The sequence below is a fragment of the Rahnella sp. 1L-D-7-B-C2 genome (assembly GCF_057290995.1).
The window spans coordinates 341,629-452,419 of sequence record NZ_JBXAVQ010000002.1 but is presented as its reverse complement, the minus strand read 5'-3'; the positions used below and the strand labels follow the sequence as shown (position 1 = coordinate 452,419).

Genomic DNA, 110,791 nt, shown 5'->3' with positions numbered 1-110,791 from the left:
GCTGGAGTGATGGCCTGAACCTGAACGTCTGGTTACTGGTGCTGACTACCACGTTTGGCGAAGTCTGGCGCTGGCACTTATTGCTGACCGCCGCACTGATGCTGGTGTTGTTGATGGACTGGCTGTCGGTGCGCAATCTGCTGGTGTTCCTTTGCTCGCTGGGTTTATTGCTGAGTCAGGCGCTGATCGGTCATGCGGCCATGCATAACGGCATATTAGGGCTCGTTCAGCGTCTCAATCATATGGTGCATCTGTTGAGTGCCGCCTACTGGTTTGGATGCTTACTCCCGCTGCTGGCGTGCATGTACTACACCCGTAAACCTGAACTGCGGCCTTTTGCCATCGCCACGCTGATCCGTTTTTCAACATGGGGTCATGCCGCCGTCGCGCTGGTCATACTCACGGGCATCATGAATACCGCCATCATTTTGCAGCGCTGGCCGACGGAGCTGACGTCGCTTTACCAGTGTCTACTGGTTATCAAAATTCTGCTGGTCGGCATTATGGCCACTATCGCCGTCTACAACCGTTATCGTCTCGTGCCGCTGATGGGCAATGACTCCGGTCATGCCGAACGCCGTTTTGTGTTGATGACATGGGTTGAATGGGGGCTGGCGCTTTTTGTTCTGCTGCTGGTGAGCCTGTTTGCCACGCTGGCGCCGCGCTGAAGCGGCGTTAAAAACGTATTAAGAATTTAATCATTACCGAGGAAAAAACATGAGGAAAACACTGCTTGCCTGCGTGCTGCTGACCTTATCCGCCAGCAGTCTGGCAGCGCCACAGCTGGAAACGGTCAGCCGCTTACAATACGGAAAGGCGTGGGCATTCACCCGTGAAGAAGTCATGCTGCAATGCCGCCCGGGTCATGCGCTGTATGTGATCAACGACAGTACGCTGGCGCAATATCCTCTGAACGACGTGGCGAAAGAGCAGGTTAAAAATCGCCAGGTACAGGCGGTTCCACTGGAGAAAATCTGGCTGGACGATCCGCAAAATCCGGGACAAAAAATGAGCCTTGCGCCATTTATTACAAAAGCGGAATCGCTCTGCTAAGTGGCAATGCAGCGAATAAGCCATTGTTGTTAAACTCATACTTTGCGAATGTTGTCACATAATGAAAATAATACAGCATTGTTATTATCACTATGTTGCGAGTTGGGTGGAAAATAATCAGCTGTCAGCTATTCTTTATTTTGTACGGCTTAACCGCCTGCATTAATGCCAACTTTTAGCGCACGGCTCTCTCCCAAGAGCCATTTCCCTAGACCGAATATAGGAATCGTATTCGGTCTTTTTTTAATGTGTTGTTTTATAAGTGTTTTTTGATTGTGGTTCCGAAATTTCCCGAACTTATCCCGAAAACTTCATATTCGAACTAAACCATCACATATTCTTGGCCGCGGGAATCGAGATACTTTTTAGTCATAGAGAGGTTCTTGTGACCAAGTAATCTCTGAGAAAAATCTTCCCCATTCTCCACTTCATAAAGCCTGCTTGCAAGACTTCGAATTTCATGGAAAGTAGGCGGGTTAGCTCCGAACTGAATCCCACTCAAAACCCTTGCATCAGAAAAAGCCTGAGTAAGGCCATCAGGTGTAATTGCACCTGGCTTTCTTCCTCCTCGTCGTACTGAAGAGTAGATCAAGCTATCAGAGGGGTTATTCACTCGGCACATCTCAATAGTAGACTCAAGCGACACGCCCGCCGCCGATAACTCAAGCGATAGCGGCAATGCCAGTTTATGCCCCGTCTTACTCTGCGTGACAAAAATCCTCCCGTCATTAATATCACTGAACGCCATTCTAGTAACATCCTCTCGGCGCTGACCAGTGAGCAATCCAATATTCATAGCATTAACTAGCCATGCACCCATCCCGGTCGCAGCCTGTCGAATCGATAGAAATTGTTCAAGCGACAACCTTTCACGCCGAACGTCTGGAACTGGCGTTCTTGTAGGCTCCACTGGATTTTTATCAATAATGCCTTCTACTACAGCCTCCCTGAAAACATCAAGCAGTAGAGAACGAAGCGCTACAGCCATGCTTTTCTTCCCGCACTCTACATACGACTCAAGGAATACGGCAATATCCCGTGTTGTGATCATCGCGATGCCATTACGGCCAAACTCTGAAGTTAGCGTCAGCAGTTGATTGGCTCTCACCTTGACTGTGTTTGGCTTTAGATTGCGTCGCGCCTGAATGACCTCATAGCGCTCAATCCATTTGCCGAATGTAAATTCAGGGGAGTCCTTGAGGCGATCAAGAAGTGCGGATGGTAGATAATTCTGTTCGATATAGTTGTTTGCCTCAATGGCCTGAGCCACAGCGTCCTTGCGTGGTATGCGGCCAAGAGATATTTCCTGTCCGGTCACGGGATTTCGCCAGGAGAAAATCTGCTTAGTTTTACGGTACGTCAGGTTCCGTGGCAGATTAGCGTCGTAGCGTTTCGGCCTGTTCGACATGTTTTAATTTCTCCATAAGCGATCCCTTTTTCGGCGGCGTAATATGAGCCGGCTTTAGCTTCATCATCTTTTTGCGCGGGTCAACATACACCGAGTCAGGGGTAAGTTTGTATTCTTTTCCGTGAATCTCTGGAGAGGGGTAGATGCGGCCTTCTCTCACCCATCTCCTCAGCGTAGAAAGGGAAGGGGGATGAGTGTAAGTCTCGGCAGCCCACTCCTGAAGGTTCATCAGCTTAGCCATAATTTCTCCTGCATTTTTAACAGAGTCTGAGCGCAAACTACCGCAAGATATCGTATTTTGCTCTCAATGATTATTTACCCTCAGCCACCCGATGAACCCAAACGCAAAGCCACAGCCACACTTCATGACCTGATGGGCATAGTGGCTTAGCTTGGTTGGCGTATTTATCGAGCAGCTGACGGAGAGTGTGGTGGTTGTCTTTACTGCGGAGTTCGGTGAGGAGTTTCTTTGCGATGCTTCTGACTGCGTTGTCTGCCTCTTCTGGCGTCATGGGCTACTCCATCTTGCGATAGCCTGCGTCGTAGAGTGCGGCTATCTCTTCTTTGGTGAATCTTATTGCAGCCGGCAGCGTGTAGCCCACATCACGCATTGCTTCGATGGACTCATCCATTGCCACATCTTCAGGTGAACGCAGGGGGCGAAACTTCATTGTTCGTGGGTGAGAAATGCTTTCTGCTTTCCCATTAACCATGTTAGTGAATTCGATAACGATAGTATGTTCAGACAAATATCTGACAACACCCGTGTGCCACACGTCTCCTGAAGAGAAAGATGTGAATTCACACTCAACCCCAACTGGCGGCAACCCTTCGCCATCCCAAACCAGCTCGGTGATTGGTCGGCGCTCGGCGATGATTTCAACTCCTTTACTCCACTCCCATTTAATAAATACACCTATAATTTCATATCCAATTTGCCCATCTTCGTCGCTCTTATACTGATATTTATCATCGCCGCCAGAAACCCACGCAGTAGCTGTGTAGTCTAGCAATTTCACCAGATAAATAGCCCACTCGGGAGCTTGTTCAAAATCCCTCTCACTTCCCTTCGTAATCTCGTATTTCATGCTGCATCTCCAAATTCAAACACGCGTGATTTGTTCTTGCTCTTGGCCTTCTTCACCGGCTTAGCCTTTGCCACTACCTGCTTGCACTCAGGCATTACAGATGAAACACCGCGCCTGACTCTTGCACGCGCTGTCATGTTGAATATGTGCCGGGCAGTCCAGTCGCATCCGTCGTCCACATAGTCAGGCCGTGTGTTGATTCTCAGGTCGTCTTCAAACATAGTGCTCTCCAATCTTCAGTATTTTTGTCACCGCCCCGACTTCACAGCCAGAAGCAAGAATCTGTGTGCCTTCATGTAATGAAACGCTCACCTGAGCTGGCTCGACTCCTGTCATGCTCCACAATCTCTGTCGTAACACTGCCTCAAGTTCAGACGTGTCTACTCGACCCGCGTAGAAGTGTGCGCGGGGTAATTTGACTGTGATCATCGGGGGATACCTCATGTTGCAGGCGTAAAAAAGGCCGCCGATTGGCAGCCTGATTGGTGTAATCTCTGTTAGTTAGCGGTCATCGCAGTGAATGCCATATATCGCTAACAAGCTTTGCCTGCTCTTCAGTGAGTCCCTTCTCCAGTTTTGAGTTATGGGACAACTTACCAAGCAGCAACCACAACGCTTTTGTTTCCTCATCCGACAAGGTGAGGACGGTGTTATCTGATTCGTCTAATCTTGCACTTGCCATCGATCACCTCATTTTGACTGCTCAACTTCCATTTTACCCAGCGTCGCCTTCATCGCTCTGTGATGTGCCAAGCGTTCCCTGAAGTATTCCCTGAGATGCTCAGGCTGCTCACGTTCTGCGTGCTCAGCGATAACCGGCATGTTGTAGCGCTCTTTGAAAGCAACGCCGCCCGCAGCTAAATCCACGTTGATTTTGTCCATTTCGTCTTTGGAAAGGTCAGCAAGATTGTATGACATATATCCTCCATTGCTGGGAGGATTATAGCACTGGCTTCCATGCCGGGGGATCACTCACCATCCTTCACGATGCCGTCAGCGGCAGATTTATCAGAGAAAAGACTAGGATTCAGGCGCTTTACTTCTGAAATTGCCAAATCCCACACATGAATGTCACGCATTGCCGGGGTGGAATCACAAGCATCGATTAATTCACTTATCCCCGGCAACACGACCGGCTTTTGTGGGGCGGTGAAAAACCGAGTGCCAACAGGGAAATCCCGATCCTGTTTTCCAAACCAGTACATGCAAGGGTGCTTATCCGTGGATGGGTGGAACTTGATTTCAGCCACCGGCACCTGCTCGCCTTTCAGCTCTGCGATTTCCACTCTGAGCCGCCCAACCGTGTGCATTAGTGACTCATTTTCAGAATCACGCTCGCTGCCATATTTATGCGCATCATCAGCCCGCTGGCGTTCTGCTTCGAGCTGGTCGAGTAGGGCTAAAATCCTATCTGGGCTTAAATTTCTGACATATGCAGCGTCTGGCCCATTATCAAAAACTATAAACTCACCTCCGTGACCGTCTTTTTCCTGGGCGATCCAAAAGTAATCTACTGTCACCCACGGTCCGGGAGTGGCTTTAAGCGCCGCTTCACGCAGCGCCTTGATAGCTGTTGTATCAGTCATACAGCCTCCTTGCCGTTATGTGGGCAGAGGGTGAAATCGTTTGACTTGCAGTCATTACATCGATTATCACCAGAAGCCCATTCATCACGAATCTTTTTATCAATTATTTTTTGCTGCTCCTGTTCGTAAAAGTTAGAAACTCGGTTGATTGCGGCTATTATTGCGTCGCTTTCGTGCTTCCATTCAGGGCCGCTTAATAGCAAACCTTCAGGTGAAGGCAAGTCGCCAACAGTCATAAACTTAGCTTCAACGAATCGGCGAATATCGGACAGGCAGTGGGCAATATCCTTCACGTTCTGCATAGCCATATCCAAGTCCCCTTTGTTTGCCTCCACCAAAACAACGCTAGGCTTATACATTTCCAGCGCACCAGCCCAGTCAGAATGAGTTAGTCGCTTCTCGCTCATGGCTTCAGCAGGATTGGCATGAGTAACAGGAATCCCCATAGCTAGAAGAGCTATTTCCAATTCACCGTATATGGCTGATTTGCCACACCCAGTAGGGCCGGAAATGGTCACGGTAACAACGTGACTTGTATCTTTGGTTGTATCAGTCATGAGGTTGCTCCTTCACTCGGTCATAATCCCAACCTTTAACTTGAGTTGGCTCACCAGATAATTTATGCGGGAACCGGCGCTTGAATTCCTGAAGCCCACAGTAGACAAATGCGTCTGCGTTCTTGAATAACACGGAGTAGCCACGGGCTCGGGGGACTACGTTGATCACATGCACATAGAACTCTTCTGGGTCATTCATGTTTCCGGCGTATTTGTGCCTAACCATATCGTCATGGTCATGGTATCGGCTCATCCCTTCCTCCCAGCGCGCAGGTTATCAACGTAGGTATCTGCCAGTTTTGCAGCGAGTCGCACCTGAACAACCAGGCGTTTCTGCCCACCTTCGGCTACCAGTTCATTGCCTCGCTTCCACATGTCAGCCGCAAATTCCCCCACACCCTGAGCGCGGAGTTCTGAGGTGAATGCGTCGGTTAATGGTGCTTCCTTTTCAGATTCAAGCCATGCGTTATAGTGATAATCAAACATTCCTGTCGGGCTTCCGCACCCTCCACCCGCGTGACTTTTCATCGAATCTCCGCACATGCAGTAACTGTTGTCAGCGTTATTGACGATCTGAATTAGTTTCTGCAATCGGTCACTGATAGCCGCTTTCTCAGCCACCAGTCCGCTCACATACTCAATGACAAGCTTGCTGTGTGCGCCTTCACCAGAGATGCCGAAAGCGTTGATGATGTTTTGCTGCGAGAGTTGAAGCTCTGAAACTTGCCGGGCTAACTCGTCACGCTCTTTTATCAAAGCCATGCGTGCGTCGTAACAGGCTTCTGCTGTTGATTTCACTTCACTCATAATGCATTCCTCTGCTGGCAAGCTGAGACAACGCGCTCGCACATTTCAATGTTGAACATCCCGATGTGGCAGTCCTTGCCACTTATTCCAAGCTGCTTTGATAGCCAGCTATAGGCCGAAGCCCTGCTCATATTTCGGCTTTTCCATATGGGGTCGAAAGTTGCATGCGCCCTGTTTTTGGCCTTTCTTAATTCAGCATTAGCTAGTCTTCCCAACGGTGCGGCATTGCTTCCCTTATGACATCCAACATATGCAGAGCAGGGGGAGCATGACCAAAACTGAAGGTCGAACAAATCGGGGCGATGAGGGTAGATAGCTTTGCCAGAAATTAACTCCGCTGGCTTGCCGCAGTAATCGCAAATCACTATGCGGGTCATAATGTGTTCCTTGAAAGAGGGTTATGCTGCCCGGCGGTAGATTTTCATCGCTAGACGCTTGCAGGCGATGGACTTAAGCGTGCGTCCTGTAATGTGGGATATTTCTTTGTCGGTATGCGTATGGAAGAGGGCGATTTCATCTGACTCCCACGCTTTCATATTGTGAATAGTGACTAGCTGGAGACCGAAGTAATTGGCTTTGCATCTGACTGCGTCGGGAGTCCTTCCCAGCGTCTTAGCGATTTCAGAGGCCGATTTCGTCTCGGCCTGTTCGATGAGTAAATCCATTTCAAATCGCTGCCATGGCTGACGATTCATGGTCACCTCCATTGCTCTCCGAACTCGAAACCAATCTCAGCCAGCGCTTCATCCATTTTGCTGATGAACTCCGGCACCATTTCGTCAAATTCATCCATGAACTTCTGGTCACGTTCGACAACAACGTGATGCAGGCCTTCACGCTTCATGCGCGGGTCGTAATTTGCGAAGTACCAGGAATCCTTGCCGGTGACCCAGAGGCTGTACTGAATCTGAGCCATGTACTCAGCTTTGATGGCGTCGAAACCGCCGAGCCGGAACTTCATGAACACTGCGCTGGTGTATGGGCTTTTCAATTCCAAGCCTTTCCCGTCGCTACAATCACCATCAGGTGAGCAGGCACAGCGAAGTGTTTCGTCCTTGAATATGATCGGCACATCGGTAACTTTCACGTCCGTTGTGAACTCAAATAACGACCTTGCTGATGCTTCGTATTCCTTTCCCCAAGCCAGCGGGCGGGCATTAACTTCCACAACATTCCCTGTGCAAACCTCGCCTAAAAGCGTGTAGAAGTAGGTGAGTTTGGTATCTGTCCATTTGGTACCGCTGCGTGGCTTTGAGATGACCTTTCCTGCTTCCGATGCTGTGATGACGCCTAGTCTTAGTCTTAGCCAGTCAATGCTTCCCTGCTGCGTAGTGCGGACGTCAATCCCTGTCCGCTGCAATATGATTTCTGGTGTCATGTCAAACCTCTATGGATTTGCGTATTTTGTAACTGTTGGTTTTCGCCCCGCCTGATTCAGAGAAATTATTTATTCTCTCAATGTATGAATCCCGAACCAACAAGCGGATGCAGCTGCTAACCATTGTTATCTGAAGACCAGTTTCACTAGCTATTTCCTTATAGGTAACAGAGATTAGGTTGCCATTCCTTTGGCCTGACTTTATTGCTTCATAAACCAACTTCATTGACCGTGTCATGCGGCTGCCTTCTTCTTCAGGAATCCAAACGCTTTGACTGCCTCTGCTTCAGATAATTGGCTCGGAGATGTGATTTGCCTGTTGAAGATTTGAGAGCAAAGCGGGAGTAAGTCTGCGTCCCAAGTTTTGTTTAGCTTCAACAGGAGATCATTAATCTCTTTTGAAGTCTCCGGACTAAGTTCCTCTGCTGGTTTCATCTGCTCTAAACGGCCATCTATATCCTCGTCCGCAGTGACAATCCCAAGCGCTCCAGTTAACGTATACCGGCGCAGATAGGTTACGGATGATGCGGATTGCTGAATGCTATTCTTGCCTCCAGAGGCGTCAGGAGATGCGTTCATTGAACATTTCTCTGAATGTCCATCCTTATGACTGCTAATGCAAGAAACGCTGATTACTCCACCTTCCATGGATTGCTCAAACCTGTACGACAGACCATTTTTCTCAAGAAGAGGGCGTATCTGCTCAGCGATGTCATCCAGTGACGCATATTTGTATTTGGCTTTTCCTTGACCAAAGTCTGCTGATTTGAGTTTCTTAATTACAGGTAGAGATGCCTGAAATGAAGACATCGCCACCAAATAACTTTTGCGAGCCTGCTCAGCATCCCATTTGGTCTGAAGCTCTAACAGACGCTCAAGCTTTTCGATGTCAGCGTTGTTGGTTACAGCCATTTCGATAAGTCGCATTGGTGCGTTGCTTATCACCTGAGATGAGGTTTCTTTCTCAATTAATTGATTACTCATGCTGCGTTCTCCATTTTCGATATTCTTCCCTGAGCGATCTGCGTTGCCATGACGTCTACGAGTTTGCTGTAAGCGTCCTGAGCCTCTTCCGTGTTGAGGGCAGATATTTGTTCGGCTGAAAGTTTGGACTTGTCGGCGAAGTCTGAGAGGTTGTCTGAGTAGGTATCTGCTATCTGCATGACGCGCTGCTTGTGTGCCAATTGCACGCTCTCAACGCCTGCCTCAAGAGTTTCTCGCTGGTCAGCCATGTAATCGTAACTGCTGTATCTGAGGCCTCTCATGCTGCGTCCTCCTGTTTAAGTGCTACAAGATAGCCCTGAGTATCCAGCCACTCCAGCACCTCTTTGATGTCCAGTTGGTTGAGGATTTGTTTGTCGTCAACATGACCAAACAGAGCTGCGTCTGTGGCCGTAACTTTGACTTCCCCGGCGCGATATCCCGGGCGGACTTGAATGTCTTTGCACTCAAAGTTGATGTTCATGATTGCCTCCGATAAAACAGGCTGAATGCGACCTCGAATAGCGCGTTGTCATGCTTCTCAAGAGCTAACGCAGCCAGTAACTGAACGGCTTTAAAAGGATTCATATGGGATTCCTGGCTGGTTGAGAATTTCGATAAGACGCTTTGCGGCGTTCTTCGCATTGCGGCAGATACGGTCGAGCAGTGATTCTGTGTTTTGGGTGACGCCCACGGTGACGCCACCCGCGAATGCATAGTTCATCGTGGGATACTCCGGTTTAATTAGTAGGTGATTGCGATTGCTGAAACTTGGCCTTTGGCAATGGCTTTAACGCATTGCACAGCACATTCTTCAGTGATGCCGGCAGCGACTAAATCAGCCACTGCTTGTTGATTGATAGCGCGTTTATGTTCGACGTTTGCGGCGCGGGCAGCAGCTTCGTCAGCGATACGCTTCTCTTCTGCCAGACGAGCATCTTCTTTCTGCTTGGCTTTGAGTTGCTCAGCTGCGATAGCATCCTGCTTTTCGCGCTCTGCTTTTGCAGCAGCATCAATTCGGTCTTGCTCGGCTTTTCTGTCAGAAGCTTCACGGTCACGCTTCTCTTGCTCTGCCTGTGCTTTCAGGTCGGCTTCGCGTTTTGCAGATGCTTCACGCTCACGTTGAATCTTTTCCTCGGCTTCACGCTGTGCTTGCTCAACTGCCTGACGTTTTAACTCTTCTTCGTGAGCAATGCGCTGGCGTTCTGCCTCAGCTTTTTTCTCGGCAATGTCGCGGTCGTACTCATAGTTATCCAGCAGGGCGGTTGCGTGTGCGGCCTCAATTTGCAGGGCGAGTTCTTTATCGAAGGCAGCATTAAGTTCCAACGCTTCCGTATGCCATTCCTGCATCTGTTTTTCAGCCGCTAATCGTTCTTGTTCGGCCTCCCAGTCAGTTACTGGCTTGCGGATTTGAACCGCCAACTCGTCCAGAGCTTCACGAACCTTTCTGCGACTTGCATCAACCAATGCGGGGCGCTTCTTCATCTCAGCAACAAGGTTCTTACCAGCCTCATCAATCATCACCTTGGTGCTTCGAACGTCAGCGGCCATACCGATATAGATTTTGCGCCCCTTAGCTGTATTCAAATCGCCAACTACGGCAGAAGCCTTGGTGCGTATGTTTTTAATCAGCTCATCGATAAATTTGTCATCAATGAAGGCCGCTTCAAGCTCTGCCGGAACGCTTGGCAGGCTGGCTAAAGCCACTTCAGTTTTTTCCTCGCTCACGGCGATCTCCTTATTTGGTTAGATGAAGAAGCCAGCTCTTGAACTGGCTTTTGCATCCATTAAAAAAGCCGCGGTTAGGCGGCTGTTAATTTGCTTCTTAAATCTGACAATTCCATCTCATGTGTGCCTGTGCTTTTGCCATTCTGTTTTCTAAATTGAATTTGAAATTGAAGCAGTCGAACACGACCTTCATCAGTTATCTTGTAATATCTAGCTACATCATCATCTGCTACTTCAATGATGCTTTTATTGGCTAGCAACTTCGCGACTCGCTCGCTTAAATCAGTGCATTTCCTTTCTGTTTTATCGACATTCAATCCCCTTTGCTGGGATGCCAAATAAAGAACCTTTTCCATCGTATAAAGCTTTGCCATTATTTCTCTCCAGATATAAAAAAGCCCTGCGGGGTGACAGGGCGAAGTGGTTCACAGCATGAAGGTTGATAAGGGGCGCTTATCACGATGCGCACTCAGTGAATGCGCAGCAGGAAGGGGCTCACTTGATAACTTCAATAAACTCCATATCTCCAATAACAGAGCCACAACTCTCATCTGAGATAACGGGTGCTCGAACGAGTACTGCACCTTGGTATCCCCAGTCCCGTTTAAGCCTTTTCTTGGAGGGCTTTACTCGTCCCGCCGCTTCATAAATCGCTGCGTCCTCGATGTCGTATTGGGCTCGAGAGTCCAAAACAAAATATTCATAAGCCACTTCGCTATTCATCAGCTCTCCTAATTTCTTTAATTTCAACCTTCATTCTGAACTTTGCATACTACTCATGGTTCATTCGAACAGATGAACGTTCTGCTTCATTTTTAAGTACGTATTCGTAACCGTTGCCAACCTTCGAGACGAGAAAGTGCTCACCGGTTAAAGTGTTTGTTAATCGCATGGGGATGACTCCGGTGGGGTGTTACGAAGGGTTTGTTTCTACTTTTTCAAACCACGCCTTATCAAAAGCGGCCATCGCTTCGGCAGGTGAATTGCCACTTCCAACCACTCCGGTAGGAAGATCGCCATAAATGGCAAGCCAAGCATCTCCATCTCGAGTCAGTTGCGGCTTAAACATCACTGACGGCATGTTGTAATCAGCAAATGTTTGGGCGATCCCATCAAATGCGTTCTGAGCGTATCCGCCTAAATTTTCGTTTCTAATGGCTGATTCCAGCGCCTCGGAAAGATTTCCGCCGCCAATTCTGCTTCTCACTGCGTCGTATGTTGCTTGGTATGTATCGCTCATATCGGTAGTCTCAGTTAGTTATGTGATGCAAGGGGTGGGTTATTTGAATTCGTTAAGCCAAAACTGGTATTTGTCACGCTCGTAAATCTGCCTTGAGCGAGGGGAGTTCCTAAAACGATGTACAATTACTTCTTTCTGAGCGCTTCCTTCACTCGGCAGGCCATAAGTTATCGTTACGTGGCCGCCAAGCGATGAAATGCGTAACAATGTGCCGCCCGATCGCTTAATCTCTTCGACCTTTTCTTTAAAATCCTTCTTATTCATCTCTCACCTCATAGTGCAGTTACTGTTGCTGACAGGAGGCCAGCGGTAAATTTATTTGGCGTAAGCCATTAATATTTTCTCAACTTTCTCAGCATCTTCATGAGTGAAGTTGCGTGGTATTTCGACTCGCACAATCATTTCCCTGTCCCTGAGCGGAATGGGAATAATGAGAGTTTCTACAGGTGAAGCTTTTGCTATGTAATTTCTAAGTTTAAAAGCATGTGGGACTTTAATTTCTGGAAAACCATTCCTCAGAACCGAGCGCCAAACAGAGTGATACTGCTGGATAGATGACGCCTTGGCTGATGACCCGCTACAAACTTCCTCAAGGCTTACTTCATCGCTATCCGCATCTACCCCATAGAAATCTATGACCCTGCGAGCTACCGCCGTTTTCGCAAGTGGTAATGTGCAGGCATCAGAATTGATGAATGCCAGAACCTCTTTAAGCTTCATCTCTCACCCCTTAATAACGTGATATGGATGCTCGTATTTATCGCGGCGATGACCGGCGGCGATGATTTTTGGCAATAAAAAAGGCCACTTAAGTGACCTTAACGTTTGTGATTGCGAGCACGGCTCAAGCAATATTTAACTGCACTTTCGAAGCCTTCCACGCCGCGACGCTTTGCCCATTGGCGCTGACGGCGTCTCCAGCGGCGTGAATCACCTTCAATGCGTTTTGATGCTGAAGTTTTTATTTTCAGTTTCATTTTCTTATCTCGCTGTAATTGTTTCTGTTGGCTTGCGATGACCTGCGGCGAAAATGGATACTTGCGGCAAGCAAGCTTTACCACCTGACTTCTTTACCAGCGGCTCCTTAAAGGACTTGCGGCGGGCATTGCGTATCTTTGCCAGCTCAGCGTCTTTCGCATCCTTGTGATGCTGCTGAATGTGCATGTATGGCGTTCTTGCGTCGAAGTTAAGGCGACATACTGGACAGCGAATTTCATTCTTCATAAACACCCCTGCGTTAGAGAACTTATTGCAGCACCCAAAAAGTAGATGCTGCGTAAGTTTTCTTTTTGCTTGAGTTGCTAACCAAGTTTCTGATTAGTCCGCCCTGTTCGTCGGAGGAGCATCCCGCCCCCTCATCAAGCCCGGCTATCGTTTTAAGCCCACCGTTCGGCTGTTATCGATTCGTTGTTTCGTTTCGATGGAATAACTGTACAGGCAAAACTGTATTGAGTAAACAGTCAAAACTGTAAAAAGTGGCTGTAAATCTGTATTTGGTTGTTTTTTCATGAAATAAAGTTTTCTCCAGACGTAAAAAAACCCGCCGAAGCGGGTTTGATGTATGCCTATTGCTGATTGTTATCTGATAGTTACGCCGTACCAGAAAACCGCACCTACAACTCTGATCTTATTGCTGTCTTCGCCAAGATAAATTTCATCAGGATATTCATCAGTATTAAACGAGCGAAGGCGAATCCCGCCACCTGGCAGTCGATACATCATTTTTACTCGTGCCATGCCTTCGTGATCAAGTGCATAAATCTTGCCGTCCTTTATCTCGGTACTGCCAGTGTTGATGGCGACGGTCGCCCCATCTGGTAGCACAGGCTCCATGCTGTTGCCCCATACGGACATACAAGCGGCCTCTTCTGGTTTCACGCCTAGCTTCTTAAGGCTACGCAGCGAGAACTTCAACTTCTTCCCATCACAGTCTAGTTCTACCACTCGTCCATCACCCGCAGCTAGTTGTGCCTCTTTGAAGAAAGGAAGATAGACATCATCGTCTTCATCTTCGCTGTCTTCTTCCCAGAGAGAAATCCCTTCAAGCTGCGTGGCATTTGATTCTTGCTGTCCGGTCTTTAACCAATGTGCAGAACACTTAAGCGCCTGAGCTAGCTCAAAAATCTTACGAGGATTTTTCGTCTCTCCGTTTTCGATACTAGCAATAGATTGCTGCTTAATTCCAACCTTATCGGCAAGTTCTGTTTGTGTGATGCCTAGGACATCGCGCCTTTCTTTAACCCGATCGGCAAGGCTCATGACCTTCTCCTGATGAATAAATAAACCGCCCAAATTCTCACAGCAAATACTGTATTTGACAAACAGGTCTTCCTGTAGAACAATACAGATAAAACTGTAGGAGAACGGAATGGATACAAATAAAACCATCTCCCAGCGTGCAAAACAGCGTCGATCAGAACTTGGACTGACCCAAGCTGAAGTAGCTGAGCAAGCCGGGATTGCACAACAGTCGTATCAGCAACTTGAAGCTGGAGAAACAAAGCGTCCGCGCAATCTCCTTGAAATCGCAAGCGCTTTGAAATGTACAGCTCAGTGGTTGATGTACGGAACCACCTCTAAAAAAGCAGCATAAGCACCACCCTAGCAGTAACCGAACGTCCGGTATAAGACGGCTCCGAGGATCTGCCAAAAGCATTATTGGATGGCTAAAAGTCGGGTGAGGGCACTAGGGTGCCTGCTTTTACACAAAAACTATTAATCAAACACACAACTAACCAACAACGGAAGTATCACGCATGGACTTAGCAAGAGCACGCAAGAAGGCATCGCGAATTGAATCGCAACTTCTTGGCAAGCTGGCTGTATTTGGTCAGAGCAAGTTCGCTCAGATGATGGGCGTACATGAATCAACGGTAAGCAGGATGAAAGAAGGATTTTTCCAACAGGCAAGTATGGCACTGGCAATTCTGGAGTATGGCGTAGATGACACTGAAATCGTGGAGTTAGCGCGGAGATTTGCAGATGTGCTGACAAAGAAAAAGCCGACTGCGGATACAGACGGCTCTCAGATAACAATTGATTTTTAACTGGATCAATCAACAGGGGTAATTATATGCGAAAGAGCAGAAAACTCAAGCAAGAAGAGGAGCGGCGATATCCAGACTCACCCGATCCAATCGTAATGGCAGCCGCCACAAACAAGCCGTTCGCTGAACGGTTTATTGGTTGTTTCAGACTGGCTAAAGCAGGGGTGAAGAATGGCCAACGTTAGCAGTTTAGCCAAAGCACGCGAAGCCAGAAGGCCGCAGGAGTCGCCAAACATTGGCGGTAAGGGGTATGCCTTGCTGCACCGTAAAATCACAGAGCTTCCGTTCTACAGGAACGATTCAGAAGCTGTTCATCTGTGGGTTCATATCATCCTGTCAGCAAACTATGCGCCTACCGTTGTGCCTACCGAATTTGGTGACATGCTGTTACGCCGCGGTGAGTTCATTACTGGCCGCAATAAGTTGGAACTTGAGACAGGGGTTGATTGCAACCGCATCAAATACCTGCTCAATAAGTTCGAAAAGATGGGCATGATCAGCCGGATAACCACTAAGAAATTCACCCGACTTTTCGTGGTGAAATACGACGATTATCAGCCAAATTTTGTGCCAACAGAATGCCAACAGAATGCCATCGCAAACCCAGACACACCAAGGTCTAGCGTGGAGGCTGTGCCATCAGAGTGCCAACAAAGTGCCACAGCTAATGAATTAAATAATAACTCTATTACTAACGTAATAGAGAGTCCCTCAGTCATCGTTAAAGCTGAAAAGAAAAAGCCGTCATTCAGTTGTGAAGATGTGGTCTCTGCCTATCACGAGATCCTGCCTGAAGCGAAAGGCATCAGAGCACTCAGCGATAAGCGTCGTAATCTCATCAGAACCTTCTGGACGAAAGCCAGCAAGATAACTCGCCAGCTGGATAGCGAGCCCTTCACTTTGGACAGCTGGAAAGCCTATCTGAAATACATATCCACCAACTGCCGCTGGATGCTGGAAGACCGACCTGATAGTCGCTCTGGCAAGACGTGGCAGAAAAAGGGTCTGGAGTATTTCCTGAACGACGAAACATACCTGCAGGTTCGGGAAGGAGCCAAGGATGACCGATAAAATCGTATTGCCACCGCACAGCATCGAAGCTGAGCAGAGCGTACTGGGCGGACTGATGCTTGATGACGGCAGCGACCGTTGCCTGAAAGTATTTTCCTCTCTTCGCGCTGAGTCGTTTTATAGCCGGCAGCACAAAATCATCTACGAAGAACTGCGCAGCCTTGCCCAGCAGCAGAAGCCTATCGACCTGCTGACCGTTTCTGACTCGTTGGAATCGAAAGGTGAGCTGGAATCAGTCGGCGGCTTCGGTTATCTGGCAGAGCTTCAGAAGAGCACCCCAAGCGCTGCAAACATCGTGAACTACGCCAACATCGTTCGCGACCGAGCCATGAAGCGTTACGGGATTGAGAAGGCCAACAAAATCACCGAGCTGTTCTATGCCAATGACGGCATGTCAGCTGAACAGAAATACGAGGCGGCACAGGCGATATTCACCCAGATGTCGGATCACGCTCAAACCGGTACGCGGCGTGGGCTAAGGTCTTTTGGTGAGGTGATGGATGACTGGATGTTGGATCTCGATAAGCGCTTCTCGACATCAGGTGAGGCTAGAGGCCTGAGCAGTGGAATCCCGTCGCTGGATAGAATGCTTTCTCCCAAAGGACTGGTGAAAGGCTCGCTGTTCGTGATTGGTGCTCGGCCTAAGATGGGTAAAACCACTTTGTACTCACAGATGGCTATCAATTGCGCCGTTCGTGAGAAGAAGCCAGCACTGCTCTTCAGTCTCGAAATGCCAGATGACCAGATCCTCGAAAAGCTGGTAGGGCAGAAGTCCGGCGTTAACCCGAACATTTTTTATCTGAACACCAGCGACGATGAAGAGTACCAGGGTGACTACGACGCAGACTTCAGCAAAGCCATGAACACAGCTTCACGACTTCGCGAACTTGACCTGCTCTACATTGACGACACCCCGGGATTATCACTGGCACACATCGTTGCAGAAAGCCGCAAGGTGAAACGCCAGAAGGGAAGCGTCGGCATGGTTTTGGTGGACTACCTGACCCTGATGACAGCCGAGAAGGCAGACCGTAATGATCTGGCTTACGGCATGATCACCAAAGGCCTGAAGAACCTCGCCAAAGAGCTTGGATGCGTTGTTGTACTGCTTACCCAGTTAAATCGTGAGCTGGAGAAGCGAGTAAACAAACGACCACTACCAAGCGACAGCCGTGACACCGGTCAAATCGAACAGGACTGCGACTACTGGGTAGGCATCCATCGTGAAGGTGCATTCGATGAAAGCTTAAATCAGGAAGAAACAGAACTGCTCCTGAGACTCAACCGCCACGGGAAGACAGGCGTTATTTTCTGCCAGCAGCGCGACGGTGCAATTTACGACCTCGACCAAGTAGCAGCGCGTCAGGAGCGAGAACAGCGCGAACAGTTGAAGCAACCGATAAACAAAAAAGGTGGATTCTGATGGAAGAAATTAGCCGATTACCCGAAGAAGTCGCACGAACCCTCATGAGAGATCCGGCATTCAACACCTGCCTACAGCGGAGCCTTGAAGAGCCAGAGTTAATTGCTCAATTCAGCAGGCTGCATGGAGTAGAGCTGCCGAGAAATCCACGTAGCGGCCTTGAAATGATGGTCGATGAAGCCACGGGCTACCGGAAAGAAACTTTCGACAAATTCTTTCTGGCCTTCATTCCATTTGTATACCGAGTGGTTTACCTGCCGCTTAAATCTCAGTTCGAAGCCGGGCAAGTGAAAGGGGAATTCTGATGGAAATGACAAACGAACAACTGAAAGCCGAGAACGAGTTTCTACGTAAACGAATCAAAGAAATTGACCTGATTTTCGGTAAGAACCTTTTGGCTATGCAAGCCGCCTGTATCGAGGCAGAGCACGGAGAAGGCGATAAGGCAGCGATGCAGTGGATTTTCAACACGCTTCTCGGCCCCGGTGAATTTGCTCCTGACGAAGAGAAAGATGCTCAGGCATATTTTAATCGTGAAGCAACAATCATCGATAAAGAATTGGACGAGGTTTACGACTGGTTCCACGAGCTGCGCAAACGTGAACAGGCAGAGGTGAAGTGATGGACACTAAGGCAGCATTTGAGAAGTGGTGGGAGTCTTTCCATGAGACGAAGCCATGGACAGCTTGGGATTCGCTTTATGTGGCTGAACATGACTATTACGCCGATGAAGAAATCGACGGCCAATATGATTCATGGAAGGCATCCCGCTCGGCAATCGAGATTGAGTTGCCTGATGGCGATATGCATATGACCTATAGCGGTCATCAAAAATTAATGCTTCCAAACCTTGGCGTGAGAAACGCCATCACCTCCCACGGAATCAGAATTAAGGGGAAGACGGAATGAAGGTAACTAACGGAGTAGGAGCAGTAACTCGTTTTTATATTGAGGACGCTGAGGCGCTAGACCCTATTACTGTCCTTATGGAAGATTTTCAGGCAGGAGTAGGTCGGATAACTATCATATGCTGGGGTGAAGTCTGGACTTCGTTCTGGGGTGCAATGAGTGGTCAGTCTGTCTCTGAATTCTTTATGTACGGGGGAGCCGAGTACTTGGTTAATCGCCTACTGAACGGGCAACGCAGCACAAAGGCAAAAAGAGTTTATTTGCTCAGGATTGTCGAATCGGTAAAGGCTGCATTAGTTATTAAATCGGACGAGGTAAGCCATGAATAACGATTTAGAGCGGCTCAGCGAAGAAAGGCTGATTGAGCTTTCAAGATTTAAACAGGCATCTGAGCTGGCAGCGCTCGCCCGCATCGCCTTATCAGCAAAGCAGGCCAAGCCTGTTGGCTACGCGGTAAATAATGTTTTCTTTAGGCAGTACATGACCGCAAGTCTCTACTCGTGTGAAATGAAACATCCAATCGAAACCTTCTACATCACCCCACAGCCAGCCCATACAGAGCAGGCCAATCCTGTAGCTTGGTTACTTTCAGGTGGTGGCACAAAGAACATCGTAAGCTTCGATAGCAGCAATGCGTATGCCGACCCTTTACGAGAGGTAATACCGCTTTACACCAACCAACAGACAAACCATGCAAGGTGCGTTAGTTGGATTAAGTGTAGCGAGCGAATGCCAGAAACATACCTTAATGTTTTACTTACAGATGAAGCTGATGACATGTGCATTGGTCAGTTAGAAAGCCACGATGATACGGACTTCTTTGTTGTTGGATGCCCAAGATATAAGGCCACGCACTGGATGCCACTACCCGCCGCCCCTAAACCGGAGAGTGAATAGAGGTGACTAATGCAAATCGAATTGGTCAAGAATGCCGGTGGCGTTTTTGTTCCAGCGTTCGATCATGATCTCCCCAGGCTAACCAAGTTCAAGAACGGCGAGCAGTACACCGCCGAAATCAAGCTAACACGCAACCCCGCCTTTCACCGCAAGATGTTCGCATTCTTCAACTTCTGCTTTGCGCACTGGTCAGCAGACAAGACCGGCTTAGCTAATGCAGACGAAACCACACAGTTCGATCGCTTCCGGAAAGATTTAACCATTCTGGCGGGCTTCTACGACCAAACAGTGAGGTTAAACGGTGATATCAGGACTGAGGCAAAGAGCTTGGCTTTCGCGAATATGGAGTCTGACGAGTTTGAACGCTGCTACAACGCGATGGTTAACGCTGCCATTAAGCACCTGTTTGGTCACACCACAGACCAGAACGTTATCAATCAACTTTATGGGTTTTTCTAATGAAAAAATTCAGCCTGATATATGCAGATCCTCCTTGGACATATCGAGACAAGGCCAATGACGGAGAGCGCGGAGCTGCTCACAAATACCAAACGATGACCGTTCCTGATATCTGCCGGTTGCCGGTGTGGGACTTGGCCGCTGATTCATGCCTTCTTGCTATGTGGTGGGTGCCAACTCAGCCGTTAGAAGCGCTAAAGGTCATGGATGCATGGGGTTTTCGACTGATGACCATGAAAGGATTCACTTGGCACAAAACCAATAAGCACAAAGGCAATAGCGCAATCGGCATGGGACATATGACCCGAGCGAACAGCGAAGATTGCCTGTTTGCAGTGCGTGGCAAGTTGCCGGAACGCATGGACGCTTCAATCTGCCAGCACATCACCGCCCCGAGAATGGATCACAGTGCAAAGCCTCCGGTTATTCGCGAGAAGCTTATTCAACTGCTTGGAGATGTTCACCGAGTAGAGCTGTTTTCACGTGATAACACAGATGGATGGAGTGTGTGGGGAAATCAATGCAATAGCTCAGTGGATTTATTCACTGGATTGGCAACCGTAAAAACAGAACAGAGGGCTGCATAATGGCATTTGTATCACAACTTAAAAACAGAGCTTCTCGTGGTCGTGGAAACAGAAGCCCGTTTATTTCCTTCAGAATGACCGTTTCTGGCTCTACCGGTGCTCACGTCGGGAAGCTAACCGGACTCCAAGGGAAAGACATTGATATAGAAATTGATGAAGGCAGCAAGGTGCTACGCATTGCGCAAGTGGATGGCGGATTCAAAGTTGGTAGTAACGGTGCATTTTCGATTTCTAAAAAGGTATTCAGGACAATTAGCCCAAGCCAAAACCTACCAAGAATCATCGAATTAAACCTTGCCGAAGACGGCTGGTGGTATGGCTCATACGCGGAGAAATGCGATGGCTAATTCACCCTGGCAACGGATAGAAAACAACGCAATATTCAAAGTATCCCACCGCAAGAAACGCAAGCCCCTCCCAGCAGCAAGCCAGATTGAAACCTTCGATTACATACACGGGCTATTACAAGCCAAGTGGAACCGCATGAGGCTAACCCGATGAATGACGAACGAGTCTGTGCGGTATGTAAGCTATCCCTGCACCCATTTGAAACGTACGTTTGCGAAAACTGCGCCGTGGAGCTGCTTAACGGGGTCGAGGTTTCTGAACATCTGAGGAGTGAGAGTGATGGCGAATCTGCGTAAAGAAGCTCGCGGTCGTGAGTGTCAGGTCAGGCTGCCGGGCATCTGTAATGGCAACAGCGAAACAGTAGTGCTGGCTCATTACCGAATGGCCGGGATATGCGGCACGGGAATGAAACCTGCCGACCTATTCGGCGCGTGGTGTTGTTCAAGCTGTCACGATGAGATAGACAGGCGGACACGACTGACGGATGCCGGTGATGCGCATATGGCTCATCTGGAGGGTGTGATCCGAACACAGGCCGTGTTGCTATCAGAAGGAAAGCTAAAAGCATGAGTGAATATAGAATCGACCTACCTTGGCCGCCCGGAAATAACCACCTCTTCTCAGTGTTCCGAGGGCGAAAGATAAAAAGCAAGAAAGGCAGGGAATACACCGCAGCAGTAATCAAACAAATCACCGAAGCAAATCAGCAGTACAACCTCACCGGCAAGCTCAAAGTAAAAATCTCAGCATATCCACCAACACGCGCCCGGCGTGACCTCGACAACCTATTCAAAGCCCCCCTCGACTCTCTCACTCAGGCCTGCGTAATCGCAGATGACAGCCTGATTGATGACGTGCGCATGGTTCGCTGCGAAGTGGTGAAGGGTGGGCGTCTGGAAATACTGATTACTGAACTCGGAGAAGCAGCATGATCACCTTAGAAGACGTTCTCCATGGCTGCTATCAACATTTAGCTCGCGAGATGTTCGATTCCCAAAAGTGTCCAGTCTGTCACGGCATTGGTTCAGTCGCTTTCTATCCGATGTACAGCAGCTCATCCCACACATCTGTTGCCGAGCGCAGGCAATGCACTGACTGCTTCGGAACAGGTCGGAGGCAATCATCATGAGTATTCAAAACACCATTGCTCTACTCGAATGGTATCGACCGCGAAACGTAGCCGCAGTACGCACACCTTCAGGCATCGTCTTCATGGGTGCTCGCAATCTCAAGCCATCCGAGAAGAAAACCCTACTGGCAATTCCTCAGAGTGAGTTGGATGCAGCTATCAGGTGGCAGAAATGACAACACAGGCATATCAGTTTATTGCAAAAGCACCTCGCAAATCATGGCTAGGCAAAGAGAAGAAGCTCACCCCTATGCAAGCTCGATGGGTGAGGGCAATTCTTTGCGTGTGGGCGGAAGAATACGGCGGAGATGGTTACGAAGGGGGTAGTGGCTGTGGTATCTGGAAGTTCGTATCCGGATGGAGCCTGGAGGAAACAGACCGGTTCCTGAAGGTGATAGAAGACCTGCGGAAACTCGGGTACACGGGAGAGGAGTTACTGGTAAAAGCGAAAGTGATTTTATGGCCTAAACGAAGCATCAGCGACATGATCCAGCGCGCCAACGATGAGGATGAAGCTGATTTCGTCGAGAAGGCCATTTTGAAAGCTTACAGTATTAACAATCCTATCTACGTGATTGCTCATAAGTACTATGTTGGCAGGAACACAGTGCAAGAGCTCGCAAATTATCTCGAAGGCAACATAGCGCCGTGGCTTACCAATAAACAATGCGCCGACCGCGTTAGATGGTGCATTAGTTTATTTGATGCGAAGGTGTATGCAGTTCTTCAAGAAGATTTGAAGCAAGAGGCTGAAGTCATTAAGGCTGCCGCGTAAAAATATTTTCGATTTCACTTGAAAATAAGTAATGAAGGTGTATATTTCATGTAGGCTCGGGAGCTAAAAGCGAAAGAGCAGCAGTACACGAGAAGAAAGCCCCGTTCGTCATTGGCCGGGGCTTTTTTGCATCTGCACATCAGGTAAGAGTGTTGTCGTGTCCAGTTAGACGCTGGCAATCAATAACGGTGGTGCCGCCGGGCAATTCTCTTTCCGATGTGGTGAGTATCAATAGATTGTATGTGAAGAGGTGCCACCGTAAAGCTGGTGGGAATTTCGAACCGAGCTTCACGTTATGCCAGCCGCCACACCTTCTAATTCAAGCCTCGCACATTGCGGGGCTTTCTGTTTTAGAGCCCGGCCAATCAGTCACCTCACCCTCATGAAACCATGCGGTCGCGGCTCTATTCCCTATGACTACAGAAAACACAGCCCATGAAATTAATGGGAGGTAGGAAGTATGAAAATGATTCCAGAAAAAATGGCTTCAGCGGCGTCCTACTGTGTGTCTACTGGACTGATCTGTGCAGGCAGCTTTAGTGACTGGCTGAAGCACTTGGACTGGAACCAGATAGCCATCGTGGGAGGCTTTTTGATTGGTATAGCAACATACATAACCAACACATATTTCGAATGGCGCAGAACACGTGCATACGAAAGAGGTGTTTCGGCTGGCATTATCAATCAACCGCCTGAAAAGCGCGGCCTGTTCAAAAAGACCGAGGAATAGCTATGGCCTCAGTATCACGCAAGGGTGTCATCGGTGCTGCATGTGGCGTGATGAGTATCATCGCTATTCTCGTATCAAACGGTGTAGTCAGGACTAGTGAGCCCGGACTCGAACTTATAGGTGACGCAGAGAGCTGTCAGCGTGACCCATACGTTTGCCCTGCAGGCGTTCTTACGGATGGCATCGGAAATACTCACGGCGTTAAACCCGGAGTAAGAAAGTCCGATGCGCAGATCGCCGCAGACTGGCAGAGAAACATCCTCCAGGCTGAATCCTGCGTGAATAAATACGCAAACGGCAAGAAGATGAATCAGGGGCAGTTTGATGCCACCACCTCGATCACCTTCAACGCCGGTTGTAGCCAGATGCAGAAGTCCACCATGTTCCGCATGTTTCGAGATGGCAAATACACCGAAGCGTGCAATCAGTTCCCGCGCTGGGTATACGGTGGAGGCAAGAAATTGCCCGGCTTAGTTATCCGACGTGAAAAAGAAAAGGCTATGTGCCTGAAGGGGTGAGAGATGGTTAACAAGATTGCCGTTGCTCTCACCGCCATCATTCTGGCAATCATAGCCATCCTGTTGTGGGCAGCATTCCACTTCTACGGAACGTCAGTTAAGGCAGATGGAAAGGTAACGCAACTGCAAAGCGACAATGACCTGCAAACGCTCACCATCGCTACACAGTCTCTCAACTTCCAGCGTTCAAACCAGATAGCGACCACAGCAGATCAATACGCAGTGAAAATCACCGGTGACAGTCAGGAGCGTGAAATTGAATATCGAACGATTCTCAAGACTGAGTCGACCTGTGCTCTGCCTATCCCTGCTGATATTGCTAACGGCCTGTACGACTACGCGAACCGTTTACGTGCCAGCGCAATGTACGCCGATTCCAGCCAGCCTGTTAAAGCCGCTGTTAGTGCCACTACCTACCAGCGAATAACTTACTGTCAGGCAGTGTTGTGGATTGACCCGCTGCTCACTCTGATAGACCAAGGCAACAACCAGTTGGCAGCCATCAAAAAGATAGAAGAAACCAGAGCCTCGCACTAGCGGGGCTTTTTATTATCCGCAGTAAATCACCGCGCATCGCAGCGCATATCACTCAGAACCTTTCAGGATGACCCTTGAGGAACCGGCTGGCTGTCGGAGCCTTCTGAGGGCCGTTTTCCTGTGCGAACAAGGTTCATCACTAAAAGGCAAATCCGATGAAACACCTGATTAAGATCATTAAAGGGACTCCTGTTGTTAATACCGATGTGGTTGCTGCTGAATTCGGCAGAGACCACTTTCGCGTGATGAATAGCATTGAATCACTGGCTGCATCCGGGCATTTAGGAGCCTCCGATTTCAGAGCCTCCTCATACACCAGCAAACAGAACAAAGAAATCCCATGCTACCAACTGACCGAGCGAGGATTCTTAATCGCAATGCCATTCATCGGTGGCGAAAAAGCTAAAGACGGGCAAGTCCGCCTGGTTGACAGTTTTATCGAATATCGTGAAAGGGCAAAGCAAGAATCACTCGTACAGGCAGAGCGTGATTTAGCGCGAGTCGAATACCGTCCAATGACGAACGCGATAAAAAGCAGCAAGGAATCAGAAGGCAAAGAGGCAGAGCATTATCACTTCAGCAATGAAGCCAACATGATTAACCGAATAGTGCTTGGCACTACCTCTGCAAAGTTCAGGAAGGAAAACGACATCGGCAAAACAGAAGCAATTCGTGACTACCTGACTGCGGAACAAATACGGGCGATCACTGAATTACAGCGAGCCGATACCGTGTTTATCAATATGGGGTGGGATTACGACAAGCGAAAGCTTGAATTGACTGTCATGTTTGAGCGCAACCACCGCCTGCCATTGATTGAAGAGCAGCACAGATTGGCGGCCTAAGCCCGAAATGTGGCTAGAGCGATGCAACAAAAAGTGCACCACCCTTCATTCCATAGCCCATTTAGGAGTGGGCTAGATAATGCCAAGAGAGTGAAGCGTTCTTACAAGGCTATCAACAGCAGTTATCAGCAGCGTTAAATCATTCATAAAGCAAATTACAATTTTCAAAATCGACATGGTTGTACTCCTCAGTAGGTTGTTTATCTATCTGTGAGGGTTAATCAGAAGACCACCCCATAAGAGCGAATTTGCTCTTCTATACTCGGTGGTTATTCGGAGGGGCAGGTCTAACGCGTTAGACATAGAGGCGAGAACACCCAATGACTCACAAGTGGACTATCACAGTAACAACAGAGTCAGGCGAAACCTTCACCGGCGCTATGACAAGACAGCAGCCAGAACTGGTTAATGGATTCGTTGCCGTAGCCACGGAAGACGGCGAGTGGATATTCCTGAAGCCCGACACGGTAACAAAGATGCACTTCACACCGGTTGCTGAAGAGGCGACTGAGGAAACAGAAAAGGAATAACGAATGACCAAACCAGATTGGGAGGCCATCGAATCGGCGTACCGAGCTGGCTTGATGTCCATCCGAGAAATAGCCTCACACCATGGCATTACTCACGGCGCTATAAACAAGCGAGCAAAGCGTGATGGATGGGAGCGAGACCTCAAGGCAAAGATAAAAGCAAAGGCCGATGCGCTGGTATCCAAACGTGAGGTATCCAGCAAGGTATCCACTGAAGCGGCTACCAACGAACGGATACTGATTGAGGCGAGTGCTGAGGTTATTGCAAACGTCAGAATGGCGCATCGAGGTGATATAGGCAAAGCGCGAAGGCTTGCCAATACACTGCTTGCTGAGCTTGAGGCGGAATGCACAGATGTGGCAGCCCTAGAAGATTTGGGGGAATTGCTGCGTCGTGAAGATGATAAAGGAATGGATAAGCTGAATGACCTTTATCATAAAATCATAAGCCTGCCGGGCAGGGTTAAGTCGATGAAGGATTTGTCCGACACGCTGAAGAACCTCATTGGACTTGAGCGTCAGGCATACGATATCGGCGGACCAGAAGCTGACAATGTGGTTGGTAAACTTTCAGACCTGATGGATTCATTGTCTCAGGGGGCGTAATGAAACCTGAGCATCTCAAGTTGCTGGCTGACAAAGACTGGCGACTGAATAATCTCTATTGGATCACCGACAAAGAAGGCAAGCCAGTACGCTTCAGGATGACACCTGAGCAGCGCGAGTACTTCGAAGGTATCCACACACGCAATATCATCCTTAAAGCTCGCCAACTCGGCTTTACGACTGAGGTTTGTATCATTCAGTTGGATGCAGCGCTGTTCGAGTCTGCCAAATGTGCCCTGATCGCCCACACGTTGAACGACGCTAAACGCTTGTTCCGTGAAAAGGTGAAGTACGCCTACGATAACCTCCCCGAAGAGATTAAAGCCGCAAACCCGGCCAGCAATGACTCTGCCGGGGAGCTGGTATTCAAGAAGGGCGGTTCACTCTACGTCAGCACCTCATTTCGTGGCGGTACGCTGCGTTACCTGCACGTTTCGGAATTCGGCAAGATATGCGCTAAGTATCCAGACAAAGCCCGTGAGATTGTCACAGGCGCGTTTGAGGCCGTATCTATCGGATGCTTTGCCACTATCGAGAGCACTGCTGAAGGTCGCGCCGGTTACTTCTTCGATTACTGCCAGACAGCAGAGAAAGCCCAGTTGCAGGGTAAGAGGTTATCCGCGCTCGACTGGAAGTTCTTTTTCTTCTCCTGGTGGAAGAATCCACTTTATGCAATCGACCCGGTAGAGGCCATACCGCAACGGCTGGTTGATTACTTCGACGAGATGCAAGCCAAGCAAGGCGTTCATCTTAACGAACGTCAGAAAGCTTGGTACTACGCCAAAGAGAAGACTCTCGGCGATGACATGAAGCGGGAATATCCAACTATCCCGTCTGAGGCATTCCAGCAATCAGTGGAAGGCGCGTATTACGCCAAACAGTTCCGCTGGCTCTACACCAACAAACGTATCGGCTCAATTCCTGATAACTCACACCTACCGGTTCACACGTTCTGGGATATCGGCGTGGGTGACTCTACGGCCATCTGGTTCGTGCGTGAGGTTGGTGAAGAGTTTCACGTCATCGACTACTACGAAAACTCCGGCGAAGGGCTGAGGCATTACATGAAAGTGCTGAAAGACCGCGGCTATGAGTATGGCGACCACTGGGGACCACACGACATTGAGAACCGTGAATTCGGCTCTGATGCCAAGTCCCGTAAAGAGCTGGCTCGCGAGGGCTACGAAATCGACGGTCAGGTCTACTCCATGACATTCAAAGTGGTGCCGAAAACGGGAGTCGATACCGGCATTGAGTCCGTGCGTGAAATCCTCCCGAAATGTGTCTTTGATGATGAGAAGTGCGCAGAAGGCATCACTCATCTGGAAGGGTACAGGAAGGAATGGGATGACAAGCGCGGCTGCTGGAAAGACAAACCATTACATGACCACACATCTCACGGCTCTGATGCGTTCCGCTACTTTGCCGTAGCCAAGAACAACCACAAACAAGTCGGCGCTGTATTCTTCTAAGGAGCAATCAGTGAGTGATACCAATAACGAGGTTCAGTTCCTCGTGAATGCCCTCGCTGACCAAGTCGCGGTGGGTCGCCAGCGAGCTTTATACGCCGGTCAGTTTAACGGCAACACCAAGCGCACCACCTTATGGGAAGAGTTTGGGTACCCGGACACCGTAAGTTTCGCAACGTTCTATCGGACGTACCGCAGGAACTCAGCTGCATATGCCGGTGTGCATGTAACGCTGGATTCCTGCTGGGTTGATAAGCCAATTATCATTGATGGTCCTCTTGCTGATAAGAAGAAGAAAGAAACGCCTTGGGAAAAGACGGTAACCAAGCTTCTTAAAAAGTATTGGGAAAAAATCAAGGATGCAGACCGCCGCAACATGGTCGGGCATTACTCGGCGATCATTCTGCAAATAAAAGACAATCGTGACTGGTCAGATCCTGTAGATAAGGCGCTGGTTGCAAGGCTAGGTGAGGCCGCTTTAGTTAAGTTGATCCCAGCATGGGAATCACAGATTAAGCCTGGCAGTTATGACATAGACACGCGGTCAGATACTTACAGTCAGCCAGTCAACTACACGTTCAATGAGCAGCCGGTCGGTGATGACGGAACATACGGCAATGTAAGAAGCATCATGGTGCATCCAGACCGGGTGATAATTCTCGCCGAGGGCTCTGAAGACGACAACATGCTTTCCGGTGAACCTCTCAATGAGGCTGGATTTAATGATCTGCTTGATATTGAGAAGACCAAAGGCGGCAGCGCAGAAGGGTTCCTGAAGAACGCCAGTCGCCAACTTGGGATAGAGTTCACCAAAGATACTGACATGGAAACCCTTAAAAAGGCGGCGGTGGCAGCAGGCTATAAAGATTTAGGTGATGCTCTAAATGACAAAATAACTCGCCTCAATCGTGGTTCAGATTCTTCTCTGGTTATGCAGGCAGGGCAGGCTTCAGTTCTATCAGTGGCCGCTGCTGACCCAACTCCATCATGGACTGTGTCAGCCAACAGCTACGCTGCAACTATCCGCTGCCCATTCAACATTCTATTCGGCAAGCAAACGGGCAACCTTGCTTCAACAGAAGACAAGAAAGCTTGGGCGGCGCGATGCAACTCCCGAAGAAGCAGTTGGCTCTCTTACATCATAACTACTGTCGTTCAGAGATGGAGCGATCTGGGGGTAATTCCTCAGCCAAAAACGGGAGAAGTCACCGTCGATTGGTCGGATTTACTCGCTCCGGGCGACAGTGAGAAGCTCGACAACATGGGCAAGTTGGCCGATATCGCCTACAAAACTCAGCAGGCATACGGAACACCCGCGGTTGAAGTTAACGAAATTCGCGCCGCCGGCGAGCTTGAACCCATCAAGGATCCGGCAGAGCCAAACCCTAACGCAAAACTAACCGGTAAGGATCCGCTGAATGGAGATGACGACAACAGCGACCCGAATCGGGACACCAATCGTACCGCGCAATAAAGCCGACCCTACTCAGTCATACCGAGCGGTAAACAAGATGTACCGGGATATCGAAGAAAGGTATCTCGGCATCAAGACTGACCTGAAGCAACTGCTTGATGCCAGGCTAACCGGCAGAGAGAGGGAGGGTAACGCCCAGGCATCATTCGCAGTGCATGGCGATGTCATCTATCAGGTGAACGCTGCAACTTATATCTACGACATGACGGCGCAGCAACTTGCCGACCTGTTAGAGCGAGTACAGGTGATTCTGGATGACTACCTGCTCGAAGGTGGCTCTCAAAACCTGTGGGCGTTTGCATACGTCTCTGACGAGTACCAACGCGGGACCCTGAACGCATTCACTAATCTCTCTGTGCAATCGCCAGTGTACGCATCACAGACCACGTTAAGCGCATTGCTTTCATCGCCGGCATATCAGAACCAGATAGCAGCAGCCTACGTGAGCACTTACAGCGATTGGGTAGGCATAAGCGACAAGACTCGCGCCGACCTCGCAAACGTGATTTCTGATGCTATTGGGCGCGGTGTTAATCCCAAAGAAACAGCCAGACTCATCAGCAAAAGGCTCGATGTATCGATGTCAGATGCGAAGAACATCGCTCAGACTGAACAGGTAGGTGCACTGCGCAAAGCTCAATGGTTGGAAACGGACTGGGCGAAAGAGCGATTAGGCCTAAATACTGCAATTCTGTGGCTATCAGCACTAAAACCAACAACTCGATCATGGCACGCATCGAGACATGGCAGGACGTACACGACCGAAGAGGTTGAGGCGTTCTATGCAGAGAATGGCAATAAATATCACTGTTATTGCGGGAATGTGCCCTGCCTGCTGGATGATAAGGGAAAAATAGTCAACCAAGGCTTGTCAGAACGGTTGGAGGAGGAGCGCAAAGACTGGCAGAAAGCAGAATAACCACGAGGTCGCTTGGTCGGCCTTTTTTATTGCCTGAAATCCACCAAAGAGGATACAGCGTGAAGCTATCCAGCATCCACGTTAAGTCCCTCGCCATCAATTCCGCCAACATCTCAACTGAAACCATCGACGGTGACGAGCATATCGTCATCCGCGGCGTCGTGCCTGTCGTTGATGACGTGGTTATGAACGGCGGCTTGTATCCGGCTGAGGAAATTAACAAGAGCTTTAAAACGCTCGAAGGCAATCAGATGCCTCTCGGGCATCCGAAGATCGGCGGCGATTACGTCAGCGCTAACAACCCGCGAGCAGTGAATCAGTTTCACGTAGGCGCATGGGCAGAGAATGTGCGGAAAGATGGTGATCGTGTCGTGATGGACATGAAAATCAACAAGCGATTCGCCTCTGCTACTGAAGGCGGTAAGCGGGTTCTTGAGCGCATTGAAGGATTGTCTACCAACACCAGCGCCGAGCCCATCCATGTATCAACAGGCCTCCTGCTGAAGCGCGAACAAAACAGCGGTAAGTCTAAGGGTAAGTCTCATACGTGGGTAGCTCGCAACATGCAGTTCGACCACGTTGCCATCCTGCTGGACGAACCCGGCGCGGCAACTCCTGATGATGGTGTGGGCATCTTCGTAAATGCTGACAACACCACTCAGGAAGTGGAAGTCGAGAATGTGGATTTAACCTCGGCCTCGAACTGCACTCAGCAAGGCCTGCTGAACAAAACCAAATTCTTCTTCACCAACGCCTCCAACTACTCCTTTGACGATATCAGCCGCGCTATTGGCGACAAGCTTCGCGAAGGCCGGAGTGATGACGATTGGGTATGGCCTGACACCATCTGGCCTGACTCATTCATCTACCGAAATGACACCAAGTATTTCAAACAGAAGTACCTCATCGATGACGACGGCAAGGCCGTTTTCGTCGGCGAACCTCAAGAAGTCGTGCGCAAACCTACTGAGTACGAAATTAAAACCAACGGAGCTGAAAACCCGATGAAAGACATGATCGTTAACGCACTGAAAGCGAAAGGTAAGCCGACTGAAGGCAAGACCGACGCAGAGCTTTTCGATGCATTCAATCAAATGAATGCAGAGGAAGCAGCAACCAAGACCGAAACCCCTGAGCAAAAGGCTGCCCGTCTGAAAAAAGAAAAAGACGACAAAGAGGCTGCTGACCTTGCTGCTAAAGACAAAGCGAATAACAGCGAACAGGCTCCGGCTTGGTTCGCGCCTTTCGCTGAAAAGCTGAACAGCATCGAAACCGGCCTTACAGCCAACTCTGACAAAGAGAAAGGCGAGAAGCGTGCAGCAGTCAAAGCCAAGTTCGGCATGACTGATATTGCGGTCAATGCTCTGGACGGCGAACCACTGAATGAGCTGTTTGCTCAATGCTCCACATCCACCGGCCTGAATGGTTTATTCCGTCAAGCCAACTCATCTCAATCAGTCAGCGAAATGCCGGAGTAAATAATGGCTAAAGATGGAAAGCACGTAATTCACGCGGGCGGTGTATTCCCAAACCCACTGCTAAATCGTGAAGGCGGCGCAGCAGCGTCAACAATGCCTGGCACTATCGGCACATTCGTTGCTGCCAAGTTCACCGCATCGGCTGCAGGTGCTGAAGCAAGCATTCTCTACGTGGCAAATATGGATTATCTGCGCTGCTTAGGTGTCGATGACGCCATTGCCGTGAATGAATTGGTCGTAGGCATCCAGCCATTGCCAGGTATGTTCCTGAACGTTCGTGCAGCAGCAGGCACCTACGTTAAAGGCCAGCCAGTTGCAGTGGCAGCTGGTCGCATTACTGCCGTTGTGGCTGATGCCGCTGTATTCGCTTATATCGAAGAAGATAAGTCCGTCACTGCGGTGGCTGGTGATCTGATTCGCGTCGTGTTCAAGTAAGGAGCGGCTAAATGTTCGTATTCTCAAAAAAGCTGGGCGAATCGTCCGGCAATCTCGAAGTAAACCAGTCTCAGTTCGCTGAATTGCAGACTGCTCGCCAAGAAGGCGCTCAAGCTGCTGCTGACTTCATTGGTCGCGTCCGTGGCATTCGTGAGGATGGTGGTCGCCTCGATGCAGTAAACGCAGTAGACGATATTCGTCGCCTATATCGCGCATTTGATACAACTGTGCTGGCTCAATTCGAACCGACTACGCAGTTCACGCTACTGAATGACCTGATGCCTCTTTCTCGCTCAGTGCGCATTGAGCAGTCTCGTTACGATTATGCCCGAACTGGTGGTCGCGGCTGGGCGCACACATCAATGTCAGGCCAGATTGGTGCGGCGCTGGACGCCAAGTCCTACACCTTCGATGGCACCATGGTTCCTGTTCATGACTCTGGTTTTAAGTTCAACTGGCGTGACCCAATTTTCAACAGCCCTTCAGCATTACAGTCTCAGGCTGATTCTCAGCGTGGCTCGGTTGAGGATGTTCAGCGCAAGTACGTTGACTACATGTTCAACGGCTTCCGCGATTCTGCTGGCGGCTTTGTAGTGTTCGACGGGCTAACATGGAAAGGCCTGAAGGCTGATGAGCGAGTTGCGCAGGTAACATTGACCTTCAACTTCGCAACTAGCACCGATCCGATTGCGCTGCGCACTAACGCCATCGCGTTGCGTGACACCATGCGCATTGCCAACAACCAATACGCGCCGCAGACGTGGTATGTGTCAGCTGAAATCATGTCGAACCTTGAGCGTTACTTTGACGTTAACGCAACCCGCACCGTGCTCGAAGAGATCATGAAGCTGTCCGGTATCGCCGCCATCAAAGAAGATGCGCAGTTGTCCGGTAACGAAATCCTGATCGTTCCACTGACTGCTGGCGTTATTGCTCCAATCGTAGGCCAGGCAATCGGCACCGTCGCAGACCCGCGTCCGTTCTACAACAGCGACTACATTTGGCGCACCTGGGGTGCAATGGGCCTTATGGTGAAGCAGGACATCAACAGCAAATTCTCCGTAATTCACGCCTCTTAAGGAGCAATCATGGCACTTGTAAAAATTCTGGTTAAGAACCTGTTTGCCGGTGCCAGCTTCCAGATGTTGGAGGCTGGTCAGGTCTATGACGTTGATGATGCTGTAGCCGAGAAGTGGATCGCCAGCGGCAAAGCTGAGAAGTCCACCGAGAAGAAAGGCGAGAAGCTGGTGTTTGAGGTGGCAACACCTTCTGCTCCTCTCTCATCTAATGCCAAGGCTTTGCAGGATCAGATTGATGCCCTGACCAAAGCGGCAGAAGAAGCAGAAGCGGCACATGCCGAAGCGATCGCTGAGGTAACCAAGCGAGCAGAAGAAGCAGAAGCGGCGCTGGCGGCAGCAACCAAAAAGGATAAGTAATCATGGCGCAGATAACAGCCGCGCAGGTTAAACAGCAGTTGTCTGCGCTTGGTTACACCATTCCGGATTTCATGATTGACGCTTACCTTTGCAAATTGGAAAGCATAAGTCTGTGCCTGGAGGCGGCTGGCTATGATGAATGCGACATGATGCTGATTCAGATGTACGCCGTCACTCTCATGGCGATCACTGCATACAGCCAACGCATTAAGTCACAGTCAGCGCCTTCAGGGGCGTCGCGGTCATTCGATTACACGGGCGATGTGAAAACAATGCGAGACACGTTGGCGGCACTCGATATCGCAGGTTGTACCGGATCGCTGCCGATTGATGTCGGCTCGTCGGTTGGCTTTTTTGACGTTGTTGGGGGCTGCTAATGTCTGAACCGAAAGAAGAAGACAAAGAAGAGCAGCCGGATTGTGAGAAGTGTCCAGACTGTCCGGGATGCCCTGACCAGTATGAAGACTACTTATCCTGAGAGGTGATCAATGTCAGCAGCCGCAAGTTGGAGTTATACCGCTACCGCGACGCTCTGGAAGAATCTCGGAATCAGTGATGGTGGTGACTCGCTCGGCTTTGCTGCGCCGGTGGCAATTCTTTGCGATTACGAAGGTGGCCTGAGTAAGCGTCTAGCAAGCTTGGGCGCTGAAATCGTGGTGAAGAATACCATATGGACGGAGTATTCCAGCGCTGCTTCTGGTGACTACATCCTTATTGGTGCATCTACCGAGGCTGACCCGCTTGCAGCCAATGCTGATGAGGTCAGGCAGGTCACTCGCTACGCCGACACCTTCGACCGCGTGGCAGATGATTTTGCGATAATTACCGGAGTCTGATATGGGCGTGAAAGTTAAAGGCGTTAAGCAGGCTCAGCGAAACATGGATGCCATCCTGAATAACATTCAGGGCAAGAAAATAGTCAGAGCACTGCAAAGCGCAATGATTATCGGATCATCACAATCCGCTCTGTATACCCCCATTGATACCTCTTACCTGCTCAACAGCCAGTTCCGCGAAATCGTTGTAAACGGCACCCGCTTCACTGGCCGCGTCGGTTATACGGCAAATTACGCTGCTTACGTTCACGACCCGGCTAACGTGCAGAACTTCAGGCGCCCTACAGCTGAGAAAGAGTTCCTCACCAAAGGCTTTGAGGACACCCAAAGCCTTATCGATAAAACAGTAGCTCAGGAGATGTCGTTATGACGCCTTCAATGGCTGACAGGGTGCGTGATTACTTCGTGGATGCTGGCCTGACGACGGGCTTCAAGGTTCAGAAGTTTGTCTGGAACGACACTGGAAATCTCAACGATAAGTTCATGGTTTTCAGGTCAAATGGCGGTTCGAATATCAGTAAATATTTAAGTGCCGAGTATCTTATTCTTGTCGATGTGATTGGTGCCAAGAACGGTAATCAGGCCGCTGACGATGCTGTGCAGGAGATCATCTCTAAGGTGCAATCAGACCCAACGCCTAATGGTTGTATAGGTCAAATTGAAAACTTTGGCGGCATTCCACCCCCTGTTTTAACTACTGAGGGTAGGCTTGTCTACCGCTTGCAGTTTGCTTGCCTTTTTGGTGGGTGATAGGAATTAAATCAAACAAGGTCGCCATGTGCGGCCTTTTTATTATCAGAAAAGAGGTAAGAAACTATGCAAGGCTGCGCCACACAAAATGGTCAGTTGATTGGCCGCGCCAAGACGTTGGAATTGGCTTACGGATGTCCTGACCAAGTACCCGCAGAGGGTGACTGGAAACTCGTAGGGCTTCCGACTTCGGCATCTTGGGATTTGAGTCCGGAGTCATTGACATCAGACGCTGATGATGGCGGGTTTACATCTAATCTGATTTCCAACCTTGACCCAACCTACTCTATCGAGGGAGAGGTGCGTATTAACGACCGCAGCGACGAATTCGGCATTCAGCAAGCCGTTAAATACGTTGTTGATGAAGTCCGTGCGCGCCGACAGCCTACGGTCTGGATGCGATTCCACTGGGGCGATTATTACCATATCGGTTACATGGTTATTTCTGGCCTGAGCGATGGCGGTGGCGTTAAAGAAATCGTGACCTACAGCATGGAGCTGAAGATTAACGCTGGTAGCACCTTCCAGATCATCGAAGCTGATGGCGAAATCCCTGTGACGAGCGTTACGGTATTACCAACCACCAGCAGCATTGCTCCCGGTGCCAGCACTACGTTTGCAGTAACCATTAACCCGGCTGATGCGGACAATAAGTTGTTCACAGTCACGTCTTCCGTTCCTGCTCGTGCCACGGCTGCCTTTGCTGGCAATACCGTGACCGTGTCTGCGCCGTCTGGTGCCACGGCGGGTACAGCAGTAATTACGGTGAAATCTATCGACGGTAACTTTACCGCGACACACACCGTCACAGTGACCGTGTAATCAAACCAAAGGGCAGCGAGTCTGCCCTTGCTTTTGCTTATAGGGAGTCGAAATGACACCAGTAAAAGAGATTGGCGAGTGCCTTATTACTTTGGGAGATGAAGATTATTTTCTCCGTCCTTCATTCTCAGCAATGATCGGTATCGGGAGCCCGGAGGAAATAGTTCGCGCCTTCTATGATTTGCATAATGATGAAGTGACACCACTCTACCAGCGCGCCATGGAGGCGTATGGATCCATACCTGCTTGGCTGTATCGGTACGCCAATAGCCACCAATTATCCAAACCAGCAATCATGGCTGCCATCGCGGTTATCACTGCTTGCTGCGATAAGGATGCAGCGCCGCTGGTTGGCGAGATTATTCCTGGCAAGTCAGGGAAGTGGGCATTCGTCTATCGCAAAGGCCTGATGAATCCAATCGACATGATACTGATCGCTCAGTCGCTGATTACACACGGCGTCATAGGAAAGGCCAAGATTAGGCAACTTCAAAAGAACGAAACCAATCAGGCAACCACAGCATTCAATGCTTTCGAGTACATAAGCGCTGCGCGAATTCACTTCAATATGCCGCGTGAAGAAGCAGAATCCCTCACGATGACGGAATTCACTCTTATGCTGGCCGCTAAATACCCAGACCAGAAGGGCTATACCCGGCAGGAGTATGATTCTGAGTCAGATGCATTCTTCGCCAGAAGAGCTCGCAGGCTAGCGAAAGCCGCCTAAAGAAAACGATTTCAAACCAACCCGCTCCGGCGGGTTTTTTATTGACCGGAGAAACTATGGCAGGCTCAGTTAACGCAGGTAGCATCGTATATGAAGTTGATTTGGACACTGCGCGACTGCTGGCTGGCCGCAGGGAGGTAGATGCAGCCCTTAATGGCATGAGTGGTAGCTTAGGCAGGGTAGAGGCTAGTGTTAATCGCACTGAGCGATCACTTGCCACTGTCGGGCGAACAATGTCCAGCCTGACCAATGTCGCGAAGGGTTTAGCCGCCGCGCTCTCTGTTCAGCAGGTAACCGAATATGCGAATGCATGGGTAACTGTCAGCAACAAACTCGTCAACTCAGTAAGAGCCAATGAGGACTTAGCAACCGTCACTCAGCGTGTTTTCGATGTTTCCCAAGACACCCGTTCAAGCCTTGAAGCCACTGCAACGCTTTATGGCCGATTAGAGAGAGCAACAAGAAGCGCAGGAACCTCTACCGCAGATTTGGTAAAGCTGACCGAGACCATAAACAAAGGTCTTGCTGTATCAGGTGCGACTGCTGAAGAAGCTAGCTCCACGATGACTCAGCTTTCTCAGGCATTAGCATCAGGCGTACTGCGTGGCGAAGAGTTCAACTCAATCTCTGAAAACGGCAGTCGATTGGCTGTAGCTCTGGCTGACTCGTTGGGTGTAACAATCGGTCAGCTCAGAGGCATGGCGGCGCAGGGCAAGCTAACCACTGACGTAGTGGTGAACGGGCTTCTGAAGCAGGGCGATGCAATAGCGAAAGAGTTTTCTAACACCACGTTGACAATGGGGCAGTCATTCACTGTTGCCACTAACAACATCACAAAATTTGTGGGTGAGGCTTCTAGCGTTAACACCACGCTTAACGTATTTAACCGGGGTGTCATCACTCTCAGTGAGAACTTGAGCACGGTAGCGAACGTAATCGGGGCATTTGCCGTGATAATGGGCGGCAGGTTTGTTGGTGCATTAGTGGCTGCAACTAGTGCGCGAGTCAGTGATGCACTGGCGGCCAGAGCACAGGCGGCTGCCACGTCACAAGCCGCTGCTGCTGCTCAGGTAGCTGCAACAGTAACCGCCCGTAAAGCAATGTTAGACAAAGAGGCTGCGCTGTCCTCCCTGGCACTTGCTCAGGCTGAATACAACGTCGCTAAAGGTTCAGCGGCTGAGGCATTCGCGTTAGAAAATCTTAATGCTGTTAAGTCGATCGCCATTCAGCGCTCAGCGGCATTTACAGAAGCTCAAATTGCACAGGCAGCAGCCACCAGAACTGCATCGGCAGCCGCTGCAGCAGCAACAACAACCGTTGGCGGTCTGGCTAGAGGTGCTTTGGCGTTAATTGGTGGTCCGGCAGGTGCGGCGGTTATTGCGGGCGCGGCCATCTTCTACTTCTTCCAAAAAGCTCAGCAAGCCAAGCAGGAAAGCATCGACTTTGCCGACAAGCTTGATGGTCTGATAGGCAAAATGAAGGAAATGAGCCAGATTCAACTGGCGGCAGAAATCGATAAGGCCAATAAATCCATTGCTGTACAGAATGGAGATCTCAGCAATAACGAGGCTACGCTTGCTGGGCTAAATGCTCGGCTCGATGAGGCCAAGAAAGCCGTTGCTGGAATGAGTCAGGGCGATCTGCTCTATGCTTCCGCAGTCGACAATCTCAACACGCTTCAAAGCGAACAGATTCAGCTTACTGCTCAGGTGGAAAGAGAACGCAACAAGCTCAGCCAGACTATCAGTAAAACCGGCATCCTGCAGGCACAGGCCAATGGTACGTTCGCTCAGGGCATTGACCTTCTCAAGCGAGATGGTCATGAGGCGGGTGTAGCAGCCAGCCTGATTGGTCAACTTGGCGATGCCTTGAATCTCGCTGCAAAAGCTAAAGATAAATTTAATGCTAAATCTCTGATTCTTCCTGGTAACGCAAAAGTACAAGAGTATGTTGATGGCCTGAATGAAGAAGCTGATTTGCTGGCAATTACAGATAAGAGATTGCGAGCTGTTACCGAGGCAAGAAATAAAGCCTCAAAGGCTGGTGGGAATATAAATCAGGTCAATGCTGCCGGGGATGCGGCGGGTGTTATATATGACCGCCAAAAAGCAGAGCAAGCCGCAACCAAGGCCACAAAAGAATCTAACGCTGAGGGAAAGAGGGCGGAAAATCAGGCTGAAAGCGTCGCTCAGAAACTTGCTAACCTGAAACAGCAGTCAGAAATGGCCGCTGGCTCTACGCAGGAGCTATCACGGACGCAGGCCATGCTCAGAGCTGAGCAATCCCTAGGAAAGGGCGCAACTCAGGCACAGATAGACCTAGCTCGGAAATACGCTGCTGCTGCTTGGGATGTCGGGGCAGCCTTAAAAGCTCAGTCATTGATACCTGAGATACAGGAAAACAAGACATACTCAGACAAAAAAAGTCAGCTCGAGGCTCTCAAAACAGCCAAGGACGCACAAGGCAACCTGCTGATAAGTCAGCAGCAATACAATCATCAGTCAGCACAGCTGGAACAGGAACACGCAACCCAATTAGCGCAAATCCGGGCTAATCAGGTTGTAACGCCTCAGCAAGAGGCCGCTGGCACTGTCGACCCCGTTCAGCAATTGGCAAATGAAAACGCCAAGAAATTAGCGCTCATTCAGCAGTTTGAAGCAAACAAAACCATCACTGAGCAGCAGGGTATCGCCCTACGCAATGCCGCTAACATTCAATATGAGCAACAGCGCATTGCCGCTCAGTGGCAGATGTTCGCCGCTCAAAGCCAAACCAATCAGTTAATAGCCGACACTGTTGACGCACTTGGCGGTTCTGTGACGAGTTCAATTACCGGCCTAATATCTGGCACAACTGACCTGCAAAGTGCTATCAGCTCTATCAGCAACACCATCCTAAACGAGTTGGTAGGAAGCTTCGTGAAGATGGGCGTCGAATGGGTCAAGTCTGCCATCATGGGACAGACAGCTCAGGTAGCAGCGACAGCAGCCACAACATCGGCGGCGGTTGCTGGTACAGCGACAACGACAGCAGCCAGTGTGTCAGCAGCTACGGCAACGACAGTAGCATGGACTCCAGCAGCCATCGTGGCTTCTATCGGTTCATTCGGCGGTGCGGCGGCTATCGGTATCGGTGCTGTAATCGCGGCCATGGCATTGAGTTCAAGCATTGCCGGGAAGCGTAAGAATGGCGGTCCGGTTTCTGCTGGCTCGATGTATCAGGTGGGAGAGGGCGGTATGCCTGAAATCTACCAGTCTTCATCAGGCCGCCAGTACATGATCCCCGGCGACAACGGCAGCGTCATCAGCAACAAAGACATGCAGTCAGGTAGCGGTGTAAGCGGTTCAGGAATCAACGTGAATGTGAACATCACTAACACCAACGGTTCTTACATAGACCAGCAGGTGACCAGTGATGGAGCAGGCGGCGTGACCGTCGATGTCATTGTTGCTGACTTGGATAATGGCGGACCAATATCGAACGCATTAACGCGAAATACCTCAGCTACACGTAGAGCTAATGCCTAACCCTCTCCGGAGGGTTTTGCGTTGCCTTGCACTGTCCCTCTGCTAACATGAAACTAACTGTTACTTGTGGGGCTATGGATATGAAGAAGAAAGGGATAGTTATAGGGGCTGGTGCAATAATCGTCGTGTTGTTGGCTTCAGTGCTATTGGTTTCTTCTGATGATGCTAATAGGGCTGCAATGGTCAGTCTTTGCAGTGATATCACTAAAGATAATATGAAGTCTCCAAGCACTTACAAAATGACTTCTGCAATTGCTAATCTAAAGATATTAACAAGCGGAGAAGTAGAAGAAAAGGTAAGGAGTATGCATTCTGATGCCATGAGCAATGCGGTTTCAAAAGGATTGCTGACAATCAGGAATGGCGAAATATTTGTTGATTTTGAAGCCAGTAATCCCATGGGCGTATCACTAAAAGGTTTATCGAAATGTGAGTTCGATAACTTCAGTGATTCATGGAGCTCTCTGGAGGCTGTTAGTATTGATGGTAATCAGATTTCAAGCTCTGAAGTCATCATTGCTTCAGCAGGAAAGAAGATCGAATCTGGCTTTATTTCCAAAGCACAGTTTCTAATTTATAAAGTCACCGGGAAGATTTAATAACCCCACGAAACCTTACCTTTCCCATTAACCTCGCTCCGGCGGGGTTTTTTTATGGAGCAAAAATGGCAATACCATACCCAGACTGGCTCCCTCTCGCTCAGAAAGCCAATAAGAACAGAAGTAGTGACGTTGGTTTCCGTACTGACCAGCCTGCAGTGGGCGCTCCGATTTACCAGAAGCTTACCGATGACCTCAAGACCACGTGGACGCTAACTTGGCTATTTCAGCGCGGTGAAGACAGAGCGTTTGAGCAGTGGTTGCGAAGTCCTAAGTATCTCGATAACGGCAATCAGTGGTTCTCTATGCCGATTAACTTGGGCGGGTCAGGCGTTCAGGTTCAGGAGCTTCACTTCACTGCAGACGGTTATCCGAAACAGACGAGCGATAACAACGGCGTAATCACCTGGAGTGCGACAGTAATCACTCGGGGTGTCATCAACTCAGACGACGACTACAGCGACATAATCGTTGAATTACCGCCGGTATGGTGGTCATGGCTCGATGAGGTGGTGAGTCGAGATTTGCCGGAGTCGCCATAATGCCAACATTTAGAGATTACAAAAGTCAGCGGCCAAACCGGATTCTTTACGAGACGATCACCTTTTATCACTCGACATTTGGGTATGTGCGGCTAGTAAACATGCAGGTTTACCCGAAGACTTTCGCAGGTCAGGTTTACACACCTTGCCGCATGGAGATTTCGGAAAGCCAGCAGAGTAGTACGCCGGTGATCAACTCCACCATCAAGTTCTCAAGGCTTGCTCAGGACTTTAAGAAGCAACTGAAGTTATGGAGGTCGTATTCACGCGTAACGCCAATCTCAGCAACGTACCAGCGCTTTGATGCAGCTGATATGAATACACCACTGAAGCCTTGGACGCTCTACGTGAAGGACGTGTCTATGGATGCTAACGACGTGACTTGCACTCTGACCTTGCAGAACCCAATCAATAACAACATCGCCTTCCTATACAACACCACTGAATTCCCCGGACTGAAAAATGCTTAAACAAGAATTCATTGACCGGATGGATGGCAAGCCTTGGAAGAACCGCGGCTGCACCTTTGACGCGGCGGACTGCTGGGGTCTCATTGCGCTTTATTACCGGCACGTTCTTGGCGTGAATATTCACCACACGGATGACTACGAATCAGACCGCGAATTCCTGACGTGTTACCACGGCGAGATTGTGTTCTGGCGGCAGGCCACAACGCCTTCAGACGGATGCATGTTCGTCGCATATGAAGACCAGCACCCGAAGCACGTGGGGCTTGTTCTTGACGGTCAGGCGTTCCACAGCCGCGGTGAAAACGGTCATGTTCGGCTGGACAAGCTGCGTACCCTTCAAAAAGTTTACTCAAAAGTGGAATTCTATATATATGCCTCTTATCGAGATTCAGCGCGTTCCGGGGATGCCAAAAGAGCGGCATGAGCTGACTGCCGGGCAGATGTTTTATCCGTGGTTGAAAGAGGCAGGCTTACACGCAGAGTTAGAGATTTTCCGCAATGGCGTGAAAGTGCAAGATGATGATGACATTAACTTCCCACTGAACGATGGGGATGTGATCCGAATCTTCGACCAACCTAAAGGTGGTGGTCTGGCTGGCACCCTGCTGAACCCGTTAGAGCACTTCAATCCGATCAAGTTTACCCAGAAGATTCTGTCCTCATTGATGCCACAGCCAAACGCAGGCGCTGCGAGCGGGAACTCCAAAACGTCACCGAATAACAGCCTCAAGGGGCAGACGAATATTGCCAGGAATGGCGAGGCGAGGCCTGACACTTACGGCACCGTGCGCTCATTCCCAGACCTGATTCAGGAATCGCTTTTTGAGTACACGAACAACTTGAAGTATGTAACGGAGATGATGAATTTCGGGCTCGGTAAATATGATTACTCGTCTATCCGTTATTCAGAATCTAACCTCGGGTCAATGGCAGGGGCGAGTTACACGATTTATCAACCGGGAGAAGTCATTCCGACTGTAAATGAAGGCTATGAGTTCGATGATGTTGACGGGCAGGAAGTGCCTGGCGCGAACGAATCCAGCGACTTCCCATCTGAGACAGCTACCGCGACAACTGTGGTAAGCGGGACTTACTCAGGCGGTCAGATTGCTATGAAGATAGTGAAGCAGTCGTCATTCGATTACTTCATGGGCTTAACACTTCCGCATGCGGTCACCTTCACCATAAATATCACTTACCCGACAGCAAGTGGCAACAAGACAGAAGACATCACGCTGTCCGCAAATCTCATCGCGGTCTCGGAGACGAACAACGGCGCGACAGTCAGCCCGATTTATTACTACAACTTCATATTTAACAACCTCAACGGTTCCAATGCTGCTGTTATAACTACGGCCACAATCAACACCACGAAGTTCATTCTTAATGACAATGAAGCGCTGGTTGTCGGTCCGTTCTTCTCGCCTGTTGATTCATCTCAGTTGTGGGTTCATACCCAGTCAGCACTGGGCGGGAATAGCGAAACAAACTGGAAGATGACGCTGTGGAAAGTGGATGAGAATAACGTGCAGATCCCTGGCACGACGCAGGTATTCACATACAGGCAGACCACGCCACATGACTCATCGAGCGAAACCTTTTACCGGACAGACAAAATAATGCCGACTGGTGGATCAGGCCGCTATGCCATCAGTTTTCAGCGTACTGACAACAGCAGCGACGCAAGCACGTTGAAGGTTGAAGAGATTCACGCGGTAAACGTCAGGAGTAATGTTGTTCACCCAACTGACAGCATTGTACGCATTACCGTGCGGGCTACCGAGAACGCCACCGGTAGCAGGGAGCGCAAATACAACGCTCTCATAACTCGCCATACCATCAGCTACAACATGTCAACGCAAAGTGTGGATTATACGTTAAGGCCTTCACGCTCATTCGCAGACGCTGTAATTCACACCTGGCTGGTTATGGGTAAGCAGCCAGAGTCCAGCATAGACATCTATGAGCTGTATTCAATCGCTGCATCACTGACTGATGTTAGGTTGGGCTATTTCGATTACACCTTTGATGATGAGGACATTTCGTTAGGTTCCCGCGTACAGACCATTTGTGATGCTGCGACGGTCACGGCGTTCTGGGATGACGGCGTTCTGTCGTTTAGTCGAGATGAGAAGAAATCTAACCCGGTCACAGTATTCAATCGGGCAAACATGACGACTGAGGGTTACTCACTCAGCTATGACATGACGCTGCCCGGCGGCTTCGATGGTGTTGAGGTTGAATACAGAAATCCAACGACAAACAAGCAGGACTATATTCGCTACAAAATCTCAGGCTCATCCATCTCAGAAGGCGAAGCAGTGAAGTCGAAGAAATTCGAAATGCTTTATGTCAGGGATGCGTATCAGGCTCGTGACAGGGCGATAAAAGAGGTGAGGCGCTTACTCTATTCTCGCATCACAGCAGCCATTACAGCCATGGCTGACGGTGAATGGATAAACGTCGGGCAAATGATTCAGATCGCTGACATCTACGATGATAACCAGCAGGACGGTTACATAACGGGAAGAGTGGGCAATACGTTCGACACAAGCGAACGAATTAACTTTTCAGGAGATATGTATGTCGTTGTGACCGATAGTCAGGGGAATGTGACTTCCCGCGTTCTTGCCTCAGCCCGTGCTGATACCAATTTCGGCTTCATTGCTGCCGTTCCGAATATAGCTCTCAACATCTGGAACGGTGTGAATGTTCAGTCCCCCTCACGTTACATCATTGCAACACAGATCGAGCAGGATGCGACGAAATGGACGGTGACAGAGAAGAAGCCAAATTCGAGCGGCACAACCTCGATCACCGCAGTTGAGTACAGTGATGAAATGTTCAATTACGTAATCGCCTAATAAGCAAAAATTAATTCAACTACCAAGTCCAGCATCGAGCTGGTTTTTTTAATGGAAAAAATATGGCTACTACACCAACGAGCAATCCAATTCCTTCAGAAGCACTGCAAGACCTTAAATTTAACGCCGGTAAAATTGATGAGTTCGCTACATCTCAGGGATGGACATACACTGACAGATTTGGTGTAAAACGTTACACGATAGAAGGTATGAATCATCTTTCTCAATTAGCTATAAGTGCATATGGATATATAACACTCGACTCATTTCAAGCCGGTGCGAGTATTACTTTACCTAATCAAGCATTGCGAGATACTTCAACCGGTGAGTACTACCGCTGGGATGGGGCTTTGCCGAAAACTGTCGCATCAGGCTCTACGCCAATCAGCGCCGGAGGCATCGGATCGGGAAAATGGTTAAGTGTCGGAGACGCTGTTTTGAGGTCTGACGTTAATAATTTGTCTTACCAGTCAAATCTGAGAATGATTGAAGTTGCCTATAATCTCCCATCTAACTCATTATCACCGTGGCTTGCAGGATCAGCATCCAATGCAGGTAATTTTTGGTTATATGAGAATGATGTATATATGGGTGTTGGTACTTTACCTGCTGCACCTGCTGCACCTTTTTATCTAGTGGGGGCAACAAAACAATCTTTATCCGGGGAAGGTCATCAGACTTCGCCGATTAATAATTCTTCATTAGCGGTAGCAATGCAGCAACAAAGAACGCCAAGGTTTTTGAAAAAACTTTCTGCTTATGGCTATGGTGTTGATGGGCAACAATCTTCATTTACAATTGTAGGAATGGGGAGCTCTGTAGGGAATGGTGCTACTCTACCATCGCCCTCAACTCAAGCGCCGGTGATGAAGTTTGGGGAATACTTTAAAAAATACTTTGACCCAGCAGGTTCATATCCTATAAGCGTAGTAAATAGATCAGTAGATGGCTCCGTAATAACTGCAGGGTGTGATACACACTGGCCAGCGTTAATTGCTGATGGCGTAAAACCTGATGCGGTTTTGCTATGCTACGGAATGAATGATTTTTTCACGGCTTCTTTTAATGCCGGTCAAACCGTTACATATTTCAAGTGGAAGATGAAACAACTTATTCAGAAAATTCAGGACTATGGTGCGGATGCTATTTTAGTTACGTCACCTCATCCACATTCGGTTCGCTCGGACTGGAATATGCCGTCAGGAATTGCTCAGTCATGGCCAGTTGCCGCTGCTGCTCCGGTGAACCCTGAGACCCAGTTAAAACCGCCGGTCAGCCAATCCATTGTTAGCGCAGACTATTTGCATAATGGAGTTAACAACCCAGCTTCTGCACGATTTTTGCGGGGAAATGATTTCATTAGACAAATTGCTGAAGAAACAGGCTCCCCGCTTATAGACTTAGAGAAATATTGGTTCGAAGCAGTACAGAAATACGGTGAAAATGCTCTTTTCGATGGAACTCAATATAATCACCCAAACCTGTTGGGGCATCAAGAGTCGTACTGGAAGGCGCTTGAGATGTTTTGCGATTCCATGAAAAAAAATACATCTTCAGTTTCAGCAAGACAAACATTTGCGCGCGTTGGTATTTCACCTGCTGACTTAAATGGTCAGACACAAGAGAATACATCATCACGCTTACAAGTGGCAGGTGACCCTGCCGATACCTTGTTAAGGTTGGTAAGAGCAAAAGACCAAAGGGAGATTTTCAAAGCGACGGCATCTGGTGTGATCTCGCAATCTTACTATCTATATGAAGATATTGGGACGAGCCCGACAAAGGCAGAAACCACAACTGTAACTGGACGATCAGTGTTGGATTTAGGTGCAACACAGACATTCGCAATACCAGCTAACTCAGTAGGGAAACTTATAGTGCGAGGGGCTAGTGGATCGGCAGCTGGTGTTGATGCCAAAGATGTTTTATTTGCCAGTACATCTACAGTGTTAAGTCAGACCACTGCTTCATCAATAAAGACAACTGATGCTGCCCTGAACGTAATTCCTATAAGCGTATCAGGCATGAATTTGGTGGTCACGTCTGGCGTGGCAAGCCTCCAAGTTTCATGGGAGCTAACAATTACCTCAATAAATTAATCATCAAGACCCAGGGATGGGTTTTTCTCTCGGGTTGTGGAGAAATTTTTGATACCTTATATGCAAACATGGAGCACAGATACAGAGAGAGAAATGTCGATTTCAAGAAGAGGAATATTAGGGCTTGCTATACCTTCAGCCATCCTGGCTGCGGCCTCTAGCAAGGCAAGTGCCAACTCACCTCATACAAACACCGAGGGAGTGCGTGCTGCAGGACAAGATTCATTATCGCCTGCGATGCAACAACAACGCCTACCACGATTTCAAAGAAAACTTTCTGCTTATGGCTATGGTCTTGACAATAAACAGTCTGAATTCACGATTGTAGGTATGGGGTCCTCTGTTGGTAATGGCGCAACTCTGCTTGACCCTAACACGCAAGCACCAGTATTCAAGTTCGCTGAATTTTTCAAAAAATACTACGATCCAGTTGGCATTTATCCAATCAAAACAGTTAACCGATCTGTAAATGGTTCAGTTGTAATTGAGGGATGCGATAAGCACTGGGATAAATTAATATCTGATGGTATTAAGCCAGACCTGGTGCTTCTTTGTTATGGTATGAATGATTTCATGACATCATCTTTTAACGCTGGTGAAACTGCTCCATATTTCAAGTGGAAGATGAAACAGTTGATTGAAAAAATTCAGGATGCAGGTGCTGAGGCGGTTGTGGTTACGTCACCGCACCCGCATTCAAAGAGAGTTAAATGGTATCTAGAAAAAGATGAAGATCAAGCTTGGCCAGATAAAACCCCCGCACCAGTTAGCTCTTTGGAAATAATACCTTCCGCCATTAAATCTATCGTATATGGTGATTTCATGCAAAATGGCAGCAAGACTCCAGCATCTGAAAGATTTTTACGTGGAAATGATTTTATCCGAGAAGTAGCAGAGGAAACAGGCTCTCCACTCATTGATCTTGAATATGATTGGTTCTTAGCAATAAATAAATTTGGCGAAGATTCTTTATTTGACAAAACAGTTTACAATCATCCAAATTTGCTAGGGCATCAGAACTCTTACTGGAAATCATTGGAAAAATTCTGCATTGCATTGAAAGGTAATTCAGCATCTGTAAGTGACAGGCAGTCATTTAATCGTGTAGGTATCAGCCCACCTGATGAACAGGGTGATGTGTTAGATACTACTCAGTCAAGGATAACCATTGCTGCAAAATCTGATGAGAGCTTTGCGCGTTGCGTGAGACTTATTGATAAACGCGAAGCACTCAGGATTGAATATGATGGGAGTTTAGTACAAACCAATTATTTGTATGATTCTCAAGATAGTACAGCAAAATGTGAGCGTAAAATCTCAAATGGAAGGGTATATCTGAATCTTTCACAAAGTGAAACCATCACCATCCCAGCCAACTGTGCTGGAATGATTACATTAAGAGGAAAGAGTGGGGTCGCGAAAGGTATTGATTCAAAAATACTTCATGTTGTTAGTGATGGCGGAAGCATTGAAATAAGTCAAATTAGCGAGATAAAAACTACTGATGCCGCACTAAATGTGATGCCACACAAGGTCAACGGGCATGGTGTCGAGATCGTCTCTGGACTAAATGGCCTTCAGCTATCATGGAGTATAGACGTAACATCAATTACAGATTAATGTACTTCCCGTCGGCATAAGCAGCAGAAAGCCTGCCGACGGGCAATTTACAGTATAAATACATAAAAACAACGTCATTAATCCCACGGACCAGAAAACCATGCTTTCAACGCTGCCTGTCATCATATGGATGATCCTAAGTACAATTTTAGTTATTGTTGTTTTTAATAACAAAGCGTTCGCCTTTCTTGACCTGCCAATGAAAAGAAACGAGGAGCTTAACGGTCTGCGTTTCTTCTTGGCCATCGGAGTAGTCTTCCATCATTTCATTTACAGCTATGTAGACAATACATTTGGCGCGTGGGATATAGGTGGATTCACTGTTAATGGATTCCTTGGTCCATTCAGTGTTGGTATATTCTTTATTATTTCAGGTTATTTGTTTTATAATAAAATATCATCCAATACTGATTGGAAGGTTTTTTTTATAAACCGTTTTTTTAGAATAGTCCCGCTATTTACATTATCCTCACTGTCTTGTTTAATTATAGCCTTCTACATGTCTGGTTTAAAAGTTTCATTTGATAGCCACCTCTGGGAGGTATTATATTGGTTTGATGGTGGAATGTTTAACTATAGACCTGATATTACTACTTATCAGAAATCATTTTTAATCAATGCGGGCATTACATGGACATTGCACTGGGAGTGGATACTTTACTTCTCCCTTCCAGTTCTTAGTTTATTTATGAAAGAGGGGAATAGACTTCCGGTTGTCATCGGCTTAATTGCTCTTTCTTATTATATCATTCCGCATTATGACTATGATACAGCAACTTATGCAGCTCTATTTGCAGTTGGTTTTTTAGCAAAAGAATTGAAGTTTTCATTTAAAAATAAACTAATTTTAAATCTGGCTCCATGTTTGCTACTGATAGGGATGATAAGCACTGGCACCATAGGTATTAAATTAGTAATGATTCCTTTTTACTTCTTATTTTTTGTAATATGCATAACAAAAGGTAGTTCATTCAATCTTTTGAGAAATAAAGGTGTAGCAAGACTTGGGGAAATAAGTTACTCCATTTACCTACTGCATGGCATAGGATGGTTTATTATGAATCATAATGTCAATTTCTCAACAATACATCAAGTGGGGTATCTGCTTATATCATCGGCTGTCCTCGTCATCATGATGATGATTAGCGCACTGACATTTAAGTTTATAGAGCTACCTTTCATGAAATATGGAAAAATATTAGAAAATACATCAGCCAAGAATTCATTGGCGGCCAGTATAGTAAACACCTAACACTACCAACCTGCTCCGGCGGGTTTTTCTTTCCTTGCAGATCAGCTAAGTAAGATTTTATCCGCTCACAGGCCTTCACAGACCATAAATCTCATGATTATACTGTATGCATAACCAGTAGTGATGGGGTGGGATATGGGCGGTAAAGATTTGGGATTTGATGTTGTACTGCGCGGGCAGACTCGCGATCACATTCAGCCGGGGACATACGTGTTCTTCCAGCGGCTAAAGGAGCACGGTGGCGGCTTCTGGCTGGGTCAGGCATATGACGATTGGTTTGGGTTTGTGATAGAGGAGCCTGTGTCGCTGAGGCAGGGTATGGAGTATCTGATGTCGATAAAGAGGAATGAGCCGCAACTTGGCGGATTCCATGATGACCCGGATGATTTCTTTCTGCGAGGGTGATGGGAAATTGGTTGTCTGTGCGCTCCCGAACTTTTCCCGAACACAAACCGAAATATATGGCAAGTGTTTGATCTATAAGATGCGTAATGGTAAGCATTGCAACCATCAAAATGGGCGTTTTTGTTATGTATCCATATGATAGATAACAGAAAAATCCATATACACCGCAATCAGGAATCGTATTCGGTCTTTTTTTCGTCTTATACCCTTCAAAACCAAATATCTTACCCGCTCCATGCAAGAGGCATCGATGCTGATTTACAACGTTTTCGGAAGATACCTTGGAGTTAAACAAACGCCAGAAGGTTGGCAGGTGTTTCGCGCTGATATGTCGGAGAGAAAATTTTCGAGGTTGCATGACATTATCATTCCTGATGACCTGACAGAGGATGAAATATCTGGCTGGCTTGGTGATATTTTTCATGAATCAGCAAGCCAAAAGCATCCGGACGTTACACGTGTCGAATGATAACTGCATGCAGTTGCCCCTGGATTGCAGGACAAAAAAAAGCCCGCTCGGGGGCGGGCTGAAAGGGGTAAAGCGAGGGTCTTACGTACTATGAAGGACAGTTCATAGTGGACACAGGAGAAGAAACTTCGTCTTCGGAATCTAAGATACCAAACACAATGTAGGGTTATGTCAAAGCTGAGTAAGTTTGGTTCCTGAGATGTAACTTTGCCGATGGCGGGTTTACACTGTGCGGATAACCGCTATCTTTTATCGATAAACTCTGGTGTATTCAGCAGAAATCAAGATGGGTTGTATTGGCTTCAAAAAGGAGCGTTATGCGATATTGGATTGGCCTGATGGCTCTTTTGATTGTTCTTATATTGTGTGGGCCGTGGATTTCTGAGCGTGTCCCTCCGGCCTACAACCCTTTTGCGCCAGTAGCTGTCAGTGATTCTCCGAATTTCATTACTCGTTATAAACTCCGCCGTCTTGATAATAATCCGCAAGCCTGCCTTGAGGCGCTCGAACGCGCGCAAGCGGCGGGTGCAATTCAGTTTACACCTGTCGGGAATATGGGCGGGACGTGTCCGCTGAAGGATCCCGTGCGGGTCCGGGGATTTGGAGATGTATCATTGAGTTCGAGTTATCTGGCGAGTTGTCCTCTCGCATTAAGCAGCGCAATGTTTGTTTCGCAGGTGGCGAAGCCACTGTCAAATGAAGCGCTGGGTTCACCGCTGGTGCGCATCGACCACCTTGGCAGTTACGCCTGCCGCAACATTTATAACAAACCTAATGCCCGACTGAGTGAGCATGCTACGGCTGAAGCGCTGGATATCGCCGGTTTCCGGTTAAAGGACGGGCGACAGTTGACGGTCCTGAAGCAATGGCCGCAAACGGGTGATGAAGGGCAGTACATTCATTCACTGTTTTCAAAGAGTTGCCCGTACTTCGGAAATTCGATCGGTCCTGATTACAACGCAGCGCACGCCAACCATTTTCACCTTGGCCTGCGCTGGTTTGGATTTTGTCGTTAGGAGATCAATCCTCTAAATACAGCTCGACCAGACGTGTCCAGTATGCAGCGCCAAATGTCAGGCTTTCATCGTTAAAGTTGTAAGCCGGATTGTGCAGGGCTGCACTGTCGCCGTTCCCCAGTCGCAGGAAGCAGCCTGGCTTTTGTTGCAGGAAATAGGCGAAGTCTTCACTGCCTGAAATTGGCGGCAAGTTCTCCACAACGTTCTCTTCACCCAGCAGCTCTTTTGCCACTTCGCACGCAAAGGCAGTTTCCCTGTCGTGATTGACCAGAACCGGATATCCCGGCACATATTCGATCTCCGCACGCGCCCCATAACCCGCAGCATGATTTTCAACCAATGTGCGAATGCGTTCTTCAAGGATTTTCCTCACCCCCGCATCAAAGGATCGAACGCTCATCTCCAGTCGTGCAGTCTCAGGAATAACGTTCGAGGCATGTCCTGCATGCAATGAGCCGATGGTAACGACCGCCGTCTCATTCGGGTCAATGCTGCGTGAAACGATCGATTGCAAGGCGACCACTAAACTTCCGGCGACCAGAATAGGATCTACGGCCATATGCGGACGAGCGGCGTGCCCGCCTTTGCCATAAATAGTGATATTTACCGTATCGCATGCGGCCATAAATGGCCCAGAGCGGAACATCATTTTCCCAACCGGATACCCCGGATGATTGTGCAGGCCGTATACGGCGTCGCAGGGGAAGCGATCGAACAATTTCTCAGCCAGCATACGTTCGGCGCCACTGTTGAAACCGATTTCCTCTGCGGGCTGAAAAATGAGATGAACAGTGCCAGAAAAGTTTTTGCTACGTGCCAGTTGTTCTGCCGCGCCAAGCAGCATAGAGGTGTGGCCATCATGACCGCAGGCATGCATTTTGCCTGGCGTCTGGCTGGCATAACTGACTCCGGTTTGTTCAGTGATAGGCAGAGCGTCCATGTCTGCGCGAATGCCAATACTGCGCCTGCCCGAGCCCGATTTCATCGTGCCCACGACGCCGTGTCCGCCCACGCCGGTGGTGACCTGATAACCCAGAGCACGCAGTTTATCCGCGACTAATGCCGCAGTAGCGGATTCTTCATTGGAAAGTTCTGGATGTTGATGCAGGTGCTGGCGAATTTCACGCAGCCCCGGCGCGAGATCGACCACGTCATCGAGAGTGCAAAGTGTTTTATCAGTCATTATGAGTATCTGTCTGTGCAAGTGAGTTCAGACAGAATGCAATGTGCAATGAGGGCTGGCAATCACTAATTAACCTGTAAGAGAAGGTTTATTTAACTTCTGGAATGTTCAATTCAATACCGCTATGTAACTGATGTAACAGGCTAAAGTATTTTCCACGATGTCGTCCAAAAAATGATTTGTGTTGTAGACAGGCTGGATCATGTTTTGGGAATATCTGGCAGGCGAAAAGTGGCCTGCCAGATAAGGCATTTTTAAAGAGGGAGGAGAAGATCAGGCAGGAAGATAGGTAATCGAATGCTCGAGGGAGTCACATTGAGAATCAATGAGGACACTCCAGATTCCTTTATAAGGGATGCCGACATAAGCCGTGTTTTGATTATTCACTGTGAGGACGTCGCCGAAACCGGTGTGACGCCCCTTTAGCTCAGCGTCATTTTCACACATCAGATGGATATGACATTTTTCTGAACAACGTATGACGACAGTGTCGCCTCCAAACAGACTTAACCTGGCTCGAACAATTGGCATGACTTTCCCTCAATGATAAGTGAAGTAGCTGAAATACGCTGTAACCGGACACTGCCAGGATTGAAGCCGCAGAGGCTGGGAGTGATGTGAGTCACATAACGTGCTTTAACTTATAAAAGCAGACTAAAGGTGGCGAAATAATGACCTTAATCAATAGTTATAAGATTCCTTCAAAGATTCGTGAATAAGTCGTCGCTTGCTTGTTAACGAAAATGATTAAATTTTTATCACCAGAGCGTGTTGTGGAGGGACTGTTAACGGTGGGTAAGAAAAATAATCCGGAAGTTAACATTCATGGGATATCGTGAAAGCCAGTGATTAAGGATATTCATTCGTTACAGAGTAATAAAATAGCTGCTTTTTCTTTCGCAAGCTGACAACCTATGGGGTCTGGCATGTGTGCACGCTTGAAATTGATTATTATCGGATTTTTTGCCGTCAAACTCGCTGATTGAGCGGGTCATGAAAAGAGTGTGCGCTACACTTTCTAATCTTATTCAGTCATAAGGGCATCGGATGATTTGCTCCGAAACATTCAAACACTTCAGAAATTTCAGTGCATTAGCGTTGATTCTGAATGCGACTTTTAGCCTGCCGGTACATGCGGATGATGCGCTGTTACGGGCATGTGGCAATGCAAAAACGGCTAAAGACTGCCAGTTACCCTTCCAGCAGGGTCTTTCACCTGTTCAGGTAGGGTTGACCCGTGAACCGTTGTGGGGATTTGTCGATACCACGGGACATATGGTCATTAAACCCGCTTTCAGTGAAGCGCGCGGATTCGTGAATGACGTAGCCGCTGTCAAAAAGGGCGACAAGTTCGGTTATATCGATAAAAAAGGTAACTGGGCGATTGAGCCGAGTTTCACCCGCGCCACCGATTTTAATGCACAGGGTACCGCGTTGGTGGTCACGGACAACCGTCTGGCGATGATCAACCGCAAAGGGCAAGTCATCAAAACTCTGCCATTTGCAGCTTCTCCAGATACCAACGGTTTTATGCAGGGTCAGGCGCTTGCAAGCGTGCAGATTCAGGTTTCCCCTGCGTTGTGGAATGCCGCCACCGATCGTTCTGTGTTATTACCCGATGATGTGATGGCGCTCGATTTACCGCAGTCCGGGCTGATTCCGGCAAAAAAACGCGATACTGCCAACGACGGATTCTGGGGTTATCTCAACGAAAATGGTGAATGGGCCATTGACCCGATGATTCTCAAGACCCGCGACGAACCACTGCTTAACGGTGATGTTGTTGCGGTGAAAAACAAGAATGACTGGGCTTTTGTTGATCATCAGGGTGTTTCTCTGAGTAAAGATCAGTACAAATCCGTCCGTCCGCTGGCCTCGGGAAGTTGGCTGGTGACAACGAACGAAAACTCGAAACAGTTGCTGAACAGCAAGCTCGAAAAAGTGCAAGATATTCCTGCCGATCAGTCTGAGAACATTCTGGTCTGGGGTAAGGCTGTTATCGGGCAGGGCAGTAAAGGTGTGGTGATTATCGGTGCCGATAATCAGGTTGTGACCGTTAAAGCCAACAAGCCGCAATTACTGCAACAAGGTAACCGCCTTTGGGTGACGCAAAACGAAGGTAAAACGCTTCAGGTGGTACAGGTTTATGACAACAACGGCGTAGCGTTGCTCAATGATCCTACGCTTGCAGCCTTGAAGGATTACCAGCTGCAACCGCTGGCCGCGAGCGCGATGATTGATGACGCGCCTGCATTACCCACCGATAACAGTGATGTATCGCGCAATTTGCCTTGGGCATTACTGAAACCTTCCGATACCAACAAACCACCCGCCATTCTCACCTCGCAGGGAACTGTGCTCTCAGACCCTCAGTGGGCCTTGATTGAAAGTGCATCCGTTGAAAGTGAGAGCGCTCAGGCTCCGCTCATTATTCGTACTCAAAACAAAAAAGTGGGCGCGGTGGATTCGGCAGGTAAATGGGTTATCCAGCCTACCTATTCAGACATTACTCCTTTCAGCGGCGATTACACCTGGGCCGTTGATAGCAGTAACAATACCGAGACGCGCCGTTTAATCGATCGCAACGGCAATGCAGTGGAAGTGCCTGCAAATATTGAGCAAAACGCTCAGCGTCTGTCTGCCGGTTTACTGTATTACACGGAAGGCGATAATGACGCGCGGCGCTGGGGCTTATGGGATATCGCCAGTAAAGGAATTAAAGCAGCGCCTCAGTTTGTACAAATCGAATCCTTCACCGACGGTTATGCGTTAGCGAAAGCTGATGCAGGATGGGGCGTGATTAACCGCGACGGTTCCTGGGCCATTACTCCCTCTGCTGACCGCAGTGGCAAACCTCAGTACGTTGGCGACGGTATGTTTACCCTCGCTGATAACGATCAGCCCGGAGAGCGGGGCGCGGTTGCCAGCCATTACGGGCTTTACAGCGCTGTGAGTGGTCAGGCTCTGGCCACTGACTTACTCGCCAGTCCGCTAAGGGTGGGAGAGAACCACTGGCTGGTTAAGCCTGCTAAAGGTGGGGTCGCGTTGCTCGATGATGCGGGGCGTGCGCCAATGAGTAAAGGCATTGCGTCATCCTCAAGCTCAGTTGCAGGGGACTGGGTGATGCTCGATTTCTCCCCGCACTTTGGCGCGATCAACAGTCAGGGCGACTGGCAGATTGAGCCGTTGTACACCGCAGCGTTTAATTTTATTGCGCCGCTTAACTGGAGCCGGGCAACCAGTGACGGTCAAACTAAGCTAATTAACGATCACGGCGGTGAACCGCTGGATGGTTTTGAACAAGCGCAGCCGCTAAATTCCCTTACGCGTCTGACCATGAATGACGATGCTACCGGTGAAACAGTGCTCTACGATAACGACGGTAACGAAGTCCAGCGCTTTGCCGGGCTGGGCAGCTTGCTGGCCGACAAAGCCAGTTCGGGTGTGGTCCCAATGCGAAACGATAAAGGTCTGTTTGGCTTTGTTGATCAGCAGGGCAAAAAACTGATTGGCGCCTATTTCGATCAGGTCGGTGCTATGAATAATAATTTCGCCGCCGCCATGAAGAAATCGACCTATGGCAACTTATTCGGTTACATCAATCCAACGGGCCGTTTCGCTGTGCTGCCTAAGTTTGACTGGGCAGGTGACTTTAGCGAGAAACACGCATGGGCTGGTGGAAAGGGTGTTGTCAGTCTGCTCAACGCTGAAGGTGCCGTTCAGGCAAAAATTCAGGTTCGCTGTAATCAGCGGGTCATTGTTGATGCCAAAGGTGCTTATCTGTGGCCCGCAAAAGCGCCTGCTTGCAGTAACGGAGGCAATTGATGATTGTTAGTAAACCTTCAAGGCTGCAACGCGCACTATTTGGTGCGTTGAATACCACCAGCGCGCTGGCCTTATTGACGCTAACAACACCTGTGCTGGCGGCTGACGCGACCAGTTGTTCCACAATGCTGCCATCATCGCAGACGGAGACTCAGGCGCGAAATGCGCTGCCTTTGGTTCAAAACCTGTGCCTGCGTGATGTGCATGAAGGGCGCGCTGCCGTGCTCCTGCCTTCTGAGGCTGGAAACGATGACCGCTGGGGATTTTTAGATAATCAGGGGCAACTGGTGATCAAACCGGTCTTCGATGACGTCGGGGATTATCACAACGGTGTCGCTGCCGCTAAGCAGCAAGGTAAATGGGGCTTTATTGATACGACGGGTAACTGGCTGATAAAACCGACCTTTGACAGCGTTCAGCCTTTTACGCAGTCAGGTCTGGCGGCTGTTGTGCTGGCCGGAAAGCCGCAACTCGTCAACAGCAAGGGCGAACAAGCGGGTAAACCTTTTGATGAGTTGGTTGATGAAGCGCTGCTCACCGATGGGATGCCTGCACGTCTTCGGCTTACTTTCAAAAGCGTATTACTCTCGCCGGATGGTGTCCGCCACGTGGCGACCGACAAAATGGAAGTCATTGAGCCTTTTGGGTCCGAAGGGTTGTTTATCGCATTTGATGCGACCAAAGGCTACGGAATTGCTGACGAAAATCTCACCTGGCGCATTCCGCCGCAATATTCCGCTATTACACTTGATCCCCGCAATCCAGCCGTGGCATTGGCGAAAAATGCCGACGGCATTACGCTGATCGGTGCCGATGGTGCCCAGGATAAGCAAAAGTATCTGACGGTCAGCGAAGAGACCGGCGCATTTTGGCTGGCGAAAACCACCGACGGCATCAAATTGCTTGATAACTCTGCGGCTGTAATCGCCACGTTCAGCGACGTCGAGGTTTCCGCATTGCGCGTGGCCGGCGATTATGTGCTGAATCCATCGGTTAAAGACGCCATTACGCTTTATGTACCGGGCCGAAAACAGCCACTGACATTGCCTGCGGGCAGCGAACCTCTGGGGCAGAATACCGGTGATTTTTTGGTCACGACTAAGGGCGACCAGAAAGAAGTAAACGCGATTGTGGCGCCGTCTGGCGGGATGATTGGCGGCACACAAAATGTCGGATGGCTGGCGCAAATTTCCAGTGCGGATGTGATTAATCATCATTTGTGGCTGCGCAATGATCAGGGCGAAGTATTGAATGTGGTTGATGCCGCGGGTAAAGCGTTACTGAGCCAGAAAAGCATCACTACCCTGGGCGACAGCCATATTGAACCTCTGAACGCAGGTGCTGAGCCCGTCTCTGCGCAATTACCTTTGGCGTTAATCCGCCCGGATTCCAATAAAGGCAAGGGCGGAGCCGGTTTCCTGCGCCCTGATGGTTCGCTTCAGCTGGAAGCAAAATGGCTGGATATTCAATCCGCTGACAGCAGTCAAAATGTCGGACAGTTCATTGTGGTCACTGCTGATGGAACGGGCGTTGTCGATGCACAGGGTAAGACGCTGATCCCGCTCACCGAAGATAATATTTCTCCTTTCGTTCAAGGTTATGCGCTGGATTATCTCGATGGCAAGCTGACTGCGATGGATCACGCTGGCAAACATTATGATCTGCCAAACGTGTTTGAAATTCAATCTGCGGGTAACGGCTGGTTCCGCTACCATGAAACGGCTGCAGAGGGCGCGCTGTGGGGGATTTTTGATGCTAACGCTCAGAAGTCAGTTTCCCAGCCTGCGTATAAAACCGTCGGAGATTACGCTAATAATCAGGCTGAAGTTCAGATGCCCAATGGCTTGTGGGGCATTGTGGATGATCAGGGTAAAATGCTGGTCGAAGCGAAATATGCCAAGGTGCAGCGTATTAACACCGCGCTGTGGTTGCTGACTCAGCCAGCCGTAGCCGAACAACCTCAATCCGGCGTCCTCGCTGAAATTATCGGTAATGATGCCAAAACACGCATTTCACCGACGGCGGGGTTATCTGTCACACAGTTCACTGATGGCCGGATTTTAGCAACGTCGGCCGCAGGCCAGTCCTGGCTGCTGGATGCCGCAGGTAACATTCAGCTGCACGAACAGCAGACCCACATCAGTGCACTTGGCGACTGGGTGAAACTTTCACGCCAACCGCAGGAAGGTTATCTCAACGCGCAGGGCGAATGGCAGATTCAGCCCGTCGCAGAGACTGAGGGTTCGGCCTTCGAACAGGGCCGTGCGTTGCGTTCAACCACGGCGGGTGCAGAGTTAATTGATGATAAAGGTGTACGTGTTGCTGCAATGCCTGAGGGGCAGTGGGCCCTTCCTGTTGCCAGCGCATGGTCTGTATCGTATGACGCACTCGAGGGTGTGCCTTCGACGCGCTACGTGGATAACACTGGGAAACTGGTTCTGACCGTTCAGGGGCATGCCAGCCGCATGACGGATGGCCACGCGGTACTGAGCCATGAAGACGGCCGGAAAACCTGGATTGATGCGCAGGGTAAACCGGTTGAAGGTGTGGTCTATACCGATCTCGGCTTGCCGGTCGACGGTTTGGCGTTTGCCCGCACTGACCAGAACTATGGTTTTGTCGATGCGCAGGGTAACTTCATCATTCCACCGGTCTTCAGTGCGGTGTCGCCCTTTGACAGCGGCGTTGCCGTAGTCTCTACGCAGGCAATGTCTATGATGATCGATAAAACCGGGAAACCGTTGGCACGCGTCGATAAAGAATGCGGTATTTCCGTGTTGTACGGTGCAGGGAGTTCACGACAGTGGCCGCCTGCTATGCCAGAAAACTGCACAAAATAGTGCGTGTCTTCTCTGTCTGAAACCCGCTTCGGCGGGTTTTTTTGTGCTAATGTTTACAGGTAATGGCTGTGAACTATCTCAATTGAAAGGATAAATTATGATCCCGCAGATCCCACTAAAATACAGGGAAGCAGAACGTTGGTCTTTTGGTGATACTGAGTCATCAGCGGATGAACTTGCCAAGCGTGTTATCGACGGTACTAAGACAGCAACCTGTTCTAACCTCGACGACGATCCTGAACCCGAGGCCGGCGAGATCTTTGTCGTTGTTGATGGCCGCAACAATCCGGTGTGCGCCGTGCAGCTGACGGAAGTGAAGCAGGTACCTTTTGATCAGGTGACTGAGCAACACGCATTCGAAGAAGGCGAGGGTGACCGGACTCTGACTTACTGGCGCAAAGAACATCAGCGTTTCTTCGAAGAGTACGAAATGTTTGAACCAACTATGCCACTGTTATTGATGAAGTTTAAGCTAGTGGAGAAATTCTAAAAGTTTCCGTTCAGGCCCGTTCTCAATCCCGGGTCTGAACCTTTGTCATTGGGATAATTTTTCCGCCTTGCTGTTCGCTGATATTTTGTATTTACATATTCGTATAAACACCTGATGTCACCGCCTCCCGTTCAGGAAACCGTTATGTCTGCCCATTCTGCTCATCTAACCGGGTTCTCCGCCCATTCCGGCGTCCCTTATTTTAGTCAGTGGGAGGATCCCGCCTCCGCGGCCGGGATCATTGCCGGAGACATTACCCTCAGGGATATTGCGCTTTGGCCAGAGTCAGGTGCTTCCACCCAGGAAGAGTTCATTGAGTGGGCGAATCATGTCTGCGGAATGTGCTGCCTGAAGATGGTACTGGCAGCTACCTCAGGTAAAGTCGTGCCGATATTAAATCTTACGCAGAGAAGCCTGCCGTATGGCGCGTATGTTCGCGAGGGTGTAAATATCAAAGGCCTGATTTATGCGCCTTTTGTCGAGTATGTTCAGGAGGAGCTAGGGCTGAGTGCGCAAGTCAGAGTGGATATGGATGCTGAACAGATTGGGGCAGAGTTGGAGGAGCATCGCTTTTTCATTGCGTCGGTACATCCGTCCATCCGCATGCCAAATTCTTCACCACCGCACAAGGGCGGACATCTGGTGCTGGTCACCCGCGCTGATGCGCTGTCCGTAACCTTTCATAATCCTTCCGGCCATGACGTTGCATCGCAGAGGGACGTGACATTATCAGTGAAAGAATTTTCGCGTTTTTTTGCCGGTCGGGGTATTTCACTGGTCGCCGCCGGGGAATGACCGCATAGCGGCATGGCGAACAACGTCCCGTTCGCCATGCTGTGTCACTCCAGTCTCATGATCCACTCATCATTCTGTTTGTCATACTTCTCCTTGTACAACACCGAATGGCGGCCATCCAGAATTGCCGGCACGCTGGTATTGTCATCCCATGCATCCAGCTGCATGCATAAATCAGGATCTGATTTGCACGGAATGTGCACCATATCACCGCCTTTCGCTTCGGGTGTGGATAACTGCGCGTCATCAATTTCGTAACTGCCAATTCTAATATTCGATTTTGCCATCGGTTACTCCTTGCCAGATAAACCAGAAAATTGAACAACATCAGGTACGACCAGTTTGCTGGCCTTATTTGAGAATAGTCGACAGCACAAAAAGTGCCATAAGATTTTTATGAGCGTGAGGAAAGTGGGATCAATCTGATGAACAGCCGGGGCGTCGCGCAGACGTTCCGGCTTTGCGGTGAGCTTTAAAGCGGGTTGAATCTGACTGAAACAGGCATGGCATTAATCTGATTTCTGCCGTTATTTTTGGATAAATACAACGCCTCATCGGCTGCACTGACGATATCTGACTGATCCTCGAGGCCAGGATCCTGATCGGGCATATAGGTGGCGATGCCCTGGCTGATGGTTACGCGGTTAAATTCGCTGAAACTGTGCTTGATACCCAGCGTTTCAATGGATTCCATGATGTGCTGGGCGACAATCCAGGCACCTTTCAAATCGGTATCCGGCAGAATAGCGGCGAACTCTTCACCGCCAAATCGTGTGACCACGTCCGTGCTGCGTTTGAGCGATCTGCGCAGAGTACGGGCGACCAGACGCAGACAGGCATCGCCCGATAAATGGCCGTAGTGATCATTGAAATGTTTGAAATAATCGATATCGATCATCACCACGGTCAGCGGCGTACGGTTACGCTTCGCACGCATATATTCGTGGCTCAGCACTTTTTTGAATTCACGACGGTTAGGTAACTTGGTCAGCGAATCCGTGCGTGCCTGAATTTCGAGACGACGATTGGCTTTTACCAGTTTCAGTTCAAGCAATTTTCGCTCATGAACATCTTCTGCCGTGCCATACCAACGCTGGATTGAACCATCCGGCGCATAGCTCGCCGCAGCGCGAATGCGCATCCAGTTCCAGCCACGGTCAACGTGGCAAAAACGCACTTCGATATCCAGCGGTGCGCCGGTTTTCAAACATTGCTCCCACGTCTGCACGGCGGCACGGCGGTCTTCCACGTGCATACTCTGGATCCACTTATCGGCCAGAATATCTTGTCGGGTCATACCCGTGATGCGCTGAAAACGCGAACTGACGTCGCTGAGCATACCGCGAGAATCCGCTGTCCACGGAATTTGCGGGTTCAGCTCGACCATATTGCGGTAATGCTCCTGGCTTTCCCGCAGCGCCTTCTCCATTCGCTTCAGGCTGGTGATATCGGTCATGGCTACAGATAGACCGCTCAGCTGAGTTTGCGCGTCGTAAGCCGCTTTGATGCGTACAAAGAACACCTGATTTTTACCAGGTACCGGGAATTCGCGGTCAGGTGTGTGTTCGTTACGCTGCGCCAGTTCCAGCGCATTATTGAGCAGCGGCGAGAGGCCGGGCAGGAAAACACCGACTTTACGACCAATCGCTTCAAAGGGTTGCAGACCAATAATATTCGCCATAGCGTCATTTACCGTCACATAGCGCATGTGCAGATCGATGAAACACAGGCCAACCGGTGCGTTTGAATAGATGGATTCCAGCTGGAAGAGACGTTGTCCGGGAGCCTGATCCAGATTGGTCAGATTACGGTCGATGCCGCGATAACCGCGAAAATTACCGTCGGGGTCAAATAATGGAACGCCGCTGGTTTCGAGAATAACCTCCGTTCCATCCGGGCGAATGTTACGGTTGAGTAATCCGCCAAAGGGCGCACGACGTTCTACAATCGCTGCAAACTGCTCGCCAACGCGCTTAGCTTCGTCCGGCGGCATAAAATCAAACGGGGTTTTACCAATGACTTCTTCAGGCGGGACTCCCAGAAACTCGATGCATTTATTCGAGGAAAATACGTAACGTCCTTGTGCATCGACTTCCCAAATCCAGTCAGAATTGTTATCGATGATATCCCGCAGACTGGCCATTTCCTGTAATAGCAGGCCATCTGCTGATTCGAGTTTCATTTCATCCGACATGATACTTCTCCGACTGGCAGGTCTTTACTCAACATCAGGCACTATGATTCATTTATGAAAATGATATATCACTAGCAATGTCATCTTGAGGGCAATAATACATGTCAGGTTAGGATTATTCCTACTTATAATTCAATAAACCTTTCTGGATAAAATAGGTCGATATCGAAGATAAGCAGCATAAAATTTTTTGAAGGCATTTCATTCCTGACTTTAGCTCTCAACATTTCACCTTAAGGTATCGGTCGGGAGTATTAACTAAAGTGGGCAGGCGGGGTATTTTGCTGTTTTTGGAAAAGTATAAAGAGATTATTCTGCGCCAGCAGAGAGATCTTCTGGCGCAGGGATTTTACGCAGTATGAAAATAATTATTCGCCTGTAAATCTGTGTGCCGCGTCGCGCCGTCTCGCACCAGTTCACGCGGCAAACTATTTTTGATCCTGCTGCCAATTCGCTTCGCTAAACCCAGCGGTTGACCGAGCCACGTCACCAGACATTCATCTTTTGGCGGTGCGGCGTCCGGGTAGATATCAACCCCACGCAACCAGCTTTGCGCGAGTTCATCACTTATCTCAAAACGATTTTCTGCATCAGGGGCACTGAAAGCGATTACCGCTTCATGCTGCCAACGGAATCCTTTCGGAAATCGTTCTGCCAGACGCAGACCGATGCGGGAGAAGCGCACTTTGCCAAACAACGGTTCGAGCACGGCCGGGAAGAGCCAGATTTCTTTATCGCGCTGCCACAGGGTGAACTGCTTTTCAGGCCAGCGCAGGCCGGAGAGTGCAGCAGTACTCACGATTTCAGCAGTATCCTGACGGGACATCGGAGAGAACGGGAAGCGACCGACTTTATAACCAGGTGCAGGCAAACGCGCGACTGAATCTGTTTTACGAAAACGCGCGACAAAGAATCCCTCGCTGTCGTAGACCTGCGGGAAAACATGCAGATAACCTTCCGGCGTGACGGCTTTTGATGCGCCATCAAATAAGGTTTCCAGCGTTTCCACTTCAACGGCGTCAGCATAGGTCTCGAGCAACCATTGGCAAACCTGCTGGTTTTCCTGCGCATTGAGTGTACAGGTCGAATACACCAGCACGCCGCCCGGTTTCAGCGCATGGAAGGCACTGTCGATCAGTTCACGTTGGGTGGAAGCAATGTCCGCAACGCTTTCTTGCGACCAGTTGCTCATCGCATCGGCGTCTTTACGGATAACCCCTTCACCAGAACACGGCGCATCGAGCAGGACAGCATCAAAGGTTTCCGGCAGGGCGGCACCAAATACCCGACCATCAAAATGAGTGAGTGCCGTATTGCTGACGCCGCAGCGGCTGACGTTGGCATGCAAAACTTTGACCCGGCTGGCGGAGTATTCGTTGGCAACGATGCCGCCCTGATTGTTCATCAGCGCAGCGATTTGTGTGGTTTTGGAACCCGGCGCAGCGGCGACATCCATGACCAGAACCGGTTGCGTTTCGCTGGCAAACAGCGCGGTCACCGGCAGCATGGAACTGGCTTCCTGAATGTAAAACAGCCCAGCCAGATGAGCGAGCGCGTTACCTAACCGTGACTCATCCAGTACATGGCGGTTAATCCAGAAACCTTCCGCACACCAGGGTATCGGTTCTAATTCCCACTGATAGCGTGCGGCCAATTCGAGAAATGCGGGCACGCTAATTTTTAGCGTATTGACTCGCAGGCTCGGGCGAAGAGGGCGCTGACATGCAGCAATAAAATCTTCCATGCTGAGATTTTCAGGCATGACGGCACGGGTCGCGTCGAGAAAGGCGGCGGGTAACTTCTCCGCAAAGGCGCTGGCTGTGGTGAGTTTTGACAAAGGTGCGGTTCCAGAACTGAATAAGTTTTCCAGCGCCGGAGTCTAACATATTTACGCAAGAACCACGGCAGCGGCCGCATCCCAAAATGAACAGGCCACCCGTGGGTGGCCTGTATGCGGTGTTACGATCAGTTTCTTGGGATCGCAGTGCCCCAGTTTTGCCAGTCTTTTGGCGCTTCCGGGTTAAGCAGGAAGTGATTCCCGTTGGCTGCTTTCGGTGCCAGCGGCGTGGTCGGTGGTGTCGCGAAGGCGATACCGCCACGAATAAATTGCTGGAACGTTCCGCTTTTGAACATCCCGCCAGTCAGCCCGAATTGCAGGTCATACCCTGAAGCCAGCCAGAAGACGGTATTTGCGCGCACCAGATACTGATACTTTTTACTGATCCTCAACGTGACGTTGACGCGATCGGCCATTGCGCCGAGATAGAACCCTGAAACCGTACCCACTTCGATACCGCGGAACAGCACTGGCGTACCAATTTGCAGCGAACCCACTTCGGCGGCATCAACCACAATGCCTAAACCGTCAGTGTAACGTGAATCTGTAATGGTCGATTCCTGCAGATCAAAGTTACGCGTTGGCGCCCCTTTTCCGGCTTCAACGTTGATGTAAGGCTGAAGCAGCGTATCCAGATTACTGACGCCACCGGCGGAAATCTCCGGTGAAACAATCGAGAAGCGCGAGCCGCGGCGGGCAAAATTATCTACATATTCAGGATAGAGTACGGCTTTAGCTGCGACCTGATTAAGCTGAGGATCCAGCTTCAAAGACTCCACCTGCCCGATAGTAATGCCGAGATAGCGCAACGGCATTCCCGGCGAGAGCTTACTGGCATCGTAGGTATTGAGAATGATCTGGCTGCCGACAGCGCGTGCAGACGTTTCTGAATCATACAGAATACGTTTAACGCCTTTAGTAAGTGTTACGCCTTCAAGATTATCGAAGCTGATGGCGCCTTTTAACGCGCGGTCCAGCGGCGAGGCCTGAACCGTCAGACCGCTGCCGTTCAGCTGAACTTTGGCACCGCCTTCTGCCCAGAAGATACTCTTATCGCTTAGCAGGTTGCGGTATTGAGGCTGAATATAGACATCCACTTCGAACAGATTTGCCTTCGGACGGACGTTAACAATTTCGCCAACCTGGAACTTGCGGTAAAGCACCACGGAGCCGGTTTGCACGTCTGGCAAGCTTTTCGCCGTCAGCGTCAATGTTGCGCCGGGTTGTTCGCCCTGAATACCTTCAGCCGCTTTTTCGGCATTACTGTAAAGAGGATATTTTTGTCCCGGCGCGCCTTTGGTACCGGGAATAATGCGCACGCCGCCGTCGACCCATTCCTGAGCGCTGGCACCGAGCACCTCCATCCCGTCAATACCCAGTTTCACGTCCACCCGGCTGTTGACTACAAACTTACTGTCTTTATGCAGCAGATCTTTGTATTCCGGCATGATTGCGGCATTGAAGACGATACCTTCGTCAGTCAGTTTACGATCCATTACCTGCCCGACGGTGATGCCATACAGTTTAATCGGCTGACCGGCATCAATGCCGTAGCTTTGCGGTGCAATCAGCTGGAGCCTGATGGTGCCGGGATCCTGAAGCAGCTTGCTGTTGCTGTCGAGCACCACGAAATGTTTCTGCGGTTCGCCTTCGCCAGGGATAAGTTCCAGCGTATTGCCGGTCAGCAACTGGCTGAGGTTGGCATTGCTGAGGCTGATTTTGGGGCTGTTCATTTCAATGCGTGTGCCGGTTCGGATCATATCCAGTACAGAAGGGTCGACGGTCAGTTTACCGGTGACTTTGCTGTCTGCCTGCAGGGTAATTTTGGTCAGCGTACCGACCTGCAATCCCTGATACATCAGCGGCGTCTGGCCTTCGGAGAGGCCGTCGCCATTCGGTAAGTCCAGATCGATTTCCACACCGCGCTGGCTCTGCGCCAGATCAGGGTACAGCACGTAGGATTGATCGGCTTTCGCCGGTTTACCATCATTAGGCGAATCCATTGAAATAGCGCCATTGACCAGCGCTGCCAGACTTTCCATCTGCACTTTTGCGCCGCTCAGGCTGAAATCCCCTTTGAAACCCGAGACGTTCCAGAAGCGGGTATTGTCCTTGACCAGATTCGCAAAACGTTTGTCGATCAGCAGGTCAATGGTAACGCCATTATTGCCGCTTTCAATATCGTAATCGTAGACTTTACCCACCGGGATTTTTCGGTAATACACCAGTGAACCGGTGCTCAGGGAGCCCAGATCTTTGGCGTGAAGATGAATCATCAGTTCGCCGGTGTTGAGCCGGAATTTAGGCTGCGTATCAAGTGCAACAAAGTGATCTTTTTCTTTGCCGGGCCCTGGCATCATCCCGATGTAGTTACCGCCGACCAGCGCATCAAGCCCGGAAACTCCGGCAAGTGATGCTTTCGGCGTGACCAGCCAGAATTGCGTGCCTTCGCGCAGGGCGTCAGACAAATCGCTTTTGATACTGACTTTCACCTGAATGGTGCGCAGGTCTTTGGTCAGGCTGATGGATTCCACCGTCCCGACTTCGACTCCCTGATAGCGGACAGGCGTCCGGCCTGCAACGATCCCAGCTGCAGACTGGAAATCGATCGTCACCGTCGCGCCGCGCTCCTGATAGTTGCTGTAAATCAGCCAGCCGGCGATCAGTAAAGCAATAAACGGCAGCAGCCAGAAAGGTGAAATCCGGCGTCTGTGTTTTATCCGTGCTTCAGTCGGTGTATTCGGCGTTTCCTGTTGCATGTGCATCCCAAATCAAGCGGCTATCAAGCCATTCAACGGCAAGAATGGTCAGGATCACGGCGGAGCCAAAGTAAAAGGCCGCCGGTCCCATTGTGAATGACAAAAGCTGGTCACGATTTACCAGCGACATCATTAATGAAATTACAAACAAATCGAGCATAGACCAGCGTCCAATCCAGGTTACCAGCCGTAATAAACGTACGCGCGTTTTCAGTCCCTGAATCGCTTTGAAATGGATGCTGAGCAGTAATGTCAGCATCACGATAACTTTTGTGAAGGGCACCAGAACGCTGGCGATAAAGACAATCGCAGCGATCGGTATATTTCCTGACGTGGCGAGCGATACTACGCCAGAAAAAATGGTGTCCTTCAACTGTTGGCCGTTGGCATAAATAATGGAAATCGGCAGCATGTTCGCCGGGATCAAAAAAACCATCGCCGCAATCAGGGCGGCCCAGGTTTTTTGCAGACTGTGTTTGTAACGTACCCGCATCGGCGTGTGGCAACGCGGACAGCGACCGCGAACATCGGGCTGACCGGTGAATTTACAGGATAAACACAGCCGCAGTGAAGAGGGCACGCCTTTCGGCTGGCGCTGCGGATAAAACTCTTCCCACAGCTGCTCGATGTTGAGATTAATCATAGCCAGCGTGACCATCACCGTCATCATCAGATACGCTGCCAATGCTAGGCCGACGTCGATATCAGCATATTCCTTCACTTTGATACTGGCGACGGCCATGCCCACCAGATAAATATCGAGCATCACCCAGTCTTTCAAACGGTCGAGCATCAGCAGAACGGGTTTAAGATTCATGCCCAGTTTGCTGCCAAAGTGCAGATACAGGATGGAGAGCGCAAGCGTCAGCGGCGCGCCAATGGTACAAAAGGCGACCATACTTGCGGTGACGGGATCGCCCTGACGCGACATCTGCCAGATACCCTCGAGCAGGCTCGCATCGATGCGTGTGCCCAGCAGCCGAATGCTGATCAGAGGTTCGGTATACGCGAACGGCATGAGCAGTAAAATGCTGATAGCAATGGTGATGAGGCGGGGCAGGGAACAAACCCGACCCTTTTCGACTTTCGCATTGCAGCGCGGGCAGTGGGCCGTCTGTGTGCGTTTAAGTGCCGGCAGCGAAAACAGATGGTCGCATTCGCTACATCGTTGGTAGCGAACTTGCGGGATCTGCGCTGATATTGTGTTTATTTTCATAGTACCTGGAGTAGTAAGAATACCTGTTGTTACAATTACGCATCCCCTCAAGGGGGTCAGGCGAGGCCATCAAGCCAAGATCAGCCAGGTTTTTTTGACAAAATAACGTATTATGCGGTCGGCAAACAGTTATTGTAGGCGAGTCTTTTTGATGTCACACAGGATTAACCTTGTTCAAATGGGCATTTAATGCTTATTTTAGAGGGGTTAAGCCCACCAGAACGGCTCAGTGCCCTTAGGTTATTATTGGTTACTACATGAATAAAGAAGCATTCTACACGGAATTAAAACGTGATTTGAACGCGTTGATCGCCGGAGAAAACAATTTTATTGCCACTCTGTCGAACACCAGTGCTTTACTGTTTGAACGTCTTGAAGGCGTCAACTGGGTGGGTTTTTATCTGATGGATGGCGCTTCACTGGTGCTTGGTCCATTCCAGGGTAAAATTGCCTGCGTGCGTATTCCGGTAGGAAAAGGCGTATGCGGTACCGCAGTGGCGGAAAATACCGTTCAGCGTGTGGGCGATGTCCATGCCTTTGCGGGCCACATTGCGTGTGACGCAGCGAGTAATGCTGAAATTGTTCTGCCCATTACGGTGAAAGGAACAGTTATCGGCGTATTAGACATTGATAGCACCGTTTATCAGCGCTTCGATGAAGCCGATGAACAGGGGCTGACAGCGCTAGTCAGCGGGCTTTGCCAGCATCTTGAAAACTGCGGTGCTGAAAAATATGTCAATCTGATCGTAAGTTGATCGTCGGATAACGTGGCATTTAATAATAGCGTCATTATAATGGCGCCTGTTCATGCCTGCGCCGGTTGGCAAACCCGTTGTAATCAGGAAATTTCATGGAAAATCAACCTAAGTTGAACAGTAGTAAAGAAGTCATCGCCTTTTTGGCTGAGCGGTTCCCGCTCTGTTTTACCGCCGAAGGCGAAGCACGCCCATTAAAGATCGGTATCTTTGCGGATTTGGTCGAGCGCGTGCAAGGTGAAGAGAATCTGAGCAAAACTCAGTTACGCTCTGCTCTGCGTCTGTATACCTCAAGCTGGCGCTATCTGTACGGCGTTAAAGTTGGCGCGGAACGCGTTGACCTTGATGGTAATTCATGTGGCGTTCTTGAAGAGCAGCACGTCGAACATGCCCGTAAACAGTTGGAAGAAGCAAAAGCCCGCGTTCAGGCACAACGTGCAGAACAGCAGGCTAAGCGTCGTGAAGCCGGTGAAACTACTGAGCCACGTCGTCCACGTCCGGCCGCTAAAAAACCTGCGCCGCGTCGTGAAAATGCGCCCGCTGCTGTCGCTGGTCAGGAAAATCGCAAACCACGTACACCTCGTCCACCGCGTGAGGAAAAACGTGAACCGCGTCATGTGCCAGTAACAGACATTTCAAAACTGCAAATTGGCCAGGAAATCAAAGTCAGAGCAGGACAGAGTGCAATGGATGCTACCGTTTTGGAAATTGCTAAAGACGGTGTTCGCGTTCAACTCTCTTCGGGTCTGGCGATGATCGTGCGCGCAGAACACTTGCAGTTCTGATACGGAGGCCAACTCAGGCATGAACAAATTTGTCAGATTAAGCGTTATCGCAGGTCTGTTAATGGCAGGAGCGGGGCTGGTGAATACCAGCTTTGCAGCGAATGAGAGTGCACCGGTCACTCTCGCGCAACTCCCTGACCTGACACAGGATCCTCAGGACGCCACGGTGAGCGAGCGTGTTACGGCACGCTTTACCCGTTCGCATTATCGTCAATTTGACCTTAATGCAGATTTCTCAGCGAAGATCTTCGACCGTTACCTCAACATGCTCGATTATGGCCATAACGTATTGATGGCTTCTGACGTGGCGCAATTTACCAATAAGCGCGCTACTTTAGGTGAGGAACTGAAAACCGGTCAGTTAACCACGCCATACGCTTTATTCAATCTGGCGCAAAAACGTCGCTTTGAACGCTATGACTATGCGTTGAAAGTGCTTGCCCGCCCGATGGATTTCACTGGCAATGACACGATTGAACTTGATCGCAGCAAGTCCCCGTGGCCGAAAGACCGCGCGGAGCTGGACAAATTGTGGGATGCGAAAGTCAAATATGACGAGCTGAACCTCAAGCTGACCGGCAAAAACGATCAGGAGATTCGCGATGTGCTGTCCAAACGCTATCATTTCGCGATGAAGCGTCTGACACAAAGCAACAGCGAAGACGTATTCCAGCTGGTGATGAACGCCTTTGCGCATGAAATCGACCCGCACACGAACTACCTTTCCCCGCGCAGTACCGAGCAGTTTAATACCGAAATGAGCTTGTCTCTGGAAGGTATTGGTGCCGTTCTGCAAGGTGACGACGATTATACAGTCATCAACTCGATGGTTGCAGGCGGCCCGGCGGCCAAAAGCAAAGCCATTGCAGTGGGCGATCGTATTGTCGGCGTAGGTCAGGTTCAGGCTGGCAAACCTTCACCTATGGTGGATGTGATCGGCTGGCGTCTTGATGACGTCGTCGCGCTGATTAAAGGGCCAAAAGGCAGCAAAGTTCGCCTGCAGATCCTGCCAGCGGGCAAAAATGCCAAAAACCACGTTATCACGCTGACTCGCGAAAAAATCCGTCTGGAAGACCGTGCAGTCAAAATGACCATCAAAAATGTTGGCTCTGAAAAAGTTGCCGTGATGGACATTCCTGGCTTCTACGTCGGTCTGACTGATGATGTGAAAGTCCAGTTGCAGAAGATGGCGAAGCAGAACGTTAACAGCCTGGTTATCGATCTCCGTACTAACGGCGGTGGCGCACTGACTGAAGCGGTTTCTCTGTCTGGCCTGTTTATCCCAAGTGGCCCTGTTGTGCAGGTTCGCGATAACAACGGCCGCATCCGTCAGGACAGCGATACCGATGGTGTCGTCTACTACAAAGGGCCGCTGGTAGTACTGGTCGATCGTTTCAGTGCTTCTGCATCTGAGATCTTCGCCGCAGCGATGCAGGATTATGGCCGTGCGCTGATTGTGGGTGAACCTACTTTCGGTAAAGGTACCGTTCAGCAGTACCGTTCGCTGAACCGTATTTACGATCAGATGCTGCGCCCTGAATGGCCGGCGCTGGGTTCCGTGCAATACACTATCCAGAAGTTCTATCGCATCAACGGTGGCAGTACTCAGCGTAAAGGGGTTACCCCGGATATTCTGATGCCAACCGGTATTGAATCGATTGAAACGGGCGAGAAGTTCGAAGATAACGCACTTCCGTGGGATAGCATCAACGCAGCGACTTACAGCACGCTTGGCGACATGAAGCCGTTCTTGCCTGATTTGCTGAAAAATCACGATGTGCGTATTGCGAAAGATCCTGAGTTCCAGTACATCCAGCAAGATATCGCGCGCTACAAAGCGCTGAAAGACAAACGTGATGTCGCCTCCCTGAATTACGCCCAGCGTGATAAAGAAGATAAAGAGGATGATGCACTGCGTCTGAACCGTCTGAATGAACGCTTCAAACGTGAAGGTAAGAAACCGCTGAAATCTTTGGACGATTTGCCGAAAGATTATGTGGCACCGGATCCTTATCTTGATGAAGCCGACAATATCGCGGTCGACCTCGGTAAGCTTGAAAAAGGATTGAGTGACAAGGCCCCGGCCGCGGCAAAATAATATTCTCGCAGTCAGGTTGTTACTTTGAAGAAGCGCACTCCGGTGCGCTTTTTTTATGGAACAAAAACAAAAGGAAAACGGCTGCCGGAAAGTCGTGTCCAAAACACTGACGTTACATGTAAAATAAAATACTTCAAAATGTAAAGTATTGTGATTTTGGGTAGCTGTAGTGCGCAGACTCTTGAATCCGTAAAAGAAGCCCATAGGATCAGTATCAGCCGGGTGTGAGATTCACCGGTTGTTCGACTCAATAAATAATAATGAAGTAACGAAGAGGAAATGAAAATTTTATGATGCGTATAGCGTTGTTCCTGATGACTAACCTGGCAGTTATGCTGGTCTTCGGGCTGGTGCTCAGCCTGACGGGCATTCAGTCCAGCAGCGTGCCGGGGCTGATGATCATGGCCGGGCTATTTGGTTTCGGTGGTTCTATCGTCTCTCTGCTGATGTCTAAATGGATGGCGTTGCGCTCGGTGGGTGGTGAAGTTATCGAGCAGCCGCGTAATGAAACAGAGCGCTGGCTGGTGGAAACCGTACGCCGTCAGTCTCAGCAAGCCGGTATCGGGATGCCGCAGGTCGCGATTTATCATGCGCCGGATATCAACGCGTTCGCAACCGGTGCGCGCCGCGATGCCTCGTTGGTGGCCGTGAGTACCGGTTTATTGCAAAGCATGAGTCAGGATGAAGCCGAAGCGGTTATTGCCCACGAAATCAGCCACATTGCCAACGGCGATATGGTCACCATGACCCTGATTCAGGGTGTCGTGAACACCTTCGTGATCTTCATTTCACGTCTGATTGCGCAGGTGGCTTCCGGTTTCTTGTCCGGCAACCGTGATGGTGAAGAAAGTGGTAACGGTAATCCGATGATTTATTTCGCCGTAGCTACAGTACTGGAGTTGGTGTTCGGGATTCTGGCCAGCATTATCACGATGTGGTTCTCGCGTTACCGTGAGTTCCATGCAGATGCCGGTTCCGCGAAACTGGTCGGTCGTGAGAAAATGATCGCGGCGTTGCAGCGCCTGAAAACCAGTCATGAACCGCAGGAAGCAGGCAGCATGATGGCGTTTTGTATCAATGGTAAATCCAAGTCTTTCAGTGAGCTGTTTATGTCTCACCCGCCACTGGACAAACGTATTGAAGCGCTGCGCAGCGGTGAATATCTGAAGTAAGCATAATAACGCGCTAAATAAAAATGCCCGGCAATTGCCGGGCATTTTGCATTCTGAGACCTCTCAGGATTTCAGATTTTCAGCGGCTTTTTGGCTGCTGGTTTTTTGTGTCATACGCAACAGACTGACTAATGCCCCGGTTCCAGCCAGTGTGCCTGCCAGGATCAGCGACGCATGGGTACCGTGCTCGGGGAACAGGTTGAACATGAGCGCCACCATTGCCGCGCCCGTCGTTTGGCCCAACAGACGTGCGGTGCCCAGCAAGCCGCTGGCACCCCCACTGCGGTTACGCGGCGCAGAGGTAATGATGGTGTGATTATTCGGCGACTGGAATAATCCAAATCCCGCGCCACACAGCAGCATGCGCCAGATAATATTCAGATGTGAAGGTTCCGGTGGCAGTAAGGAGAGTGAAAACAGTCCGAATGAAAAGACGATAAGCCCGATGCCACCCAGCATTCCGGGGTGATAACGCTCGACCAGTCTTCCTGCAATCGGTGCCATCACCATCGTCGCTAGCGGCCACGGTGTCAGCAGCAGACCGGTATCCACCGAATTCAGACCAAGCGTATTTTGCAAGAAGAAGGGCAGTGAGACGAATGCCAGCATTTGCGCGCTGAAGGAACACAGCGAGGTACCGAGTGACAGACTGAAAATGGGAATACGCAGCAAATCCACCGGCAGCAGAGGAAAAGGCTGCGAGAGCTGACGGCGTACGAAGAACCAGCCAATAATCAGCAATGCAACCACCTCTCCCAGAATCAGTAAATGATTCTGGCCCTGAGCAAAACCGCTGATGGCGATGATCAGCAACCCAAAGGTCAGCGCATTCATTACGCTGCTGGTAAAATCAAAGCGTTGCCCCTGGCTTCTTGTCGGATTAGGTGGCAGGAATTTGAGACCCAGCAGCAGGGCGGCGATCCCGATAGGGACGTTAATGGCAAACAGCCATTGCCACGAGGCCACCGACAAGATCCCGGCCGCGATAGTTGGCCCGGCGGCAGACGAGACAGCGACAATCAGCGCATTGATCCCCACGCCTCGGCCCAGAAAGCGTTGCGGATAAATAATCCGGATGAGCGCCGTGTTGACGCTCATGATCGCCGCCGCCCCAAAGCCCTGTAAAACGCGGGCGACAGTCAGCGTGGCCAGTGAGTCTGAGAGCGCACAAAACAGCGACGTAATACTAAACACCAGCAGGCCTGTCTGATAGATACGACGGTAGCCGAAAATATCCCCTAACGAGGCGAGAGAAAGTAGCGAGATGGTAATCGCCAACTGGTAGGCGTTCACCACCCAAATTGACGCTGCAGGGCTGGCGTGGAAATCATTGGCGATCGTCGGGAGTGCCACGTTGGCGATGGCGCCATCGAGGACCGAAACGGTGATGCCCAGAGCGATTGCTATAATCGCCCCATATCGCTGGGGAACGGGAAGTCCGTCGTTGGGTATTGAAGTCGGCGTCATAGAGTCTGCAGTGCATTGTGATCAGTGAGGGTAATATTACTACGCTAATCAACGTAAAGTGACAACAGTCACAGTCTGTGACGATTTATTTTGACGGTGCAGATTATGAAACGGAGTTAACAGTTCTTACACTACTGTTCAATACCCCGATTGCTTCCGCGTGATGCTTGCCACTATAATAAAAACCACGTTCTATTTTTTTTGAAACAAAACCAACGCGAGCAGGTAATTCATTCTATGGCTATCGCAGATCTTGATAAGCAACCCGATTCCGTTTCCTCAGTCTTGAAAGTTTTTGGTATTTTGCAGGCGCTGGGCGAAGAGCGTGAGATTGGTATCACTGAACTTTCTCAACGCGTCATGATGTCCAAAAGTACTGTCTATCGTTTTTTGCAGACGATGAAATCTTTGGGATATGTCGCGCAGGAAGGGGAATCAGAGAAATACTCGCTGACACTCAAATTGTTTGAACTGGGCGCGAAAGCGTTGCAAAACGTCGATCTGATCCGCAGCGCGGATATTCAGATGCGTGAATTGTCGCGTCTGACACGTGAAACCATCCACCTTGGTGCGCTGGATGAAGACGGCATTGTTTACATCCATAAAATCGATTCGATGTATAACCTGCGTATGCATTCCCGTATCGGTCGCCGTAACCCGCTGCATACCACTGCTATCGGTAAAGTGCTGATGGCGTGGGGCGATAAAGCCGAAGTCGGTGCGCTGTTACAGGAAATTGAATTCACCCGCAGTACTGAAAATACCATCATGAATGCTGCTGATTTACAAAAGGCGCTGGATCAGGTGCGTGTGCAAGGTTACGGTGAAGATAATGAAGAGCAGGAGCAGGGGCTTCGTTGTATCGCTGTGCCGGTATTCGACCGCTTTGGCGTGGTGATCGCGGGGTTGAGTATTTCCTTCCCGACGATTCGTTTCTCTGAAGAAAGTAAAACTGATTACGTTGCTATGTTGCACACGGCGGCGCGCAATATTTCAGAGCAGATTGGTTTCCACGACTATCCTTTCTGAGATACACGCCGTACAGGCGCCAGATTCAGACGAAAAAAAACCGAAGCTTAGCTTCGGTTTTTTGTTTTTAAACTTCGGGTACTTAGCGGTGAGCCAGCTCAGCCGTTTCTTCTGAATCCATTACCGTCTTATCGGTTTGCTTCAGGATTTGGCTGGTGATGGTACCGGCGGTCATGGAACCACTGACGTTCAGCGCAGTACGACCCATATCGATCAGTGGTTCAACGGAGATAAGCAGCGCGACCAGGGTGACCGGCAGACCCATTGCTGGTAACACTATCAGCGCCGCAAAGGTTGCACCGCCCCCGACGCCTGCAACACCCGCAGAACTCAGTGTTACGATACCTACCAGTGTGGCAATCCACATAGGATCAAATGGGTTGATGCCGACTGTCGGGGCAACCATTACGGCCAGCATGGTCGGATACAGACCGGCACAGCCATTCTGGCCAATAGTGGCGCCAAAGGATGCTGCGAAGCTGGCGATAGATTCCGGAATACCCAAACGACGGGTTTGCGCTTCCACGCTCAGCGGGATAGTCGCTGCGCTTGAACGGCTGGTGAAAGCGAAGGTTAGCACTGGCCAGACTTTACGGAAAAATTTAGCCGGGTTAACGCCGGTGAAGGACAACAGGACAGCGTGGACGACGAACATAATCGCCAGACCCATATATGAAGCCACTACGAAGCTGCCCAGCTTGACGATATCCTGAACGTTCGAACCTGCCACCACTTTGGTCATCAAAGCCAACACGCCGTAAGGAGTCAGTTTCATCACCAGACGCACCAGCTTCATCACCCACGCCTGCAGGGTATCAATGAAGACCAAAACGCGAGGGCCTTTCTCCGCATCATCTTTCACCAGCTGCAGGGCAGCAACGCCCACAAACGCGGCGAAGATCACGACACTGATGATTGACGTCGGGCTTGCACCGGTCAGATCGGCAAACGGGTTCTTAGGTATAAAGGAAAGGATCAGCTGAGGCACACTCAGGTCTGCCACTTTGCCAACATAGTTGGACTGAATGGCGGTCAGACGCGCGGTTTCCTGCGTACCCTGCACCAGACCTTCCGCGGTCAGGCCGAACAAACCCGTCACAAAGATACCGACCAGTGAGGCGATAAGCGTTGTAAACAGCAGAGTGCCGATGGTCAGGAAACTGATTTTACCCAATGAGGACGCGTTATGTAATTTTGCGACCGCACTTAAAATAGAAACGAACACCAGCGGCATCACGATCATTTGCAGCAACTGCACATAACCATTACCGACGATGTTAAACCAGGTAATTGACGTTTTCAGAACCGGGTCATCAGAGCCGTAAATAAGCTGCAGTGCCAGACCAAATACTACGCCGAGCCCCAGACCTGCCAGGACTTTCTTTGCCAGACTCCACTGCTTGTGACGGGTTTGCGCCAGCAGTATAAGCAAAGCAACAAAAACCACTACGTTAAGAACGAGCGGAAGATTCATACCAAACTCCAGACTTATAGTTTTATATTTTAAACGGGTGTTCCAAAAAGGATTGCACCATCCCATAGCGTTGGGGTGAAGAATATCAGTTTGGGTGCACGATCATTTATATCCAAAAAGAATGCATTATAACTTTTTGGTGGTATTCGTATTAATTATCGCCGGATTGTCGAAATTTTATGCTAATCAGATAAAGAGTTTCAGCAGATGATTAAATATATCGGGGTTGATTGCACCAATGATGGGCGTCCAGTCGGGCCAGAACAGCGTAAATCCGACCAATACCAGGCAAAGCGTTCGTTCCAGCTGGTTGCCTTTCTGACTATTAATAATCGGCAGGCGAAAACGCCAGCGGCACGGCCAGAGCAGAGGAACACCCGCCGGCGTCAGCATATCGGCAAGAATATGGCTGAGATAGCCAATGACCATGGCATGAAAGGCATCAGCCGGGATAACCCAGTCGTGGGGGAAATGGGTACGTAAAAGAAAAATACCGCCGATGACCGCCAGCAGGCTGTGCGTAAAACCGCGATGGCCAAAGGCACGGGCAATCGGATGGGAAATCCATTTAAGGCGTTGGCCGATCAGTGATTTTGGGTGATCAATGTCCGGCAGCAGGCACGTCAGCAACGACCCAGGGATAATATGCCACCAGTCGCCGTGCGCCAGCTCGGGTGAGAGCTGCGCCTTCTTGGCAAATACCGCACAGGCGATAGAAAAAATGAGGTGGCCTTCCGCCGTCATGACGCGTCCGAACTGGATAACTGTTATTTTATCCAGTATAAGTGAAACTGTCACAATCGTGGAAGCGGAACCCTGTAACTAATTGTCAATGGATTGATTAAAGGGGAAAAGGCGTATAGAAATACGCCTTTAAATTGTCACGTATTATTCTTAGCGGGCCAGCCAGCCACCGTCGACGGCGATGGTGTAGCCATTGACATAATCCGAAGCTTTGGAGGACAGGAAAACCACCGGCCCCATCACGTCTTCTGGCAAGCCCCAGCGTCCCGCCGGGATACGATCGAGGATCTCTTTACTGCGCTCACCGTCCGAGCGTAGTTGCTCAGTATTGTTGGTCGCCATGTACCCCGGTGCAATCGCATTCACGTTAACGTTATGCTTCGCCCATTCATTGGCCATCAGCCGGGTCAGACCCATCACTGCACTTTTCGATGCGGTGTAGGAAGGGACACGTATTCCGCCCTGATAGGACAGCATCGACGCGATGTTAATGATCTTGCCACCGTTACCTTGTTTGATGAACTGTTTCGCGACGGCTTGGGACATAAAGAACAGCGTTTTGCTGTTGACGTTCATGACGTCGTCCCAGTTCTTTTCACTAAATTCGATAGCATCCTCACGGCGGATAATCCCGGCGTTATTAACCAGAATATCAATATGGCCGAATTCGCTGACCGCTTTTTCTATCAGTTCAGGAATTCCCTGAATGCTGCTCAAATCGGCGCGCAGGTCGAGGAAGCGTCGGCCGGTTGCGACGATTTTTTCAGCTGTTTCATCCGGCTCAGACACATTAATGCCGACGATATCGCAGCCCGCCTGCGCCAGTCCGAGCGCCATTCCTTGCCCAAGCCCGGTGTTGCAACCGGTCACGATGGCAACTTTGCCAGTTAATTCAAACGCATTGAGGATCATAATCAGAGTCTCTTTTGCAACGGCATATTCGCCTGAAAGATTGGAAGGCTCCGCCGGAATGTGGCGGAGCCACTGGATTAGCGAATCTCGCTGACTTTGACATGATCCATGTCGTCGAATACCTGATTTTCACCGACCATACCCCAGATAAAGGTATAGTTTTTTGTTCCCACGCCCGCATGGATAGACCAGCTCGGAGAAATTACCGCCTGCTCATTGTGAACCAGCAGATGACGCGTTTCCTGTGGTTGCCCCATCATGTGGAAGACCGCGGTCTCTTCTTCCATGTTGAAATAGAAATACACTTCCATACGGCGCTCATGGGTGTGACACGGCATGGTATTCCACAGGCTGCCTTCTTCAAGTTTGGTCAGCCCCATGGTCAGCTGGCAGGTTTCCAGAACGTCCGGCACGATGAATTTGTTGATGGTTCGGCGGTTGCTGGTGGCGGCATCGCCGATAGTTTGCGGAGAGGCCTCTGCAAGCGTAATTTTTTTGTTCGGGAAAGCGGTGTGAGCCGGAGCACTGTTGTAGTAAAACTTGGCGGGTTTAGTGGCATCTATACTACTGAATTCAACCAGTTTCGCGCCTTTACCGACGTACAGCGCTTCTTCATGACCGATTTCATAAGTTGTGCCATCGACGACGATGACGCCTGGCCCGCCGACATTTATCACACCCAGCTCACGGCGCTCAAGGAAATAGCTCACGCCAAGCTGCTTACCGACTTCGTCCCCGACAGAAACCGTTTTTTCAGCTGGCATCACGCCACCCACAATAATGCGGTCAATATGACTGTACGTCATGGTGTAGGCATTTCTCTCGAAGATCTTTTCAATGAGAAACTCGCGGCGTAATTCAGAGGTATCAAGGGTTTTAGCGTGGTCGCTGTGGATGCTTTGACGAACTTGCATGTCGTGCCTCTCGTGCGTTGTGATGTGCATATTAAGGAGGACTTGCCGGGCTAGTCTGACCGTTGCGTGGCAGTAACAGCGTACAGAAGCAGGAGAGCACCCGGCTCGTCCGTATTACAGAAAGCATAAGTTCATTGGCATGCGAATTCAATAAAAATGAAATAACGTTTTATTTATTTATGAGGCAGCTCATGATTTCCGAAATTAACCGACAAGGAGGGGAGGGAAGGGAATACGAAAGAGAGCGAAGAGGAAATTAACGGCGCAGCAGCGGATTTCAGTCTGCTACGCCTGACAGTCAGCGGATGTGTGCGGGAACAAGTTCTTCAAGTGAGGACAATTTGGTATCTGCCAGCGCCCAGCGCGGGTCGGCGCTGAATTCATGTGCCGGAACGACTATCGAGCGCATACGCGCCGCTTTGGTGGCGACCATGCCGTTAAAGGAGTCTTCCAGCGTGACGCAGTTTAGCGGATCGACCTGCAACTCGGCGGCAGCGAGCAGATACACTTCCGGATGGGGCTTGCTGTACGGCAGTTTTTCGGCAGACACACGCACCTGAAAATACGACTGCAGGTTGAACATCTCCAGCACGCTATCGAGCATGTGCAGCGGCGACGCGGAAGCGAGACCGATTTTCAGCCCCTGATCGCGGCACATTTCCAGCGCATGCGTCACACCGGGCAGCAGTGGGCGGGTTTGTTCAACCAACTCGATCGTGCGGGCGATCACCATTGCTGAGGTTTCTTCCTGGTTCGGCCCGTGCCACGGCAGCGCCTGATACCACATCCGCACTACCTGATCGATGCGCAGGCCAAGTGTATCTGGCAGTAAATGCCGTTGTGAAATATCCACACCGAGACTGCTGAACACATCGAGTTCTGCCTGAACCCATAAAGGTTCAGAATCAATTAACAGACCATCCATATCGAAAATTGCGGCATTTACAGGGCGTGCATAAGCCATGCGGGTGAACTCCGTATCAGTGAATGAAATGCTACTCTATCACTGGTGGTGAAACGGATAAATCCGTTGCTCAAATTCCTAAAGGGCCTATTTTCGACGAAGTGTGGTGCTAACTGATTAAAATGATGAGCAGAGCAGACTTTCTGTGAGTAAACTTAGCCGTTGATAAAGACGTCCTAACAAGGGGAATTCATGACGTACCAACAAGCCGGACGTGTCGCAGTCCTTAAAAGGATTGCAGGGTGGGTAATTTTCATCCCTGCGCTGCTTTCTACACTGATTTCATTGCTTACTTTTATTAATGAGCATACTAAAGCTCAGCAGGGCATCAATGCGGTGATGCTGGATTTCGTCCACGTCATGGTGGATATGGTGCGATTTAACACCACTTTTCTTAATATGTTCTGGTACAACTCACCGGTGCCGTCTTTAGGCCAGGGGATGACCAGCGCGAACATTATGTTCTTTATTATTTATTGGCTAATTTTTGTCGGTCTGGCGCTTCAGGCGTCTGGCGCAAGAATGTCTCGTCAGGTGAAACATATTCGGGAAGGCATTCAGGATCAGCTAATTCTGGAACAGGCCAAAGGCGCAGAAGGGCGCACACGTCCTCAGATTGAAGAACGGATTGTAATCCCGCGCCATACGATTCTTGTGCAATATTTCCCGCTGTACATTTTGCCAATTATCATTGCCATTATCGGCTATTTCATTTTGAAATTGCTGGGTTTACAGGTCTGACAGATTACAAATTGGGCGAGCCAATAAACGGTTTGCTGCATAAATAAGGCCTGAATATTTTAAATATTCAGGCCTTATTTGTTTGTGCTTTCACTTATTTACCCTGCTAACTAATATCATCATGTAACAATCTTTCTACGGCGCGTTGGGCCACTACCTGATGCTGTCCCCCGAATAAATTGCTACGGTTTAGCAAATAATATAACTGGTATATCGGCTGCCTCGAAATGAAGTCATCGGGCAACGGTGTCTTACTCTGATAGCCATCATAAAGCTGGGGAGGCACATTCGGATATAACGGCAGCATCGCCAGATCGCATTCTCTGTCGCCCCAATAACAGGCGGGATCGAAAATCACCGGGCCATTATCAGCAAGGCCACAGTTATGCGGCCATAAATCGCCGTGTAGCAGAGAGGGTTGGGGCTGGTGATTTTGCAGACGGCCATGAACCATGGCGGTGATATCTTCGATATTGCCAAAGATCATGCCTTTTTCTGCCGCCAGCTGTAACTGCCAGCCGATGCGCTGCTCTGCGAAAAATGTCGCCCAGCGGCGTTGCCAGCTGTTGGGTTGCGGAAGCGTTGCCAGTTCATTATCGAAATCCAACCCGAACTGTAACTGTTCACTCCACTCATGCAGTGCTGCGAGTTGCTGACCTAATAAATAGGCGTTGTGAGCATCAAGTGGCTTTTGCGGAATGTATTCGAGTAGCAGAAAACTGTAATCGCGATCGCTGCCGACGCCATACACTTCAGGAACGCGCACGGTCTGGCTGCGGGCGAGCAGCGCGAGCTGATCGGCTTCGGCGGCGAAAATCGGTAACATTTCACGCGCGTTGCACTTCACAAATACATCCCTGTCACCATAACTTAGCCGCCAGGCGGGATGAATTTCTCCTCCCGGAAGCTCAACACGTTCGCGGATTTCTGCACTGCCCAGATGTTCACTCAACAAACGATTGACGGCTTGCCACATGGTATCACCCCTTCTGACTGGCCCGATAATTCATTAAGTTAGCGTTTTTTTTGCCTCAAAAACCTGATCCTGCGCACGGCTGAATCAGAATAAGACGTTAATTTACGCAATGTAAGCGTCGGCGAAATTGAGCTTTAAGGTAATGAAAAAGACAATTTAAGAATATGTGAAGTGAAACAGGTTTTATTAGCAGAATTGTCTTATCGACATGCCTCTAACCCCCTTGTTTAACAAAACAATATTAATAATAGACTAAAAATATATTCAGGTGTGGGAAGAAGATGTATATGCTACATCTCGTCCAAGTCGCGAGAGAGATAATGTGAAACCAAACATTCTTTATTTGATGGCCACGCTATTACTGGCGGGTTGCGCTAAAGAAACGCCGGTTCAGACGACGCATTTTTTGAAACCAACACCGCCTTCGCGGGCTGATACTTCATTAATGCATCAGGGACCTTACGGCGAAGTTATTCGTCAGGCGGCAAGCACTTACGGCGTAGATGAAACATTGGTTAAAGCCATCATTCAGGTCGAATCTGGATATAACCCAACCGTTGTCAGTAAATCGAATGCGATTGGGTTAATGCAGCTAAAGGCCTCAACGGCAGGACGCGATGCCTACCGGATGAAGGGACGTTATGGTCAGCCTTCACCGCGTGATCTTAAAGATCCGGCAGTAAATATCGACTTAGGCACGGCTTATCTGAGCATTTTGCAGCAACAGCTGGCCGGGATAAACAATCCTGAGACGCGTCGATATGCGACGACCGTAGCGTACGTAAATGGAGCAGGGGCGTTGCTGAGAACATTCGCGAAAGATAAGACCTTCGCGATTGCTCAAATTAATCAGATGTCGCCGACCGAGTTTTATCAGCACGTTCAGAAAAAACACCCCGCGCCACAGGCTCCGCGTTATTTGTGGAAAGTAAATAACGCCTATCTGGCTATGCGCTAAGCGTGTCGCATCTTCTGCCAGCAGCTCAGGCCGCTGGCGGAAAGTGAGTGATAATCTCACTGATACCGTTAATCACGAACTGCACGCCCATGCACACCAGTAAGAAACCCATCAGTCTCGAAATCGCTTCAATCCCACTTTTTCCTACCAGACGCATGATCGCGCCAGAGCTGCGCAGTGTCAGCCATAAAATCAGGCTCACCAGGAAGAAAATAATTACCGGTGCTATCAGGATCACCCAGTGCGGGAAATCGACGCCGTCATTGATGGTCGATGCGCTACTGATAATCATCGCAATCGTACCCGGTCCTGCAGTGCTTGGCATTGCCAGCGGTACAAATGCAATGTTCGGTGAATCCTGTCTTTTCATTTCCTCAGTCTTGTTTTCCATCAGCACTTTTTCTTCCACGTGTTGCTGTGGGAAAAGCATCCGGAAACCGATAAATGTCACGATAAGACCGCCAGCGATACGCAGGCCTGGTATGGAGATACCAAAGGTATTCATCACTACCTGTCCGGCATAAAAGGCCACCATCATAATGATGAAGACATAGACCGACGCCATCAGCGATTGCTGGTTTCTCTCCTGCGCGGTCATGTTTCCTGAAAGGCCGAGTAGTAGTGCTACCGTTGTTAACGGGTTAGCGAGTGGAAGAATTACCACCAGACCTAGTCCGATTGCCTTAAATAACTGGCCGACTTCTGTCATAAATTTCCCTTTTTGTGTGCGTCTTTCATTTACCTTAGCTGCTCCGGGAGTGATTACACGAAAAATATCCGCACTAAGCAACACAGGTTGCTGGAAATGCGCACTTTACGGGTGGTAAACTCCCTGTCTGTTTTTACGTCGCATCCCGATACGACACTGTGATGTATTCAGGGTGCTTATATTCGGCAAGGTAAAGTTGAATAGCGTGAATAACTATACGAATTCAAACTCAAATATTTTTCTAGATGTGCTCTGTCGTGTGGGGCACCACTGTAGATTAAGGAATTAACATGCCTGTTATTACTCTTCCTGATGGAAGCCAGCGCGTTTTTGATCGTCCCGTTTCTCCTCTTGATGTTGCCCTTGATATCGGTCCTGGTCTGGCGAAAGCCTGTATTGCTGGCCGCGTAAATGGCGAACTGGTGGATGCTACCGACCTTATCGAGGCTGATGCACAACTGGCGATCATTACCACTAAAGACGAAGCCGGTCTTGAAATTCTGCGCCACTCCTGTGCGCACCTTTTGGGTCATGCCATCAAGCAACTGTGGCCAGACACCAAAATGGCTATCGGCCCGGTTATCGATAATGGCTTCTACTACGACGTTGATTTAGATCGCACGTTGACTCAGGAAGACATCGAACTGCTTGAAAAGCGCATGCACGAACTGGCTGAAAAGAATTACGACGTTATCAAAAAGAAAGTCAGCTGGCAGGAAGCACGTGACACCTTTGCAAGCCGTGGCGAAGAATACAAAGTGGCGATTCTGGATGAGAACATCAGCCATGATGACCGTCCTGGTTTGTATCACCACGAAGAATACGTCGATATGTGCCGTGGTCCTCACGTTCCGAACATGCGTTTCTGCCATCATTTCAAATTGCAGAAAACGTCCGGTGCGTACTGGCGTGGCAACAGCGACAACAAAATGCTGCAACGTATTTACGGCACAGCATGGGCTGAGAAAAAACAACTGAATGCCTACCTGCAACGTCTGGAAGAAGCTGGCAAGCGCGATCACCGTAAAATTGGTAAGCAACTTGACCTGTACCACATGCAGGAAGAAGCACCAGGCATGGTGTTCTGGCACAATGACGGCTGGACAATTTTCCGTGAGCTGGAGGCCTTCGTACGCATGAAACTGAAGTCTTACGACTATCAGGAAGTGAAAGGTCCGTTCATGATGGACCGCGTACTGTGGGAAAAAACAGGTCACTGGGAAAACTACAAAGAAGCAATGTTCACCACGTCTTCTGAAAACCGTGAATATTGCATCAAACCGATGAACTGCCCGGGCCATGTTCAGATTTTTAATCAGGGTCTGAAATCTTACCGTGACCTGCCGCTGCGTATGGCTGAGTTCGGCAGCTGCCACCGTAACGAGCCATCAGGTGCGTTGCATGGTCTGATGCGCGTTCGTGGTTTCACTCAGGATGATGCCCATATCTTCTGTACCGAAGAGCAGGTGCGTGATGAAGTGAACAGCTGTATCCGCATGGTCTATGACATGTACAGCACTTTTGGTTTCCAGAAGATTGTGGTGAAATTATCCACCCGTCCTGAGAAGCGCATCGGTACTGACGAAATGTGGACTCGTGCTGAGGATGATCTCGCGGCAGCACTGACTGAAAACGACATTCCGTTCGATTATCAGCCGGGTGAAGGTGCGTTCTACGGTCCAAAAATTGAATTTACCTTGTACGATTGTTTGGATCGTGCGTGGCAGTGTGGTACCGTGCAGCTCGACTTTTCATTACCTGGTCGTTTGAACGCGTCGTATATTGGCGAAAGCAACGACCGTCAGGTACCGGTAATGATTCACCGTGCTATCCTGGGTTCAATGGAGCGCTTCATTGGTATTCTGACTGAAGAATACGCAGGCTTCTTCCCAACATGGATGGCTCCGGTTCAGGTAGTGATCATGAATATTACTGATGCACAAGCTACCTATGTCGAAGAATTAACTAAAAAACTGCAAGATGCAGGCATTCGCGTTAAAGCCGACTTGAGAAATGAGAAGATTGGCTTTAAAATTCGCGAACACACGCTACGCCGTGTTCCTTACATGTTAGTTTGTGGCGATAAAGAGGTCGAAGCAGGCAAAGTTGCTGTTCGTACTCGCCGCGGCAAAGACTTAGGAAGCATGGATGTTAGCGAAGTCGTTGACAAACTGCTGGCGGAAATCCGCAGCAGAAGTCTTCATCAACTGGAGGAATAAAGTATTAAAGGCGGAAAACGAGTTCAACCGGCGCGTCCTAATCGCATTAACAAAGAGATTCGCGCGCAAGAAGTTCGCCTCACAGGCGTCGATGGCGAGCAGATTGGTATTGTCAGTCTGAATGAAGCTCTTGAAAAAGCTGAGGAAGCGGGCGTCGATTTAGTAGAAATCAGTCCGAATGCCGAGCCGCCAGTTTGTCGAATCATGGATTACGGCAAATTCCTCTACGAGAAGAGCAAGTCGACTAAAGAGCAGAAGAAGAAACAAAAAGTTATTCAGGTTAAGGAAATCAAATTCCGACCTGGTACCGATGATGGCGACTATCAGGTCAAACTACGCAACCTGATTCGCTTTCTGGAAGATGGCGATAAAGCCAAAATTACCCTGCGGTTCCGTGGGCGTGAAATGGCGCACCAACAGATCGGTATGGAAGTGCTTAACCGCGTCCGTAAAGACCTGTGTGAAGATTCTGAACTGGCCGTTGTCGAATCCTTCCCTACGAAGATCGAAGGTCGTCAGATGATCATGGTGCTCGCACCTAAGAAGAAACAGTAAGGCTTCCAAGTAATCCTGCTGCGCGGTGTTCGCACCGCGTATGCTGGATTCGCCTTTCTGATTCATGTTAATAACAATGCGAAGTGGAATGTAAAATGCCAAAGATCAAAACAGTACGCGGCGCCGCTAAACGCTTCAAAAAAACCGCCAACGGTGGTTTTAAGCGTAAGCACGCTAACCTGCGTCATATTCTGACCAAAAAAGCTACTAAGCGTAAACGTCACTTGCGTCCAAAAGGCATGGTATCCAAGAACGATTTGGGCCTTGTCTCTGCATGTCTGCCGTACGCATAAATACACTTTTTTTCATCTAGAATATAAAACTCAGGAGAGCATATGGCTCGCGTAAAACGTGGTGTGATTGCACGTGCACGTCACAAGAAAATTTTAAAGCAGGCGAAAGGTTACTACGGTGCCCGTTCGCGCGTATATCGTGTTGCATTCCAGGCTGTTATCAAAGCTGGTCAATACGCTTACCGTGACCGTCGTCAAAAGAAACGTCAGTTCCGTCAGCTGTGGATCGCGCGTATCAACGCAGCAGCTCGTCAGAACGACATGTCTTACAGCAAATTCATTAACGGCTTGAAAAAAGCTTCTATTGAAATTGACCGTAAGATTTTGGCTGACATCGCAGTCTTCGACAAAGTGGTATTTGCCGCTCTGGTTGAGAAAGCGAAAGCAGCACTGGCGTAAGTCAGGTGAAAGAGGGAGCTTGCTCCCTCTTTTATATTTTGTGTTTGAAAACAACCTGATTCGTTGTGTACTATCGACAACGTCGTTTAAATTCCGGTTCAAGAGTTTCATCAACAAGGTAACGCAAGCATGAATGCTGCTATTTTCCGTTTCTTTTTTTACTTTAGCGCCTGATTCAGGAAGGCTTTCGCGCGTAAGAGAAGAAACGAAAAGTAGCGCCTAAGCCTCCCTCGTGGAGGCTTTTTTGTATCTGTGCTTTATACACTAAGGTTCAGGGTCAAAATCGCGCCCCTGATTAATCACGGTTATTTTACATCGGGCCATATTGGCCAGAAGAAGAGGAAAGCAATGCCACATCTCGCAGAGCTGGTTGCCAACGCCAAGGCAGCCGTAGAGAGTGCTCAGGATATCGCCACGCTGGATAACGTGCGTGTCGAATATCTGGGTAAGAAAGGCCACCTGACACTCCAGATGACGACCCTCCGTGACTTACCAGCGGATGAACGCCCGGCAGCGGGCGCCGTGATCAACGAAGCGAAAACGCAAGTTCAGGAAGCTTTGAATGCGCGAAAAAATACGCTGGAGTCCGCAGTATTGAATGCCCGTCTGGCCGAAGAGACGATTGACGTTTCCCTGCCAGGCCGCCGTATAGAAAACGGTGGTTTGCATCCGGTGACCCGTACTATCGACCGCATTGAAACCTTCTTCGGTGAATTAGGCTTTACCGTGGAAACCGGTCCGGAAATCGAAGATGATTATCATAACTTCGATGCCCTAAATATTCCCGGCCACCACCCTGCGCGCGCGGACCACGACACCTTCTGGTTTGATGCTAAACGTCTGCTGCGTACGCAGACATCCGGTGTGCAGATTCGCACCATGAAAGACCAGCAACCGCCTATCCGCATTATCGCGCCGGGCCGCGTTTATCGTAACGATTACGACCAGACGCATACCCCGATGTTCCATCAGATGGAAGGCCTGATTGTTGATAAAGACATTAGCTTCTCCAATCTGAAAGGGACGCTGCACGATTTCCTGAACAACTTCTTTGAAGCTGATTTGCAGATCCGTTTCCGTCCATCTTATTTCCCGTTCACCGAACCTTCCGCGGAAGTTGACGTCATGGGCAAAAACGGCAAATGGCTGGAAGTGCTGGGCTGCGGCATGGTGCATCCGAACGTATTGCGTAACGTCGGCATTGATCCTGAAGTCTATTCCGGTTTTGCCTTCGGTATGGGCATGGAACGTCTGACCATGTTGCGTTATGGCGTAACAGACCTGCGTGCATTCTTCGAAAACGATCTGCGTTTCCTCAAACAGTTTAAGTAAGGCGGGATTATCACATGAAATTCAGTGAACTCTGGTTGCGTGAGTGGGTAAACCCAGCCATCAGCAGCGAAGCATTATCCGACCAAATCACAATGGCCGGTCTGGAAGTTGACGGCGTGGATCCGGTCGCTGGCGCATTCAATGGTGTAGTTGTCGGTGAAGTCGTTGAGTGCGGTCAGCACCCGAATGCCGACAAACTGCGTGTTACGAAAGTCAACGTCGGCGGCGACCGTCTGCTGGACATTGTTTGTGGCGCACCTAACTGCCGTCAGGGGCTGAAGGTTGCTGTGGCGACCGTCGGTGCCGTACTGCCGGGCGATTTCAAGATCAAAGCGGCTAAGCTGCGCGGTGAGCCTTCAGAGGGGATGCTGTGCTCGTTCTCTGAGCTGGGCATTTCCGAAGATCACGACGGTATCATTGAGCTGCCATTGGATGCCCCGGTTGGTACAGATATCCGCGAATTCCTGAAGCTGGACGATAGCACCATCGAAATCAGCGTGACGCCAAACCGGGCTGATTGCCTGGGTATCATTGGCGTAGCCCGTGATGTTGCTGTGGTTAATCAGCTGCCTTTGGTTGCACCTGAGATGAATCCGATCGCAGCAACCATCGACGCTGCCGTGTCTATTGACGTTCAGGCACCGGACGCCTGTCCGCGCTATTTAGGCCGTGTGGTTAAAGGCATTAATGTTAAAGCGCCAACGCCGTTGTGGATGCGTGAAAAACTGCGCCGTTGTGGCACCCGTTCAATTGATGCCGTGGTGGATATTACCAATTACGTGCTGCTGGAACTTGGTCAGCCTATGCATGCCTTCGATCTCAGCCGTATCAACGGCGGTATCGTGGTGCGTATGGCGAAGAAAGATGAAGCGCTGACGCTGCTTGACGGCACAGAAGCTAAGCTGAAAGAAGATACGCTGGTTATTGCCGATCACGATAAAGCGCTGGCGATGGCAGGTATTTTTGGTGGTGAGCATTCTGGCGTAAACGATGAAACGCAGGATGTCCTGCTGGAGTCGGCATTCTTTGCTCCACTGTCGATCACTGGGCGTGCTCGCCGCCAGGGTCTGCATACAGATGCTTCACACCGCTATGAGCGTGGCGTTGACCCTGAGCTGCAACACAAAGCTATTGAGCGCGCTACCGCGCTGCTACTGAGCATTTGTGGCGGTAAAGCCGGCCCGGTAATTGATGTGACTTCTCAGGCTCATATGCCGAAAGCCGCAACTATTACGTTACGTCGTGAAAAGCTGGATCGCCTGATTGGACACCACGTTGAAGACGCACAGGTTACGGACATTCTGACCCGTCTGGGCTGCAAAGTTGATTATCATGGCGAGCACTGGGTGGCTGTGGCACCGAGCTGGCGTTTCGACATGCAGATCGAAGAAGATTTGGTAGAAGAAGTTGCCCGCATTTACGGCTACAACAATATTCCTGATGTGCCGGTGAAAGCCAATCTGGAGATGACCAAGCATCGCGAAGCCAATTTGTCACTGAAACGAGTGAAAAATCTGCTGGTTGACCGTGGTTTCCAGGAAGCGATCACCTACAGTTTTGTTGATCCCAAAGTCCAGGCGTTACTGCACCCTGGCGAAGAAGCGCTGATCCTGCCAAGCCCTATTTCGGTAGAAATGTCGGCCATGCGCCTTTCCCTGTGGTCAGGTTTGCTGACGGCGGTGGTAAATAACCAGAATCGCCAGCAAAGTCGCGTGCGTTTATTCGAAAGCGGTCTGCGCTTTGTGCCTGATACCCAGGCTGATTTAGGTATTCGTCAGGACGTCATGCTGTCAGGGGTGATTTCCGGTAATAAAAATGAAGAGCATTGGGATCTGGCGCGTCAGGCCGTTGACTACTACGATTTGAAAGGTGATCTTGAGGCGATTCTTGAGCTTACCGGCAAAATGAACGACGTGCAGTTCCGTGTTGAAGCAAACCCTGCACTGCATCCGGGGCAGAGTGCTGCAATTTATTTACGTGGCGAACGTATTGGTTTCATTGGTGTAGTCCATCCTGAACTCGAACGTAAACTCGATCTTAATGGCCGTACTGTGGTCTTTGAAATGCTGTGGAATAAGGTCGCAGACCGCGTACTGCCTGATGCGAAAGAGATTTCCCGCTTCCCGGCGAACCGTCGTGACATCGCTGTTGTTGTGGCTGAAAACGTGCCCGCAGACGATATTTTGGCAGAGTGCAAGAAAGTTGGCGCAAATCAGGTAGTTGGCGTAAACTTGTTTGATGTGTACCGTGGCAAGGGCGTAGCGGAAGGTTACAAGAGCCTGGCTATCAGTCTGGTGTTGCAGGATACCGGCCGTACACTGGAAGAAGAGGAGATCGCCGCTACCGTTGCAAAATGCGTAGAGGCTCTAAAACAGCGATTCCAAGCATCCTTGAGGGATTGAACCTATGGCGCTTACTAAAGCTGAAATGTCAGAACACCTGTTTGAGAAGCTTGGGCTTAGCAAACGGGATGCCAAAGACCTTGTTGAAATATTTTTCGAAGAAGTTCGTAGAGCTTTGGAAAATGGCGAGCAAGTTAAACTGTCTGGCTTTGGCAATTTCGATCTGCGTGACAAAAACCAACGTCCGGGACGTAACCCGAAAACCGGCGAAGATATTCCGATCACGGCGCGTCGTGTGGTGACTTTCCGTCCGGGACAAAAATTGAAGAGTCGCGTAGAGAATGCCACTCCGAAAGAATAAGTAACATCTTCTGAAAGGCCGCGAAAGCGGCCTTTTTTTTGGTCGCAATGTGACCCGTTACATCCGCGTTTTTTGCGCAGTTAAGCAATTCGCACAGAAAGTGAAAAGATAGTGTTAAAGTGGTGGGCTGTTCAGGATTAGTCTGATAGATTTAATTTCAGGGCGTAAGAGAGTTATTTTCATTGTTTGTGATTTCTCAATAAAAATATAATTACACCAATGAGTACTTCAATTATGAAAAAAGGGGCCGCGGCCCCTTAATTTAAATTCTACATTGTGGCGCAGACAAATAATGGTTGATGTCCTTGATTATGTATCCGCTTTAACCAGAATGAAATGAATTCGTTATGTGATTAATGGTTATAGAACATACGAGGCCCACCAGGACCACCTCCGCCATGACCACCACCGTGACCGCCACCACCAGGGCCCCAGAACGGAGGGAACAGACAGCCACTCAGGCTGACTACAACCAGGGCAACACTTAACAGGGCTATAATACGACGCATAAAATACATCCTTTGCTTGAATAAACACTGTGAGTATAAATAAATCCCTAACTCCCTGTTGTCAGGGTTAAGTTAAGATTTGTTAATGTCGTCATAAGAATTGAATAGATAACGAACTCAATCCTGTTGAATTATTTCAAGCAGGATACGTTTGTATTTATTATGTAAGGTCGCAGCAAGTTAAACGAAAATCCGCCTATTCCTCATAGTCACTATCAATTCCCCCTGATATAAAAAAGACGTCATAAAAAATAAATAAGGCGTGACTAACGTGAAAAAATCTCTTTTATTGCTTTGTTGTGCGCTGGCATTGCCTGTGATCGCACAGGCAAATGTTTCTATTGACCTTAACGTACCAGGCGTATCGCTTCACCTCGGGGATCAGGACCAGCGCGGTTACTACTGGGATGGTTATGACTGGCGTCCGCCGCAATGGTGGCGTGCTCATCAGGGCCATCATTATGGTGAGCGCAATGAGCGAGGCATGTACTGGCACGGCAACCGCTGGGATTCAAAACCGCCTCAGCGCGGCCATGGCGAACCAAGGCCGCAACCGCATAATCAGGGGCGTCCACAGGGTGATGACCATCATGAAAACCGTGATAATAACGGTCATCAGGGCGGCAATAACGGTAACAAAGGCCATCAGGGCGGTAACAACGGCCATCAGGGAAACGGGCAGCCGCTCCCACCGAATGGTCAGCCGGGGCGTTAATTTCCCGCGCGGTTGTAAAAACACCAAAGCCGGTGCTCAGTCACCGGCTTTTTCATTTTCTGTTTCCGCACACTAGAGCTAACTGCCTAATATCGGTAGGATAGCAAAATTCTTTCCTTTTCCCGTCAGCCTCTGGAATCTGCAATTCATGTCAATCCGGCAGACTTTTTCTGCACTCGAACAACGGCAAAAGCAGCGAGATCACCGCGGTGTGTTCGGTCTGTTTATTCTTTTGATTCTGGTGCTGACGCTAAGCCTCAGTGCAGGAGAAAACTGGTTATGGCCCACTCAATGGCTCAGCAGTGAAGCAAGGTTGTTCGTATGGCAACTGCGTCTCCCGCGTGCAATTGCGGTGATTCTGGTGGGGGCGAGCCTGGCCGTCGCCGGCGCGGTGATGCAATCGCTGTTTGAAAACCCGCTGGCGGAACCCGGTTTGCTCGGGGTTGCAAACGGTGCGGGCGTAGCGCTGGTGTTTTGTGTCATGTTCAGCCACGGCATGCTGCCGGTCTGGGTAATGAGTCTCGCCGCCGTGGCTGGCGCGCTGGTCGTCACTTTCTTTCTTCTGTATGCCGCCCGCAGGCACCGGCTGACCAATGCCCGTTTACTGCTGGTGGGCGTCGCCATCGGCATTGTGTGCAGTGCGATGATGACATGGGCTATCTATTTCAGCAGTAATCTGGACCTCCGACAGCTGATGTACTGGATGATGGGCGGTTTTGGCGGTGTCGACTGGCGGCAAATCTGGCTCGGGATCATGTTGTTACCCGTACTGCTCTGGCTGACATTTCAGGGCAAAACGTTAAACCTGCTGTCACTCGGCACGTTACAGGCGCAGCAGCTTGGTGTCTCACTCACGACGTGGCGCTATATTCTGGTGCTCGCGGTTGGCTGGATGGTTGGACTGAGCGTTGCGTTGGCAGGTGTGATAGGGTTTATCGGTCTGGTGATCCCTCACATTCTTCGGCTGTGTGGTATGACCGACCAGCGCCGTCTGCTACCGGCCTGTGCGCTGTGTGGTGCAGCGGTGTTATTGCTGGCGGATGTGCTGTCGCGGATCGGGCTTTACGCGGCGGAACTGCCGATAGGTGTGGTGACTGCCACGCTGGGCGCGCCGGTGTTTATCTGGTTACTGGTCAGAGCCGGACAAATCAGCTGAGCGGGATCCCTGCAATCAATCCTTTGATTCCTTACCTTTCACTATCAGGATAAAAAACGATGAGTAATGACATTTTTGATATCTCCCTGAAAACCATCGATGGCCAGACTAAAACACTGGGCGATTACAAAGGTTCGGTACTGCTGGTGGTCAATGTGGCGTCGCAGTGCGGTCTGACTAAGCAATATGAAGGTCTGGAAAACATTTATCAGGCATGGCATGAACGTGGATTTGAAGTGCTCGGATTCCCATGTAATGAATTTGGTGCGCAGGAGCCGGGCACCGAAGACGAAATCAAAACCTTCTGCACCACGCAATTTGGCGTGAAATTTCCGATGTTCAGCAAAATTGAAGTTAATGGTGAACACCGCCATCCGCTGTACAGTGCGCTGATTGCCGCCCGTCCAGAAGCGGTCAAACCTGAAGCCAGCGGTTTCTACGAGCGTCTGGCGAGCAAAGGCCGTCAGCCGGTAAAACCAGAAAATATTCTGTGGAACTTCGAGAAATTCCTCATCGGACGCGACGGCACCGTCGTCCAGCGCTTTGCGCCGGATATGACGCCGGAAGATCCGATTTTAATGGAAGCCATTAAAGCCGCACTGGCGAAATAAGTTAAAACCTCAAAGGGCAGGGAACGCGGATGCTGGAGTGTCGTGAGATAAGTGTGGAAGGGCGTCTTCAGACGTTTAACGCAAATATTGCGCCGGGCAGCCGTGTTCACCTCATCGGGCCAAACGGTGCGGGGAAAAGTACCTTGCTGGCGAGGCTGTCCGGGGTGTTTGAAGGGAAGGGCACAGTCAAAGGCGATGTGCTGTTTAACGGCCAGCGGGTTTCTGCTTTCTCCGGTGCTCAACTCGCCCGTTTGCGCGCCTGGCTTTGCCAGCAACTTACACCTGCATCTCTGATGCCGGTTTTTCAGTATTTATCTTTGCATCAGCCTCGTCTCGCCGATCCTGCCGTATTGGAACACACCATCACACGGCTTTGCGACGCGTTACAGCTCAGTGACAAACTGGCAAAACCGGTTACGCATCTTTCCGGTGGGGAATGGCAGCGGGTGCGGCTGGCAGCGGTGTTATTGCAAGTCTGGCCAGCGGTGAATCCCGACTCTCAAATTCTGTTGCTGGATGAACCGATGAACAGTCTTGATGTGGCGCAACAGCAGGCGCTGGATCAGTTACTGAACGAATTATGTGCCGCCGGACGTTCTGTTGTAATGAGCGATCATGACCTCAATCATACTTTGCACTATGCCCGTCAGGTCTGGCTGATGTCCGAGGGAGAAGTGATTGCTGCCGGTGAATGTGCTGATGTGATGCAGGTTGAGCGTCTTTCACAAGTGTATCAAGTCGCATTTCAGATACATTCTCTGGCAGGACGTCAGTGGATAATGACCACGACGACGCCATTTTCGTTAAATGAATAGCGGTATAATTATATAAATAAGGTGCATTCAGCCCGATGCGGACCATAATTGGTCATAAAAAATACTCCCTGCTATTTTTTTAATAAAGTTCCGTTTATTAATAAAAACTTAATATATTTTAATTGACTGTTTTTTAATGATTTGTTCAATGCCTCTCTAATTATACCCTTCTTATTTACTTTCTGTTTAACTTCACAGAACTGGCAAATCCTTAAGGTTAAATTAAGCTTAAACCGACATCATAAGATCCATAATTCAGGACGGTGTTTACTTATTGTTAAATAAGCGCAGTCTACAGTCGTTGTGAGCTAATTACCTTTTGGGATAGTGTCATGGAAAACTTTTTGCCTTTTTCCCGCCCGTCTATGGGCGAAGAAGAGATCGAGGCTGTAGGGCAAGTATTGCGTTCAGGCTGGATAACTACCGGCCCGCAAACACATCAGCTTGAACAAGATTTCTCTGCGGCTTTCGGTTGTAAACATGCTATTGCGGTCAGTTCCGCAACCGGCGGAATGCACGTTACCTTGATGGCAATGGGTATCGGTCCTGGCGACGAAGTCATCACCCCTTCCCAAACCTGGGTTTCTACCATCAACATGATCGTTCTGCTCGGTGCCGAGCCGGTGATGATTGATGTTGACCCCGATACATTAATGGTCAGCGCCGAAGCCATTGCGGCGGCCATCACGCCAAGAACTAAAGCGATTATTCCGGTGCATTACGCCGGAGCGCCCTTAGATCTCGACCCCATTTATGCCGTAGCAAATCAGCACGGTATTGCGGTGATTGAAGATGCCGCCCACGCTGCCGGTACCCGTTACCGGGATCGCTGGATTGGCGCGCAGGGAACGGCCATTTTCTCCTTCCACGCCATTAAAAACATGACTTGTGCCGAAGGTGGCCTGATTGCCACTGACGACGACGAGCTGGCGGCAAAGGTGCGCGCACTGAAATTCCATGGTCTGGCCGTCGATGCCTTTGACCGTCAGGTTCAGGGACGCAAACCACAGGCAGAAGTGGTCGAGCCGGGCTTTAAGTACAACCTTTCCGATATTCATGCCGCCATTGCCGTCGTCCAGCTAAAGCGCCTGAATGAAATGAATGCCCGCCGTACCGAACTGGCTCAACGTTATCTCGACAAGCTGCAGGGCTCGGCCTATTTGCCGATGAGCGTGCCTGACTATCCGCATCTTCACGCCTGGCACTTGTTCATGATCCGCGTGGATGAGAAACGCTGCGGCATCAGCCGTGATGCGTTGATGGAACGCCTGAAAGAGCAGGGCATCGGTACCGGTTTACATTTCCGTGCCGCGCATACTCAAAAATATTACCGCGAACGTTATCCGCAACTCAGCCTGCCTCACAGCGAATGGAACTCCGCCTGTTTATGCAGCCTGCCACTTTTCCCTGATATGCAAGACAGCGATGTTGACCGTGTTGTCGCAGCTCTCTTTTCCCTTTTGGAGGCGCAGTAGTGGCGCATTATGAACCCATTCGTAAAGTCTCGGTGGTCATCCCGGTCTACAACGAAGAAGAAAGCCTGCCCGCGTTGTTATCGCGTACACAGGCCGCTTGTCAGCAACTGACCCAAAAATACGAAATTATTCTGGTGGATGACGGCAGCTCAGACAGCTCCGGCGACATGCTTTCCGCCGCCGCAGAACAACCTGACAGTCACATCGTCGCCGTTTTACTCAACCGTAATTATGGTCAGCACTCGGCGATCATGGCCGGTTTCAGCCATGTGACCGGTGATCTGGTGATCACGCTCGATGCCGATCTGCAAAACCCGCCGGAGGAAATTCCTCGTCTGGTTGCTAAAGCCGATGAGGGTTACGACGTCGTGGGCACCGTTCGCGCAAACCGTCGCGACTCATGGTTCCGTAAAACCGCGTCGAAGATGATCAACATGATGATCCAGCGGGCTACCGGTAAATCGATGGGCGACTACGGCTGCATGTTGCGTGCGTACCGCCGTCACATCATTGAAGCCATGTTGCATTGCCATGAGCGCAGCACGTTTATTCCTATCCTCGCCAATACCTTTGCGCGTAAAACCGTGGAAATTCCGGTTCAGCATTCCGAACGTGAATTTGGTGATTCCAAATACAGCCTGATGAAGCTTATCAATCTGATGTACGACCTGATCACCTGCCTGACGACTACCCCGTTGCGCATGCTCAGCGTTGTAGGCAGTGTGATTGCCCTTTTCGGATTTGTGCTGGCGGTGTTTTTGATTCTGATGCGCCTTATCAACGGCCCTGAATGGGCGGCGGAAGGCGTGTTTACGCTATTTGCATTGTTATTTATGTTTATCGGTGCGCAGTTTGTCGGCATGGGATTACTCGGTGAATACATCGGGCGGATCTATAACGATGTTCGTGCACGTCCCCGTTATTTCGTTCAAAAAGTCGTCGGCGTTCGTTCCGAAGAAAACAGTCAGGAAGAAGAGTGATGAAAGCGATTGTATTTGCCTACCATGATATTGGTTGCGTTGGTTTGCAGGCTCTGGTTGATGCCGGTTATGACGTTCAGGCGGTCTTTACCCATACGGACGCGCCGAATGAGAACCAGTTCTTTTCCTCCGTTGCTCGTCAGGGCGCTGAGTTAAATCTGCCGGTGTACGCGCCGGAAGACGTTAATCATCCGCTGTGGGTTGACCGCATTCGTGCCTTGCAGCCTGATGTCATTTTCTCATTCTATTACCGCAACATGCTGAGCGAAGACATTCTGTCTCTGGCGCCGAAGGGCGGCTTCAATTTGCACGGTTCTCTGCTGCCGCGCTACCGTGGCCGTGCGCCGGTAAACTGGGCGTTGCTCAACGGCGAAACCGAAACCGGCGTGACCCTGCATGAAATGGTGAAACGTCCTGATGCGGGCGATATCGTTGGCCAGCGCAAAGTTGCCATCACGGCTGATGACACCGCGCTGAAGCTGCATGCCAAAGTACGCGACGCTGCGAAAGATTTGCTGACGGATTTACTGCCGGAAATGAAAGCCGGGAAAATCACCCTGACGCCGCAAGATGAAGCGCAGGCGAGTTATTTTGGTCGCCGCACGGCGGCTGATGGTGAAATTCACTGGCACAAACCGGCAACTGAAATTAATAACCTGATCCGCGCCGTCACTGAGCCATATCCGGGCGCTTTCACGTACCTCGGACAGCGTAAATTGACAGTATGGCGCGCGCTGCCGCTCACTACTCAGCATGATAAACAGCCGGGCACCGTGCTTTCTGCTAATCCGCTGACCATCGCCTGTGGCGAGGGCGCACTGGAAATTCAGGCTGGTCAGAGTGAAAATGGCCTGTACGTTCAGGGCTCCCGACTGGCGCTGGAATTAGGCATCATGCCGGAAATGCGTCTTTCTACATTGCCAACCGCCGTGATGAAACGCCGTACCCGCGTCCTGATCCTCGGTGTGAACGGTTTTATCGGTAATCACCTGAGCGAGCGTTTGCTGCGCGAAGATCGTTACGAAATCTACGGTCTTGATATCAGTTCCGACGCGATCAGTCGCTTCATGGGCAATCCACATTTCCACTTTGTTGAAGGCGATATCAGCATTCATTCCGAGTGGATCGAATATCACATTAAAAAATGTGACGTCGTGCTGCCACTGGTGGCGATCGCTACGCCGATCGAATATACCCGCAACCCACTGCGCGTATTCGAACTCGATTTCGAAGAAAACCTCAAAATCGTTCGCGATTGTGTCAAATACAAAAAACGCATCATCTTCCCGTCTACTTCCGAAGTTTACGGTATGTGTGATGACAAAGAATTTGATGAGGATAATTCACGTTTGATCGTCGGGCCAATCAACAAACAGCGCTGGATTTACTCGGTGTCCAAGCAATTGCTGGACCGTGTGATTTGGGCGTATGGCGTCAAAGAAGGTCTGAAATTTACCCTGTTCCGTCCGTTCAACTGGATGGGGCCGCGTCTGGATAACCTCGACGCCGCGCGTATCGGCAGTTCCCGCGCGATCACGCAGCTGATCCTAAATCTTGTGGAAGGTTCTCCGATCAAACTGGTGGACGGCGGCGAACAAAAGCGTTGCTTCACTGACATCAACGACGGTATCGAAGCGCTGTTCCGCATCATCGAAAACCGAGACAATCTGTGTGATGGCCAGATCATCAACATAGGTAACCCGACCAACGAAGCGAGCATTCGTGAACTGGCGGAAATGCTGCTGGCGAGCTTTGAAGCGCATCCGCTGCGCGCACAGTTCCCGCCGTTTGCAGGTTTCAATCTGGTCGAGAGCAGCACTTATTACGGCAAAGGTTATCAGGACGTGGAACATCGCACGCCGAGCATCAAAAATGCCCGTCGTCTGCTGAGCTGGAAACCGGAAGTGGGCATGGATAAAACCGTTGCCGATACGCTGGACTTCTTCCTGCGCTCAGTGAACCCTGAATCTGGTCAGTCCTGAAACGGTGCCATTCATGAAGAAAGTGGGTCTGCGCATTGATGTAGATACCTGGAGTGGCACCCGCGAGGGTGTCCCTCAGCTTCTGCAAGTGCTTGCGAAACATAATATTACTGCAAGTTTCTTCTTCAGCGTCGGGCCGGACAACATGGGGCGTCACTTGTGGCGCCTGCTTAAACCGCGCTTTTTATGGAAGATGCTGCGCTCGAATGCCGCGTCACTCTACGGCTGGGATATCTTACTGGCCGGTACTGCGTGGCCGGGTAAGCCTATTGCGCGCGATCTCGGTTATCTGATGAAAGAAACCGCCAAACGTGGCCATGAAGTCGGCCTACACGCCTGGGATCATCAGGGCTGGCAGGCGAAAGTGGGTAAATGGTCTGAGGAACAGTTGCAACAGCAAATTCAGTTGGGTCTCGACGCGCTGGAAAAAAGCCTCGGTCATGATGTTGAATGCTCGGCGGTGGCTGGCTGGCGCGCTGATGAACGCGTTATCGAAGTCAAAGAACGGTTCCATTTTTATTACAACAGCGATTGTCGCGGGAAATATCCGTTCCTGCCGGTGCTGGAAAATGGCACTCTTGGCACGGTACAAATTCCGGTGACGCTACCGACCTATGACGAAGTTGCCGGTGGGGACATCAACGCCGATAACTTCAATGACTTTATCCTTGAAGCCATCGCGCAGGATGAAGGCGTGCCGGTGTACACCATTCACGCGGAAGTGGAAGGAATGTCGCTGGCAGCGCAGTTTGAAGAGCTGTTAACCCGTGCTGCGGCGCAGGGGATCAGGTTCTGTGCGCTGGGGGATTTGTTGCCCGAAGATCTCAGTTCACTGCCCAAAGGCAAAGTGATTCGCGCCAGTTTCCCCGGACGGGAAGGCTGGTTAGGTTGTCAGCAAGAAGGTTTTTCCTGATGTCGAAAGCATATAAAAGCGTGTGGAGCACACTGGTTCTGGTGTTCTTCGCCCTGGTTTATCTTGTTCCTCTCAATACCCGCCTGTTATGGCAACCCGATGAAACCCGTTATGCCGAGATCAGCCGCGAAATGCTTCAGCGTGGCGACTGGGTGGTGCCACATCTGCTGGGTTTACGCTATTTTGAAAAACCGGTGGCGGGCTACTGGTTCAATAATCTAAGCCAGATGATTTTTGGTGACAGCAACTTTGCTGTGCGCTTTGGCTCAGTGTTTAGCACGATGATCAGCGCCTTACTGGTTTTCTGGCTGGCCAATCTGATGTGGCGTAACCGCCAGACTGCATACATCGCTACGCTGATTTATCTTTCCTGCACGCTGGTGTTTAGCATCGGCACTTACAGCGTGCTGGATCCGATGATCACCCTGTGGATGACCGCCGCGATGGTCGCCAGCTATTTCTGTCTGCGCGTATCCCGCACGCCGCAAAAAGCCATTAGCTGGATAGTACTGGGACTGGCCTGCGGTATGGGTTTCATGACCAAAGGATTTCTGGCGCTGGCATTGCCGGTGATCGCCGTCCTGCCGATTGTCTGGCGCGAAAAGCGTTTCAAAACTTTGTTCGGCTGGGGGCCGCTGGCGATTGTCAGCGCCGTGGCGCTGAGCCTGCCGTGGGTGCTGGCCATCGCTCGTCAGGAGCCGGATTACTGGCGCTATTTCTTCTGGGTTGAGCATGTTCAGCGCTTTGCAGAAGCTGATGCACAGCACAAAGCCCCATTCTGGTACTATCTGCCGGTACTCTTTCTGGGGGCGCTGCCGTGGCTGGGTCTGCTGCCGGGTGCTTTGCGCGAGGGGTGGACTAAACGTGTTATGCGCCCGGAACTGTTTTTCCTGTTGAGCTGGGCGATTATGCCGCTGATTTTCTTCAGCATCGCCAAAGGAAAACTGCCGACCTATATTCTGCCGTGCTTTGCGCCACTGGCGTTGCTGATGGCCGATCATCTCGAACAGATCCGCCAGTCCGGAAAATTACGCGCGCTGAAAGCCAACGGCATCATTAATATCGTCTTTGGTTTGCTGATGGCCGTTGCGGTGTTAGTGATCTCAGGTATCTTGCCTGTGCATGTGAAAGCCGTGTTTGGCCGTGCGGAGATGCCGCGCGCGCTGATCGGCATTCTGTGTTTTGCCGTGTGGGCGCTCGCCGGTGCGATGTCACTGACGGATTTGCGAAAACGCTGGTACTGGGCTGCAGGTTGCCCGCTGGTGCTGGCGCTGCTGATTGGTCAGGCGATCCCGCAAAAGGTGATCGACTCCAAACAGCCGCAGGCGTTCCTCGATAAAAACAGTGTGCTGCTTCTTGACAGTCGTTACATTCTGGCGGACAACGTCGGCGTCGCGACCGGCCTGGCGTGGATGCTTAAGCGCAGTGATATCATGATGTTTGATGAAAGGGGCGAGCTGGAATACGGCCTGAGTTATCCTGATGCACAGGAGAAATTTGTGAATGCCGCCGGTTTTCCTGCATGGTTACAAAAAGCGCGGCAGGAGGGGAATGTTTCAGTGGTCATCAAACTCGACAGCAATATTGTCTCTACCGCGAAGTTACCAAAGGCGGATCAGACCGAACAGATGAACCGTCTGGCCTTGCTGTTCTACAAAAAACTGCCATGACCGGATTCCTACTGGTGCTGGCGGTAAGCGTAATCACCTGTGCCGGCCAGCTTTGTCAGAAGCAGGCCGCGCAGGTTTCAGGCAAGGGACTGGCCCGCGTCCTGCGCTGGCTGGCGCTGGCGGTGCTGTTACTGGGCATCGCGATGCTGCTGTGGCTGCGGGTTTTACAGCTTCTGCCGCTCAGCCTGGCGTATCCGATGCTCAGCCTGAATTTTGTCCTTGTCACGCTCTGCGCCCGTGGGTTTTTCCATGAACACGTCGATGGCCGACACTGGTTTGGCGTGGCACTGATCATGTCGGGCATCGCGTTGATGAGTGTCAGTCTATGAAAGGATACCTGTGGGGCGGGGCCAGCGTACTGTTAGTGACGGTGGCGCAACTGTTGATGAAGTGGGGGATGGTGCAAATCCCGTGGTTTTCACTTTCTGACATTAACATTCTCTTTATACAGAATCACTTAAGTGCACTGACGGCAGTGCTTTTCGGGCTGTGCGGCTATGCGCTTTCCATGGCCTGCTGGTTCTTCGCGCTGCGCGTTTTACCGCTCAACCGTGCTTATACCTTGCTCAGCCTGAGCTATGCGCTGGTTTACGTCGCTGCCGTCACGCTGCCGTGGTTCAATGAAAGCATCAGCTTAACCAAAACTCTCGGCGGGATGCTGATCCTCACCGGTGTGTGGGTGATCCACAGTAAACCGGCTAAAAATCCTCACTGAGACGGTCCGGCCACGATAAAAATCATCATTTAAAGGTTGGATGACGGATAAAATAGCGCTAAATTCTATTAGTTCTTAGATAACGGCGACTTATCCGGCCCGCGTAAATTCTCGCGTTATGGCCTCAGCCGTGACGCGATTGAAGAAGGAATGCACTATGCGCTGGTCGTCCGTATCCATGTATTCCCTGCTGGCTGTTGCCGCATTAATTCTGAACGGCTGTAGCAGCCACGCTCCGCCGCCAAGTGGCCGCTTCGCCGATTCCATCACCGTGGTCGCCGAGCTTAACGATCAGCTCAGTCAGTGGCATGGCGCACCTTATCGTTATGGCGGATTGCAACCGAGCGGCGTCGATTGTTCCGGTTTTGTTTTTCGTACTTACCGCGATCGCTTTGGCGTAGTGCTTCCCCGCACCACCGCCGATCAAACCAAAATCGGTACCAAAGTTTCCCGTGACGAGTTGCTTCCCGGCGACCTGGTTTTCTTTAAAACCGGCAGCGGTGAAAATGGATTACACGTCGGCATCTACGACACCGCCGATCAGTTTATTCATGCATCTACCAGTCAGGGAGTTACGCGCTCTTCGCTCGATAACGTCTACTGGCGCAAAGTCTACTGGCAGGCGCGGCGCATCTGACCGATTCTCCCTGATTTCCCCGCGTATTTGATCCTGATTTTTGCTGTTATTATCGAGAGAGACTTTTTCAGGATGAATACGCGATGACACCTCTCAGATTATTACTCTCCGACTCTTACGATCCCTGGTTCAACCTTGCCGTCGAAGACTGCATTTTTCGCGAAATGACCACCAATCAGCGCGTGCTGTTTCTGTGGCGTAATGCAGAAACCGTGGTTATCGGGCAGGCGCAAAATCCGTGGAAAGAATGTAATACCCGCAGGATGGAAGAAGACGGTATCAGGCTGGCTCGCCGCAGCAGCGGGGGCGGGGCTGTTTTCCACGATCTCGGCAATACCTGTTTTACTTTTATGGCAGGTAAACCTGAATACGACAAAAGTGTGTCTACCGGCATCATTCTCAATGCGCTAAAAGCGTTGGGAATTGATGCCAGTGCATCTGGCCGCAATGATCTGGTGGTGCAGACTTCTGAAGGTGAGCGGAAAATTTCCGGGTCCGCCTATCGTGAAACAGCCGATCGCGGTTTTCACCACGGCACTTTATTACTTAATGCCGATCTCAGCCGTTTGGCAAACTACCTCAACCCCGATGTCAAAAAACTGCAGGCCAAAGGCATCACCTCTGTGCGCTCGCGGGTGGCGAATCTCAACGAATTTGTGCCTGACATTCATCACGACCAGATTTGCGCAGCTGTCACCGATGCCTTCTTTAACTGGTACGGCCAGCGTGTTGAACCGGAGATCATTTCCCCCGATGTCTTCCCCGATTTACCCGGTTTTCCGGAACGGTTCGCCAAACAAAGCAGCTGGGAATGGAACTTCGGTAAAGCGCCGGCTTTCAGCCACGAACTTAATGAACGCTTTGTCTGGGGCGGCGTGGATATCCACTTTGATGTGGAAAAGGGCAATATCAGCCGGGCGCAAATTTTCACTGACAGCCTCAATCCGGCACCTTTATTGGCTCTGGCTGAGCGACTATCCGGAACGCGATACCGCGCGCAGGATGTTTCATTGGCCTGCGACAACATAATTGAACAATTTCCGGCCCTCAGTGCCGAGTTAACGGAACTGCGAACCTGGCTTGTCCGTTGCGTACAATAACTTTAAAACCCGGAGAGCGCCGATGGCGCGGTCTCCGGAGTATTCGCAAAATTTCACGACACCTTATAACCACTGGCGAAAAGTTTGTGGTTTCGCAGATTCTGCGCATGAAAAAGTGCGTGGGAGGCTGAATCTTTGCTGCAAAATCTCCCCGCAACAAGCCCGACGTTGCACGTTTAGGAAGCTGGCGATAAGATTAGTCCTAAACTTGATTTTGATATTAAATTCCTCATATTTCTTTGATACCTCGGGCTTCCGTCATTTCTGTGGAAGGATAAATAAGAAAGGCCTCAGTCAACTCGTAGTGCCGTTGAGTTTTGGAAAATAATGAAAATACAATTCGATACGGCCTTTAACAGCAGCTTTCTGTGTCAGCCGATTTACTCCGTTGAGGGGAAATTGCTGGCGATTGAATTAATTTGTCGCTTTTCCAGCACAGACAGCAAGTTAACTATGCCGACAGAACTGGTTTTAAACCTGCTGTCTCAGGCTCAGCTGTTGCGTTTTCTCAACGAACAACAGCTTTGGGCTGCTCAGCATGCACAATGGTTTAGTGACAATCAGGTGATATTGAACATCGGCGTCGAAGAAAGACTGGTGGCGATTTTGCTGGAGGATGAAATCCTGCGCGATGCCTTCAAAACCCACGCTTTCGTCCAGCTCAATCTCAGTGAGTCATTTCCGCAGCTTTCTGATGGCCGCAATAATCAGCAGCTAATGGCGTTAAAACAGCATTTCGACCTTTGGTTAGACAATTTCGGCTCAGGCAACATCACCATGGCGCCCATTTTCGATCATCTTTTTCAGTGGGTGAAGCTGGATAAAAATTTGTTCTGGCAATTATACGAGGGGGAGCATTTCTCTATCGTCATGCCTTCATTACTGAGAAACGTGAACCGTTTTTGCCGTAATATTGTGGTATATGGCCTTGATAATCAGGACTATTTTGACGCCCTGCGCAAGAAAGATGTACAGGGGCTGAAAGGCTTACTGTGGCCGGGCGTCGACCCTGAGCAACTCGACAGTCTGCTTGTCAGGCCTGTCCAATTTAATTAATCGGCCGTCTCACTTAATGCATCCTAATCCCGGCCAGCCTGCGCTGTGCCGGGATTTTTGTTAATCACCACCTATCTCCCTGCTGTTACTCCGTGTTAATCGCGGCGGCGCGGCTCTACACTTAAGAAAAGGGGGATTTATGCCGCTATTCGAACATCACTATGCCGACCAGCTCGGCGGATTTTATACCGCACTGCAACCGACGCCGCTTAAGGGCGCACGGCTTCTTTATCACAGCGCACCGCTGGCGAAAGAACTGGGTCTTAATAAGACACTTTTCGACCATGATCATCGGGAATTCTGGTGTGGCGAAAAATTTTTCCCCGGCATGTTACCGCTGGCGCAGGTCTACAGCGGCCATCAGTTTGGTCAGTGGGCAGGGCAACTGGGCGACGGGCGCGGTATTTTGCTCGGCGAACAGGTGTTGCCCGAGGGTAAACGGGTTGACTGGCATCTCAAAGGCGCGGGGCTGACGCCTTATTCACGCATGGGCGATGGCCGCGCGGTACTGCGTTCTGTGGTGCGTGAGTTTCTGGCTTCCGAAGCGCTGCACCATTTAGCCATTCCAACGACGCGCGCGCTGACTATCGTGACCAGCGATCAGCCGGTATTTCGCGAACAACCGGAGCGCGGCGCAATGCTGATGCGCATTGCCGAAAGCCATATCCGCTTCGGTCACTTCGAGCATTTTTATTATCGAAAACAACCTGAACAAGTGAAGCAACTGGCAGATTACGTCATCGCGCATCACTGGCCGCAGTTGCTGGAAAGTGAACCGGTGGAAGCGCAGCGTTATCAGCGGTGGTTCACAGAGGTTGTTGAGCGTACGGCAACGATGATCGCACAGTGGCAGAGCGTCGGGTTCGCGCATGGCGTAATGAATACTGACAATATGTCGATCCTCGGCCTGACGATGGATTACGGTCCGTACGGATTTCTCGATGATTATCAGCCGGGTTACATCTGCAACCACTCGGATCATCAGGGGCGCTACAGCTACGATAATCAGCCTGCGGTGGCCTACTGGAACTTGCATCGCCTGGCGCAGACGCTTTCCGGCCTGATGAGCACCGAACAGTTACAGGCAGCTCTGGGCGAGTATGAGCCGGCGTTGATGAAAGCTTACGGCACGCTGATGCGCGGCAAACTGGGCTTTTTCAGCGAAAATAAGCAGGACAACAATTTGCTGACCGGATTACTGAGCCTGATGGCGAAAGAGGGACGGGATTTCACACGAACGTTCCGCATGCTGAGTGAGGTCGAACAGCAACAGGCCAGTTCGCCGCTGCGTGATGAATTCATCGATCGCGCAGCGTTTGATAGCTGGTACCAGGATTATCGCCAGCGGTTGCAGGAAGAAGGCGTGGATGACGCAACGCGTCAGCAGGCGATGAAACAGAGTAATCCGCGCATTATTTTACGTAATTATCTGGCTCAGCAGGCGATCGAAAAAGCCGAAGTGGACGACATCAGCGCGCTGACGCAATTACATCAGGCACTTTGTGACCCGTACAGCGATAATCCGCAATACGACTCTCTGGCCGCTCTGCCGCCGGACTGGGGTAAACATCTGGAAATTTCCTGCTCCAGCTGATCCACTTTGCGCCACAGGCAAAAATTTCTGTGGCGCAGTTTTAATGAGGAATGCTACTGGCGCAGGAAAACCTGGGGTAATTGGGTTTCAGGATGGGCGCAAACGTTCAGATCAGCCTGATACCAACGGCTCAGCGTCTCTTCATTTAACACCTCAGCTGGCTTCCCGCTGGCAACCACTCTCCCGCTGTGCAGCAGAATAATCCGGTCGGCATACAGCGCCGCCAGATTCAGATCGTGCAGTACGCAGCATACGGAGAGCGGCGTCTCTTGCGTTAACTGACGTAACAGACGCAATGCATGTTGCTGATGATACAAATCCAGCGCAGAGGTTGGTTCATCCAGAAACAGCCAGCGTGGAGAAGGTACCGGCTGCCACAGCTGGATCAATACGCGAGCCAGCTGGACGCGCTGCTGTTCGCCGCCAGAAAGATGCCGGTAATCGCGATCGGCCAGATTCAGACACCCGGTTTGCGTCATGACGTCGGCCAGCGCATGTTGCATATTCAGCTGGCCGTGCGGTGAACGCCCAAGCGTCAGCACTTCCCGCACGCTAAACCCGAACGCCAGCGTACTGTTCTGGCGCATCACCGCCCGGGTTCGCGCCAGTTCCTGCGCAGGCCATTCGGTCAGTGGTTTACCTTGCAGTGAGCAATGCCCTTTTTGCGGCACCAGAAAGCCAGTGAGCATGCGCATCAGCGTGGACTTTCCTGCGCCGTTCGGGCCAATCAGCGCGACCATTTCACCGCTGTGCAGGCTGAGCGAGACATCATCAATCAACCTGCGTCCTTCAATGGAATAGACCAGATTCTCTGCGATCAGGGATGAAGATATATCAGACATTGCGTGGCACTCCCGGGCGCAGGATCAGCCATAAAAAATAAGGGCCGCCGATGATGCTGGTGATAAGACCGACCGGCATTTCCGCTGGTGCCACGAGCGTGCGCGCCAGAGTATCGGCCAGCAGCAACAGACAGGCTCCTGCCATCGCCGAGCCCGGCAATAACCAGCGGTGATCGGCGCCAATGCGCAGGCGCAGCAAATGCGGGATCACCAGGCCGATAAAGCCAATCACGCCCGATACCGCCACCGCAGCACCGACCAGCAGAGCGCTCAGCAGCAGTAACTGCAACTGCGTACGCCGGACATTCACGCCAAGATAATGCGCATCCTCTTCGCCCAGTTGCAGAATATTCAGGCGTCGGGACATAAAGAAGGTCGCAATGCAGGCAGGCAGAATAAGGGAGGAAGCGACGGCCAGCGTCGGCCATTGCGCCTGCCCGAGGCTGCCCATACTCCACAAGGAGAACTGACGCAGCTGCTGATCGTCACTGATATAGGTCAGCACGCCAACTGCCGCGCCGCACAGCGCATTAATGGCAATACCCGCCAGCAGAAGGCGCGATAACCCGCCGTGTCCGAAACGGCTCAGTGTGAACACGATAAGTGAAATAGCGAGGCTGCCGACGAAGGCGCTGATCATATGGCTGTAAAGCGCCAGCAACGGCGGCAGGGCGAACGGCATGACGATGGTCAGCGCCACCGCCAGCGCCGCGCCGGAGCTTATTCCCAGTAATCCGGGATCGGCCAGCGGATTGCGGAACAACCCTTGCATGACCGCGCCGGAGCTGGCCAGTGCGCAGCCGACCACCACCGCCAGCAACACGCGGGGCAGGCGTACGGTCAGCCAGACCTGCCATAAGCCGTCATTGAGCGGTAAACCCATCAGCGTTCGGAGCGAAAGGGACATCGCGCCGGTATTTGCCGCCAGAATTGCCAGCAGCAACAGAGCTCCGCCGAGACCCGTCAGTGCCCAAACAGGTGAGCGCCGACGTGATGGCATTGGGGGGCTCATGCTGCTCATTTCACGCTTTCCGCCGCCTGACGAAGCTGTGCCATCACTGCCGGAGTTTGCAATCCAAAACCAAGCAGGGACATATCATCCAGCACCAGAACGCGCTTGTTTTTACCCGCTGGCGTCATCGCCACACCCGGTAATTTCCACACCTGATCCATGCCTCCCAGGGTTTTAATTCCGTCTGCGGTTAGCAGCAGGATGTCCGGTGAACTGGCAATTACGCCTTCCTGTGACAGAGGACGATAGCGGCTGAACCCCTGCATGGCATTTTTGGCGCCCACGGAGGTTATCATCGCATCTGCTGCCGTATCCTGACCTGCGGCCATAGAACTCATGCCGCCGTGGCTCATCACGAATAACATTTTGACCGGCAAGGTTTCGTGCTTAATGGCTGCAAGCTGCGTGCGGTAGGTGGCGATCAGCTTTTCACCTTCGGCCTGACGGCCCAGCGCCTTAGCAATTACGTCGATTTTTTTCGGTACGGTATCCACTGAAGCCGTGCCCGGCACGCGGATCACTTTTACCCCGTTTTGCGCCAGTTGCTGTAACACCAGTGACGGTTCTGCCAGCTCGCTGCTAAGCACCAACGTCGGGTGCATGGAGAGAATACCTTCGGTATTCAGCTGGCGCATATAACCGACGTCCGGCAAAGTGAGCACCGCCTTTGGGCGTAAACTGGTGCTGTCACGCGCTACCAGTTGATCGCCTGCGCCCAGCGCGTAAACGATCTCCGTGACGTCACCGCCGATGCTCACCAGCTTTTCTGCGGCATGCAGAACAGGTGCCGTCAGTAAGGACGCCGCAGTGATCAGAACTTTAAAAGTGTGCTTCATGCGGCAACGCCTTCGTTGCGGAGCTGAGCCAGTTGTTCGCGCCACAGAGTTTGCTCCGGCGTGCCCTCGGTACGCTGACCGTAAAGTTGGGCTATCTGTGTGCCGTCGGCGGCGAACAGTTCCAGGCTGGTGACGAAACCATCTTTAGTTGGTTTGCGGGTGATCCAGCTTTCGGCGATGGCGCTTTCTACCAAATGCAGCGTGAAGCGCTGGTTAAAGACGTTGATCCATTCACCGTGCGGCATCACTTTTTCGATCTGGCCGGTAAAGATCTGCACGCAGCCTTTGTTGCCAACAAAAATCATGATCTCGTTCTGATCGTCTTTAGCGATATTCAGCAAACGGGTAAGAGAACCGTTTTCAACACGCCATGCCAGATCGTCACCTAC

Annotated in this window: 127 protein-coding genes and 1 other annotated feature (2 of these 128 running past the window's edge); of the genes, 82 read left to right on the top strand and 45 right to left on the bottom strand. The window is 50.2% G+C overall.

Annotated elements, in window-relative coordinates:
• On the top strand, positions 1-668 hold the 3' portion of the coding sequence (gene copD / locus AC0Z7K_RS05800) for a copper homeostasis membrane protein CopD (RefSeq protein ID WP_485613302.1). Its footprint begins 217 nt before the window's first position; the window shows 668 of its 885 coding nt (coding positions 218-885); the start codon falls outside the window, past its left edge; it ends in the stop codon at positions 666-668.
• Positions 669-717: 49 nt separating this feature from the next.
• Positions 718-1,053, top strand: a complete 336-nt coding sequence (locus AC0Z7K_RS05795) for a YebY family protein (RefSeq protein ID WP_112168779.1) — start codon at positions 718-720, stop codon at positions 1,051-1,053.
• Between the two features lie 322 nt (positions 1,054-1,375).
• Here the strand turns inward: AC0Z7K_RS05795 and AC0Z7K_RS05790 are convergent, their stop codons facing one another.
• From AC0Z7K_RS05790 to AC0Z7K_RS05670, 25 genes are all read right to left on the bottom strand, one after another.
• A complete protein-coding gene (locus AC0Z7K_RS05790; RefSeq protein ID WP_485613301.1) occupies positions 1,376-2,461 on the bottom strand; it encodes a tyrosine-type recombinase/integrase in 1,086 nt (361 codons plus the stop codon).
• Positions 2,430-2,702 (bottom strand): excisionase, encoded by a 273-nt coding sequence (locus AC0Z7K_RS05785; RefSeq protein WP_485613300.1) that lies wholly within the window; start codon positions 2,700-2,702, stop codon positions 2,430-2,432. The genes AC0Z7K_RS05790 and AC0Z7K_RS05785 overlap by 32 nt, the downstream gene beginning before the upstream one ends.
• 70 nt (positions 2,703-2,772) lie before the next feature.
• On the bottom strand, positions 2,773-2,973 hold the full coding sequence (locus AC0Z7K_RS05780) for a hypothetical protein (protein WP_104921771.1): 201 nt from the start codon (positions 2,971-2,973) through the stop codon (positions 2,773-2,775).
• Between the two features lie 3 nt (positions 2,974-2,976).
• A complete protein-coding gene (locus tag AC0Z7K_RS05775; protein ID WP_485613299.1) occupies positions 2,977-3,549 on the bottom strand; it encodes a hypothetical protein in 573 nt (190 codons plus the stop codon).
• Positions 3,546-3,770, bottom strand: coding sequence for a hypothetical protein (locus AC0Z7K_RS05770; RefSeq protein ID WP_136376985.1), 225 nt, complete (start codon positions 3,768-3,770; stop codon positions 3,546-3,548). Before AC0Z7K_RS05770 ends, AC0Z7K_RS05775 begins: the two co-directional genes overlap by 4 nt.
• Before the next feature lie 469 nt (positions 3,771-4,239).
• On the bottom strand, positions 4,240-4,467 hold the full coding sequence (locus AC0Z7K_RS05765; RefSeq protein WP_485613297.1) for a DNA polymerase III subunit theta: 228 nt from the start codon (positions 4,465-4,467) through the stop codon (positions 4,240-4,242).
• A 50-nt stretch (positions 4,468-4,517) separates the two neighbouring features.
• On the bottom strand, positions 4,518-5,135 hold the full coding sequence (locus tag AC0Z7K_RS05760; protein WP_485613296.1) for an ead/Ea22-like family protein: 618 nt from the start codon (positions 5,133-5,135) through the stop codon (positions 4,518-4,520).
• Positions 5,132-5,692 carry a hypothetical protein gene (locus AC0Z7K_RS05755; protein WP_485613295.1) on the bottom strand — a complete coding sequence of 187 codons (561 nt, stop codon included), beginning with the start codon at positions 5,690-5,692 and terminating at the stop codon, positions 5,132-5,134. The genes AC0Z7K_RS05760 and AC0Z7K_RS05755 overlap by 4 nt, the downstream gene beginning before the upstream one ends.
• Positions 5,693-5,941: 249 nt before the next feature.
• Positions 5,942-6,499: a hypothetical protein gene (locus tag AC0Z7K_RS05750; RefSeq protein WP_485613294.1), complete on the bottom strand. Its 558-nt coding sequence runs from the start codon at positions 6,497-6,499 to the stop codon at positions 5,942-5,944.
• Positions 6,496-6,876 (bottom strand): zinc-finger-containing protein, encoded by a 381-nt coding sequence (locus tag AC0Z7K_RS05745; protein ID WP_485613293.1) that lies wholly within the window; start codon positions 6,874-6,876, stop codon positions 6,496-6,498. The genes AC0Z7K_RS05750 and AC0Z7K_RS05745 overlap by 4 nt, the downstream gene beginning before the upstream one ends.
• Positions 6,877-6,897: 21 nt before the next feature.
• Entirely contained in the window at positions 6,898-7,194 is a 297-nt protein-coding gene (locus AC0Z7K_RS05740; protein WP_485613292.1) for a hypothetical protein, read from the bottom strand.
• Between the two features lie 2 nt (positions 7,195-7,196).
• A complete protein-coding gene (locus AC0Z7K_RS05735; RefSeq protein ID WP_485613290.1) occupies positions 7,197-7,877 on the bottom strand; it encodes a lambda exonuclease family protein in 681 nt (226 codons plus the stop codon).
• 234 nt (positions 7,878-8,111) lie between these two features.
• Positions 8,112-8,861: an ERF family protein gene (locus AC0Z7K_RS05730; protein WP_485613289.1), complete on the bottom strand. Its 750-nt coding sequence runs from the start codon at positions 8,859-8,861 to the stop codon at positions 8,112-8,114.
• Positions 8,858-9,142, bottom strand: coding sequence for a hypothetical protein (locus tag AC0Z7K_RS05725; RefSeq protein ID WP_120131211.1), 285 nt, complete (start codon positions 9,140-9,142; stop codon positions 8,858-8,860). Before AC0Z7K_RS05725 ends, AC0Z7K_RS05730 begins: the two co-directional genes overlap by 4 nt.
• Complete coding sequence (locus AC0Z7K_RS05720; protein ID WP_120131212.1) at positions 9,139-9,342, bottom strand: thioredoxin reductase; 204 nt, start codon at positions 9,340-9,342, stop codon at positions 9,139-9,141. Before AC0Z7K_RS05720 ends, AC0Z7K_RS05725 begins: the two co-directional genes overlap by 4 nt.
• A gap of 90 nt (positions 9,343-9,432) precedes the next feature.
• Positions 9,433-9,582, bottom strand: coding sequence for a protease FtsH-inhibitory lysogeny factor CIII (locus AC0Z7K_RS05715; RefSeq protein WP_485613287.1), 150 nt, complete (start codon positions 9,580-9,582; stop codon positions 9,433-9,435).
• 20 nt (positions 9,583-9,602) lie between these two features.
• Positions 9,603-10,586: a hypothetical protein gene (locus tag AC0Z7K_RS05710; RefSeq protein ID WP_485613285.1), complete on the bottom strand. Its 984-nt coding sequence runs from the start codon at positions 10,584-10,586 to the stop codon at positions 9,603-9,605.
• Positions 10,587-10,660: 74 nt separating this feature from the next.
• Positions 10,661-10,960, bottom strand: coding sequence for a hypothetical protein (locus AC0Z7K_RS05705; protein WP_485613284.1), 300 nt, complete (start codon positions 10,958-10,960; stop codon positions 10,661-10,663).
• 121 nt (positions 10,961-11,081) lie between these two features.
• The gene (locus AC0Z7K_RS05700; protein WP_485613282.1) at positions 11,082-11,309 is read right to left on the bottom strand and encodes a hypothetical protein; all 228 of its coding nucleotides are present in this window, start codon (positions 11,307-11,309) and stop codon (positions 11,082-11,084) included.
• Between the two features lie 190 nt (positions 11,310-11,499).
• Positions 11,500-11,826 carry a hypothetical protein gene (locus tag AC0Z7K_RS05695; protein ID WP_485613280.1) on the bottom strand — a complete coding sequence of 109 codons (327 nt, stop codon included), beginning with the start codon at positions 11,824-11,826 and terminating at the stop codon, positions 11,500-11,502.
• 39 nt (positions 11,827-11,865) lie between these two features.
• A complete protein-coding gene (locus AC0Z7K_RS05690) occupies positions 11,866-12,090 on the bottom strand; it encodes a hypothetical protein (protein WP_485613278.1) in 225 nt (74 codons plus the stop codon).
• 51 nt (positions 12,091-12,141) lie between these two features.
• A complete protein-coding gene (locus AC0Z7K_RS05685) occupies positions 12,142-12,546 on the bottom strand; it encodes a hypothetical protein (protein WP_485613276.1) in 405 nt (134 codons plus the stop codon).
• A gap of 98 nt (positions 12,547-12,644) precedes the next feature.
• The gene (locus AC0Z7K_RS05680; RefSeq protein WP_314721519.1) at positions 12,645-12,803 is read right to left on the bottom strand and encodes a hypothetical protein; all 159 of its coding nucleotides are present in this window, start codon (positions 12,801-12,803) and stop codon (positions 12,645-12,647) included.
• 4 nt (positions 12,804-12,807) lie between these two features.
• The gene (locus AC0Z7K_RS05675) at positions 12,808-13,050 is read right to left on the bottom strand and encodes a hypothetical protein (RefSeq protein WP_485613275.1); all 243 of its coding nucleotides are present in this window, start codon (positions 13,048-13,050) and stop codon (positions 12,808-12,810) included.
• 354 nt (positions 13,051-13,404) lie between these two features.
• Positions 13,405-14,085 carry an XRE family transcriptional regulator gene (locus tag AC0Z7K_RS05670; protein WP_195812719.1) on the bottom strand — a complete coding sequence of 227 codons (681 nt, stop codon included), beginning with the start codon at positions 14,083-14,085 and terminating at the stop codon, positions 13,405-13,407.
• 109 nt (positions 14,086-14,194) lie between these two features.
• On the opposite strand from AC0Z7K_RS05670, the gene AC0Z7K_RS05665 reads away from it, so the two are divergent.
• The 46 genes from AC0Z7K_RS05665 to AC0Z7K_RS05440 all read left to right on the top strand — a co-directional run bounded on the left by AC0Z7K_RS05665 (position 14,195) and on the right by AC0Z7K_RS05440 (position 51,446).
• On the top strand, positions 14,195-14,419 hold the full coding sequence (locus tag AC0Z7K_RS05665; RefSeq protein WP_485613274.1) for a helix-turn-helix domain-containing protein: 225 nt from the start codon (positions 14,195-14,197) through the stop codon (positions 14,417-14,419).
• Between the two features lie 163 nt (positions 14,420-14,582).
• Positions 14,583-14,873, top strand: coding sequence for a CII family transcriptional regulator (locus AC0Z7K_RS05660; RefSeq protein WP_485613273.1), 291 nt, complete (start codon positions 14,583-14,585; stop codon positions 14,871-14,873).
• A gap of 171 nt (positions 14,874-15,044) precedes the next feature.
• Positions 15,045-15,944 (top strand): DNA replication protein, encoded by a 900-nt coding sequence (locus AC0Z7K_RS05655; protein ID WP_485613271.1) that lies wholly within the window; start codon positions 15,045-15,047, stop codon positions 15,942-15,944.
• Positions 15,934-17,367, top strand: coding sequence for a DnaB-like helicase C-terminal domain-containing protein (locus AC0Z7K_RS05650; protein ID WP_485613269.1), 1,434 nt, complete (start codon positions 15,934-15,936; stop codon positions 17,365-17,367). Before AC0Z7K_RS05655 ends, AC0Z7K_RS05650 begins: the two co-directional genes overlap by 11 nt.
• On the top strand, positions 17,367-17,672 hold the full coding sequence (locus tag AC0Z7K_RS05645) for a hypothetical protein (RefSeq protein WP_485613267.1): 306 nt from the start codon (positions 17,367-17,369) through the stop codon (positions 17,670-17,672). Before AC0Z7K_RS05650 ends, AC0Z7K_RS05645 begins: the two co-directional genes overlap by 1 nt.
• Positions 17,672-17,989 (top strand): hypothetical protein, encoded by a 318-nt coding sequence (locus AC0Z7K_RS05640; protein ID WP_485613266.1) that lies wholly within the window; start codon positions 17,672-17,674, stop codon positions 17,987-17,989. The genes AC0Z7K_RS05645 and AC0Z7K_RS05640 overlap by 1 nt, the downstream gene beginning before the upstream one ends.
• On the top strand, positions 17,989-18,276 hold the full coding sequence (locus tag AC0Z7K_RS05635) for a phiTE_015 family protein (RefSeq protein ID WP_485613265.1): 288 nt from the start codon (positions 17,989-17,991) through the stop codon (positions 18,274-18,276). Before AC0Z7K_RS05640 ends, AC0Z7K_RS05635 begins: the two co-directional genes overlap by 1 nt.
• Positions 18,273-18,605, top strand: a complete 333-nt coding sequence (locus AC0Z7K_RS05630) for a phiTE_072 family protein (RefSeq protein WP_485613264.1) — start codon at positions 18,273-18,275, stop codon at positions 18,603-18,605. Before AC0Z7K_RS05635 ends, AC0Z7K_RS05630 begins: the two co-directional genes overlap by 4 nt.
• Positions 18,598-19,173, top strand: a complete 576-nt coding sequence (locus tag AC0Z7K_RS05625) for a DUF551 domain-containing protein (RefSeq protein WP_485613262.1) — start codon at positions 18,598-18,600, stop codon at positions 19,171-19,173. The genes AC0Z7K_RS05630 and AC0Z7K_RS05625 overlap by 8 nt, the downstream gene beginning before the upstream one ends.
• Before the next feature lie 9 nt (positions 19,174-19,182).
• A complete protein-coding gene (locus tag AC0Z7K_RS05620) occupies positions 19,183-19,632 on the top strand; it encodes a DUF1367 family protein (RefSeq protein WP_485613260.1) in 450 nt (149 codons plus the stop codon).
• Positions 19,632-20,219, top strand: coding sequence for an MT-A70 family methyltransferase (locus tag AC0Z7K_RS05615; RefSeq protein ID WP_485613258.1), 588 nt, complete (start codon positions 19,632-19,634; stop codon positions 20,217-20,219). The genes AC0Z7K_RS05620 and AC0Z7K_RS05615 overlap by 1 nt, the downstream gene beginning before the upstream one ends.
• Positions 20,219-20,566, top strand: a complete 348-nt coding sequence (locus AC0Z7K_RS05610) for a hypothetical protein (RefSeq protein ID WP_485613256.1) — start codon at positions 20,219-20,221, stop codon at positions 20,564-20,566. The genes AC0Z7K_RS05615 and AC0Z7K_RS05610 overlap by 1 nt, the downstream gene beginning before the upstream one ends.
• 280 nt (positions 20,567-20,846) lie before the next feature.
• Positions 20,847-21,137 carry a DUF1364 domain-containing protein gene (locus tag AC0Z7K_RS05605; RefSeq protein ID WP_485613255.1) on the top strand — a complete coding sequence of 97 codons (291 nt, stop codon included), beginning with the start codon at positions 20,847-20,849 and terminating at the stop codon, positions 21,135-21,137.
• On the top strand, positions 21,134-21,499 hold the full coding sequence (locus AC0Z7K_RS05600) for a RusA family crossover junction endodeoxyribonuclease (protein WP_159282187.1): 366 nt from the start codon (positions 21,134-21,136) through the stop codon (positions 21,497-21,499). Before AC0Z7K_RS05605 ends, AC0Z7K_RS05600 begins: the two co-directional genes overlap by 4 nt.
• A gap of 369 nt (positions 21,500-21,868) precedes the next feature.
• Positions 21,869-22,471: a hypothetical protein gene (locus tag AC0Z7K_RS05595; RefSeq protein WP_485613252.1), complete on the top strand. Its 603-nt coding sequence runs from the start codon at positions 21,869-21,871 to the stop codon at positions 22,469-22,471.
• A gap of 460 nt (positions 22,472-22,931) precedes the next feature.
• A complete protein-coding gene (locus AC0Z7K_RS05590; protein WP_485613251.1) occupies positions 22,932-23,201 on the top strand; it encodes a phage holin in 270 nt (89 codons plus the stop codon).
• Positions 23,202-23,203: 2 nt separating this feature from the next.
• A complete protein-coding gene (locus AC0Z7K_RS05585; protein ID WP_485613249.1) occupies positions 23,204-23,719 on the top strand; it encodes a lysozyme in 516 nt (171 codons plus the stop codon).
• Positions 23,720-23,722: 3 nt separating this feature from the next.
• On the top strand, positions 23,723-24,256 hold the full coding sequence (locus AC0Z7K_RS05580) for a hypothetical protein (RefSeq protein ID WP_485613248.1): 534 nt from the start codon (positions 23,723-23,725) through the stop codon (positions 24,254-24,256).
• Between the two features lie 155 nt (positions 24,257-24,411).
• Entirely contained in the window at positions 24,412-25,101 is a 690-nt protein-coding gene (locus tag AC0Z7K_RS05575; RefSeq protein WP_485613246.1) for a Rha family transcriptional regulator, read from the top strand.
• A gap of 320 nt (positions 25,102-25,421) precedes the next feature.
• Positions 25,422-25,631: a hypothetical protein gene (locus AC0Z7K_RS05570; RefSeq protein ID WP_485613244.1), complete on the top strand. Its 210-nt coding sequence runs from the start codon at positions 25,422-25,424 to the stop codon at positions 25,629-25,631.
• Positions 25,632-25,634: 3 nt separating this feature from the next.
• Positions 25,635-26,237 (top strand): hypothetical protein, encoded by a 603-nt coding sequence (locus tag AC0Z7K_RS05565; RefSeq protein ID WP_485613242.1) that lies wholly within the window; start codon positions 25,635-25,637, stop codon positions 26,235-26,237.
• Positions 26,237-27,709 (top strand): terminase, encoded by a 1,473-nt coding sequence (locus tag AC0Z7K_RS05560; RefSeq protein ID WP_485613241.1) that lies wholly within the window; start codon positions 26,237-26,239, stop codon positions 27,707-27,709. Before AC0Z7K_RS05565 ends, AC0Z7K_RS05560 begins: the two co-directional genes overlap by 1 nt.
• 10 nt (positions 27,710-27,719) lie before the next feature.
• Entirely contained in the window at positions 27,720-29,180 is a 1,461-nt protein-coding gene (locus tag AC0Z7K_RS05555; protein ID WP_485613239.1) for an anti-CBASS protein Acb1 family protein, read from the top strand.
• A complete protein-coding gene (locus AC0Z7K_RS05550; RefSeq protein WP_485613237.1) occupies positions 29,125-30,099 on the top strand; it encodes a phage minor head protein in 975 nt (324 codons plus the stop codon). The genes AC0Z7K_RS05555 and AC0Z7K_RS05550 overlap by 56 nt, the downstream gene beginning before the upstream one ends.
• 59 nt (positions 30,100-30,158) lie before the next feature.
• The gene (locus AC0Z7K_RS05545) at positions 30,159-31,577 is read left to right on the top strand and encodes a DUF2213 domain-containing protein (protein WP_485613235.1); all 1,419 of its coding nucleotides are present in this window, start codon (positions 30,159-30,161) and stop codon (positions 31,575-31,577) included.
• A gap of 3 nt (positions 31,578-31,580) precedes the next feature.
• Positions 31,581-32,012, top strand: a complete 432-nt coding sequence (locus AC0Z7K_RS05540) for a hypothetical protein (RefSeq protein WP_414062794.1) — start codon at positions 31,581-31,583, stop codon at positions 32,010-32,012.
• A gap of 11 nt (positions 32,013-32,023) precedes the next feature.
• Complete coding sequence (locus tag AC0Z7K_RS05535; RefSeq protein WP_414062795.1) at positions 32,024-33,091, top strand: major capsid protein; 1,068 nt, start codon at positions 32,024-32,026, stop codon at positions 33,089-33,091.
• Positions 33,092-33,100: 9 nt separating this feature from the next.
• The gene (locus AC0Z7K_RS05530) at positions 33,101-33,448 is read left to right on the top strand and encodes a hypothetical protein (protein ID WP_485613232.1); all 348 of its coding nucleotides are present in this window, start codon (positions 33,101-33,103) and stop codon (positions 33,446-33,448) included.
• Between the two features lie 2 nt (positions 33,449-33,450).
• Positions 33,451-33,825 (top strand): DUF7370 family protein, encoded by a 375-nt coding sequence (locus AC0Z7K_RS05525; RefSeq protein ID WP_485613230.1) that lies wholly within the window; start codon positions 33,451-33,453, stop codon positions 33,823-33,825.
• Between the two features lie 111 nt (positions 33,826-33,936).
• Positions 33,937-34,284: a hypothetical protein gene (locus AC0Z7K_RS05520; protein ID WP_485613228.1), complete on the top strand. Its 348-nt coding sequence runs from the start codon at positions 33,937-33,939 to the stop codon at positions 34,282-34,284.
• A 1-nt stretch (position 34,285) separates the two neighbouring features.
• The gene (locus AC0Z7K_RS05515) at positions 34,286-34,654 is read left to right on the top strand and encodes an HK97 gp10 family phage protein (protein ID WP_485613227.1); all 369 of its coding nucleotides are present in this window, start codon (positions 34,286-34,288) and stop codon (positions 34,652-34,654) included.
• A complete protein-coding gene (locus tag AC0Z7K_RS05510) occupies positions 34,651-35,034 on the top strand; it encodes a phage tail termination protein (protein ID WP_485613225.1) in 384 nt (127 codons plus the stop codon). The genes AC0Z7K_RS05515 and AC0Z7K_RS05510 overlap by 4 nt, the downstream gene beginning before the upstream one ends.
• Positions 35,035-35,100: 66 nt before the next feature.
• A complete protein-coding gene (locus tag AC0Z7K_RS05505; protein WP_485613223.1) occupies positions 35,101-35,856 on the top strand; it encodes an Ig-like domain-containing protein in 756 nt (251 codons plus the stop codon).
• A gap of 52 nt (positions 35,857-35,908) precedes the next feature.
• Positions 35,909-36,583, top strand: a complete 675-nt coding sequence (locus tag AC0Z7K_RS05500) for a DUF6246 family protein (RefSeq protein ID WP_485613222.1) — start codon at positions 35,909-35,911, stop codon at positions 36,581-36,583.
• A 56-nt stretch (positions 36,584-36,639) separates the two neighbouring features.
• On the top strand, positions 36,640-40,110 hold the full coding sequence (locus AC0Z7K_RS05495) for a tape measure protein (protein ID WP_485613221.1): 3,471 nt from the start codon (positions 36,640-36,642) through the stop codon (positions 40,108-40,110).
• A gap of 80 nt (positions 40,111-40,190) precedes the next feature.
• Positions 40,191-40,709, top strand: a complete 519-nt coding sequence (locus AC0Z7K_RS05490; protein WP_485613220.1) for a hypothetical protein — start codon at positions 40,191-40,193, stop codon at positions 40,707-40,709.
• Positions 40,710-40,774: 65 nt separating this feature from the next.
• Positions 40,775-41,251, top strand: coding sequence for a hypothetical protein (locus AC0Z7K_RS05485; protein WP_414062809.1), 477 nt, complete (start codon positions 40,775-40,777; stop codon positions 41,249-41,251).
• A complete protein-coding gene (locus tag AC0Z7K_RS05480; protein ID WP_414058813.1) occupies positions 41,251-41,721 on the top strand; it encodes a DUF1833 family protein in 471 nt (156 codons plus the stop codon). Before AC0Z7K_RS05485 ends, AC0Z7K_RS05480 begins: the two co-directional genes overlap by 1 nt.
• On the top strand, positions 41,714-42,145 hold the full coding sequence (locus tag AC0Z7K_RS05475; protein WP_414058814.1) for an NlpC/P60 family protein: 432 nt from the start codon (positions 41,714-41,716) through the stop codon (positions 42,143-42,145). Before AC0Z7K_RS05480 ends, AC0Z7K_RS05475 begins: the two co-directional genes overlap by 8 nt.
• The gene (locus tag AC0Z7K_RS05470) at positions 42,093-44,585 is read left to right on the top strand and encodes a host specificity factor TipJ family phage tail protein (RefSeq protein ID WP_485613218.1); all 2,493 of its coding nucleotides are present in this window, start codon (positions 42,093-42,095) and stop codon (positions 44,583-44,585) included. The genes AC0Z7K_RS05475 and AC0Z7K_RS05470 overlap by 53 nt, the downstream gene beginning before the upstream one ends.
• A 62-nt stretch (positions 44,586-44,647) precedes the next feature.
• Positions 44,648-46,684 carry an SGNH/GDSL hydrolase family protein gene (locus tag AC0Z7K_RS05465; RefSeq protein ID WP_485613216.1) on the top strand — a complete coding sequence of 679 codons (2,037 nt, stop codon included), beginning with the start codon at positions 44,648-44,650 and terminating at the stop codon, positions 46,682-46,684.
• 93 nt (positions 46,685-46,777) lie between these two features.
• Entirely contained in the window at positions 46,778-48,304 is a 1,527-nt protein-coding gene (locus AC0Z7K_RS05460; RefSeq protein WP_485613214.1) for an SGNH/GDSL hydrolase family protein, read from the top strand.
• A gap of 100 nt (positions 48,305-48,404) precedes the next feature.
• Positions 48,405-49,556 (top strand): acyltransferase family protein, encoded by a 1,152-nt coding sequence (locus AC0Z7K_RS05455; RefSeq protein ID WP_485613212.1) that lies wholly within the window; start codon positions 48,405-48,407, stop codon positions 49,554-49,556.
• Positions 49,557-49,691: 135 nt separating this feature from the next.
• Positions 49,692-49,961: a hypothetical protein gene (locus AC0Z7K_RS05450; RefSeq protein ID WP_485613210.1), complete on the top strand. Its 270-nt coding sequence runs from the start codon at positions 49,692-49,694 to the stop codon at positions 49,959-49,961.
• A gap of 250 nt (positions 49,962-50,211) precedes the next feature.
• Positions 50,212-50,430, top strand: a complete 219-nt coding sequence (locus tag AC0Z7K_RS05445) for a DUF7661 family protein (protein ID WP_485613208.1) — start codon at positions 50,212-50,214, stop codon at positions 50,428-50,430.
• A 317-nt stretch (positions 50,431-50,747) separates the two neighbouring features.
• Complete coding sequence (locus AC0Z7K_RS05440) at positions 50,748-51,446, top strand: extensin-like domain-containing protein (protein ID WP_485613206.1); 699 nt, start codon at positions 50,748-50,750, stop codon at positions 51,444-51,446.
• A 4-nt stretch (positions 51,447-51,450) separates the two neighbouring features.
• Here the strand turns inward: AC0Z7K_RS05440 and AC0Z7K_RS05435 are convergent, their stop codons facing one another.
• Positions 51,451-52,629 (bottom strand): M20 aminoacylase family protein, encoded by a 1,179-nt coding sequence (locus tag AC0Z7K_RS05435; RefSeq protein ID WP_485613204.1) that lies wholly within the window; start codon positions 52,627-52,629, stop codon positions 51,451-51,453.
• Between the two features lie 273 nt (positions 52,630-52,902).
• On the bottom strand, positions 52,903-53,160 hold the full coding sequence (locus tag AC0Z7K_RS05430) for a hypothetical protein (RefSeq protein WP_413529883.1): 258 nt from the start codon (positions 53,158-53,160) through the stop codon (positions 52,903-52,905).
• A 516-nt stretch (positions 53,161-53,676) separates the two neighbouring features.
• Between AC0Z7K_RS05430 and AC0Z7K_RS05425 the strand changes: the two genes are divergently transcribed.
• From AC0Z7K_RS05425 to AC0Z7K_RS05410, 4 genes are all read left to right on the top strand, one after another.
• Positions 53,677-56,454: a WG repeat-containing protein gene (locus tag AC0Z7K_RS05425; protein WP_485613203.1), complete on the top strand. Its 2,778-nt coding sequence runs from the start codon at positions 53,677-53,679 to the stop codon at positions 56,452-56,454.
• The gene (locus AC0Z7K_RS05420; protein ID WP_485613201.1) at positions 56,454-59,294 is read left to right on the top strand and encodes a WG repeat-containing protein; all 2,841 of its coding nucleotides are present in this window, start codon (positions 56,454-56,456) and stop codon (positions 59,292-59,294) included. Before AC0Z7K_RS05425 ends, AC0Z7K_RS05420 begins: the two co-directional genes overlap by 1 nt.
• Before the next feature lie 97 nt (positions 59,295-59,391).
• Positions 59,392-59,784 (top strand): ASCH domain-containing protein, encoded by a 393-nt coding sequence (locus AC0Z7K_RS05415; protein ID WP_485613200.1) that lies wholly within the window; start codon positions 59,392-59,394, stop codon positions 59,782-59,784.
• Positions 59,785-59,928: 144 nt separating this feature from the next.
• Complete coding sequence (locus tag AC0Z7K_RS05410) at positions 59,929-60,579, top strand: cysteine peptidase family C39 domain-containing protein (protein ID WP_485613198.1); 651 nt, start codon at positions 59,929-59,931, stop codon at positions 60,577-60,579.
• 44 nt (positions 60,580-60,623) lie between these two features.
• Here AC0Z7K_RS05410 and AC0Z7K_RS05405 read toward each other — a convergent pair whose 3' ends face one another.
• The 5 genes from AC0Z7K_RS05405 to yebS all read right to left on the bottom strand — a co-directional run bounded on the left by AC0Z7K_RS05405 (position 60,624) and on the right by yebS (position 68,585).
• Positions 60,624-60,866, bottom strand: coding sequence for a DUF1480 family protein (locus AC0Z7K_RS05405; protein WP_112168825.1), 243 nt, complete (start codon positions 60,864-60,866; stop codon positions 60,624-60,626).
• Positions 60,867-61,051: 185 nt separating this feature from the next.
• Complete coding sequence (locus AC0Z7K_RS05400; RefSeq protein WP_485613197.1) at positions 61,052-62,773, bottom strand: sensor domain-containing diguanylate cyclase; 1,722 nt, start codon at positions 62,771-62,773, stop codon at positions 61,052-61,054.
• A 349-nt stretch (positions 62,774-63,122) separates the two neighbouring features.
• Positions 63,123-64,610: a 16S rRNA (cytosine(1407)-C(5))-methyltransferase RsmF gene (gene rsmF, locus AC0Z7K_RS05395; protein ID WP_485613196.1), complete on the bottom strand. Its 1,488-nt coding sequence runs from the start codon at positions 64,608-64,610 to the stop codon at positions 63,123-63,125.
• Between the two features lie 128 nt (positions 64,611-64,738).
• A complete protein-coding gene (locus tag AC0Z7K_RS05390) occupies positions 64,739-67,369 on the bottom strand; it encodes a PqiB family protein (protein ID WP_485613195.1) in 2,631 nt (876 codons plus the stop codon).
• The gene (yebS, locus tag AC0Z7K_RS05385; RefSeq protein WP_485613194.1) at positions 67,338-68,585 is read right to left on the bottom strand and encodes a membrane integrity lipid transport subunit YebS; all 1,248 of its coding nucleotides are present in this window, start codon (positions 68,583-68,585) and stop codon (positions 67,338-67,340) included. Before yebS ends, AC0Z7K_RS05390 begins: the two co-directional genes overlap by 32 nt.
• A gap of 257 nt (positions 68,586-68,842) precedes the next feature.
• On the opposite strand from yebS, the gene AC0Z7K_RS05380 reads away from it, so the two are divergent.
• The 4 genes from AC0Z7K_RS05380 (at position 68,843) to htpX (ending at position 73,395) form a co-directional block, all read left to right on the top strand.
• Positions 68,843-69,340, top strand: a complete 498-nt coding sequence (locus tag AC0Z7K_RS05380) for a GAF domain-containing protein (RefSeq protein WP_485613193.1) — start codon at positions 68,843-68,845, stop codon at positions 69,338-69,340.
• A 95-nt stretch (positions 69,341-69,435) separates the two neighbouring features.
• Positions 69,436-70,125: an RNA chaperone ProQ gene (gene proQ, locus AC0Z7K_RS05375; protein ID WP_056773403.1), complete on the top strand. Its 690-nt coding sequence runs from the start codon at positions 69,436-69,438 to the stop codon at positions 70,123-70,125.
• Positions 70,126-70,144: 19 nt separating this feature from the next.
• On the top strand, positions 70,145-72,223 hold the full coding sequence (gene prc, locus AC0Z7K_RS05370; protein WP_485613192.1) for a carboxy terminal-processing peptidase: 2,079 nt from the start codon (positions 70,145-70,147) through the stop codon (positions 72,221-72,223).
• A 290-nt stretch (positions 72,224-72,513) separates the two neighbouring features.
• Positions 72,514-73,395: a protease HtpX gene (htpX, locus tag AC0Z7K_RS05365; protein WP_413529872.1), complete on the top strand. Its 882-nt coding sequence runs from the start codon at positions 72,514-72,516 to the stop codon at positions 73,393-73,395.
• 63 nt (positions 73,396-73,458) lie between these two features.
• Here the strand turns inward: htpX and AC0Z7K_RS05360 are convergent, their stop codons facing one another.
• A complete protein-coding gene (locus AC0Z7K_RS05360; RefSeq protein WP_413529871.1) occupies positions 73,459-74,862 on the bottom strand; it encodes an MFS transporter in 1,404 nt (467 codons plus the stop codon).
• 237 nt (positions 74,863-75,099) lie between these two features.
• Here AC0Z7K_RS05360 and kdgR point away from each other — a divergent pair, with 237 nt between their 5' ends.
• A complete protein-coding gene (gene kdgR / locus AC0Z7K_RS05355) occupies positions 75,100-75,891 on the top strand; it encodes a DNA-binding transcriptional regulator KdgR (RefSeq protein ID WP_413529870.1) in 792 nt (263 codons plus the stop codon).
• Between the two features lie 82 nt (positions 75,892-75,973).
• Here the strand turns inward: kdgR and AC0Z7K_RS05350 are convergent, their stop codons facing one another.
• From AC0Z7K_RS05350 to hxpB, 5 genes are all read right to left on the bottom strand, one after another.
• Positions 75,974-77,365 carry an L-cystine transporter gene (locus AC0Z7K_RS05350; protein WP_485613191.1) on the bottom strand — a complete coding sequence of 464 codons (1,392 nt, stop codon included), beginning with the start codon at positions 77,363-77,365 and terminating at the stop codon, positions 75,974-75,976.
• A 186-nt stretch (positions 77,366-77,551) separates the two neighbouring features.
• Entirely contained in the window at positions 77,552-78,109 is a 558-nt protein-coding gene (locus AC0Z7K_RS05345; RefSeq protein ID WP_413529868.1) for a metal-dependent hydrolase, read from the bottom strand.
• A 150-nt stretch (positions 78,110-78,259) separates the two neighbouring features.
• A complete protein-coding gene (kduD, locus tag AC0Z7K_RS05340; RefSeq protein WP_413529867.1) occupies positions 78,260-79,021 on the bottom strand; it encodes a 2-dehydro-3-deoxy-D-gluconate 5-dehydrogenase KduD in 762 nt (253 codons plus the stop codon).
• 77 nt (positions 79,022-79,098) lie between these two features.
• Positions 79,099-79,935 carry a 5-dehydro-4-deoxy-D-glucuronate isomerase gene (gene kduI, locus AC0Z7K_RS05335; protein WP_485613189.1) on the bottom strand — a complete coding sequence of 279 codons (837 nt, stop codon included), beginning with the start codon at positions 79,933-79,935 and terminating at the stop codon, positions 79,099-79,101.
• A gap of 298 nt (positions 79,936-80,233) precedes the next feature.
• Positions 80,234-80,899, bottom strand: coding sequence for a hexitol phosphatase HxpB (gene hxpB, locus AC0Z7K_RS05330; protein WP_485613188.1), 666 nt, complete (start codon positions 80,897-80,899; stop codon positions 80,234-80,236).
• A gap of 192 nt (positions 80,900-81,091) precedes the next feature.
• Between hxpB and AC0Z7K_RS05325 the strand changes: the two genes are divergently transcribed.
• Positions 81,092-81,640: a YniB family protein gene (locus tag AC0Z7K_RS05325; RefSeq protein ID WP_485613187.1), complete on the top strand. Its 549-nt coding sequence runs from the start codon at positions 81,092-81,094 to the stop codon at positions 81,638-81,640.
• 106 nt (positions 81,641-81,746) lie between these two features.
• On the opposite strand, the gene AC0Z7K_RS05320 is transcribed toward AC0Z7K_RS05325, so the two are convergent.
• Positions 81,747-82,616 carry a fructosamine kinase family protein gene (locus tag AC0Z7K_RS05320; protein WP_413529863.1) on the bottom strand — a complete coding sequence of 290 codons (870 nt, stop codon included), beginning with the start codon at positions 82,614-82,616 and terminating at the stop codon, positions 81,747-81,749.
• A 322-nt stretch (positions 82,617-82,938) separates the two neighbouring features.
• Between AC0Z7K_RS05320 and AC0Z7K_RS05315 the strand changes: the two genes are divergently transcribed.
• A complete protein-coding gene (locus AC0Z7K_RS05315; RefSeq protein ID WP_485613394.1) occupies positions 82,939-83,574 on the top strand; it encodes a transglycosylase SLT domain-containing protein in 636 nt (211 codons plus the stop codon).
• A gap of 25 nt (positions 83,575-83,599) precedes the next feature.
• Here the strand turns inward: AC0Z7K_RS05315 and AC0Z7K_RS05310 are convergent, their stop codons facing one another.
• A complete protein-coding gene (locus AC0Z7K_RS05310) occupies positions 83,600-84,283 on the bottom strand; it encodes a MarC family NAAT transporter (RefSeq protein ID WP_413529862.1) in 684 nt (227 codons plus the stop codon).
• 290 nt (positions 84,284-84,573) lie between these two features.
• On the opposite strand from AC0Z7K_RS05310, the gene thrS reads away from it, so the two are divergent.
• From thrS to ihfA, 8 genes are all read left to right on the top strand, one after another.
• A complete protein-coding gene (gene thrS, locus AC0Z7K_RS05305; protein WP_485613185.1) occupies positions 84,574-86,502 on the top strand; it encodes a threonine--tRNA ligase in 1,929 nt (642 codons plus the stop codon).
• Positions 86,503-86,505: 3 nt separating this feature from the next.
• A complete protein-coding gene (gene infC / locus AC0Z7K_RS05300; RefSeq protein WP_013576136.1) occupies positions 86,506-87,057 on the top strand; it encodes a translation initiation factor IF-3 in 552 nt (183 codons plus the stop codon).
• A gap of 95 nt (positions 87,058-87,152) precedes the next feature.
• Entirely contained in the window at positions 87,153-87,350 is a 198-nt protein-coding gene (gene rpmI / locus AC0Z7K_RS05295; RefSeq protein WP_056773448.1) for a 50S ribosomal protein L35, read from the top strand.
• A 42-nt stretch (positions 87,351-87,392) separates the two neighbouring features.
• Positions 87,393-87,749 carry a 50S ribosomal protein L20 gene (rplT, locus tag AC0Z7K_RS05290; RefSeq protein ID WP_056773451.1) on the top strand — a complete coding sequence of 119 codons (357 nt, stop codon included), beginning with the start codon at positions 87,393-87,395 and terminating at the stop codon, positions 87,747-87,749.
• Positions 87,750-87,873: 124 nt separating this feature from the next.
• Positions 87,874-87,998 (top strand) — a sequence feature (Phe leader region).
• A complete protein-coding gene (gene pheM, locus AC0Z7K_RS05285) occupies positions 87,879-87,923 on the top strand; it encodes a pheST operon leader peptide PheM (protein WP_106120997.1) in 45 nt (14 codons plus the stop codon). Its footprint overlaps the feature before it by 45 nt.
• Positions 87,999-88,097: 99 nt before the next feature.
• The gene (pheS, locus tag AC0Z7K_RS05280) at positions 88,098-89,081 is read left to right on the top strand and encodes a phenylalanine--tRNA ligase subunit alpha (protein WP_112168578.1); all 984 of its coding nucleotides are present in this window, start codon (positions 88,098-88,100) and stop codon (positions 89,079-89,081) included.
• Between the two features lie 14 nt (positions 89,082-89,095).
• Positions 89,096-91,483: a phenylalanine--tRNA ligase subunit beta gene (pheT, locus tag AC0Z7K_RS05275; protein ID WP_485613184.1), complete on the top strand. Its 2,388-nt coding sequence runs from the start codon at positions 89,096-89,098 to the stop codon at positions 91,481-91,483.
• Between the two features lie 4 nt (positions 91,484-91,487).
• The gene (gene ihfA, locus AC0Z7K_RS05270; RefSeq protein WP_004089944.1) at positions 91,488-91,784 is read left to right on the top strand and encodes an integration host factor subunit alpha; all 297 of its coding nucleotides are present in this window, start codon (positions 91,488-91,490) and stop codon (positions 91,782-91,784) included.
• 353 nt (positions 91,785-92,137) lie between these two features.
• On the opposite strand, the gene AC0Z7K_RS05265 is transcribed toward ihfA, so the two are convergent.
• Positions 92,138-92,293, bottom strand: a complete 156-nt coding sequence (locus AC0Z7K_RS05265) for a lipoprotein (protein WP_485613182.1) — start codon at positions 92,291-92,293, stop codon at positions 92,138-92,140.
• Between the two features lie 271 nt (positions 92,294-92,564).
• Between AC0Z7K_RS05265 and AC0Z7K_RS05260 the strand changes: the two genes are divergently transcribed.
• From AC0Z7K_RS05260 to AC0Z7K_RS05190, 15 genes are all read left to right on the top strand, one after another.
• Complete coding sequence (locus AC0Z7K_RS05260) at positions 92,565-93,008, top strand: DUF2502 domain-containing protein (RefSeq protein WP_485613180.1); 444 nt, start codon at positions 92,565-92,567, stop codon at positions 93,006-93,008.
• A gap of 148 nt (positions 93,009-93,156) precedes the next feature.
• Entirely contained in the window at positions 93,157-94,164 is a 1,008-nt protein-coding gene (gene btuC, locus AC0Z7K_RS05255; RefSeq protein ID WP_485613179.1) for a vitamin B12 ABC transporter permease BtuC, read from the top strand.
• A 59-nt stretch (positions 94,165-94,223) separates the two neighbouring features.
• Positions 94,224-94,775: a glutathione peroxidase gene (locus AC0Z7K_RS05250; RefSeq protein ID WP_485613178.1), complete on the top strand. Its 552-nt coding sequence runs from the start codon at positions 94,224-94,226 to the stop codon at positions 94,773-94,775.
• A 29-nt stretch (positions 94,776-94,804) separates the two neighbouring features.
• A complete protein-coding gene (gene btuD / locus AC0Z7K_RS05245; RefSeq protein ID WP_485613177.1) occupies positions 94,805-95,590 on the top strand; it encodes a vitamin B12 ABC transporter ATP-binding protein BtuD in 786 nt (261 codons plus the stop codon).
• A gap of 332 nt (positions 95,591-95,922) precedes the next feature.
• Positions 95,923-97,065: a UDP-4-amino-4-deoxy-L-arabinose aminotransferase gene (arnB, locus tag AC0Z7K_RS05240; RefSeq protein ID WP_485613176.1), complete on the top strand. Its 1,143-nt coding sequence runs from the start codon at positions 95,923-95,925 to the stop codon at positions 97,063-97,065.
• Positions 97,065-98,045, top strand: coding sequence for an undecaprenyl-phosphate 4-deoxy-4-formamido-L-arabinose transferase (gene arnC / locus AC0Z7K_RS05235; RefSeq protein ID WP_413529850.1), 981 nt, complete (start codon positions 97,065-97,067; stop codon positions 98,043-98,045). The genes arnB and arnC overlap by 1 nt, the downstream gene beginning before the upstream one ends.
• A complete protein-coding gene (gene arnA / locus AC0Z7K_RS05230) occupies positions 98,045-100,027 on the top strand; it encodes a bifunctional UDP-4-amino-4-deoxy-L-arabinose formyltransferase/UDP-glucuronic acid oxidase ArnA (RefSeq protein WP_485613175.1) in 1,983 nt (660 codons plus the stop codon). Before arnC ends, arnA begins: the two co-directional genes overlap by 1 nt.
• Before the next feature lie 13 nt (positions 100,028-100,040).
• A complete protein-coding gene (gene arnD / locus AC0Z7K_RS05225; RefSeq protein ID WP_413529848.1) occupies positions 100,041-100,940 on the top strand; it encodes a 4-deoxy-4-formamido-L-arabinose-phosphoundecaprenol deformylase in 900 nt (299 codons plus the stop codon).
• Positions 100,940-102,610, top strand: coding sequence for a lipid IV(A) 4-amino-4-deoxy-L-arabinosyltransferase (gene arnT / locus AC0Z7K_RS05220; protein ID WP_485613174.1), 1,671 nt, complete (start codon positions 100,940-100,942; stop codon positions 102,608-102,610). The genes arnD and arnT overlap by 1 nt, the downstream gene beginning before the upstream one ends.
• Complete coding sequence (gene arnE, locus AC0Z7K_RS05215) at positions 102,607-102,939, top strand: 4-amino-4-deoxy-L-arabinose-phosphoundecaprenol flippase subunit ArnE (RefSeq protein ID WP_413529846.1); 333 nt, start codon at positions 102,607-102,609, stop codon at positions 102,937-102,939. The genes arnT and arnE overlap by 4 nt, the downstream gene beginning before the upstream one ends.
• The gene (gene arnF / locus AC0Z7K_RS05210) at positions 102,936-103,325 is read left to right on the top strand and encodes a 4-amino-4-deoxy-L-arabinose-phosphoundecaprenol flippase subunit ArnF (protein ID WP_413529845.1); all 390 of its coding nucleotides are present in this window, start codon (positions 102,936-102,938) and stop codon (positions 103,323-103,325) included. The genes arnE and arnF overlap by 4 nt, the downstream gene beginning before the upstream one ends.
• Positions 103,326-103,482: 157 nt before the next feature.
• Positions 103,483-103,962: an NlpC/P60 family protein gene (locus AC0Z7K_RS05205; protein WP_082465713.1), complete on the top strand. Its 480-nt coding sequence runs from the start codon at positions 103,483-103,485 to the stop codon at positions 103,960-103,962.
• A gap of 83 nt (positions 103,963-104,045) precedes the next feature.
• On the top strand, positions 104,046-105,062 hold the full coding sequence (gene lplA / locus AC0Z7K_RS05200) for a lipoate--protein ligase (protein WP_485613173.1): 1,017 nt from the start codon (positions 104,046-104,048) through the stop codon (positions 105,060-105,062).
• Positions 105,063-105,389: 327 nt separating this feature from the next.
• The gene (locus tag AC0Z7K_RS05195) at positions 105,390-106,118 is read left to right on the top strand and encodes an EAL domain-containing protein (protein WP_485613172.1); all 729 of its coding nucleotides are present in this window, start codon (positions 105,390-105,392) and stop codon (positions 106,116-106,118) included.
• 139 nt (positions 106,119-106,257) lie between these two features.
• Entirely contained in the window at positions 106,258-107,712 is a 1,455-nt protein-coding gene (locus AC0Z7K_RS05190) for a protein adenylyltransferase SelO (RefSeq protein WP_485613170.1), read from the top strand.
• Between the two features lie 53 nt (positions 107,713-107,765).
• Here the strand turns inward: AC0Z7K_RS05190 and AC0Z7K_RS05185 are convergent, their stop codons facing one another.
• The 4 genes in view from AC0Z7K_RS05185 to AC0Z7K_RS05170 are tightly spaced (at most 17 nt apart) and all read right to left on the bottom strand, a layout consistent with a single transcriptional unit that may run on beyond the window.
• Complete coding sequence (locus AC0Z7K_RS05185) at positions 107,766-108,554, bottom strand: heme ABC transporter ATP-binding protein (protein ID WP_485613169.1); 789 nt, start codon at positions 108,552-108,554, stop codon at positions 107,766-107,768.
• Positions 108,547-109,554: a FecCD family ABC transporter permease gene (locus AC0Z7K_RS05180; RefSeq protein WP_485613167.1), complete on the bottom strand. Its 1,008-nt coding sequence runs from the start codon at positions 109,552-109,554 to the stop codon at positions 108,547-108,549. Before AC0Z7K_RS05180 ends, AC0Z7K_RS05185 begins: the two co-directional genes overlap by 8 nt.
• A 17-nt stretch (positions 109,555-109,571) precedes the next feature.
• The gene (locus AC0Z7K_RS05175; protein ID WP_485613165.1) at positions 109,572-110,402 is read right to left on the bottom strand and encodes a heme/hemin ABC transporter substrate-binding protein; all 831 of its coding nucleotides are present in this window, start codon (positions 110,400-110,402) and stop codon (positions 109,572-109,574) included.
• Positions 110,399-110,791 carry the end of a hemin-degrading factor gene (locus AC0Z7K_RS05170; protein WP_485613164.1) on the bottom strand. Its footprint extends 642 nt past the window's final position, so the window shows 393 of its 1,035 coding nt (coding positions 643-1,035); the start codon falls outside the window, past its right edge; it ends in the stop codon at positions 110,399-110,401. The genes AC0Z7K_RS05175 and AC0Z7K_RS05170 overlap by 4 nt, the downstream gene beginning before the upstream one ends.

Excerpts from the sequence above, each read along its gene's own strand:
- AC0Z7K_RS05525 (WP_485613230.1), top strand. The coding sequence starts at position 33,451 with ATGGCGCAGATAACAGCCGCGCAGGTTAAACAGCAGTTGTCTGCGCTT.
- AC0Z7K_RS05790 (WP_485613301.1), bottom strand. The coding sequence starts at position 2,461 with ATGTCGAACAGGCCGAAACGCTACGACGCTAATCTGCCACGGAACCTG.
- arnF (WP_413529845.1), top strand. The coding sequence starts at position 102,936 with ATGAAAGGATACCTGTGGGGCGGGGCCAGCGTACTGTTAGTGACGGTG.
- thrS (WP_485613185.1), top strand. The coding sequence starts at position 84,574 with ATGCCTGTTATTACTCTTCCTGATGGAAGCCAGCGCGTTTTTGATCGT.
- AC0Z7K_RS05470 (WP_485613218.1), top strand. The coding sequence starts at position 42,093 with ATGCCTCTTATCGAGATTCAGCGCGTTCCGGGGATGCCAAAAGAGCGG.
- AC0Z7K_RS05410 (WP_485613198.1), top strand. The coding sequence starts at position 59,929 with ATGTCTGCCCATTCTGCTCATCTAACCGGGTTCTCCGCCCATTCCGGC.
- AC0Z7K_RS05565 (WP_485613242.1), top strand. The coding sequence starts at position 25,635 with ATGACCAAACCAGATTGGGAGGCCATCGAATCGGCGTACCGAGCTGGC.
- AC0Z7K_RS05795 (WP_112168779.1), top strand. The coding sequence starts at position 718 with ATGAGGAAAACACTGCTTGCCTGCGTGCTGCTGACCTTATCCGCCAGC.
- AC0Z7K_RS05780 (WP_104921771.1), bottom strand. The coding sequence starts at position 2,973 with ATGACGCCAGAAGAGGCAGACAACGCAGTCAGAAGCATCGCAAAGAAA.
- AC0Z7K_RS05205 (WP_082465713.1), top strand. The coding sequence starts at position 103,483 with ATGCGCTGGTCGTCCGTATCCATGTATTCCCTGCTGGCTGTTGCCGCA.
- AC0Z7K_RS05770 (WP_136376985.1), bottom strand. The coding sequence starts at position 3,770 with ATGTTTGAAGACGACCTGAGAATCAACACACGGCCTGACTATGTGGAC.
- AC0Z7K_RS05495 (WP_485613221.1), top strand. The coding sequence starts at position 36,640 with ATGGCAGGCTCAGTTAACGCAGGTAGCATCGTATATGAAGTTGATTTG.
- AC0Z7K_RS05195 (WP_485613172.1), top strand. The coding sequence starts at position 105,390 with ATGAAAATACAATTCGATACGGCCTTTAACAGCAGCTTTCTGTGTCAG.
- AC0Z7K_RS05460 (WP_485613214.1), top strand. The coding sequence starts at position 46,778 with ATGTCGATTTCAAGAAGAGGAATATTAGGGCTTGCTATACCTTCAGCC.
- arnT (WP_485613174.1), top strand. The coding sequence starts at position 100,940 with ATGTCGAAAGCATATAAAAGCGTGTGGAGCACACTGGTTCTGGTGTTC.
- AC0Z7K_RS05585 (WP_485613249.1), top strand. The coding sequence starts at position 23,204 with ATGGCCTCAGTATCACGCAAGGGTGTCATCGGTGCTGCATGTGGCGTG.
- kdgR (WP_413529870.1), top strand. The coding sequence starts at position 75,100 with ATGGCTATCGCAGATCTTGATAAGCAACCCGATTCCGTTTCCTCAGTC.
- AC0Z7K_RS05750 (WP_485613294.1), bottom strand. The coding sequence starts at position 6,499 with ATGAGTGAAGTGAAATCAACAGCAGAAGCCTGTTACGACGCACGCATG.
- AC0Z7K_RS05700 (WP_485613282.1), bottom strand. The coding sequence starts at position 11,309 with ATGAATAGCGAAGTGGCTTATGAATATTTTGTTTTGGACTCTCGAGCC.
- AC0Z7K_RS05540 (WP_414062794.1), top strand. The coding sequence starts at position 31,581 with ATGGCTAAAGATGGAAAGCACGTAATTCACGCGGGCGGTGTATTCCCA.
- AC0Z7K_RS05610 (WP_485613256.1), top strand. The coding sequence starts at position 20,219 with ATGGCATTTGTATCACAACTTAAAAACAGAGCTTCTCGTGGTCGTGGA.
- AC0Z7K_RS05490 (WP_485613220.1), top strand. The coding sequence starts at position 40,191 with ATGAAGAAGAAAGGGATAGTTATAGGGGCTGGTGCAATAATCGTCGTG.
- AC0Z7K_RS05615 (WP_485613258.1), top strand. The coding sequence starts at position 19,632 with ATGAAAAAATTCAGCCTGATATATGCAGATCCTCCTTGGACATATCGA.
- rpmI (WP_056773448.1), top strand. The coding sequence starts at position 87,153 with ATGCCAAAGATCAAAACAGTACGCGGCGCCGCTAAACGCTTCAAAAAA.
- AC0Z7K_RS05760 (WP_485613296.1), bottom strand. The coding sequence starts at position 5,135 with ATGACTGATACAACAGCTATCAAGGCGCTGCGTGAAGCGGCGCTTAAA.
- kduD (WP_413529867.1), bottom strand. The coding sequence starts at position 79,021 with ATGATCCTCAATGCGTTTGAATTAACTGGCAAAGTTGCCATCGTGACC.
- AC0Z7K_RS05640 (WP_485613266.1), top strand. The coding sequence starts at position 17,672 with ATGGAAATGACAAACGAACAACTGAAAGCCGAGAACGAGTTTCTACGT.
- AC0Z7K_RS05575 (WP_485613246.1), top strand. The coding sequence starts at position 24,412 with ATGAAACACCTGATTAAGATCATTAAAGGGACTCCTGTTGTTAATACC.
- AC0Z7K_RS05310 (WP_413529862.1), bottom strand. The coding sequence starts at position 84,283 with ATGACAGAAGTCGGCCAGTTATTTAAGGCAATCGGACTAGGTCTGGTG.
- AC0Z7K_RS05450 (WP_485613210.1), top strand. The coding sequence starts at position 49,692 with ATGGGCGGTAAAGATTTGGGATTTGATGTTGTACTGCGCGGGCAGACT.
- AC0Z7K_RS05485 (WP_414062809.1), top strand. The coding sequence starts at position 40,775 with ATGGCAATACCATACCCAGACTGGCTCCCTCTCGCTCAGAAAGCCAAT.
- AC0Z7K_RS05715 (WP_485613287.1), bottom strand. The coding sequence starts at position 9,582 with ATGAACTATGCATTCGCGGGTGGCGTCACCGTGGGCGTCACCCAAAAC.
- AC0Z7K_RS05430 (WP_413529883.1), bottom strand. The coding sequence starts at position 53,160 with ATGCCAATTGTTCGAGCCAGGTTAAGTCTGTTTGGAGGCGACACTGTC.
- AC0Z7K_RS05660 (WP_485613273.1), top strand. The coding sequence starts at position 14,583 with ATGGACTTAGCAAGAGCACGCAAGAAGGCATCGCGAATTGAATCGCAA.
- AC0Z7K_RS05745 (WP_485613293.1), bottom strand. The coding sequence starts at position 6,876 with ATGACCCGCATAGTGATTTGCGATTACTGCGGCAAGCCAGCGGAGTTA.
- AC0Z7K_RS05380 (WP_485613193.1), top strand. The coding sequence starts at position 68,843 with ATGAATAAAGAAGCATTCTACACGGAATTAAAACGTGATTTGAACGCG.
- AC0Z7K_RS05720 (WP_120131212.1), bottom strand. The coding sequence starts at position 9,342 with ATGAACATCAACTTTGAGTGCAAAGACATTCAAGTCCGCCCGGGATAT.
- AC0Z7K_RS05755 (WP_485613295.1), bottom strand. The coding sequence starts at position 5,692 with ATGACTGATACAACCAAAGATACAAGTCACGTTGTTACCGTGACCATT.
- AC0Z7K_RS05705 (WP_485613284.1), bottom strand. The coding sequence starts at position 10,960 with ATGGCAAAGCTTTATACGATGGAAAAGGTTCTTTATTTGGCATCCCAG.
- proQ (WP_056773403.1), top strand. The coding sequence starts at position 69,436 with ATGGAAAATCAACCTAAGTTGAACAGTAGTAAAGAAGTCATCGCCTTT.
- AC0Z7K_RS05435 (WP_485613204.1), bottom strand. The coding sequence starts at position 52,629 with ATGACTGATAAAACACTTTGCACTCTCGATGACGTGGTCGATCTCGCG.
- ihfA (WP_004089944.1), top strand. The coding sequence starts at position 91,488 with ATGGCGCTTACTAAAGCTGAAATGTCAGAACACCTGTTTGAGAAGCTT.
- AC0Z7K_RS05350 (WP_485613191.1), bottom strand. The coding sequence starts at position 77,365 with ATGAATCTTCCGCTCGTTCTTAACGTAGTGGTTTTTGTTGCTTTGCTT.
- AC0Z7K_RS05730 (WP_485613289.1), bottom strand. The coding sequence starts at position 8,861 with ATGAGTAATCAATTAATTGAGAAAGAAACCTCATCTCAGGTGATAAGC.
- AC0Z7K_RS05675 (WP_485613275.1), bottom strand. The coding sequence starts at position 13,050 with ATGAAGAATGAAATTCGCTGTCCAGTATGTCGCCTTAACTTCGACGCA.
- AC0Z7K_RS05625 (WP_485613262.1), top strand. The coding sequence starts at position 18,598 with ATGAATAACGATTTAGAGCGGCTCAGCGAAGAAAGGCTGATTGAGCTT.
- AC0Z7K_RS05415 (WP_485613200.1), top strand. The coding sequence starts at position 59,392 with ATGATCCCGCAGATCCCACTAAAATACAGGGAAGCAGAACGTTGGTCT.
- AC0Z7K_RS05510 (WP_485613225.1), top strand. The coding sequence starts at position 34,651 with ATGACGCCTTCAATGGCTGACAGGGTGCGTGATTACTTCGTGGATGCT.
- AC0Z7K_RS05440 (WP_485613206.1), top strand. The coding sequence starts at position 50,748 with ATGCGATATTGGATTGGCCTGATGGCTCTTTTGATTGTTCTTATATTG.
- AC0Z7K_RS05655 (WP_485613271.1), top strand. The coding sequence starts at position 15,045 with ATGGCCAACGTTAGCAGTTTAGCCAAAGCACGCGAAGCCAGAAGGCCG.
- AC0Z7K_RS05530 (WP_485613232.1), top strand. The coding sequence starts at position 33,101 with ATGGCACTTGTAAAAATTCTGGTTAAGAACCTGTTTGCCGGTGCCAGC.
- pheS (WP_112168578.1), top strand. The coding sequence starts at position 88,098 with ATGCCACATCTCGCAGAGCTGGTTGCCAACGCCAAGGCAGCCGTAGAG.
- AC0Z7K_RS05425 (WP_485613203.1), top strand. The coding sequence starts at position 53,677 with ATGATTTGCTCCGAAACATTCAAACACTTCAGAAATTTCAGTGCATTA.
- arnE (WP_413529846.1), top strand. The coding sequence starts at position 102,607 with ATGACCGGATTCCTACTGGTGCTGGCGGTAAGCGTAATCACCTGTGCC.
- AC0Z7K_RS05325 (WP_485613187.1), top strand. The coding sequence starts at position 81,092 with ATGACGTACCAACAAGCCGGACGTGTCGCAGTCCTTAAAAGGATTGCA.
- AC0Z7K_RS05680 (WP_314721519.1), bottom strand. The coding sequence starts at position 12,803 with ATGAAACTGAAAATAAAAACTTCAGCATCAAAACGCATTGAAGGTGAT.
- AC0Z7K_RS05725 (WP_120131211.1), bottom strand. The coding sequence starts at position 9,142 with ATGAGAGGCCTCAGATACAGCAGTTACGATTACATGGCTGACCAGCGA.
- AC0Z7K_RS05445 (WP_485613208.1), top strand. The coding sequence starts at position 50,212 with ATGCTGATTTACAACGTTTTCGGAAGATACCTTGGAGTTAAACAAACG.
- AC0Z7K_RS05685 (WP_485613276.1), bottom strand. The coding sequence starts at position 12,546 with ATGAAGCTTAAAGAGGTTCTGGCATTCATCAATTCTGATGCCTGCACA.
- hxpB (WP_485613188.1), bottom strand. The coding sequence starts at position 80,899 with ATGGCTTATGCACGCCCTGTAAATGCCGCAATTTTCGATATGGATGGT.
- AC0Z7K_RS05420 (WP_485613201.1), top strand. The coding sequence starts at position 56,454 with ATGATTGTTAGTAAACCTTCAAGGCTGCAACGCGCACTATTTGGTGCG.
- kduI (WP_485613189.1), bottom strand. The coding sequence starts at position 79,935 with ATGCAAGTTCGTCAAAGCATCCACAGCGACCACGCTAAAACCCTTGAT.
- AC0Z7K_RS05505 (WP_485613223.1), top strand. The coding sequence starts at position 35,101 with ATGCAAGGCTGCGCCACACAAAATGGTCAGTTGATTGGCCGCGCCAAG.
- AC0Z7K_RS05455 (WP_485613212.1), top strand. The coding sequence starts at position 48,405 with ATGCTTTCAACGCTGCCTGTCATCATATGGATGATCCTAAGTACAATT.
- btuC (WP_485613179.1), top strand. The coding sequence starts at position 93,157 with ATGTCAATCCGGCAGACTTTTTCTGCACTCGAACAACGGCAAAAGCAG.
- AC0Z7K_RS05695 (WP_485613280.1), bottom strand. The coding sequence starts at position 11,826 with ATGAGCGATACATACCAAGCAACATACGACGCAGTGAGAAGCAGAATT.
- AC0Z7K_RS05465 (WP_485613216.1), top strand. The coding sequence starts at position 44,648 with ATGGCTACTACACCAACGAGCAATCCAATTCCTTCAGAAGCACTGCAA.
- AC0Z7K_RS05515 (WP_485613227.1), top strand. The coding sequence starts at position 34,286 with ATGGGCGTGAAAGTTAAAGGCGTTAAGCAGGCTCAGCGAAACATGGAT.
- prc (WP_485613192.1), top strand. The coding sequence starts at position 70,145 with ATGAACAAATTTGTCAGATTAAGCGTTATCGCAGGTCTGTTAATGGCA.
- AC0Z7K_RS05630 (WP_485613264.1), top strand. The coding sequence starts at position 18,273 with ATGAAGGTAACTAACGGAGTAGGAGCAGTAACTCGTTTTTATATTGAG.
- AC0Z7K_RS05670 (WP_195812719.1), bottom strand. The coding sequence starts at position 14,085 with ATGAGCCTTGCCGATCGGGTTAAAGAAAGGCGCGATGTCCTAGGCATC.
- AC0Z7K_RS05600 (WP_159282187.1), top strand. The coding sequence starts at position 21,134 with ATGAGTGAATATAGAATCGACCTACCTTGGCCGCCCGGAAATAACCAC.
- AC0Z7K_RS05175 (WP_485613165.1), bottom strand. The coding sequence starts at position 110,402 with ATGAAGCACACTTTTAAAGTTCTGATCACTGCGGCGTCCTTACTGACG.
- AC0Z7K_RS05520 (WP_485613228.1), top strand. The coding sequence starts at position 33,937 with ATGTCAGCAGCCGCAAGTTGGAGTTATACCGCTACCGCGACGCTCTGG.
- AC0Z7K_RS05475 (WP_414058814.1), top strand. The coding sequence starts at position 41,714 with ATGCTTAAACAAGAATTCATTGACCGGATGGATGGCAAGCCTTGGAAG.
- rplT (WP_056773451.1), top strand. The coding sequence starts at position 87,393 with ATGGCTCGCGTAAAACGTGGTGTGATTGCACGTGCACGTCACAAGAAA.
- btuD (WP_485613177.1), top strand. The coding sequence starts at position 94,805 with ATGCTGGAGTGTCGTGAGATAAGTGTGGAAGGGCGTCTTCAGACGTTT.
- AC0Z7K_RS05560 (WP_485613241.1), top strand. The coding sequence starts at position 26,237 with ATGAAACCTGAGCATCTCAAGTTGCTGGCTGACAAAGACTGGCGACTG.
- AC0Z7K_RS05595 (WP_485613252.1), top strand. The coding sequence starts at position 21,869 with ATGACAACACAGGCATATCAGTTTATTGCAAAAGCACCTCGCAAATCA.
- AC0Z7K_RS05620 (WP_485613260.1), top strand. The coding sequence starts at position 19,183 with ATGCAAATCGAATTGGTCAAGAATGCCGGTGGCGTTTTTGTTCCAGCG.
- AC0Z7K_RS05570 (WP_485613244.1), top strand. The coding sequence starts at position 25,422 with ATGACTCACAAGTGGACTATCACAGTAACAACAGAGTCAGGCGAAACC.
- AC0Z7K_RS05500 (WP_485613222.1), top strand. The coding sequence starts at position 35,909 with ATGACACCAGTAAAAGAGATTGGCGAGTGCCTTATTACTTTGGGAGAT.
- AC0Z7K_RS05690 (WP_485613278.1), bottom strand. The coding sequence starts at position 12,090 with ATGAATAAGAAGGATTTTAAAGAAAAGGTCGAAGAGATTAAGCGATCG.
- AC0Z7K_RS05360 (WP_413529871.1), bottom strand. The coding sequence starts at position 74,862 with ATGACGCCGACTTCAATACCCAACGACGGACTTCCCGTTCCCCAGCGA.
- AC0Z7K_RS05345 (WP_413529868.1), bottom strand. The coding sequence starts at position 78,109 with ATGACGGCGGAAGGCCACCTCATTTTTTCTATCGCCTGTGCGGTATTT.
- AC0Z7K_RS05190 (WP_485613170.1), top strand. The coding sequence starts at position 106,258 with ATGCCGCTATTCGAACATCACTATGCCGACCAGCTCGGCGGATTTTAT.
- arnB (WP_485613176.1), top strand. The coding sequence starts at position 95,923 with ATGGAAAACTTTTTGCCTTTTTCCCGCCCGTCTATGGGCGAAGAAGAG.
- AC0Z7K_RS05550 (WP_485613237.1), top strand. The coding sequence starts at position 29,125 with ATGGAGATGACGACAACAGCGACCCGAATCGGGACACCAATCGTACCG.
- AC0Z7K_RS05645 (WP_485613267.1), top strand. The coding sequence starts at position 17,367 with ATGGAAGAAATTAGCCGATTACCCGAAGAAGTCGCACGAACCCTCATG.
- AC0Z7K_RS05735 (WP_485613290.1), bottom strand. The coding sequence starts at position 7,877 with ATGACACCAGAAATCATATTGCAGCGGACAGGGATTGACGTCCGCACT.
- AC0Z7K_RS05535 (WP_414062795.1), top strand. The coding sequence starts at position 32,024 with ATGTTCGTATTCTCAAAAAAGCTGGGCGAATCGTCCGGCAATCTCGAA.
- AC0Z7K_RS05665 (WP_485613274.1), top strand. The coding sequence starts at position 14,195 with ATGGATACAAATAAAACCATCTCCCAGCGTGCAAAACAGCGTCGATCA.
- AC0Z7K_RS05400 (WP_485613197.1), bottom strand. The coding sequence starts at position 62,773 with ATGTCGGATGAAATGAAACTCGAATCAGCAGATGGCCTGCTATTACAG.
- AC0Z7K_RS05605 (WP_485613255.1), top strand. The coding sequence starts at position 20,847 with ATGGCGAATCTGCGTAAAGAAGCTCGCGGTCGTGAGTGTCAGGTCAGG.
- AC0Z7K_RS05785 (WP_485613300.1), bottom strand. The coding sequence starts at position 2,702 with ATGGCTAAGCTGATGAACCTTCAGGAGTGGGCTGCCGAGACTTACACT.
- pheT (WP_485613184.1), top strand. The coding sequence starts at position 89,096 with ATGAAATTCAGTGAACTCTGGTTGCGTGAGTGGGTAAACCCAGCCATC.
- yebS (WP_485613194.1), bottom strand. The coding sequence starts at position 68,585 with ATGAAAATAAACACAATATCAGCGCAGATCCCGCAAGTTCGCTACCAA.
- AC0Z7K_RS05740 (WP_485613292.1), bottom strand. The coding sequence starts at position 7,194 with ATGAATCGTCAGCCATGGCAGCGATTTGAAATGGATTTACTCATCGAA.
- htpX (WP_413529872.1), top strand. The coding sequence starts at position 72,514 with ATGATGCGTATAGCGTTGTTCCTGATGACTAACCTGGCAGTTATGCTG.
- AC0Z7K_RS05180 (WP_485613167.1), bottom strand. The coding sequence starts at position 109,554 with ATGCCATCACGTCGGCGCTCACCTGTTTGGGCACTGACGGGTCTCGGC.
- AC0Z7K_RS05635 (WP_485613265.1), top strand. The coding sequence starts at position 17,989 with ATGGACACTAAGGCAGCATTTGAGAAGTGGTGGGAGTCTTTCCATGAG.
- lplA (WP_485613173.1), top strand. The coding sequence starts at position 104,046 with ATGACACCTCTCAGATTATTACTCTCCGACTCTTACGATCCCTGGTTC.
- AC0Z7K_RS05185 (WP_485613169.1), bottom strand. The coding sequence starts at position 108,554 with ATGTCTGATATATCTTCATCCCTGATCGCAGAGAATCTGGTCTATTCC.
- AC0Z7K_RS05775 (WP_485613299.1), bottom strand. The coding sequence starts at position 3,549 with ATGAAATACGAGATTACGAAGGGAAGTGAGAGGGATTTTGAACAAGCT.
- AC0Z7K_RS05580 (WP_485613248.1), top strand. The coding sequence starts at position 23,723 with ATGGTTAACAAGATTGCCGTTGCTCTCACCGCCATCATTCTGGCAATC.
- AC0Z7K_RS05390 (WP_485613195.1), bottom strand. The coding sequence starts at position 67,369 with ATGCAACAGGAAACGCCGAATACACCGACTGAAGCACGGATAAAACAC.
- AC0Z7K_RS05590 (WP_485613251.1), top strand. The coding sequence starts at position 22,932 with ATGAAAATGATTCCAGAAAAAATGGCTTCAGCGGCGTCCTACTGTGTG.
- AC0Z7K_RS05320 (WP_413529863.1), bottom strand. The coding sequence starts at position 82,616 with ATGTGGCAAGCCGTCAATCGTTTGTTGAGTGAACATCTGGGCAGTGCA.
- AC0Z7K_RS05480 (WP_414058813.1), top strand. The coding sequence starts at position 41,251 with ATGCCAACATTTAGAGATTACAAAAGTCAGCGGCCAAACCGGATTCTT.
- AC0Z7K_RS05405 (WP_112168825.1), bottom strand. The coding sequence starts at position 60,866 with ATGGCAAAATCGAATATTAGAATTGGCAGTTACGAAATTGATGACGCG.
- AC0Z7K_RS05650 (WP_485613269.1), top strand. The coding sequence starts at position 15,934 with ATGACCGATAAAATCGTATTGCCACCGCACAGCATCGAAGCTGAGCAG.
- AC0Z7K_RS05265 (WP_485613182.1), bottom strand. The coding sequence starts at position 92,293 with ATGCGTCGTATTATAGCCCTGTTAAGTGTTGCCCTGGTTGTAGTCAGC.
- arnD (WP_413529848.1), top strand. The coding sequence starts at position 100,041 with ATGAAGAAAGTGGGTCTGCGCATTGATGTAGATACCTGGAGTGGCACC.
- AC0Z7K_RS05765 (WP_485613297.1), bottom strand. The coding sequence starts at position 4,467 with ATGTCATACAATCTTGCTGACCTTTCCAAAGACGAAATGGACAAAATC.
- AC0Z7K_RS05250 (WP_485613178.1), top strand. The coding sequence starts at position 94,224 with ATGAGTAATGACATTTTTGATATCTCCCTGAAAACCATCGATGGCCAG.
- arnA (WP_485613175.1), top strand. The coding sequence starts at position 98,045 with ATGAAAGCGATTGTATTTGCCTACCATGATATTGGTTGCGTTGGTTTG.